Origin of the sequence: Paenibacillus sp. OSY-SE (assembly GCF_000283315.1) — a bacterium.
In the GTDB taxonomy this organism is placed as follows: domain Bacteria; phylum Bacillota; class Bacilli; order Paenibacillales; family Paenibacillaceae; genus Paenibacillus_B; species Paenibacillus_B profundus.
The window spans coordinates 57,672-173,014 of the sequence record NZ_ALKF01000203.1 but is presented as its reverse complement, the minus strand read 5'-3'; the positions used below and the strand labels follow the sequence as shown (position 1 = coordinate 173,014).

The 115,343-nt window shown below is 46.4% G+C and carries 118 protein-coding genes, 3 pseudogenes, 1 riboswitch and 1 other annotated feature (2 of these 123 cut by a window edge); of the genes and pseudogenes, 27 read left to right on the top strand and 94 right to left on the bottom strand.

Annotated features, from left to right (window positions below; all coding sequences use genetic code 11):
• The 4 genes from A372_RS0129735 to A372_RS38140 form a co-directional block, all read right to left on the bottom strand.
• Positions 1 to 864, bottom strand: partial view of a DUF6138 family protein gene (locus A372_RS0129735; RefSeq protein ID WP_237728684.1) — the 5' portion only. Its footprint begins 798 nt before the window's first position; the window shows 864 of its 1,662 coding nt (coding positions 1-864); it begins with the start codon at positions 862 to 864; its stop codon lies off the left edge, out of view.
• 60 nt (positions 865 to 924) lie between these two features.
• Positions 925 to 1,959 (bottom strand): ABC transporter substrate-binding protein, encoded by a 1,035-nt coding sequence (locus A372_RS0129730; protein ID WP_019424588.1) that lies wholly within the window; start codon positions 1,957 to 1,959, stop codon positions 925 to 927.
• A 407-nt stretch (positions 1,960 to 2,366) separates the two neighbouring features.
• Complete coding sequence (locus A372_RS0129725) at positions 2,367 to 3,122, bottom strand: alpha/beta hydrolase (protein ID WP_019424587.1); 756 nt, start codon at positions 3,120 to 3,122, stop codon at positions 2,367 to 2,369.
• Positions 3,123 to 3,593: 471 nt separating this feature from the next.
• Positions 3,594 to 3,968 (bottom strand): hypothetical protein, encoded by a 375-nt coding sequence (locus A372_RS38140; RefSeq protein ID WP_202803280.1) that lies wholly within the window; start codon positions 3,966 to 3,968, stop codon positions 3,594 to 3,596.
• A 266-nt stretch (positions 3,969 to 4,234) separates the two neighbouring features.
• Between A372_RS38140 and A372_RS0129710 the strand changes: the two genes are divergently transcribed.
• The 6 genes from A372_RS0129710 to A372_RS0129685 all read left to right on the top strand — a co-directional run bounded on the left by A372_RS0129710 (position 4,235) and on the right by A372_RS0129685 (position 9,819).
• Positions 4,235 to 4,663, top strand: a complete 429-nt coding sequence (locus tag A372_RS0129710; RefSeq protein WP_019424584.1) for a VOC family protein — start codon at positions 4,235 to 4,237, stop codon at positions 4,661 to 4,663.
• Between the two features lie 204 nt (positions 4,664 to 4,867).
• Positions 4,868 to 5,668 (top strand): helix-turn-helix transcriptional regulator, encoded by an 801-nt coding sequence (locus A372_RS0129705; RefSeq protein ID WP_019424583.1) that lies wholly within the window; start codon positions 4,868 to 4,870, stop codon positions 5,666 to 5,668.
• Between the two features lie 19 nt (positions 5,669 to 5,687).
• On the top strand, positions 5,688 to 6,389 hold the full coding sequence (locus A372_RS0129700) for a transglutaminase-like domain-containing protein (protein ID WP_019424582.1): 702 nt from the start codon (positions 5,688 to 5,690) through the stop codon (positions 6,387 to 6,389).
• A 342-nt stretch (positions 6,390 to 6,731) separates the two neighbouring features.
• Positions 6,732 to 7,022 (top strand): hypothetical protein, encoded by a 291-nt coding sequence (locus A372_RS0129695; protein WP_019424580.1) that lies wholly within the window; start codon positions 6,732 to 6,734, stop codon positions 7,020 to 7,022.
• 47 nt (positions 7,023 to 7,069) lie between these two features.
• On the top strand, positions 7,070 to 8,434 hold the full coding sequence (locus tag A372_RS0129690) for a peptidoglycan-binding protein (protein WP_019424579.1): 1,365 nt from the start codon (positions 7,070 to 7,072) through the stop codon (positions 8,432 to 8,434).
• Positions 8,435 to 8,841: 407 nt separating this feature from the next.
• Positions 8,842 to 9,819, top strand: a complete 978-nt coding sequence (locus A372_RS0129685; RefSeq protein WP_019424578.1) for a hypothetical protein — start codon at positions 8,842 to 8,844, stop codon at positions 9,817 to 9,819.
• Between the two features lie 129 nt (positions 9,820 to 9,948).
• On the opposite strand, the gene A372_RS0129680 is transcribed toward A372_RS0129685, so the two are convergent.
• From A372_RS0129680 to A372_RS0129655, 5 genes are all read right to left on the bottom strand, one after another.
• Positions 9,949 to 10,812: an alpha/beta hydrolase gene (locus A372_RS0129680; RefSeq protein ID WP_019424577.1), complete on the bottom strand. Its 864-nt coding sequence runs from the start codon at positions 10,810 to 10,812 to the stop codon at positions 9,949 to 9,951.
• Positions 10,813 to 10,849: 37 nt separating this feature from the next.
• Positions 10,850 to 11,848 (bottom strand): FecCD family ABC transporter permease, encoded by a 999-nt coding sequence (locus A372_RS0129675; RefSeq protein ID WP_192813648.1) that lies wholly within the window; start codon positions 11,846 to 11,848, stop codon positions 10,850 to 10,852.
• A 22-nt stretch (positions 11,849 to 11,870) separates the two neighbouring features.
• Positions 11,871 to 12,878: a FecCD family ABC transporter permease gene (locus tag A372_RS0129670; protein ID WP_026011368.1), complete on the bottom strand. Its 1,008-nt coding sequence runs from the start codon at positions 12,876 to 12,878 to the stop codon at positions 11,871 to 11,873.
• A gap of 10 nt (positions 12,879 to 12,888) precedes the next feature.
• The gene (locus A372_RS0129665; protein WP_019424574.1) at positions 12,889 to 13,908 is read right to left on the bottom strand and encodes an ABC transporter substrate-binding protein; all 1,020 of its coding nucleotides are present in this window, start codon (positions 13,906 to 13,908) and stop codon (positions 12,889 to 12,891) included.
• Between the two features lie 342 nt (positions 13,909 to 14,250).
• Positions 14,251 to 15,873: an AraC family transcriptional regulator gene (locus A372_RS0129655; protein ID WP_019424572.1), complete on the bottom strand. Its 1,623-nt coding sequence runs from the start codon at positions 15,871 to 15,873 to the stop codon at positions 14,251 to 14,253.
• Between the two features lie 378 nt (positions 15,874 to 16,251).
• On the opposite strand from A372_RS0129655, the gene A372_RS0129650 reads away from it, so the two are divergent.
• Positions 16,252 to 17,706, top strand: coding sequence for a copper amine oxidase N-terminal domain-containing protein (locus A372_RS0129650; RefSeq protein WP_019424571.1), 1,455 nt, complete (start codon positions 16,252 to 16,254; stop codon positions 17,704 to 17,706).
• A 121-nt stretch (positions 17,707 to 17,827) separates the two neighbouring features.
• On the opposite strand, the gene A372_RS35030 is transcribed toward A372_RS0129650, so the two are convergent.
• The 4 genes from A372_RS35030 to A372_RS0129630 form a co-directional block, all read right to left on the bottom strand.
• Entirely contained in the window at positions 17,828 to 18,370 is a 543-nt protein-coding gene (locus A372_RS35030; protein ID WP_019424570.1) for a tetratricopeptide repeat protein, read from the bottom strand.
• Positions 18,371 to 18,496: 126 nt separating this feature from the next.
• Positions 18,497 to 19,309, bottom strand: coding sequence for a hypothetical protein (locus tag A372_RS0129640; protein ID WP_019424569.1), 813 nt, complete (start codon positions 19,307 to 19,309; stop codon positions 18,497 to 18,499).
• A gap of 185 nt (positions 19,310 to 19,494) precedes the next feature.
• A complete protein-coding gene (locus A372_RS0129635; RefSeq protein ID WP_019424568.1) occupies positions 19,495 to 20,004 on the bottom strand; it encodes a MarR family winged helix-turn-helix transcriptional regulator in 510 nt (169 codons plus the stop codon).
• A gap of 35 nt (positions 20,005 to 20,039) precedes the next feature.
• Positions 20,040 to 21,242 carry an MFS transporter gene (locus tag A372_RS0129630; protein ID WP_019424567.1) on the bottom strand — a complete coding sequence of 401 codons (1,203 nt, stop codon included), beginning with the start codon at positions 21,240 to 21,242 and terminating at the stop codon, positions 20,040 to 20,042.
• Positions 21,243 to 21,456: 214 nt separating this feature from the next.
• Between A372_RS0129630 and A372_RS0129625 the strand changes: the two genes are divergently transcribed.
• Positions 21,457 to 22,143, top strand: coding sequence for a succinylglutamate desuccinylase/aspartoacylase domain-containing protein (locus tag A372_RS0129625; protein WP_019424566.1), 687 nt, complete (start codon positions 21,457 to 21,459; stop codon positions 22,141 to 22,143).
• Positions 22,144 to 22,253: 110 nt separating this feature from the next.
• On the opposite strand, the gene A372_RS35025 is transcribed toward A372_RS0129625, so the two are convergent.
• The 11 genes from A372_RS35025 to brnQ form a co-directional block, all read right to left on the bottom strand.
• On the bottom strand, positions 22,254 to 22,691 hold the full coding sequence (locus tag A372_RS35025; RefSeq protein WP_019424565.1) for a beta-hydroxyacyl-ACP dehydratase: 438 nt from the start codon (positions 22,689 to 22,691) through the stop codon (positions 22,254 to 22,256).
• Between the two features lie 50 nt (positions 22,692 to 22,741).
• Entirely contained in the window at positions 22,742 to 23,533 is a 792-nt protein-coding gene (locus tag A372_RS0129615; RefSeq protein WP_019424564.1) for a class I SAM-dependent methyltransferase, read from the bottom strand.
• An 830-nt stretch (positions 23,534 to 24,363) separates the two neighbouring features.
• Positions 24,364 to 25,188 (bottom strand): urease accessory protein UreD, encoded by an 825-nt coding sequence (locus A372_RS0129605; protein ID WP_019424562.1) that lies wholly within the window; start codon positions 25,186 to 25,188, stop codon positions 24,364 to 24,366.
• Position 25,189: 1 nt separating this feature from the next.
• Positions 25,190 to 25,801: an urease accessory protein UreG gene (gene ureG, locus A372_RS0129600; protein WP_019424561.1), complete on the bottom strand. Its 612-nt coding sequence runs from the start codon at positions 25,799 to 25,801 to the stop codon at positions 25,190 to 25,192.
• A 54-nt stretch (positions 25,802 to 25,855) separates the two neighbouring features.
• Positions 25,856 to 26,554 carry an urease accessory protein UreF gene (locus tag A372_RS0129595; protein ID WP_019424560.1) on the bottom strand — a complete coding sequence of 233 codons (699 nt, stop codon included), beginning with the start codon at positions 26,552 to 26,554 and terminating at the stop codon, positions 25,856 to 25,858.
• Positions 26,535 to 26,987, bottom strand: coding sequence for an urease accessory protein UreE (gene ureE / locus A372_RS0129590; RefSeq protein WP_019424559.1), 453 nt, complete (start codon positions 26,985 to 26,987; stop codon positions 26,535 to 26,537). Before ureE ends, A372_RS0129595 begins: the two co-directional genes overlap by 20 nt.
• Before the next feature lie 55 nt (positions 26,988 to 27,042).
• Positions 27,043 to 28,758, bottom strand: coding sequence for an urease subunit alpha (ureC, locus tag A372_RS0129585; RefSeq protein ID WP_019424558.1), 1,716 nt, complete (start codon positions 28,756 to 28,758; stop codon positions 27,043 to 27,045).
• Positions 28,755 to 29,138, bottom strand: a complete 384-nt coding sequence (locus tag A372_RS0129580; RefSeq protein WP_019424557.1) for an urease subunit beta — start codon at positions 29,136 to 29,138, stop codon at positions 28,755 to 28,757. The genes ureC and A372_RS0129580 overlap by 4 nt, the downstream gene beginning before the upstream one ends.
• A 62-nt stretch (positions 29,139 to 29,200) precedes the next feature.
• The gene (locus A372_RS0129575; RefSeq protein WP_019424556.1) at positions 29,201 to 29,503 is read right to left on the bottom strand and encodes an urease subunit gamma; all 303 of its coding nucleotides are present in this window, start codon (positions 29,501 to 29,503) and stop codon (positions 29,201 to 29,203) included.
• A 551-nt stretch (positions 29,504 to 30,054) separates the two neighbouring features.
• Entirely contained in the window at positions 30,055 to 30,948 is an 894-nt protein-coding gene (locus A372_RS0129570; protein WP_019424555.1) for a GNAT family N-acetyltransferase, read from the bottom strand.
• A gap of 95 nt (positions 30,949 to 31,043) precedes the next feature.
• Positions 31,044 to 32,411: a branched-chain amino acid transport system II carrier protein gene (gene brnQ / locus A372_RS0129565; RefSeq protein ID WP_026011365.1), complete on the bottom strand. Its 1,368-nt coding sequence runs from the start codon at positions 32,409 to 32,411 to the stop codon at positions 31,044 to 31,046.
• A gap of 25 nt (positions 32,412 to 32,436) precedes the next feature.
• Positions 32,437 to 32,683 (bottom strand) — a binding site (T-box leader).
• A 389-nt stretch (positions 32,684 to 33,072) separates the two neighbouring features.
• Between brnQ and A372_RS35020 the strand changes: the two genes are divergently transcribed.
• The gene (locus tag A372_RS35020; protein WP_019424553.1) at positions 33,073 to 34,545 is read left to right on the top strand and encodes a serine hydrolase domain-containing protein; all 1,473 of its coding nucleotides are present in this window, start codon (positions 33,073 to 33,075) and stop codon (positions 34,543 to 34,545) included.
• Between the two features lie 162 nt (positions 34,546 to 34,707).
• Here A372_RS35020 and A372_RS0129555 read toward each other — a convergent pair whose 3' ends face one another.
• The 7 genes from A372_RS0129555 to A372_RS0129520 all read right to left on the bottom strand — a co-directional run bounded on the left by A372_RS0129555 (position 34,708) and on the right by A372_RS0129520 (position 43,132).
• Positions 34,708 to 35,151, bottom strand: a complete 444-nt coding sequence (locus A372_RS0129555; protein WP_019424552.1) for a GNAT family N-acetyltransferase — start codon at positions 35,149 to 35,151, stop codon at positions 34,708 to 34,710.
• Between the two features lie 301 nt (positions 35,152 to 35,452).
• Positions 35,453 to 35,554, bottom strand: a complete 102-nt coding sequence (locus A372_RS38915; protein ID WP_019424551.1) for a hypothetical protein — start codon at positions 35,552 to 35,554, stop codon at positions 35,453 to 35,455.
• Between the two features lie 250 nt (positions 35,555 to 35,804).
• Positions 35,805 to 36,629: a carbohydrate ABC transporter permease gene (locus A372_RS0129545; RefSeq protein WP_407672929.1), complete on the bottom strand. Its 825-nt coding sequence runs from the start codon at positions 36,627 to 36,629 to the stop codon at positions 35,805 to 35,807.
• A 103-nt stretch (positions 36,630 to 36,732) separates the two neighbouring features.
• Complete coding sequence (locus tag A372_RS0129540) at positions 36,733 to 37,692, bottom strand: ABC transporter permease (protein WP_019424549.1); 960 nt, start codon at positions 37,690 to 37,692, stop codon at positions 36,733 to 36,735.
• Between the two features lie 59 nt (positions 37,693 to 37,751).
• A complete protein-coding gene (locus A372_RS0129535; RefSeq protein WP_019424548.1) occupies positions 37,752 to 39,347 on the bottom strand; it encodes an extracellular solute-binding protein in 1,596 nt (531 codons plus the stop codon).
• A gap of 128 nt (positions 39,348 to 39,475) precedes the next feature.
• Entirely contained in the window at positions 39,476 to 41,827 is a 2,352-nt protein-coding gene (locus A372_RS0129530; RefSeq protein WP_019424547.1) for a helix-turn-helix domain-containing protein, read from the bottom strand.
• A 414-nt stretch (positions 41,828 to 42,241) separates the two neighbouring features.
• Positions 42,242 to 43,132, bottom strand: a complete 891-nt coding sequence (locus A372_RS0129520) for an NAD-dependent epimerase/dehydratase family protein (RefSeq protein WP_026011361.1) — start codon at positions 43,130 to 43,132, stop codon at positions 42,242 to 42,244.
• 813 nt (positions 43,133 to 43,945) lie between these two features.
• Between A372_RS0129520 and A372_RS0129515 the strand changes: the two genes are divergently transcribed.
• On the top strand, positions 43,946 to 46,012 hold the full coding sequence (locus A372_RS0129515; RefSeq protein WP_019424543.1) for a class I SAM-dependent methyltransferase: 2,067 nt from the start codon (positions 43,946 to 43,948) through the stop codon (positions 46,010 to 46,012).
• A gap of 65 nt (positions 46,013 to 46,077) precedes the next feature.
• Here A372_RS0129515 and A372_RS0129510 read toward each other — a convergent pair whose 3' ends face one another.
• Positions 46,078 to 46,947, bottom strand: a complete 870-nt coding sequence (locus A372_RS0129510; RefSeq protein ID WP_019424542.1) for an SDR family oxidoreductase — start codon at positions 46,945 to 46,947, stop codon at positions 46,078 to 46,080.
• A gap of 300 nt (positions 46,948 to 47,247) precedes the next feature.
• Here A372_RS0129510 and A372_RS0129505 point away from each other — a divergent pair, with 300 nt between their 5' ends.
• Positions 47,248 to 47,916 carry a DUF3885 domain-containing protein gene (locus tag A372_RS0129505; protein ID WP_026011360.1) on the top strand — a complete coding sequence of 223 codons (669 nt, stop codon included), beginning with the start codon at positions 47,248 to 47,250 and terminating at the stop codon, positions 47,914 to 47,916.
• A 110-nt stretch (positions 47,917 to 48,026) separates the two neighbouring features.
• Complete coding sequence (locus A372_RS37785; RefSeq protein ID WP_157259820.1) at positions 48,027 to 48,254, top strand: hypothetical protein; 228 nt, start codon at positions 48,027 to 48,029, stop codon at positions 48,252 to 48,254.
• Positions 48,255 to 48,269: 15 nt separating this feature from the next.
• On the opposite strand, the gene A372_RS0129500 is transcribed toward A372_RS37785, so the two are convergent.
• The 11 genes from A372_RS0129500 to A372_RS0129440 all read right to left on the bottom strand — a co-directional run bounded on the left by A372_RS0129500 (position 48,270) and on the right by A372_RS0129440 (position 56,537).
• A complete protein-coding gene (locus A372_RS0129500; RefSeq protein ID WP_019424540.1) occupies positions 48,270 to 49,160 on the bottom strand; it encodes a GNAT family N-acetyltransferase in 891 nt (296 codons plus the stop codon).
• A 504-nt stretch (positions 49,161 to 49,664) separates the two neighbouring features.
• On the bottom strand, positions 49,665 to 50,732 hold the full coding sequence (locus A372_RS0129495) for an undecaprenyldiphospho-muramoylpentapeptide beta-N-acetylglucosaminyltransferase (RefSeq protein WP_019424539.1): 1,068 nt from the start codon (positions 50,730 to 50,732) through the stop codon (positions 49,665 to 49,667).
• Between the two features lie 127 nt (positions 50,733 to 50,859).
• Entirely contained in the window at positions 50,860 to 51,009 is a 150-nt protein-coding gene (locus A372_RS37780) for a hypothetical protein (protein WP_157259817.1), read from the bottom strand.
• A gap of 158 nt (positions 51,010 to 51,167) precedes the next feature.
• Entirely contained in the window at positions 51,168 to 51,635 is a 468-nt protein-coding gene (locus tag A372_RS0129485; protein ID WP_019424537.1) for an NUDIX domain-containing protein, read from the bottom strand.
• Positions 51,636 to 51,719: 84 nt separating this feature from the next.
• Positions 51,720 to 52,259, bottom strand: coding sequence for an NUDIX hydrolase (locus A372_RS0129480; RefSeq protein WP_019424536.1), 540 nt, complete (start codon positions 52,257 to 52,259; stop codon positions 51,720 to 51,722).
• A gap of 265 nt (positions 52,260 to 52,524) precedes the next feature.
• Positions 52,525 to 52,785 (bottom strand): ribosomal protein L7/L12, encoded by a 261-nt coding sequence (locus A372_RS0129470; protein WP_019424534.1) that lies wholly within the window; start codon positions 52,783 to 52,785, stop codon positions 52,525 to 52,527.
• Positions 52,786 to 52,966: 181 nt separating this feature from the next.
• Positions 52,967 to 53,509 carry a GNAT family N-acetyltransferase gene (locus tag A372_RS0129460; RefSeq protein WP_019424533.1) on the bottom strand — a complete coding sequence of 181 codons (543 nt, stop codon included), beginning with the start codon at positions 53,507 to 53,509 and terminating at the stop codon, positions 52,967 to 52,969.
• 51 nt (positions 53,510 to 53,560) lie between these two features.
• The gene (hisC, locus tag A372_RS0129455) at positions 53,561 to 54,634 is read right to left on the bottom strand and encodes a histidinol-phosphate transaminase (RefSeq protein WP_019424532.1); all 1,074 of its coding nucleotides are present in this window, start codon (positions 54,632 to 54,634) and stop codon (positions 53,561 to 53,563) included.
• Between the two features lie 102 nt (positions 54,635 to 54,736).
• Positions 54,737 to 55,255, bottom strand: coding sequence for a hypothetical protein (locus tag A372_RS0129450; protein WP_157259815.1), 519 nt, complete (start codon positions 55,253 to 55,255; stop codon positions 54,737 to 54,739).
• A gap of 134 nt (positions 55,256 to 55,389) precedes the next feature.
• On the bottom strand, positions 55,390 to 55,965 hold the full coding sequence (locus A372_RS0129445) for a histidine phosphatase family protein (RefSeq protein WP_019424530.1): 576 nt from the start codon (positions 55,963 to 55,965) through the stop codon (positions 55,390 to 55,392).
• A 95-nt stretch (positions 55,966 to 56,060) separates the two neighbouring features.
• Positions 56,061 to 56,537 carry a GNAT family N-acetyltransferase gene (locus A372_RS0129440; protein ID WP_019424529.1) on the bottom strand — a complete coding sequence of 159 codons (477 nt, stop codon included), beginning with the start codon at positions 56,535 to 56,537 and terminating at the stop codon, positions 56,061 to 56,063.
• A 476-nt stretch (positions 56,538 to 57,013) separates the two neighbouring features.
• Between A372_RS0129440 and A372_RS0129435 the strand changes: the two genes are divergently transcribed.
• Complete coding sequence (locus tag A372_RS0129435; protein ID WP_019424528.1) at positions 57,014 to 57,529, top strand: hypothetical protein; 516 nt, start codon at positions 57,014 to 57,016, stop codon at positions 57,527 to 57,529.
• A 148-nt stretch (positions 57,530 to 57,677) separates the two neighbouring features.
• On the opposite strand, the gene A372_RS0129430 is transcribed toward A372_RS0129435, so the two are convergent.
• The 8 genes from A372_RS0129430 to A372_RS0129395 form a co-directional block, all read right to left on the bottom strand.
• Positions 57,678 to 57,866, bottom strand: a complete 189-nt coding sequence (locus A372_RS0129430) for a hypothetical protein (protein ID WP_019424527.1) — start codon at positions 57,864 to 57,866, stop codon at positions 57,678 to 57,680.
• 31 nt (positions 57,867 to 57,897) lie between these two features.
• The gene (locus tag A372_RS0129425; RefSeq protein WP_019424526.1) at positions 57,898 to 58,188 is read right to left on the bottom strand and encodes a DUF5316 family protein; all 291 of its coding nucleotides are present in this window, start codon (positions 58,186 to 58,188) and stop codon (positions 57,898 to 57,900) included.
• A 294-nt stretch (positions 58,189 to 58,482) separates the two neighbouring features.
• Entirely contained in the window at positions 58,483 to 58,902 is a 420-nt protein-coding gene (locus A372_RS0129420) for a DUF6157 family protein (protein WP_019424525.1), read from the bottom strand.
• A gap of 36 nt (positions 58,903 to 58,938) precedes the next feature.
• Entirely contained in the window at positions 58,939 to 59,595 is a 657-nt protein-coding gene (gene bshB2 / locus A372_RS0129415) for a bacillithiol biosynthesis deacetylase BshB2 (RefSeq protein WP_019424524.1), read from the bottom strand.
• A gap of 25 nt (positions 59,596 to 59,620) precedes the next feature.
• Positions 59,621 to 59,965: a YojF family protein gene (locus A372_RS0129410; RefSeq protein ID WP_019424523.1), complete on the bottom strand. Its 345-nt coding sequence runs from the start codon at positions 59,963 to 59,965 to the stop codon at positions 59,621 to 59,623.
• Positions 59,966 to 60,190: 225 nt separating this feature from the next.
• Positions 60,191 to 61,435 carry an MFS transporter gene (locus A372_RS0129405; RefSeq protein ID WP_019424522.1) on the bottom strand — a complete coding sequence of 415 codons (1,245 nt, stop codon included), beginning with the start codon at positions 61,433 to 61,435 and terminating at the stop codon, positions 60,191 to 60,193.
• Between the two features lie 36 nt (positions 61,436 to 61,471).
• Positions 61,472 to 62,485: an ABC transporter substrate-binding protein gene (locus tag A372_RS0129400; protein ID WP_019424521.1), complete on the bottom strand. Its 1,014-nt coding sequence runs from the start codon at positions 62,483 to 62,485 to the stop codon at positions 61,472 to 61,474.
• A 194-nt stretch (positions 62,486 to 62,679) separates the two neighbouring features.
• Positions 62,680 to 63,651 carry a helix-turn-helix transcriptional regulator gene (locus A372_RS0129395; protein ID WP_019424520.1) on the bottom strand — a complete coding sequence of 324 codons (972 nt, stop codon included), beginning with the start codon at positions 63,649 to 63,651 and terminating at the stop codon, positions 62,680 to 62,682.
• Positions 63,652 to 63,930: 279 nt separating this feature from the next.
• Here A372_RS0129395 and A372_RS39190 point away from each other — a divergent pair, with 279 nt between their 5' ends.
• The 4 genes and pseudogenes from A372_RS39190 to A372_RS39710 all read left to right on the top strand — a co-directional run.
• Entirely contained in the window at positions 63,931 to 64,059 is a 129-nt protein-coding gene (locus tag A372_RS39190) for a transposase (protein ID WP_272943486.1), read from the top strand.
• A 245-nt stretch (positions 64,060 to 64,304) separates the two neighbouring features.
• On the top strand, positions 64,305 to 64,517 hold the full coding sequence (locus A372_RS39720) for an IS3 family transposase (protein WP_443146855.1): 213 nt from the start codon (positions 64,305 to 64,307) through the stop codon (positions 64,515 to 64,517).
• Between the two features lie 62 nt (positions 64,518 to 64,579).
• On the top strand, positions 64,580 to 64,903 hold the full coding sequence (locus A372_RS39715; protein WP_443146854.1) for a DDE-type integrase/transposase/recombinase: 324 nt from the start codon (positions 64,580 to 64,582) through the stop codon (positions 64,901 to 64,903).
• A 74-nt stretch (positions 64,904 to 64,977) separates the two neighbouring features.
• Positions 64,978 to 65,088 (top strand): annotated as a pseudogene (locus tag A372_RS39710) (IS3 family transposase); the annotation flags it as partial.
• Positions 65,089 to 65,167: 79 nt separating this feature from the next.
• Here A372_RS39710 and A372_RS0129390 read toward each other — a convergent pair.
• Positions 65,168 to 65,578: a hypothetical protein gene (locus A372_RS0129390; RefSeq protein WP_019424519.1), complete on the bottom strand. Its 411-nt coding sequence runs from the start codon at positions 65,576 to 65,578 to the stop codon at positions 65,168 to 65,170.
• 299 nt (positions 65,579 to 65,877) lie between these two features.
• On the opposite strand from A372_RS0129390, the gene A372_RS37765 reads away from it, so the two are divergent.
• Positions 65,878 to 66,051: a hypothetical protein gene (locus A372_RS37765; protein WP_019424518.1), complete on the top strand. Its 174-nt coding sequence runs from the start codon at positions 65,878 to 65,880 to the stop codon at positions 66,049 to 66,051.
• A 947-nt stretch (positions 66,052 to 66,998) separates the two neighbouring features.
• Here the strand turns inward: A372_RS37765 and A372_RS0129380 are convergent.
• Entirely contained in the window at positions 66,999 to 67,283 is a 285-nt protein-coding gene (locus A372_RS0129380) for a hypothetical protein (RefSeq protein WP_026011358.1), read from the bottom strand.
• 240 nt (positions 67,284 to 67,523) lie between these two features.
• Here A372_RS0129380 and A372_RS39705 point away from each other — a divergent pair, with 240 nt between their 5' ends.
• Positions 67,524 to 67,640: a transposase gene (locus A372_RS39705; protein ID WP_083858969.1), complete on the top strand. Its 117-nt coding sequence runs from the start codon at positions 67,524 to 67,526 to the stop codon at positions 67,638 to 67,640.
• A 292-nt stretch (positions 67,641 to 67,932) separates the two neighbouring features.
• On the opposite strand, the gene A372_RS0129370 is transcribed toward A372_RS39705, so the two are convergent.
• From A372_RS0129370 to A372_RS0129350, 4 genes are all read right to left on the bottom strand, one after another.
• On the bottom strand, positions 67,933 to 69,651 hold the full coding sequence (locus A372_RS0129370; RefSeq protein ID WP_019424516.1) for a hypothetical protein: 1,719 nt from the start codon (positions 69,649 to 69,651) through the stop codon (positions 67,933 to 67,935).
• A gap of 59 nt (positions 69,652 to 69,710) precedes the next feature.
• On the bottom strand, positions 69,711 to 70,382 hold the full coding sequence (locus A372_RS0129365) for a hypothetical protein (RefSeq protein WP_157259809.1): 672 nt from the start codon (positions 70,380 to 70,382) through the stop codon (positions 69,711 to 69,713).
• Positions 70,383 to 70,709: 327 nt separating this feature from the next.
• The gene (locus A372_RS35010; protein ID WP_083858968.1) at positions 70,710 to 71,987 is read right to left on the bottom strand and encodes an amidase family protein; all 1,278 of its coding nucleotides are present in this window, start codon (positions 71,985 to 71,987) and stop codon (positions 70,710 to 70,712) included.
• A gap of 327 nt (positions 71,988 to 72,314) precedes the next feature.
• On the bottom strand, positions 72,315 to 73,211 hold the full coding sequence (locus A372_RS0129350) for a DMT family transporter (protein ID WP_019424511.1): 897 nt from the start codon (positions 73,209 to 73,211) through the stop codon (positions 72,315 to 72,317).
• Positions 73,212 to 73,324: 113 nt separating this feature from the next.
• Between A372_RS0129350 and A372_RS0129345 the strand changes: the two genes are divergently transcribed.
• Positions 73,325 to 74,191: a LysR family transcriptional regulator gene (locus A372_RS0129345; protein WP_019424510.1), complete on the top strand. Its 867-nt coding sequence runs from the start codon at positions 73,325 to 73,327 to the stop codon at positions 74,189 to 74,191.
• A 440-nt stretch (positions 74,192 to 74,631) separates the two neighbouring features.
• On the opposite strand, the pseudogene A372_RS35005 reads toward A372_RS0129345, so the two are convergent.
• The 6 genes and pseudogenes from A372_RS35005 to A372_RS0129315 all read right to left on the bottom strand — a co-directional run bounded on the left by A372_RS35005 (position 74,632) and on the right by A372_RS0129315 (position 80,354).
• Positions 74,632 to 75,310: pseudogene (locus tag A372_RS35005) on the bottom strand (O-methyltransferase).
• Positions 75,311 to 75,455: 145 nt separating this feature from the next.
• Positions 75,456 to 77,369, bottom strand: coding sequence for a threonine--tRNA ligase (gene thrS / locus A372_RS0129335; RefSeq protein ID WP_019424508.1), 1,914 nt, complete (start codon positions 77,367 to 77,369; stop codon positions 75,456 to 75,458).
• 426 nt (positions 77,370 to 77,795) lie between these two features.
• Entirely contained in the window at positions 77,796 to 78,263 is a 468-nt protein-coding gene (locus A372_RS0129330; RefSeq protein ID WP_019424507.1) for a hypothetical protein, read from the bottom strand.
• 43 nt (positions 78,264 to 78,306) lie between these two features.
• Positions 78,307 to 79,191 (bottom strand): phosphotransferase, encoded by an 885-nt coding sequence (locus A372_RS0129325; protein ID WP_019424506.1) that lies wholly within the window; start codon positions 79,189 to 79,191, stop codon positions 78,307 to 78,309.
• Positions 79,192 to 79,332: 141 nt separating this feature from the next.
• Positions 79,333 to 79,587, bottom strand: a complete 255-nt coding sequence (locus tag A372_RS0129320; protein ID WP_019424505.1) for a hypothetical protein — start codon at positions 79,585 to 79,587, stop codon at positions 79,333 to 79,335.
• Positions 79,588 to 79,694: 107 nt separating this feature from the next.
• Positions 79,695 to 80,354 (bottom strand): HD domain-containing protein, encoded by a 660-nt coding sequence (locus tag A372_RS0129315; RefSeq protein ID WP_019424504.1) that lies wholly within the window; start codon positions 80,352 to 80,354, stop codon positions 79,695 to 79,697.
• Positions 80,355 to 80,689: 335 nt separating this feature from the next.
• Between A372_RS0129315 and A372_RS0129310 the strand changes: the two genes are divergently transcribed.
• On the top strand, positions 80,690 to 81,409 hold the full coding sequence (locus tag A372_RS0129310) for an SDR family NAD(P)-dependent oxidoreductase (protein WP_083858977.1): 720 nt from the start codon (positions 80,690 to 80,692) through the stop codon (positions 81,407 to 81,409).
• Positions 81,410 to 81,793: 384 nt separating this feature from the next.
• On the opposite strand, the gene A372_RS0129305 is transcribed toward A372_RS0129310, so the two are convergent.
• The 22 genes and pseudogenes from A372_RS0129305 to speD all read right to left on the bottom strand — a co-directional run bounded on the left by A372_RS0129305 (position 81,794) and on the right by speD (position 98,648).
• Positions 81,794 to 82,807 carry a Gfo/Idh/MocA family protein gene (locus tag A372_RS0129305; protein WP_019424502.1) on the bottom strand — a complete coding sequence of 338 codons (1,014 nt, stop codon included), beginning with the start codon at positions 82,805 to 82,807 and terminating at the stop codon, positions 81,794 to 81,796.
• 14 nt (positions 82,808 to 82,821) lie between these two features.
• Positions 82,822 to 83,469 (bottom strand): DUF2625 family protein, encoded by a 648-nt coding sequence (locus A372_RS0129300; RefSeq protein ID WP_019424501.1) that lies wholly within the window; start codon positions 83,467 to 83,469, stop codon positions 82,822 to 82,824.
• Positions 83,470 to 83,547: 78 nt separating this feature from the next.
• A complete protein-coding gene (locus tag A372_RS0129295; protein ID WP_026011357.1) occupies positions 83,548 to 84,252 on the bottom strand; it encodes a peptidase E in 705 nt (234 codons plus the stop codon).
• A 4-nt stretch (positions 84,253 to 84,256) separates the two neighbouring features.
• Entirely contained in the window at positions 84,257 to 85,174 is a 918-nt protein-coding gene (locus A372_RS0129290; protein WP_019424499.1) for a DUF7638 domain-containing protein, read from the bottom strand.
• 30 nt (positions 85,175 to 85,204) lie between these two features.
• Entirely contained in the window at positions 85,205 to 86,278 is a 1,074-nt protein-coding gene (locus A372_RS0129285) for a hypothetical protein (RefSeq protein ID WP_019424498.1), read from the bottom strand.
• Positions 86,279 to 86,386: 108 nt separating this feature from the next.
• Positions 86,387 to 87,055, bottom strand: coding sequence for a ribose-5-phosphate isomerase RpiA (rpiA, locus tag A372_RS0129280; RefSeq protein ID WP_019424497.1), 669 nt, complete (start codon positions 87,053 to 87,055; stop codon positions 86,387 to 86,389).
• A gap of 28 nt (positions 87,056 to 87,083) precedes the next feature.
• A complete protein-coding gene (locus tag A372_RS0129275; RefSeq protein WP_019424496.1) occupies positions 87,084 to 87,614 on the bottom strand; it encodes a DUF1697 domain-containing protein in 531 nt (176 codons plus the stop codon).
• 200 nt (positions 87,615 to 87,814) lie between these two features.
• Positions 87,815 to 88,144, bottom strand: a complete 330-nt coding sequence (locus A372_RS0129265) for an antibiotic biosynthesis monooxygenase family protein (protein ID WP_019424494.1) — start codon at positions 88,142 to 88,144, stop codon at positions 87,815 to 87,817.
• Between the two features lie 34 nt (positions 88,145 to 88,178).
• On the bottom strand, positions 88,179 to 89,036 hold the full coding sequence (locus tag A372_RS0129260; RefSeq protein WP_019424493.1) for a phosphotransferase family protein: 858 nt from the start codon (positions 89,034 to 89,036) through the stop codon (positions 88,179 to 88,181).
• 27 nt (positions 89,037 to 89,063) lie between these two features.
• Positions 89,064 to 89,489, bottom strand: a complete 426-nt coding sequence (locus A372_RS34995) for a histidine phosphatase family protein (protein WP_337485161.1) — start codon at positions 89,487 to 89,489, stop codon at positions 89,064 to 89,066.
• A 281-nt stretch (positions 89,490 to 89,770) separates the two neighbouring features.
• Positions 89,771 to 90,478: a cupin domain-containing protein gene (locus A372_RS0129250; RefSeq protein WP_019424490.1), complete on the bottom strand. Its 708-nt coding sequence runs from the start codon at positions 90,476 to 90,478 to the stop codon at positions 89,771 to 89,773.
• Positions 90,479 to 90,609: 131 nt separating this feature from the next.
• Positions 90,610 to 91,572 (bottom strand): phosphotransferase enzyme family protein, encoded by a 963-nt coding sequence (locus A372_RS0129245; protein WP_019424489.1) that lies wholly within the window; start codon positions 91,570 to 91,572, stop codon positions 90,610 to 90,612.
• A gap of 483 nt (positions 91,573 to 92,055) precedes the next feature.
• Entirely contained in the window at positions 92,056 to 92,229 is a 174-nt protein-coding gene (locus tag A372_RS37760) for a hypothetical protein (protein WP_157259804.1), read from the bottom strand.
• Complete coding sequence (locus A372_RS35680; protein ID WP_083858966.1) at positions 92,226 to 92,687, bottom strand: NUDIX hydrolase; 462 nt, start codon at positions 92,685 to 92,687, stop codon at positions 92,226 to 92,228. Before A372_RS35680 ends, A372_RS37760 begins: the two co-directional genes overlap by 4 nt.
• A 281-nt stretch (positions 92,688 to 92,968) precedes the next feature.
• Complete coding sequence (locus tag A372_RS38910) at positions 92,969 to 93,349, bottom strand: hypothetical protein (protein WP_237728657.1); 381 nt, start codon at positions 93,347 to 93,349, stop codon at positions 92,969 to 92,971.
• A gap of 276 nt (positions 93,350 to 93,625) precedes the next feature.
• Positions 93,626 to 94,525: a TIM barrel protein gene (locus A372_RS0129225; RefSeq protein ID WP_019424486.1), complete on the bottom strand. Its 900-nt coding sequence runs from the start codon at positions 94,523 to 94,525 to the stop codon at positions 93,626 to 93,628.
• Positions 94,526 to 95,027: 502 nt separating this feature from the next.
• Complete coding sequence (locus A372_RS0129220; protein WP_019424485.1) at positions 95,028 to 95,573, bottom strand: histidine phosphatase family protein; 546 nt, start codon at positions 95,571 to 95,573, stop codon at positions 95,028 to 95,030.
• Between the two features lie 140 nt (positions 95,574 to 95,713).
• On the bottom strand, positions 95,714 to 96,172 hold the full coding sequence (locus A372_RS38905; RefSeq protein ID WP_019424484.1) for a GNAT family N-acetyltransferase: 459 nt from the start codon (positions 96,170 to 96,172) through the stop codon (positions 95,714 to 95,716).
• A 91-nt stretch (positions 96,173 to 96,263) separates the two neighbouring features.
• A pseudogene (locus A372_RS38900) lies at positions 96,264 to 96,614 on the bottom strand (glyoxalase superfamily protein).
• A 305-nt stretch (positions 96,615 to 96,919) separates the two neighbouring features.
• On the bottom strand, positions 96,920 to 97,192 hold the full coding sequence (locus A372_RS0129205) for a hypothetical protein (RefSeq protein ID WP_157259799.1): 273 nt from the start codon (positions 97,190 to 97,192) through the stop codon (positions 96,920 to 96,922).
• Positions 97,193 to 97,236: 44 nt separating this feature from the next.
• Positions 97,237 to 97,935 (bottom strand): MgtC/SapB family protein, encoded by a 699-nt coding sequence (locus A372_RS0129200; RefSeq protein WP_019424482.1) that lies wholly within the window; start codon positions 97,933 to 97,935, stop codon positions 97,237 to 97,239.
• A 290-nt stretch (positions 97,936 to 98,225) separates the two neighbouring features.
• Positions 98,226 to 98,648 carry an adenosylmethionine decarboxylase gene (gene speD, locus A372_RS0129195; RefSeq protein WP_019424481.1) on the bottom strand — a complete coding sequence of 141 codons (423 nt, stop codon included), beginning with the start codon at positions 98,646 to 98,648 and terminating at the stop codon, positions 98,226 to 98,228.
• A gap of 360 nt (positions 98,649 to 99,008) precedes the next feature.
• Positions 99,009 to 99,181: riboswitch (M-box (ykoK) riboswitch) on the top strand.
• A 364-nt stretch (positions 99,182 to 99,545) separates the two neighbouring features.
• Between speD and mgtA the strand changes: the two genes are divergently transcribed.
• Positions 99,546 to 102,191 carry a magnesium-translocating P-type ATPase gene (gene mgtA, locus A372_RS0129185; protein WP_019424480.1) on the top strand — a complete coding sequence of 882 codons (2,646 nt, stop codon included), beginning with the start codon at positions 99,546 to 99,548 and terminating at the stop codon, positions 102,189 to 102,191.
• A gap of 540 nt (positions 102,192 to 102,731) precedes the next feature.
• Here the strand turns inward: mgtA and A372_RS39185 are convergent.
• Entirely contained in the window at positions 102,732 to 102,854 is a 123-nt protein-coding gene (locus tag A372_RS39185; RefSeq protein WP_019424478.1) for a hypothetical protein, read from the bottom strand.
• Between the two features lie 572 nt (positions 102,855 to 103,426).
• Between A372_RS39185 and A372_RS0129170 the strand changes: the two genes are divergently transcribed.
• Entirely contained in the window at positions 103,427 to 103,576 is a 150-nt protein-coding gene (locus A372_RS0129170; RefSeq protein WP_157259797.1) for a hypothetical protein, read from the top strand.
• 89 nt (positions 103,577 to 103,665) lie between these two features.
• Here the strand turns inward: A372_RS0129170 and A372_RS36800 are convergent, their stop codons facing one another.
• From A372_RS36800 to A372_RS0129160, 3 genes are all read right to left on the bottom strand, one after another.
• A complete protein-coding gene (locus A372_RS36800) occupies positions 103,666 to 103,950 on the bottom strand; it encodes a DNA translocase FtsK (protein ID WP_237728655.1) in 285 nt (94 codons plus the stop codon).
• A 64-nt stretch (positions 103,951 to 104,014) separates the two neighbouring features.
• Entirely contained in the window at positions 104,015 to 104,452 is a 438-nt protein-coding gene (locus A372_RS0129165; protein ID WP_157259795.1) for a hypothetical protein, read from the bottom strand.
• Between the two features lie 186 nt (positions 104,453 to 104,638).
• Positions 104,639 to 105,799 carry a serine hydrolase domain-containing protein gene (locus tag A372_RS0129160; RefSeq protein WP_019424475.1) on the bottom strand — a complete coding sequence of 387 codons (1,161 nt, stop codon included), beginning with the start codon at positions 105,797 to 105,799 and terminating at the stop codon, positions 104,639 to 104,641.
• Positions 105,800 to 105,977: 178 nt separating this feature from the next.
• On the opposite strand from A372_RS0129160, the gene dhaS reads away from it, so the two are divergent.
• Together dhaS and A372_RS0129150 are read left to right on the top strand one after the other, a co-directional pair.
• Positions 105,978 to 106,547, top strand: coding sequence for a dihydroxyacetone kinase transcriptional activator DhaS (dhaS, locus tag A372_RS0129155; protein WP_019424474.1), 570 nt, complete (start codon positions 105,978 to 105,980; stop codon positions 106,545 to 106,547).
• Positions 106,548 to 106,798: 251 nt separating this feature from the next.
• A complete protein-coding gene (locus A372_RS0129150; RefSeq protein WP_019424473.1) occupies positions 106,799 to 108,379 on the top strand; it encodes an oleate hydratase in 1,581 nt (526 codons plus the stop codon).
• A gap of 81 nt (positions 108,380 to 108,460) precedes the next feature.
• Here the strand turns inward: A372_RS0129150 and A372_RS0129145 are convergent, their stop codons facing one another.
• Positions 108,461 to 109,039 (bottom strand): helix-turn-helix domain-containing protein, encoded by a 579-nt coding sequence (locus A372_RS0129145; RefSeq protein WP_019424472.1) that lies wholly within the window; start codon positions 109,037 to 109,039, stop codon positions 108,461 to 108,463.
• Positions 109,040 to 109,190: 151 nt separating this feature from the next.
• Here A372_RS0129145 and A372_RS0129140 point away from each other — a divergent pair, with 151 nt between their 5' ends.
• Together A372_RS0129140 and A372_RS0129135 are read left to right on the top strand one after the other, a co-directional pair.
• On the top strand, positions 109,191 to 109,901 hold the full coding sequence (locus tag A372_RS0129140) for an AzlC family ABC transporter permease (protein WP_019424471.1): 711 nt from the start codon (positions 109,191 to 109,193) through the stop codon (positions 109,899 to 109,901).
• The gene (locus A372_RS0129135) at positions 109,898 to 110,215 is read left to right on the top strand and encodes an AzlD domain-containing protein (RefSeq protein WP_019424470.1); all 318 of its coding nucleotides are present in this window, start codon (positions 109,898 to 109,900) and stop codon (positions 110,213 to 110,215) included. Before A372_RS0129140 ends, A372_RS0129135 begins: the two co-directional genes overlap by 4 nt.
• A 212-nt stretch (positions 110,216 to 110,427) precedes the next feature.
• Here the strand turns inward: A372_RS0129135 and A372_RS0129130 are convergent, their stop codons facing one another.
• The 4 genes from A372_RS0129130 to fur form a co-directional block, all read right to left on the bottom strand.
• Complete coding sequence (locus tag A372_RS0129130) at positions 110,428 to 112,167, bottom strand: ABC transporter ATP-binding protein (RefSeq protein WP_019424469.1); 1,740 nt, start codon at positions 112,165 to 112,167, stop codon at positions 110,428 to 110,430.
• The gene (locus A372_RS0129125; RefSeq protein WP_019424468.1) at positions 112,160 to 113,932 is read right to left on the bottom strand and encodes an ABC transporter ATP-binding protein; all 1,773 of its coding nucleotides are present in this window, start codon (positions 113,930 to 113,932) and stop codon (positions 112,160 to 112,162) included. Before A372_RS0129125 ends, A372_RS0129130 begins: the two co-directional genes overlap by 8 nt.
• Before the next feature lie 4 nt (positions 113,933 to 113,936).
• Positions 113,937 to 114,905: an ABC transporter substrate-binding protein gene (locus tag A372_RS0129120; RefSeq protein ID WP_019424467.1), complete on the bottom strand. Its 969-nt coding sequence runs from the start codon at positions 114,903 to 114,905 to the stop codon at positions 113,937 to 113,939.
• Between the two features lie 163 nt (positions 114,906 to 115,068).
• On the bottom strand, positions 115,069 to 115,343 hold the 3' portion of the coding sequence (gene fur, locus A372_RS0129115; protein ID WP_019424466.1) for a ferric iron uptake transcriptional regulator. 214 nt of this gene lie beyond the right edge of the window; 275 of the gene's 489 nt are visible here — the last part of the coding sequence; its start codon lies off the right edge, out of view — the gene reads right to left on this strand; it ends in the stop codon at positions 115,069 to 115,071.

The following is a 115,343-nucleotide window of genomic DNA, read 5'->3' as shown; positions in this document are numbered from 1 at the left end:
GCTTCCCAGCTCAACGGCCCGTTCCAGAAAAGCAAGCCCCTTGCTTCTGCTGTAAGCAGGCTCGTATTTAATAATTGCCACCGCTGTATATAATAGCAGCTCAATCGGTCCTTGCTCGGTGCTTTCTAGCTGGATATCGCTTTTTCTTGTATACTCTTTTTGATTCCACTGTGTTCCCTGAATATCAAAATAACGGGGAAGAAATTTTTTCTCCACCCAATTTCGCAACGCATTCACAATCTTCGTACGATGCTCCGCAAGTTGCTGTTTATTCCCTTTGTTCAACTCCTGAATCTTGTCGAAGATGGATATGATCCGGCCTGCATCCTGATCGGGAAATAACCCCTCATCCAGCAGATGCCTGGAGAGAAAGAACGTTTCCAAAGGTTTGGTAGGCGTCTTCCCCGCTTCGAGCTTCGTCTGGATATAAGATGCGATTCGTTTCAGCAGCTGCTCCTTCTTCATCTCATCGACATACTCAAGAATAGGGAGCTTCACCTCACCCCCCTGCATGCGAAACCTGCCCCAGAACGTAAATTGGTAATTGATCAATGCCGAGTGCTGAAGACTATTTAATTTCTGCTGCATGAATAGGGCAAGCTGGGGTGTAATCTGCTCCCTGACTTGTTCCTCGGACAGAAGCTCGGCAGACTCTCCCGGTCTGTTCTTCACTTTTGGCGACATAAAATCAAGTTCAGAATCCGTAACACTGATTTTACCCTTGGCATACTCCAGTAGGGCATAATCGTGAATCCCGACTTGAAGCGAGGTGCGCTTCGCAATTCCTTCAACATCCTTGTCACCGATATAATCAAACCATTCGTTAATGGACGCTTTCATTTCATCTAAAATTGTATCCGTCATGATCTCCACGTTATTTGCCGACTCCCATCATTGTTTATCCTGTTGTTTCTCGCTAATTCTTTAAATCTTAGCATATAATTCAGGATGAATAAATGCCGCCACATCCTCATACAGATCGGCAAGTTGAAGACCGCCATTTATTGCACTTGTATATTCAGCTACCATCACATTCCCGGTTTTTATGGCACTGACATTTTGAAGTCTTTCGTTTGAAATGAGTTTGTTTCTCGTCGCTTCGCTATCGGGTTCCTGAAATTCCGTAATAATAATTTTCTCTGGATTAGCGGCAATGATTGCCTCGATTGACAACTCCATATATCCATCCTTCGACAATTTCATATACTCCCCTCCTGCACCTTCAATCATTTCATCAATCATGCACCATGAAGGCGGATAGTAATAATAGGTATCACGTGCACCACCGATAAACAGTACTTTCGGAATTTCTTCAACCGCTCCAGCGATTTTCTTCACCTGATCGAATCTAGCTTCCTGCTCTTTCAAATAAGCATCAGTCTTGTCTTCCACATTAAAAGTCGAACCAAAATTTTTGATTTCCTTAAAATATTCCTCCATACTACGCCCGACTGTAAAGTTAACAGCAGAGACTACCGGAATTCCACGGTCATTCCAAAAAGAAATGTCCCCCAGTAAATCTTCTTTAAATGCAGAGGAAATAGAGTAAATAAGATCGGGCTGCAGAGCAAGCACAGATTCTTTGGACGGCCACGATTCTGTAATAAGAGGCAATTGTGCAATTTGATCTGCATATTTGGAGAAGGATTGATCCGGATATCCTATGCCGACGACTTTTTCCTTTTGCCCAAATTCAATCATAAGTTCAGCTACGGCTGATCCGACTACTACAACCCTTTTGGGTTCTTCTTTAATGGTTTGGGTTATCTCTTTCCCTTCATTCGTATAAACCTTGATCGAGACGGGATAATGATCGTCGTCACCGCTTATTGATTGCAGGGCTTCGCCCTTCTTTTCTATGGCACTTTCCATCCCACTTGCCGGACCAGATGCTGTCTGCGTACACGCTGTACACCATACAATCATCATCATAAGCAAAATAACCCCGCTTCTTTTCATCAAGAACACTCCTCGTTGTGTATTTATCTCACCCGATCGAAAGCTTCGCTTTGGCCGAATGATTCATGATAATGATTATCATTTACATTGATATTTTTATCTACCTGTTGCAGGAGGTTCTCTCCCTATTAAGGGAGCGGATTCAAAAAAAAGCTTCAAGCAGAAGGTCATCTGGGAAATGAAAATACCGTTGGCTTGGCTTTCTAGATAGGAGGGCCCCCGTTTAGCAGTAATATGACTTTCTCGCCCCTTTCTTTCCATGGATCGAATGAACAAAAAAGATGCCTTAGGACGGCATCTTCTTGTTATGATATTTCCAATGAAACAGCAGCATCCGCTTGCATTGGCTAAAGTTGATTAGAGATAATTATCTCGGTCACTCTTAATCCTTTAACCTTTCAGAACACTCACTCACCGTTGAACAACCATTGCAACGCTTCCGGCACATAACGCACCCCTCGTTCAAATGAATGATAATCACTCTCGTAAATATCCTGACGCGCCGTGTGCTCCGTAGTAAAGCCGTGCTGCAGCAAATAGTCGTAGACTGTCTTGGTGTTCGGCACCATCCACTGCTGACCATTAGTCCTTCCGCTTCCTTCGGCGTGTCCGACATTCATATACAAGCGTTGTCCCGTATCTTGAATCGAAAACTGCTGTACCCATTCCACAATGCCAGGGAACCAGAAAGACCCGGAGAAGCTGCCGATTCTGCCAAATACATTAGGATACAGCATCCCCGTGTAGAAAGAGATGAGCCCGCCCAGCGAAAATCCCATAATGCCCGTATGTTTGTGATCCGTCAGCGTACGATATTTGCTGTCTATATAAGGCTTCAGCTCATTAGCGAGATAAGCAGCATAAGTAGAGGCATGACCGCCAAACATACGTTCCGGATCAAATACATTAGGCGAAACAAACGGCGTATATTCGTCATTGCGATCAAACGACGCGACTCCGACAAATATGATGCCCGGCAGCTCCTGCTTGGCTGTTAATTCCCTAACCGCTTGCAGGGCGTTGCTATCCTGCGGATCAATTAAATCTCCGCTATCTTGCAAATAAACAACTGGGTAGCGCTGCTCACTCTCGTCATATCCCTCAGGTAAATAAATGAATAACTGACGCTCTTGGAATGTATCCTGCACTATCAATGACTGCACGCCGAATCCTCCTCATTTTCAATCATGTACATGTTCTTGGCCAGCATTCTGACTCCATAAGTCAGAATGCGGATCAACTGATTCGTGGTATGCTCAATAGCCAGCGGTCCTTGCGTGCTGAAAGATACATCCAGCGGAAAGACATGGTATCTTTTTTACCGCCTTCAAAGACTTCCATACCTTACTCTTATTCAGCTCCGTCACATGGGCATCGAAGTCTTCCACATGATCAACTATATAAATATAATCTGGATCAAGCATTGTCACGCCTTCCAACGATACAATATCCCCTTCACGGATGCGCGATTCCATAGGATAATAAGATCATTCAGGATCATCGTTACAGCCTCTCCTCATGGGTAAACGATTGGATGATTGTTAGCAAGCGAATGCTAGCACACCTGTACTAATTATAATTGATAAAGATTCTCAATATCAATGTATTTTGATTAGCTTTGGCACAGCTCGACATCAAGCAAGGACATCCACACTGTACATGCTGACAATTTGGGTCACTTCCGTACCTTTCAACCCGTACGCCCTGCAAACAAAGAAGCCGCCAATTCCACTGTTACAGCGGGTTGACAGCTTCATTTGGATGAGTTGATCTTTACGCAAGCTGTCCACAATAAAGTCAAGCTGCTTATCTAACGAATATATGTCATTATAATAGGATAGGCCAAAGCTAATCTCGATTAGCCGCCCTTCCGTCACAGCCGGAATGCTATTCCAGAGGGCGTTATCCGACAAGTCCTCCATTCCTATATACGCAGAGCGGACCGGATCAAGCGCAAGCACCGCCTCAGGACTCGGCTCGAACCATTCGCCCCTGATTCCATAGTACAAGCTGTTCACTTAACCGTATTTGTGTCCGTTCAACTCCTTGGCAAACATTGGCGACCCGTTCATCGATTGTATCATCTATCCATTATATTGATAACAGTTCTCATTATCAATAGTCGAGCCGCCCCCCGTCTGTTTCCCCACCTAGAATCCAAGCGAGGACTGATTATCTGTTATTTTGGGATTAGCCATGTATATTTGCTCATGTATTGTTACATGATACATTATGAAAAAAGACTGATTAAAATTTAAATAAAGGAGCGAAACGAATGTCTGTTGATGTTTATCTTAATTTCAATGGGAACTGCCGCGAAGCTGTAGAGTATTACGCACAAGTTTTTCGCACGGAACAACCGCAAATCATGACCTTTGGCGAGACACCGCCAGACCCTAATTTCACACTTCCGGAGGAAGCGAAAAATTTAGTCATGCACACACGGCTTAACATTCAAGGCAGCAATGTAATGTTTTCCGATGTTTTTCCCGGCATGCCTTTTATTGCGGGTAACAACATAAGCCTTGCGATTGTCAGCAAGAACCTGGAAGAAATTCAATCGTATTTTCATCAATTGAAAGAAGGCGGCAAGGTCGGCATGGACCTCCAAGAAACGTTCTGGAGCAAATGCTACGGCAGCGTAACGGACAAGTTCGGGATTGAATGGCAATTTAACTATGACAGTGGAGAAACGGGAATGTAATGGATTGCCAATCATTCTGTAAATACAAAGGATATGGACCTTTTTTTGCGCAGACAAGCCAAGGCTCTGTATCCTTTTTTCTTCCCTCACACTATCCACCTTTATTATGGCAATGAGAAGCTTGCTTTCCCTCCCTGCTGTTTGTATAATTCGGGTCAATGCACACTACTGCCAGACAGCAATGTAAGGAGGTCACTCGCTTCGATGATTCAATCTCCCCACGATCTTATTCTGTTTTCAAGCAGGGATCATATCTCGTTTATCACGAACAAAGTAGACACAGACTATCACAACCATAATTATATCCAGATTACGATAGGTCTCAAGAATGATTTTCACATCACAATTGAAGAAGAGCCCCTTCGGGTGAAAGGGATCATTCTCGATTCCAATACACACCATAAGTTGCACGGCCGCCAGGAATGGCAATGTTACATATTAGTCAATCCTGAATCTGTCTTTGGTGAATTACTGAAGCGAACATATCTGCAGGACACCCGTTATTATGTATTGGCAACTCATCAAGCCGATCCATTGCAGCAATTGGCTGCTCAAACCCTGTTCTCGCTAACTGGCTCCGCCGGGTACAGCGAGTTCATCACCACATTCAAACAAATATTAAAACTTCATGATTCTGCAATCGAGCATGCTCTAGATGATCGCATTCAAGATGTAATAACCTGTATCGAAAAGTACCCCATACATGAACTGTCGGTCAAAAATCTCAGTCAACTGATTTATTTATCGGAGAGCAGACTGTCACATTTGTTTAAGGAGGAAATGGGGATTTCTTTAGTCAGCTATATTCTCCATCACAAATTGGAAATGGCATTCCATTATATATTTGGCGGCTTCACGATTACAGCGGCAGCGCTGGAGGCCGGCTTCAATAGCTCTTCGCATTTTACCCGCAGCGTACGGGATAAGTTGGGGATGTCTCCGCGAGCAATTGTACAGAATAGCAGATATTTGCAAGTCAAGGAACCCGGTTGCCCTTATATTTAATCTAAAAAGGGTGAAAGGCATGAACCGATATTTGCAAGCGACAAAATTAGTCGATTTTAACCATCCTTCGATTCAACAATTGATTACGCAGCAGCAGTGGCATAAGCTCAATGAATATGAAAAAATCCGCCGCGTGTATGATTATGTGCGTAACAGCATCAAGTTCGGCTATAATCGGGGCGATGATATTCCCGCCTCGGAGGTTCTTCAAGACGGTTACGGGCAATGCAACACGAAAAGCATTCTGTTAATGGCATTATTGCGGGGAGTGGGCATACCTTGCCGAATTCACGGGTTTTACATTGATAAACAAATGCAAAGAGGAGCTCTTACCGGAACCATCTATTTATTTGCCCCCCAGAAAATTGTTCATGCATGGACTGAGGTATATTTCAATAACGAGTGGCAGGCGCTAGAAGGCGTAATCATTGACGATTCTTATCTGGATCGAGTAAAGGATAGACTGTGCAGCGTAAACGGGGGTTATATCGGATTCGGCATATCGGTAAAAAGCAAAGAACGGATCAATCTCTGTTGGCAAGGACAAAGCACATATGTTCAAAATTTTTCGATTACGGAGGATCTCGGTTATTATGACAATCCGGATGAATTTTTTGCGAAATACAACAATACGAACGGATTCATAATTAAGAGTCTATTTAACTTTTTGCGCAAAAGAGTGAATAAAAGGGTGGGGTCAATCCGAGACGGCAAAGGCTAAAGCTTCATCCAGGTGTACTGATAAGGGTTCCCATAAGAGAACCCTTTTTTTCTTATAACTTTGTATCAAAAAAAGGAACTAAAGCGATGAACAACATCGCCGGGCTGCATCCTGCTTGGATAACCGAATATTTCGTATATGCTTGTTCATCATTCATCATCGCGCTCGAAGAAATCGCATTGCATTGCCCGCCCAACTGTGATGTGCGACACGGCCGTCTTTGTCATGTCCTGCTACATTGTATCGGCTCATTATTTCTCTAATATAGGCACATATCCGTTTCCGATGAATATACAGGTAAGGAATGGTATATAATTCCACAACGAAAAGAGGAGAACATCCATGTATCATAACCCTTACGGATATCCGACTTATATGCATCACCATCCATATGTTGATAATTCCTACAATCGAGCCCCTCAATTTGAAAATAAAATTGGACAGTACTATATCCTTCCGAAGCCTGTGCCGCTTCCAACAGGCTACACCATTCCAGCTAATACACGCGTTTTTATCCATAACGTTACACTTACCGCCACAGGTGAAGAGTTAGTTACATTGGTAGCTCCGATTCTAAAAGGAGGGAACTGGGTATCTGAGACGATTAAAGATATCCCTGCATCGCAGCTCTAAAAGTATGAATGTAACAAATAGATTTCTTATAAGGAAGTGAAATACAAGTGATTCACTATAATTTATATACAAGACAAACTACTGGAACGCTGATGGTATTTTTATTTGAGGGAAACAAAGCCAAGCCTATTATTGGAGCCACAGTAACAATATCAGGGAACAATCAAAATATAACACTTCAAACAAATGAATCTGGTCAAACCCAAGCAGTGACCTTGCCGGCCAAAGAACCTTACTCCAACTATACTGTCAATGTTTCAGCTAGCGGATACACCTCTGTAAAAATTGATGGTGTGCAGGTTGTCCCAAATACTACAGGGATTCAAGAAATTCAAATGACTCCCACTGGTCAAAGATGGGATTATCGCCCAATTGATGAACACACAATCCCTCCACATAAATTAGATACGCCCGAACCTGAAAAGCCTATTGAAAATCCGCTAACGAAACAAGAACCCCAACCTCGTCCTGATGGGCCTGCTATAGGCCTATTAATACCTGAATATATTATTGTACACGATGGAGCGCCCAAGGATAGATCTGCGCCTAATTATCGGGTGAAATTTACAGATTATATCACCAAAGTAGCTTGCGGAGAAATATACTCGAACTGGCACAAAGAAGCTTTAACAGCCAACATTCTTTGTATCACCTCGTTCACCTTAAATCGCTTATATACACAAGAATATGAAGGATTCGATATTACATCCAAGATCCAATTCGACCATAAATTCGATCCTCGCCAAACCGTATATGGAGAAATCGTGGAAGTCGTAGATACGATATTCAATCAATATGTAAAACATCCGGATCCTCAATTAAAGCAACCCTTTTTAACCGAATATCGATCTTATGAAAGACGTTGTACATTAGGCCAATACAAAAGCCAGAAACTTGCGCTAGAAGGATATAAACATCTGGATATTCTAAAATACTTTTATGAACCATGTTATAAACCGATAGCAACCGCTTCAAGCCCTGGTGTAATATTCCAAGGACGTCCAACTCCGCCTCCAGCAACAGTCTTACAAGAAGGCGCAACCGGTTCCGATGTACGTGAAATTCAAGTCTATTTAAAAGAGATCTCTAAAAAGTACAGTCAAATACCTAGCCTAGAAGTAGACGGTACTTATGGAAAAGGAACAAAAAAAGCCGTTGAAGCCTTCCAAAAAATATTTACGATACCGCAAAATGGAATTGTCGACTTCCGAACATGGTATAAAATCACAAACCTCTATTATTCTATATTAGAATATAGGGATACTTATGAATCTATCCCGCAGCATACAGCCTTGCCAGCAAACCCATCATCTTTTAATCCAGAGTTAATCAATCAACATCATCTTGCTCACCAACACCATCATCATCTAAATAATCACCGAAATATTCCGTATTATTACAACTACTTTTGAGTTGAAGTAGCTGCTGAGTTTTTGGTATTTACATGCCAATGAAATTCAGATGATGCCTTCTACTTTCTCATTTGGTTCACTAAGGTGCAGGGCAGAGAATTCTGCCCTATTTATCGCCATATAACTAAACTTTCACGGTATTGTACATACATTCTCCTAGAGGATATCCGTCAGCATCCACACTTCCTTCAACTGGTACCCCTTGATCATCCGTACACCATGATTGACTTATATAGGTTTTCCCCCATGACATATTGTTGCCAAGTGCGACCAACATATATTCATCCTTCCTTCTATTCATATTCCCGTAATAAATGGACAAACCTACATATGTGAGGTTGTAATCGACGCCTGTAACATTATTTTTACCGTTTCAGCAACGTTAAATCAAAGGGGGATGCTATAGCATGGCAACCAAGCATCTTGTCATCATTCACGGTCGTGCCAAAAAACCTGAGTGCAATGAAATGGAGCGACTTGTACGGACTTCTTTAATTGCCGGACTAAGACGAGTCAATGAAAATGCCGCGATTGCAGTTGAACAAAATACAATCAAGATGACGTTTGTCTATTACGGTGACATTAACAATCGGATTTTGATTAAAGACGATTCAAATCTAAAGAAAAAAATGGTGGAGGTTAACGGGAATTGGTATGTGAGACCAGGGAGTTATGATGCGGATTTACAGCACTTGTTGGAACGTCCAACAGATAGGCATACAGAAAAGGACTATGAAGAGTGGATTCAAGATGCGGGACTCATTAGAATATATGACGATTTGGCAAGAGTGATGAGCCCGATCTTCTCCATATTCGGCGCCGAGGATAGAATGATTGCTAAACTGCTGCCTGATTTAGGATCCTACTTGCTTAGCCGTGTTGTCGGATCAGAAATCCGTGAAAGACTACAGCTGCCTTTAAAAAAAATCTTGCTCGAAGATGAAGACATAGCATTGCTTTCTCATAGTATGGGGTGTATGGTTTCGTACGACGTATTATGGAAATTCTCTCGGATGAGCGAATATAAAGAGCTATGGGACAAAAAGATAAAATTATGGATGACTCTAGGAAATCCGCTGGGTGAACCAGCCGTTCAAAGAAATCTATATGATTCCAACGAACCGCAAGACGGCCGGTACCCGAAAAACATCATAAACTGGATCAACATCAATGCGAAAGACGACTATGTAGCACATGACGGTGATGTTAACGATGACTTTCATTTAATGCTCAGCAGAAATCTCGTTCAAAAAATTGAAGACTTCCCTAGAATATATACATTTTGGAAAGATAGCGATGGTACCTACAATCCCCACAATTTTTTCGCCTATCTTAACCATCCTACCGTAGCCGACCAGTTGAATAAATGGATTCAGGATGTATAAATTTCAATAGCGGCCAAATCAAAGTGATGCGCAACAAAAAAGGCACCAACATAAGAGTTAGTGCCCTAGCGGACATCCAATTAAATTGTAAATCTATCTCTTTCAATCTTGTATAGAGAGTGAAACACTTTATGAAGAACTCGAGGCAAACCGCACGGCGCGGCTAATCAAGGCCGGCAGCACCGATATGTGGCCTTCTCCCTCGAACTCTTTGAACTCTGTGCGCACGCCATGGCTTGCGAGAGCGGACAGACGTTCCGCAAGCTCCCGCGCGTTTTCATTCATGCAGCTCCAGTGTAATTTCTCGTCTTCCCCCGCCGCTATCATGATGTTGACGCTGATGTTGTTGTCCTGCTTAACACGCGATACGAATTGACGCTCCGCTTCAAGCAGGAACGACTTGTTCCAATGTATGGAAGGGCTGCCTGCAACATACGTCTGGAACGTATGCGGCTTCGTCAAAAACACTTGCAGCGCAAACAACCCGCCCAAAGAGTGGCCAAAGATCGTTTGTCTGCTCTTATCGATCTCGTACTTGCGCTCGATCTCAGGCTTCAGCTCCGCTTCGATAAATTCCAAGAACGCGTCCGCTCCGCCCATGTTCGCCACGACGCTGTCCTTCGGGCTAAAGGGCAGCTCTTCAACTCGGGTTGGCAAAGTAAAGTCGTGGAAGCGGGACGGATCGAACGGCGCCTCCGTCTGGTATCCAATTCCGACGACAATCGCCGGCTGCACCCCCGTCTTCTCGGAAGCGCGTGACTGCACACGGACCGCCTCCACCATCGTACCGAATACGGAGTTGGCATCCAGCACATAGATGACCGGGTATCCCGCAGACGGCGATGCCTCGCTGGGCTTGGCCACGAATATCCGATAGTCGCGGTTGCCCCCGCGCGAACGCATATCCCATTGTTCCGTCCGCGGTATGGTGACCGTGCTGGCGGCGGCTTCATTGACAGCCGAAGCGGTCTGGATGTTATCCTGGTTAGCCATTCTCTCTCATTCCTCCCTGCTTCTATCCATTGCGCTTTTAGTTCCGGCCCTTTTTTCTGTACAGTAAAAATATGAAATAAGGAACCCCGATAATGGCAATAACGATGCCTACGGGCAATTCCGCTGGCGCGAAGACCATCTTGCCAATAAAGTCAGAGACCAGTACAAGCACAGCCCCGACGATACCGCACACTGGAATGATGCGCCGATGCGCGTTGCCGACAAGGCGCTTCGCGATGTGAGGGGCCATCAGGCCGATGAATCCGATGCCTCCCGAAACGGATACACAGGCGCTCACAATGCCGATGCTGCATAATAAGAGCACCGCTTTTTCTTTTTCCGAGGCTACGCCTACGCTGATGACACTATCTTCATCCAGATGAAACAAATCCAGAATATAAGACTTTCTCACGATGACAGGAATGAGAAAGACGAGCCACGGAACAATAGACAAAATATATTTCCAATTGGCATTGTAAATGCTGCCCGAGTTCCATACTACCGCCATCTCAAAATCGCTGGAATTCATTTTCAAAGTCAGATAGAGCGAAACAGCTCCTAAACCTGCTCCTATCGCAATACCGGTCAACAAGAGACGCTGCGATTCAAGCCTTCCATCCTTCCAAGAGAACAGATAGATAAGCATGGCTGCGAGAAGCCCACCCATTAAGCCGAACAGCGGCATCGCAAAAATGGACGCTAAGCCATCTCCCTTAATCTGTCCTTGAAAGAAAAACAGAAAGATAACCATGGCCGCACTGGCCCCTGAGTTAATCCCCAAAATCCCCGGATCGGCCAACCCGTTTCTCGTAATGCTCTGAATGACCGCACCTGCAATTCCCAACCCCATGCCGACGAGCAGGGCAATGACGATCCGCGGCAGACGGAACTCCAGAATGACCAGATCCTGATCAGGCTGCGGGTCAATGCGCAATAACGTGCGAATGACATCCATGACCTTTATGTCAAAGGCGCCGTTCGTCAGACTCAAATACATAGTAATAAAAATAATGGCTATACCGACGACCAATACCATGGCGTAGCGGCTTCTAGATATTTTATTCACGCTTCCCGCCTCCCCTCGTCCGGATTAAATAGAGAAAGAAGGGAACGCCAAGGATGGAAGTGACGACACCAATCGGCATCTCAAACGGATAATTGACGAACCTGCTGAGCACGTCGCACAAGCCGAGGAATATTCCTCCAATCACTCCGGCACAAGGAATAATCTTTTTATAATCGACACCTGTCAAGAAGCGCGCAATGTGAGGAACAATGAGTCCCACAAAGCCGATCTTGCCTGCGAGCGCTACCGAAATGCCCGTTAAAATGACAACGCTCAATGTAGCCATAAACTTGATCAGCTTCGTTTTTTGTCCCAGGTTTACGGCAATCTCTTCACCAAGAGAAAGAACCGAGATTGATTTTGAAATCCAGATTGCCATCAGGATGCCAACCACTGCAAAGGGAAGCGCCAGCTTGATAAGTCCTGGGTCCAACTGATGCAGCCGCGCATTAAACCAAAAGCTGATATTTTGCGATACTTGAAAATAGGTTGATAAAGCAGCGGAAACACTGCTCAAAAATGTGCCGATAATCGTCCCTAATATAGCCATCCGAACTGGAGAGAGCCCTCCGGGAAGCAAGGTGGCCAAGCCAAAGACGATAACGATGCTAAGCGCTGAACCCATAAAGGAGAACATGATCATGTCCATCGACGAAGAATTCGGCATAAAAACCATGCAAAGAGTAATGGCAAAAGCCGAACCGTCGGTTACTCCCATAATAGAAGGGGATGCAAGATAATTTCTTGTCATCCCCTGCATAAGCGCTCCCGAAATGGCCAGGAAAGCTCCGATTAACAGAGCTCCGACTGCCCTCGGGAATCTAGAATGCATAATAATCTGATGATTTACATTGCCCGGATCGAAATGGAACAGCGCGTCGCGAATGGTGCTAGCCTCGATGTTCTTGGCTCCATATAAAACCGACAAGAGGATTGTAAGCACAATAAGAAACGGTGAACTCCATAGGATTAGGGCAGAAGCGGAAATCCTTGATCGCATATCCCTCTACTCACTTTGCTTGAACTAGTTTGCTGTTTTTAACGGCTTCCAAGAAAGCAATTTTGCTGTAAGCTGTGCCGCCTTGAGCAGTCGGATCGACCAGATTGACAAATAAGTTGTCATTTTTCACTGCATTGATACTTTTCCAGATCGGATTGTTTTGCAAATCTTCCAGCACCTTAGGCGTATCTTTATTTTCAGTTTCCGAGAACTGAACGAACAGGTAATCCGGGTTAATCTCGGACAGCTTTTCTATAGAAATGTTTTGTTGAGCCTTCGCTTGCTTCACTTCTTCCGGTACCGTTGCACCCAGATCCGCATATACCGACGGGTTGAAGAACACATCTTCAGGGTAGATAAACATGCTGCCAGCTCGGACTCTGAGTGTCAGAACATTTTTATCTTTAATGATAGGCCCGATTTTTTCCTTCAAGGCCGCAGTCTCGTCATTGTACTTTTGCAACGCTTGCTTAGCTTGCTCCTGCTTGTCTGTAAGCTCGGCCAGCAAGTTCAGGTTGGCTTCCCAGTCGGTCGCAATATGCGATACCGGAATGGTTGTCGTGACTTTGTTCAATTTCTCCAGGGCTTCGGCAGGGAATTTCGTGCTTGCCAGAATGACATCCGGCTTCAGCTTCAAGATGGTTTCAATATTTGGCTGAGACTTCTCCCCGATTCCTTCCGCGCCTTCGGTAATCTTGGCGAACATCGGCGCGAATTGACCACCAGTAGTCATAGCCCCAACAGGTTTTACGTCAAGCACCAGCGCATCTTCCATCGATTCCACCGATCCGGTGATAACGATTTTCTCTACTTTCGTTGGCACTGTGTATTCTTTGTCCAAATAAGTAATCGTTCTTGATTCCGATTGGGCGCTCGACGCACTTTCGCCCGTGCTGCCTTGAGACGCGTTTTCCGTTTGCGCGCTCTCCGCCCCGGCATTTGCCGGCTTGGCTTCCTCTTTGGCTCCGCAAGCCGATAACGCAAACACCATCACTAATGCTAATCCTAATGCCCATACTTTCTTTTTCATTCTACTATTCCCTCTCCATCGTCATATAATGGGAAGCTTCATTCTGAGAGCTTCCGGTAAATGTGTGCATAATGCAGCCGTTCATCTTGGTCTGTACCGGCTTCACCTTGAAGATGCGCCCCGCACCCGGGACACTCCTCTGAGCTATGTATAGATGCTGCCCTCCCCCATTCATCGAACAAGTGCCACGGCATACCTCCCAAATGATTAAATCCGGCTTTTGTTGAAAACGATTATCACTATACTGATAACAATTCTCATTAAGATTATAAACCACGCCTCCCACAATCGAACATGGACAATATCCAGAATCCTTTTGGACGATTTCCATATGGCACACGATTAGGAGGAGGCTGTCTGAACATTCTCACTCAGTTGCTTCAACAAGTCATCCACCATTCGTTCACAGGCGTAGGCGGAATATTCCCGCCATGGATCGGAAGAGATTAAATATACATGGTTCCTGCGGACTGCTTTCAAATCCCGCCACTGCCGGGAGGTTTGCAACGATTGCCAATGGCTTAATGAATCCGGCTCTTGACATACGTTCAGCAAGATCCGATCCGCATCCAGCTCCGCCACTTGATCCAATGTTATGGCTTGTTTGCAAGGAGCGGGCTCGACGCCGGGCACCATATTCAACTGCAGATCATGGTATAGCACATCATTCATTCCCCGAGCCGGACAGACATGATAGTGTTCCTTATAAATGCTCATAACGAGAATGGTATCGTCCTGCAATTCCCGATTCAGCCGCTCCCGGGCGCACTTCACCTTCTGCTCATAGTTGAGCAGCCAAGAATCCGCTTCTTGCGAAACTCCCAAAAATTGAGCCGTCGACTTCAGTTGCTCCCGCCAATCTTGTTCCTTCCATGGAACATAAAATACAGGCGCAATGTTTTCCAGCTGTTCCTTCTCGCTTGGGTGCAAATGATCCTTGTCGCAAATCACGATGTCAGGCTGGGCAAGATGAAGCGCTTCAAGATTGGATTCCCAATCCTGATTAAACCGGTAGGCGCTCAGGTGCACGGGAATATCTGCCCGATACGTTTTGTGATAATATGCCGTCCATTTCGGGTGCAGCGGAGCGGCATATGGAATCATCTTGAGCGCCAGCAATTGCCCGAGTATGGAAGCAGTATAAGCTACGATTTTACGGCGGCGGTTTTTCATATAGACGGTAGGTGATACCCCTACTACTTGCTTGAACTTGCGGCTAAAATAAAACTCGTCGTTATACCCCACTTGATGAGCAATGTCACGCAGCCGGGCGTCCGATTGGGCCATAATGTGCTTTGCGCAGTTGAGCCTCACTTCCGTAATATAGTCGATTGCGCTCTTGCCATAGGTCTTTTTGAATAAGTCAACATAGTACTTGGGGCTAACCTCCGCTATGCGAGCCAACTGCTCAATCGTCAGGCTTTCATTATAGTGGCTCTCGATATATGCCTTGGTGCGATCCAACGCCGCACGAGGGTCTGACTCCGGCTGAAGCCGCATATTTTTCAACGAACAATACAATAATTCCTGAAAGGCTGACTGCCCGCGGAATCGTTCTAGAGGATCTTCGCTGCGCCAACAGTTATACAGCAATTCACATAAAATAATCATCTCGGCAGCGGAATGAATCGGCAGTTCTCCTTGCAGCGGGAACGCCTCGGCCAATTCCGACTCATGATAGATATCGAACTTGACGACATACATCTCCACTCCTTCCTCTGCCGCAGTGGATACGCCGACAGTTTGCCCGGGCACAGCGAAATGGACGGCATCCTGCCTCAAACGGTAATCCTGAAGATCCAACGTCAATCGGCCCTCGCCATTCTTTACTATAAACAGGACATGCGATTCAATGAGCTGATGCTCCATCTGGCCGACACGCGCCAATTCGACGCTTCTAAGCTTGAACCACAGATTGTCCAGTAATGTATGTGTCTGTTCTGGACTTAAGCGTGGATGTTGCAAAATGGACACCCCTATCAAAATTCGAAAATGATAATCATTATCACTATATTAAATTAGCATAATGTATGAACTGCGGTCAAATGAATTCAAGGTACAAAAAAATAGATCCGCCTCACTGCGAGACCGATCCATGTACGCACACTTTTCCGCGTATTCACTCTATTAAGAGAAAAAGAGGGCTAAGAAACGACCAAAGAGGCGTCGATGGTGTCAGGGTCATCCAAACGTTCCGCTTCGAGTAGTTACGAATCGGCTCTTCACAACCCCCTTTCCATTGGAATGTATGTTTTACGTTTTTTTATCATTATTTGTAACTTTTATAGTTAGATCTTCGTTTTTATTTAGAGTAGTATGACATACAAAGGAGAGTGAAAATTTGTGAAACAATCGAAATGGATAACGGCTGTCACCTTGGCGGCTCTGCTGCTTGGCGGTATACCATCTGCATACGCCGCTCCTATGTACAACCCATCGGACGGAATCACGGCAGGATCAGAAAAATCGGATACAAGTAAAGCAAAGGCCGGCATAATAGCGAAGGATATCCAAAAAGTCAACAAGGCTCGGGGCGATTCACTGTATAGCCCGCTTTACAATAACCGTTCAGAGGACCGAGAGGCCCTTGCCGCTATCGCTGCTTTCATAAACACCTTACAGTCGAAAGGTACTCCGTACACGTTGACGGAAGAAGAGAGCGATTCGCACCGTCAATCTTTCCAACTGCGTATGAGTGTGGAACAAAAAGATAAACCGGACATTCGCATCATGCTGTACAATACAGACACGTTGGTCTTCGGAGAAGACGCTTACAGCTACAAGGTGCAGGATGCAAAATTGGCCAAATTCTTTATGGAACAATTTCAAGAGGCGCAAGAGCCAAAGCTTCCGTCATCCGTCTCGTTCGGCGAAAGCATTACGATCAAAGGAGCCAGCAGTGGTAGCGAGTCGGGAACGGTCGATGTCTTTCTCATGCCGGCCCCTCCATGGGAGTCCTTCACCTCCGCGAACGGAATCGAATATCCGGCCAAGAATGCGATTTGGCTATACCGGAGCATTACGGAGTTCGGGCGCTACGATTTCACATTCCAAATGCCGGCATACGGACGAACTCTGGACGGGAAAAGTGTTGCCATCAAGCCCGGGAACTGGGACTTCGCTATACATATGACTACTTATATGATGGCTCAGTCGGTGATGATCAAGCCAGCCTCCGATCCCGTTCTTGCCCTGCAAGGAATTCCATTGGCGAACGCCAAGCCGCAAATCCGTCAAGGCAAAACGCTCCTGCCGCTCAGGCTCGCCGCTGAGTTGACGGGACATGACATCATATGGGATCAGAGGCACCGCCGAGTCGGTATCGATACAGACGCGAAGCTGTTGGCCGCATCCCCGGCATCCCGGGACATCGAAGTGTGGTTGGCAGGCAAGCCTGTGAAGACGGAAATCGCGCCGCTTCTTCTCCAAGGCACCGTCTATGTTCCGCTTGAGACGCTGACGGCCCATCTTGGCGTGAAGGCGGAATGGATGGCCGAGAACCGTGTCGTGAACTTGAGCTTGCCGACGGTACTGCTTAAGCCAGACATACACACGAACGATGCGGACGTACACGACATGCTGCAACTTCTGAACGAATATGTGAAGCAATATAACGCCCATAACGAGCAGTCCATCAAGCCGTTATTTAATAATGAGATCAAATGGGCTCGCAGCTTTGCGTATCGTCCACAGCAGATTACGGCGGTTCGGAATCCGACCGTGACGGACAAGAAGGAATCGTACGCAAGCGTGAACATCAATTTTGTCTACGTGTCCGCATCAGATTATACTTTTTAGCACATCAGTAAGTGAGGTGAAGAGCATAGCAAAACTGTTCCATCACACCTAGACGCCTGTGCGCAATGCGGAATAACGAGCCGATAGCGACCATTAGCTCCCGACACTCGCTGCACGCTCATTATTTTGTCACTTCCCAGTCTTGGCCCTCATAATGATTCCAGTCACTATCCATCGGCTCATTAAGCGCTCTTAAAGGGATTTCAAGCAGTCTTCGATCTTCAAGATCGAACACTCTTTTTCCATCCATAATAAATGCTCTTGCTAACTCATCTACCGCACGTTTCTCATTCCCCAGCTTGTCTTGTACTTGCCCAAGCCTTAAATGCAGCAGCGGATTGCCGATTGTGTTGGGGAACTGCATGATAAAAGATAAATTATCTCTTGCCGCGATATAATCCTCATTATAAATGTTAATGTGTGCAATTCGGATTAAGACATATCGGCCGACAGTGCTGCTTTGTTCTCTTCTATGTAAAGCTTCGTACATGTTCCAAAGCGTTTCTATTGCTTTAGGATAATTTTTTTCCCTAAGACGAGCATCGGCACAGGCTATTCTATCTTGTTGTTCCAAGCTCAAATGAGGAACCGCAAAATAATCATTGATTTTGCTTTCCATGTTATTGACATGATGGCACTCTTCGAAATCAGCATCAAAGTTCATCCATTCCATCTCCTCTGTCCCAATGTGCTGTACGGTACTCAATCGAGCCAAAGTCATTTATCGATAACGCAATAATAGGTATACCTCATGCCAACCATATTGTCGATTTCAAAAGTTGGAGTCTAATTAGTTCATGTACATCATATAGCTGGCAGGCAGCACCGTTTTCAGTTCTTTCAATAATTGTTTGCTTTCTGCTGTTTTGAATTCTTTTAACGCCAATATCGCAGAAACCTTGCCATTATGCATGCCGTTTTTGGCAACCTCGAACAAGTGACCGGCAGCCGGCGTATATTTCCGCTTTCGAATCATCTCGATTGCTTTTTCTTGCACGTACATATCATCCGCTAACAAATATTCACATATATGTTCCATTCTTGAGCAAGGCATGATCGCCAGCTTAGAAAAGATCAACTGCTGCTTGGCGTCCTCATCCAAGTTCTCTTGCATAATAAGGTTATCTAGATCGGCAATCACTTTAATATCCTGTTGGCTTTCATCATCATGATCGGTTAAGGCAGGGTAGTCGTGCTGCAATTCATCCCACTCCGCGGCAGGGTCTTGCAATATTTTCGTGATGAACCGCTCCATGCTCCGGAATCCAGGGGATAAATTCGTTTCTTCATGGTTCAAAAAACATACTTTCCCCTCTAGTGGCCCGGTGTAGTATACGCCAATGTAGTTCGACTGATCATCCGTTAACAAGGGACAAATACTTTGATGGCATTCAAGTTCTTCGAAGATGCCCCTTAATTCAATGATTTCTTCTGTGTTCAAGATACGATACACGGCTTCATCTGCATCCCTTTTTTCATCGTAATCTAGCATACTGTGTACCACTTCTGCTTGAATATCGATTGAATATTCTCTGCTTAACACTGCAGGATCAAACGGAAGCTCTCTCCCATCCTTACTTTTGAGAACATCAAAAACACCCATGCATACTCCCCCGCATCAATTTAATTTTCCAGGAACTGTATTACTTTTCAAATGTGTTATATTGTATTAATCGGTTAAAATTAAAATTATTGAAGCTATAATAGTTCAGATTCAAGCAAAAAGCCCGCTTCGCAGCGGGCAACAGTATGCATCTTGCAAAATAAATCCGTCTCAACTTTATTTCCTTAGAGCGGCGAGCTGCTGAGCTGAGTCAAATCTGTCAGAAAGCTTGCGATTACCTTCAACTCTTCTTCCGAATAACGCTCCAACAGTTCCTCATGTTTGTTCTCCAGCTGCTGATGCAGCCTCGCATGAACGAATGCCAGCTTCTCCCCCTCTTCCGTCAGTCGATAATAGATTTCCTTCTTGTTGTCCGCACGAAAATGCTCTTGAATGAGTTCCCAGGCAATAAGCTTGGCAACGGCTTTCGAGACGCCGCCCTTGGTTACGTTGATTTGATTCGAAATAAAGGTCACGTTCGAGTCCGGTCGCTCTCCAATTTCATGCAGCACGTGGAGTTGGGTCAATGTTAATTTATCCAAATGAAGATAAACCTCTTTTTTATCCGCATAGTTCTGTTCTTCAATGATGGCAAGCGCCTTTTCCCGTCTGAATTCCGCGCTTTTGTCTCTCGTGTGCAAATAATCGACGAGGTTGGCATACACTTTGTTCTTTAGCATGTTCCGCTCTTCCATGTACAATCAATATCTCCTTTTCAATGACCTCAGCGCTAGCTTGGTGATACATCAACTTTACCGTACACCCGAATCGCCAACACGATGACGATGATGGCAAAGCTGACTCCGAACAGGACGAAAAGCCAAAGGTTGTTTAATGTTAATAATAATACACTGCTCACCATAGGGCCAGCCGCCATCCCCATATAGCGAACCAAGTTGTACACGCCCATCGCGGTTCCCCGATTCTCATCGAACTCATTCGCCAATAGGGTGGTATGGGTCGGCATAGTTAGGCCCGAGCACACACCGTAAAGAATAGAGGACACGGTTAGCAGGACGAGCGAGTCGTAGATGGTTACCGCAAATAGAACGACACAGCCTGCGGTTAGCAAGCTGCCCAGAAAAAGCAATTTTCGCTGCTCCATCTTCTGCTGGACCGTCTTATAGAGCCTGCTTCCGAGCATGGTACTGACCGCCGTCGGCAAATATAGCAGTCCGATCAGTCCCAATCCCAAGTGATAATAATCGGTCAATAGGATAGGAAGGCTGACGAGAAAGGCAAAGTAAATGAAATAATGAACAAATCCGATTGCCATAATGGCTTGCCCCCATTTATTTTTAAAAACGGACATATATCTGTGGGATGAACTCCCTGCAGCATGTACAGTGCGATGTTCTGTCCTCTGGGGAAAATATTTCAGATTCATCACGAATAGGATGACAGAGATAATGACTAGGAACAGGAAAATTCCGCGATAACCGGCCTGCTCTCCAATAAACGCTCCCACAACCGGACTGATAGCCGGGGCCAGTGCGAGCATCGTCTGGTACGTGCTCATCGCATTCCCGCGGGCAGTGCCATTGAATAGATCACTTATCGTCGTTGACGCTACGAGCGGAATCGCTGCGATCCCTGCTGCCTGGACGACTCTGAATACGAGAAACAGCGTGAAGTTGGACGTTAGCGCACAGCCCAATGCTCCAATCATGCTTAGAAAAATGCTGGGCATCAGCACCCTTTTTCCGCCTTTGGCGTCAATGAGCGGCCCGTATACGATTTGCATCATAGCGAGTACGAACATGAAAATGGAAACAGAAAAGGTAATGAAATGAAAAGGTACCTGAAACGAGTCTCTTAATAAGGGCACTATGGGGGAATAAATATTTTGTGTCACCGATGCCAGAAACGCACTGGTGCAAACCAAATAGAGCAAAAATGCTGGCGAGGCAACTTTTTTGTATTGTGATGCCATTGCGTGTACCGCCTTCCATGCTATTTTTGTTTCCTGGAAACATTAATAGTATTTCACACGATGACGATTTAGTCAAGCTACAAGTTTTCATGTTCATTCGTCGATAATAAAAGGGACTATCCTAGACAAAATGATCATCCTCGATGTGTTGTTTGCCCGTTACGCGAACGCATTCAGGTTCGTACTTTATAAGTAACATGGAGGGTGGAGGTGAATGCATATCGATATCATGAAAGGGGAATTGGCGAAAGGAACGAAATTCCATACCCCCTATTACATTGTGAAGGGTTCGACCATTGGAGCGACTGTCATGGTGACGGCTGGTGTTCACGGGAATGAAACCGCGAGCGTAAAAGCGGCAAAGCAGTTCGTTCATTCGCTGCAGCAGGGACTTCTTCATGTGCAAAAAGGGACATTGGTTATCGTTCCGCTTGTCAATCAGCAAGCTTATACAAAACGAATTCGAGGGGTTCCTGATTTGAATCGCACCTTCCCGAGCAGAGCCCATGATAAACCACGCCACCCCTTGTCGGCGGACTTGTTTCGATTGGCAGCGCAATACCGTCCAGCCTGGTACATTGACATGCACGAAGCCAATGGACTATCCCGGCTTAACCCGAAAGTTCTCGGTCAATCGCTGCTGACAGACCGTCGCAGTCCGACCGTAAAGATAGTCCGACAAATCGTGAAGCGAATCAATCGTTCCATTGAGCGACAAGCGACACATTTTACCGTTCGCCTGCGTGAACTGTCGGGGTCGGGCCGTACAGCGGCCGCTCGTTTACTGCAAGCCAAAGCGATTACCGTAGAAACATCCTGGAGCTTATCCCATCCGATCCGGGTCAAGTATCAGAAGAACATCCTGCGCCAGTTGTTAAAAAGAGCCGGCTTGATGCATTAAGGCATCCGCCTGCACAAATACAAAAAATGCGTGTTCAAAAAGGAGCTTTTGAACAACCTCAAAAAGGGATCTGCCGGAACAGATCCCATACTCAAGCTCGTCTCCTTCGGTTATTGTGCCGGCCGCGCAGCAGATGTATCTGAAGGCGAGGTATAAGTCATCAATTCGTCGACCTTTACAATCACATTGCCCTCGACGGAGGCCAGTCCTCTGCCCAGAGTAAATCCTTTCTTATGCCGAATGACCTCGTAATAGAGATGCACTCGGTCACCAGGTCGGGCCAGTCCTGTCATTTCCACCCCTTTGAGCGAAGAGAGAAATCCAAGTCCTCTCCCGCTTCCCATTGTCGCGAATGCCCCCAGCTGTGCAAGAGCTTCGACGATCATCATGCCCGGCATATAAGGCTGGGCTTCGGTCATAAACCATTCATTGCGCGTTACGTTCTTATATCCCTTCACCCATTTGCCTGGCTCAAGCTCCGACACCCGGTCGACCATTAAAAAAGGATACCTGTGCGGCAGCACGCTCGTGATTTCGTTTATGTCCATGTCTATTCCCCCTTCCGTTCCGTTCGTACAGCACTCATTCCTTTACACCATTACAGCAGTTTTTCTGCAACCAATGTGAAGGATTTGGGAATGCCTTTATCATATACTTCGGAGGACATATTGGGCTCCTCCTCCAACAGCTTGATAACGAGTCCACTGCTCGCAATTCCGGTAACAATCTCGCCAAGCGTCCATTTGCGATGCAGAACCTTCTCCAGATCAGCCATTTGTACCGGTATAAATTTCGCGTAGGCAACCTCTGTCTCTTCCAGAGACTTGTCGAAATAGTCGCCTGTCACTTTATGCTTGCGTACTTTGGCCGTCGAGCCTCGAGACGTGATCAGCTTCGTCGTAATCGGATGAAAATCCTGAAGAATCAAACGTCCTCCGACCTTAAGCAAGCTGGCAATGATATCTGCCAGCGGCTTTAAATCAACAAAATAATGCAAAATGCCGAACTCCATAATGACCAGATCGTAATCCGCCGCCAGAACGGATGCGGGCAGTTCAAGAACATCGGACACAACATAATCGATGCTCACCCCTGCTTCCCGTGCCAGTTCAGTCGCATACCGTTCATTTTCAGACGCGATATCAACGATCGTGACATCGGCGCCAAGCAAAGCCATGGCAACTCCTTTGCTTCCATGAGAACCCAGCAGATTGGCAATTTTCTTCCCTTTCACATCCCCTGTATGCTTATAAAACGTCTTCAGCCTTGCCTCAGGATTTTGCTTAATTTTGATTGCGGCCTCGGCCGGAGACCCATAACGGTTAACCCAAGCGTCATAAGCACTTTGGTTCCAAGCCATTTCATTAATTCTGCTGTGTTCTTTCTGCATAAATATTCCCTGCCTCAGTTGTGTTAGTATCTCGTATTGTTGTAAATCCCCACTACTTTTATGTGAACATTGTACCATTACTTCGTTCGGCAGAATACAATTAATATCGAATCAACACGGACGTCAAAGCATGCATTCCACATATTAGCCGTTCAAAGCTTAGCTCCACGTGGACATCACCTCAAATTGTCTGTTTGTGTTCAAGTTGTTCTGGGAGGAAGCTTGCGGCCACATCCCCTAGTGAACATGCGGATTTACGAGACGACGCAGATGGTTCACGGACGCGGTAGATGCAAGCGCCATTGGAAAAGATACAGTCAAATGTACGGACTCGGTGGCCAAACGGCATGTAGACTGTAATTTGTCCAATGGATCTGGCTGTATTCAGCCATTGGTGCGGTTAGCGTGTCAAACCATTGGATGAACTCCAACGAAACCGACCGTAAAGAGATATACATCGCTGTTTCATTGGACAAGATCCAATGGATGAGACAAGGGGGGGCGCCTAATCCTTCCGCCCTTCCACATCGGTGCCACTCTAACCATCGACGAGTCCCTGTTGCTGCCCTCATCATCTTGATTGCACATAGTTTGTTCAATTTCGTCTCCGTCGCCAGCGAAGACCAGCCTTATCTAGGCTCAAATATTTATTGCCATTGCCGGAATCTCCATGTTCCTTATCGGGTTCTACGCATTCGGCAAGCTGTAACGTATCGGGACAAATCTTATTTGCGCGATGGCATGGCAATGCAAGCGGTCCTCTTTCATCACCGCTTGCATGCTGATGTCTCATTTTGATATCTACCCGCAGGCGCACGTTGCAGACGCGCTCAATATTTTCGCAACGCCAAGCGTTCTTTGCCGAACCATTGCTGACGCACATAATTGATGATAATTCCGAACACCTTTTCCATTTGCTGCGTCGAATTCCCTAGCATCCGAATCGCAAATCCCGGAACAATAAGCTGGGACAAGCCGATTCGGCCAGGCAGCGTGTCCAGTCCGATCTCATCGCACATCTGCTCGATGAACTCTGGTGTTGCCTGTTCACCGATAACGAACATCGAACCGAGATGGGTCTGACCATCCATACGCCCCATGCTCAGCATCTGCTTGCCGTGTGGACGAAGCTTCACATTATCGAACAAAATTTGCTGCTCATCCATATAAATTTCCGTTTTGAGCGCCAATTCATCGTAGGAGAATTGCGCTCCGTCCGGCGACCAGCCCGGAGTTATAATCTCCGCACATATAAGTGATGCGCTTCTCTCCATACGGATGACCGTACGCTGTTCGTAACGGGCATTCCGATAAGCGATAATCGGGTCTGGCAGCCACTCAAGGTAGCTTCCATGCTTCAAAGCAACCTCGCTCAGCTGCAGCACTGGCTGATGGGGCGTCCTGTAAATTTTCGTCGACGACTGCGTCGTGATGAGCGCCTGCGCGTGCTCACCCAGCTCCAGCTCCATCAAATACCGGTCTCCATCGACATACCCCCCGCCCGGATTCATGACATAATAATAGACCTGACCGGTATCATCCGGGTACATGGGACGGGCTATTTTGTAAGCGCCTTGATGATACACGTGTGCGGCAGCCGTTCTCCCCTGTCTGTTCTCAGCCGTCAGCCGCAGCATTCCCGTCCACCGCTGCATCTTATTCTAATCCTGTTAACATCGCATTTTTCTGAAACCAATCGACGACCTCATCCAATCCCGACTCGTCTTTCAGATTCGTGAAGAAGAACGGCTTGTTGCCGCGGAAGGCGAGCGTATCCGCTTCCATCACCTTCAAATCGGCACCGACGTAAGGAGCTAAATCAGTCTTATTAATAATGAACAAGTCGGATTTGATCATCCCCTGACCGCCCTTGCGCGGAATCTTCTCGCCTTGAGCGACGTCGATAATATAAATCGAAAAATCAACCAACTCAGGGCTGAACGTAGCCGCGAGGTTATCGCCCCCGCTCTCCACAAATATAATTTCAACGTCAGGATGGCGTGCGATCAATTCGTCGATCGCCGCGAAATTCATGGACGCATCCTCACGAATGGCCGTATGCGGACATCCGCCTGTTTCCACACCGATGATCCGGTCGGCAGGCAGCACACCGGTCTGAATTAAAATTTTCGCATCTTCCTTCGTGTAAATGTCGTTGGTGACGACCGCCATGCTGTACTGTTCATGCATGCGCCGTGTCATTTTTTCGACAAGCATTGTTTTTCCGGCCCCGACTGGACCGCCTACCCCTATTTTTACCGGTTTCATTGTACTCCTTCTTTCCCTATCAGTCTTTGCTGGGCGTTATGTAATACCGTTGTATTACGACATGAAAAGTCGGATATGGATCCGTTCATGCTTCATCTGAGACCACTCCAGACCAGGGGATACGATGCCAATGTCATCGCCAGTCAGCTCTTCCAACCTCTCTGCCGCTTCCTGGAACACAGGCTGCAACTCGTATAGCAGCTTCTGACCTTCCGTCTGTCCGAGCGGAATGGCCCGCACGCCGTTCTGAACCATGCTGGAGACGGAGGAATACAGATGTGCCAGTACAGCTGTCCGTTTCGAGACGCCAACATGGCGGGCAATCATTGCAAACGCGATAGCCGGATGGCCGAACGCACGCTTTGCTTCCACGCGTTCCCGGTAATGTTGCAGGTGCGGACAATCGTAAAGCTCTGTTCCGAGCTTAATCATTCTTTCCCCGATTCTGCGTGCGCCTTCTCTTGATTCAAGGGGAAGATTCTGGACTGTCATTAACCGGTCCAATTCCCATATATCATCTAGACGACTGTCTGTCAGTGCTTCAAATGCAAGTCGGCAGGCCAATCCATCGGAATAGATGAACTGTTCATTGACATACATGGCCAGCCAATCCGCAAAGGTGGCTTTATCGACTACCTTGCCCTCCTGCATATACGTTTCCAAGCCGAAGGAATGATTGAAGGCTCCCGAAGGAAAGTTCGAATCACACCACTGCAGAAGCGACAGCAGCGAATCAGTGCTTGTGTCCCACATGGCGGAACGCTTGCTTCACTTTCTTCTTCTCACGCGCGAACGGAATCCCGTCTTGAGTCAACTGCTCTTCCACAAGATAATCATATTGAACGATCATCTGGGAGCCTTCGAATTGTGCGGGCAAATGACGGTTCCCCAGCTTGTGAGCAATTTCACCCATCTCCTGAATCGTTCTCGGGCTGATGATGAGCACATCGTCAGGCAGCACTTCAATGACGATCATGTTGTTCTCATCCATATGCAAAATATCACCGTCGGCGAGATCGGCTTTCTGGGTCAGACGAATTCCGATTTCTGTGCCGTGATCGGTCGTCACTCGCTGAATTTTTTTCAGCATATCCTCGCTTGGCATGTACACTTTTTCCATGTGACGGCTTGCTCGTTTTTCTGGCTCCAACTGCTCCAGCCGGCCAACAATTTGCTCTATAATCATATTCACACTCTCCTCTAATGAAAGCTATTGACAAGCACAAGTCAGGCCACCCTGATTAGAACAAGAAATAACGCTGTGCCATTGGCACGACATCAACAGGCTCACATGTAAGCAGCTCCCCGTTCACCCTCACTTCATATGTCTGGGGATCCACATGGATGTCCGGCGTTTCCCCGTTCAGAGCCATATCTTGTTTCGTCACTCGGCGGATACCCCGAACCGGCAGCACGATCTTGTCAAGGCCAAGCTTCGCAGGCACATCCGCATCCAGTGCGGCCTGTGATACGAACGTAATGGAGCTGCGGGCTAATGCTTTCCCCACTGCGGCATACATCGGCCGATAAATGTACGGCTGCGGCGTCGGAATGGACGCATTCGGATCGCCCATCAAGCTTTGAACGATGAATCCATTCTTCAGCACCATTTCAGGCTTCACGCCGAAGAAAGCTGGATGCCAGATGACCAAATCGGCGATTTTCCCGACTTCAACCGAACCTACATAATCCGCGATTCCGTGAGTCAGCGCCGGGTTAATCGTATATTTCGCTATATACCGTTTGATCCGGAAATTGTCTCCGACCGAACCACAATCCTCATGCAGCTTACCGCGCTGCTTCTTCATCTTATCTGCGGTCTGCCATGTTCTTGTGACCACTTCCCCCACACGGCCCATCGCTTGGGAATCCGAGCTTACCATGCTGAACACACCCAAGTCGTGCAATATATCTTCCGCCGCGATCGTCTCGCTGCGGATACGCGAGTCCGCGAAGGCGACATCTTCCGGCACGCTTGGATCCAGATGATGACAGACCATTAGCATATCGAGGTGCTCATCCACTGTGTTGATCGTGAACGGTCTCGTCGGATTGGTCGAGGATGGCAGCACATTGGCCAACCCCGCCATTTTAATCATATCGGGCGCATGCCCTCCGCCTGCGCCTTCCGTATGATACGTGTGAATGATTCTGCCTTTAATGGCAGCAATCGTATCTTCGACGAATCCGCCTTCATTCAGTGTGTCGGAATGAAGCGCCACCTGAACGTCATACTTGTCCGCAACCCGCAGGGAATGATCAATCGCTGAGGCCGTTGCTCCCCAATCCTCGTGCACCTTCAAGCCGATCGCTCCGGCCCGGATTTGTTCCGCCATCGGCTCTTCGCGCGCGCCGCTGCCTTTGCCGAGAAATCCGACATTAATCGGCAAGCCCTCCGCAGCTTCCAGCATTCGATGCATATGCCATTCGCCGGAGGTGCACGTCGTCGCTTTCGATCCTTCCGCGGGACCCGTTCCACCGCCGATAAGCGTCGTGAGCCCGGAAGCCAGTGCATGCTCCACCTGATGCGGATTAATGAAGTGCACGTGCGTGTCAATGCCTCCTGCGGTTACGATAAGCCCTTCGGCGGAAATAATTTCGGTGCTGGCCCCGATAATTAACTCAACGCCATCCATGACAAGCGGATTTCCGCTCTTGCCGATCCCCGCAATCTTGCCATCGCGTATTCCGATATCCGCCTTATAGATGCCCGTATAATCGACCACGATCGCATTGGTAATGACCAGATCAAGCGCTCCCTCTTCACGCGTAATCAGCGGATGCTGTCCCATACCGTCGCGTATCGACTTGCCCCCGCCGAACTTCGACTCATCTCCGTATCGAGTGTAGTCGCGTTCTATCTCAATGAACAGCTCGGTATCCGCCAGGCGAACCGCATCGCCTGTCGTCGGTCCGAACATGTCCGCATATTGTCGTCTCGACATGCGAAAACTCATTGTTCCGCCCCCGTTTCCACAGCTTCGGATGCAGTTGATGATTCTGTATAATTGGTGGCAACGAGCACTCTCTCGTCCAAAGATCCTTCCGTCAAGTTGTTCAGTCCGTAAACTTTACGTTCTCCGGCAAACGGAACTAGCACCACTTCCTTGGCATCTCCTGGTTCAAAGCGTACGGCCGCGCCGGATGGAATGTTCAAATGCATGCCAAAAACGGCTTCCCTGTTAAATTGCAACGCAGCATTCACTTCGTAGAAGTGAAAATGCGATCCGACCTGTATCGGACGATCGCCGACATTCAGCACTTCGATGGCAAGCGTCTTGCGCCCGTCATTGCAAACGATTTCATCGTCACGCAAAATATATTCCCCTGGAATCACTCTGCTTCCCCCTTGGATTGGATGTGTATTACTTGTTCGGTCCATACGTAATGATACGTCAGTCATCGAATCGGATCGTGAACCGTTACCAGCTTCGTCCCATCGGGGAACGTCACTTCCACTTGAATATCGGGGATCATTTCGGCAATGCCATCCATCACATCTGATCGCGACAGAATTGTGGCACCTTCGCTCATCAACTGAGCAACTGTCTTGCCGTCACGGGCCCCTTCCATAATTTCATACGTTATCAGCGCAACCGCTTCTGGATAGTTCAGCTTCAGTCCACGGTCTTTGCGTCTTCGCGCGAGATCAGCCGCGACTACGACCATCAGCTTTTCTTGCTCTCGAGGTGTCAATCTCACCTGATTTCCTCCCGTACGATCTGTCATAAGCAACTGCTTTCAGCACACTTTGCGTTTCTTTTCACACTTTCACACAGCACAGCATACCCGTTAGCTGTTAGTGTTAACGAGCCTACCATCTACCATCTTCTATCGTTCTTTCATTTCTACATTTCATTAGATAAGGAGCGGCTGCAATGAGGAAGCGGGTTGCAACCGTATTTGAACTCGGTGCTCACTGTATAGTAAGCGCATTCAATGTAATTGAGAATGAGTGAAGATGAGGGGGAGTACTCATTCAAGCATCTTACGAGGATTTTTTCCAAGATGCTCCATACATTATCTTCATCATATTAAATTGACGACATAATATAAAGTACTCTATTTGCACATATTTTTCTAAATCCGACTCGATTGCAGCTAAAATCAAAACATTTCATGCGCTTTCATTTCCAATTGTAGTTTTTCATGCATTTTTGGCGATTTTTATGAATATGTGAACAGCTGATAAAAAAAGCCAGCCAGATTCCTCTGGCTGGCCTCAGCATTTGAAGCAGAGTCCCTTATCGAACTCATTCCTGCTCCAACACCATCAAATTTTGCTCAAATATCGTCGTAAATCCTGCTTCCAGCAGCAAGCTGATTAATTCCGGTTCAAACGATACATTGTACACCATCCGGTCACATTCCGCGTAATTCGGCCCGTATACTTCTGACAGCATCGCCCGATACAGCGCATCCTTATCTGCTCGGCCAGCGGCGACCTCGCACTGATACAGGACCAACGACTTCAGCTTTCCGTAATCGTCTGTCACCTGTTTATAGAGCGCATATGCCACAGCACTTCCGTCAGAATCATGGACGATAAGACTATGTCCTTCGCGAATATTGTGCCATTGAGACGACCATGCCGCTGCCTCCTTATAAAAAGACAGGTCAGCCGCTTCAACGGGTTTCCCCCAATGCAGGCTGAACGAATCCGATGGGTCAAGCTTGAAAGCATTGGCATCCAAGCCCCCATCATGCCGCATGCCAATTAGCCGATCAGTGATTTGAAATCCGACATGCCGGTAGGCGCGGATGGCGTTGTCATTTTGCGCGACAACCTCTAAATAAACGGTATGCACTCCCTCTTCTCGGATAAGACGGATCGCTTCCTCCATCATTGCTTTGGCAATGCCTTGACCTCGGCAGGAAGGAGCTACGCCTGTTCCCCCGTTCCAGGCCAATTTCTTGCCGCGCACGGTACGAACAGCAATTAGCACGAATCCAATCGGCTGAGCGTCTGCATAAGCGACGACCGATAGGTGCGGTTGAATGCCGTTCACGCTCATGTGAGCTAGATGCTGTTCCAGATTGCGGGTCATATCCGAAAAATAACCTGTAAACCCTTCATTCCACAGCTGCAATCCCTGATCATATGTGCATTCGTTCAGCCTTTTCATAGTTACAATGACTTGCTTCATCTTCCGATTCCTCCCCTGAACCATCGACATGTGGCACACATTCCGTTATGGCCCCGATATGCTGCCAACAGCGTATCACGGCCACAGAATCGTTGTCAATTTTTAGTAGAATTGAATGATTGCTTGTCACGAGCCGCCATAAGCTTTCCGATCACATAACCAATAGCACCGCCGGCCAGCGCCGGAATGAACCACCCGATCCCTTCCGCATAGAGAGGGATATGCCGAAGCACCGGCAGGGCGAATTCGATAGGAACTTTCGCTCCTTTCAAGCCGTCGAACAAGCTGATTAGAACGGTTCCGATAAGTGCCCCCGCGTAGACTTGGGAATAACCGCCAAACCATTTATGAACGAAAGACAATAGGAGCAACACAATGGCGACCGGATAAATGACAAGTAAGATTGGCTCGGAAATCGAGAGGATTTTGTTCAATCCCAGATTAGCTACCAGCAAACCCAATAAACAGATGACCAGCGCAATCCGATTGTATGCCATCCCTTTCATCAAGGTTGCAAAATACTGGCTGCAGGCGGAAACGAGCCCAATGCATGTAGTGAGACAAGCCAGCGTAACGATGACAGCGAGCAGAATCAGCCCGGAACGGCCGAACAAGTGCAGCACGACATCGGTCAGCAATTGGCCTCCATTCTTGAAATACCCGAGCGATACGCTGGTGACGCCCAAGTATCCAAGCGCTGCATAGACAAGCGACAGTCCGATACCGGCAATGAGGCCGGCTTGAATGGCCGCTTTCGCGACGGCCCGTTTCTCTGTGACACCTTGGGCGCGAATCGAATTCAGCACGATGATGCCGAAGGCCAGCGCCGCAATGGTGTCCATGGTTAGATAGCCATTCATGAAACCTTTGAATCCGGGCGACTCGACATACTCATTGATAGCCGGTCCTCCTTCTCCGATCGGATACAGCACCCCGCCGATGAACAAGAGCGCGATCGACAACAGCAGCATGGGCGTAAGCCAGCTTCCGATACGTTCGACCAGCTTCGAAGGATTGAGACTCATCCAGAACACGGAGCCGAAAAAGATGAGCGTGTACACGAACAGAATCCATGGATTGGATGCATGGTGTGATGGCAGGAACGAGCTGAAGCCCATTTCATACGCCACGTTGGCGACGCGCGGTATCCCCATCGCGGGCCCAAGCGACACATAGACGATGATGGCAAAGAAGATGCCGAATCGCGGGCTCACCCGCCCGGCCAAATGCTGCATATCGCGTCCGGACAACGCGATCGCGACGACGGCAAGCAGCGGCAATCCTACTCCTGTTAAGATAAAGCCGATGATGGCGGGAACGAAGCTGTCACCCGCCTGTTGTCCCAAGATAGGCGGAAAGATAAGGTTCCCCGCCCCGAAGAACAATGAAAATAGCATTAATCCCGTGAAAAAGATATGTTTCTTTGTTAATGATTGATTCAATCTGCTCTCCCCCTGATACATATGAGATCAAAAAGACCCGTCCCTAGAAAGGGACGGGTCTGTACCCGCGTTACCACCCAAATTCAACAATATTGCGTATGGATCTGTATGTTGCTGCTCATGACGTGACTATGCACGCATTCCTGGTAACGGAGGATTCCGGCAAAGCTTACTGTCGTTCAGCCTTGCTTCTCGGAGAGGACATTCGGTCATGCGCTGGACATTGGCTTGCAGCAATACGCCAACTCTCTGTGGAACAGCCCATCACTTACTCTTCTCGTCGCGGAAGTTCATATCATAAAGTTGTATACTATTTTTACATGCATTGGGACAACTGTCAAATGACAATTATACACATTGTCAATACCTGAAGTGCTTTCCATTCCTTCGATTCTATTATATGATGCGTATACGGAGATATTTGGAAGGAGATTCACGTATGCCAGCAATGCTGTAAATTGTCATTTCAATGATGGATACCGATTTATTTTTTGGTGTATACACTCCAAGGGATAAGTCTGTCCATTTTGACCTTTACAGGAGCGCAGGGTGTATGCAATTGAACTCAACTGCTGCGGACAAGACGATGAGTCGTTCCGCTTTTAAATTTTATCTCCGTGCCAATTCGTTACTAATTCCCTGATGTGCTCCTTCGCCAGATAGAAACAGGAGGACTGCACTTATGAAAAATAAAGAAACCAACGCATCCATTCACGAGACGACCGTTTATTTGCATCAGTACATGGACGCTCTTTCCCGGAATGGTCACTTCAATGGAGCCGCGCTTGTCGCTCTCCGAGGGAACATCTTATTATCGGAAGGATACGGAATGGCCAATTGGGAACACGAGGTCCCCAACACTCCGCAAACCAAATTCCGCATCGGTTCCATTACGAAAGGCTTCACCGCGTTGGCCATTATGCAGCTGCAAGAGCAGGGACTGCTCTCAGTCCACGATGCTATCGACGAATATTTGCCCGATTATCCGTGCGGGAACGAGATCAAGCTTCATCACCTGTTGACGCACACGTCCGGCATTCCCGGTTATGCCGGACTGCCGGGTTATTGGGAACGCACCATGCGTCTCTATTCCCCGATAGAGCAGACGATAGCGTCTTTTCAACATGAACCACTGCAATTCCAGCCGGGAGAACGGACGAGCTACACCAGTTCCTCTTTCATATTGTTAAGCGCCATCATTGAGAGAGTATCAGGGCTGTCCTACGCGGATTATATTGTCGAACGAATCTGCATACCCCTGAATATGAATGACTCGGGCGTCGAGGACAGCCGAACGGTGTTGAAGCATTTCGCCTCCGGTTACTCGGTGTGCAACAAGATCATTCCGGCTGAATACGTCGACATGTCCATCTCTCTCGGCGGAGGCGGTATGTATTCCACGATAGCGGATTTATATAAATGGGATCGCGCGCTTTATACGGAGTCACTTCTCGGCCGAGAATCACTGCACCACATATTTGGACCATACTCGCCCATATTCGGCGGATACGGCTGGGTCGTCAATGAAGAAACGATAGACGGAGTGAAACGGAAGCGCGTCGCTCATCATGGCACGATGAACGGCTTCTGTGCCGACTTCAATCGGTTTGTCGATGATGATCTCGTTATTATCGTGTTAAGCAACGTGAACATTACGCCGGTGGAGCGGATAAGCGGCGACTTGGCAAGAATCGCATTCGGTGACGAAATAGACATGCCGGAGACGGTGACGGCGATTGCGCTTGCCGCTGAGGAGATGGAGCGGTATATCGGTATCTACGAACGAAGGGAGCCGGACGGCTCTCATGCCACAGACGTCGATTGGCAGGAAGCCTTCACAAGCTTGTCGCGATTCAGCACGGTTGAAATTGCGGTGGGGGCTTATATCAACCGATTCCATGAGTTCGGCATTCACCCAGGCTCGATCATCATCATTACCCAAGAAGAACAGAAGCTGTACTTGCAGATGGCCAAGCGACATGGCGCATGGTACAAATATGAAATCGTACCGATCTCGGCAACTGAACATGGAGCAACGTTCGCCGCCAAGTATATCGATGAGCGGGTTATATTTACGAGAAACGGTCAGGGAACGATAACTATCGAGCATCGCGATGCGTACGGAAACCGTATGTTAGCAGCCAAAATGTCATAACGTTGGCAGCATGAAGCATATGGGGCTGTCCCAATGGGTCTGACAAGACCCAAGGGACAGCCCCATTATGTTTAGACGGCACTCTCCCCGCCAATTGATTCTTGCCCGCCGCCACTATGCCTTGGCTTGTTACTTTTCAACCAGTTGAAACCGAAGCCACATTCAGATCGAATAACTGATCCAATCACCACGGGTTCCTCCCATTTTGTCATAGAACCGTTGGGCACGATAATTATTAGCGGCCGTAATCCATGACATATGAGCATATCCGTTATCTTTCGAAAATGTTGCACAGGCTTCAAACAGCTCTTGGGCTGCCCCAGTTCCTCTGGCTTCCTCAATTACATATAGGTCATTCATTACGGTTATTTGATCTGCTTGAATCGTACTGAATGTGAAATAAAGGGTTGCAAACCCAACAAGCTTACCTTCCTTCTGAGCTGCGAACTGAATTCCTCTATTTTTTCCAAGCAGTGTGTCAATTAAGCTATGTACTTTTTCTATTGCCGGTTTTGGTCTTTGATAAAAATCAACGATATACTCATACATCAAGGATGTTATTTCTTGTTTATCACTTGGTTCAACAGGTCTTATGATCACGGACATAAGCAGCCCTCCCGAATTGAATGCCTTTCAATATAGCTATAAATATTATAGTAAAATAATTGAGATCTAATAAAGATACAATATAGATACAATTCCATTAGATGGACCAGTACAGATGGGAGCAATACAGAGGGAATTGAACAGATCCTTAGAGCCGTGTGAGTTCTTCCTCACCGGGTTTTATTTCCCTTCTAATTGCAAGCAACAAAAAAATCCTGAATAACCATCAGGATTGTCAACGAGGCCTGTAAATCGGCTAGGTGGAGTCACATAAAGCTCTTTTTATGGGGACTGCTAATGTTTAAATGAATCCACGAGACACAATTACTAACAGGATGAAAAGAACCAAGATAACACCAGTAGACGTAAAGTGGGAACCAAACCCGCCTGCAATATCACCCATTAAGAAGCCCTCCCTATTATCATGATACGTCTCCATTATATTGAATGTATCCCCGCCTCGGCCCTGTTAAAAGCCTATAGGGGTGAAATTAGGCGGATTTAGCAATCCTTTTGCGTTCTTTAGCGCAGCTATGACACATCTTCCCGCACTTTGAGATTCCTTGACATGGTGCTTCAAGCATTCGTTTCCACATACACCATTAGCAATGGGGCTCTCCCAACAGAGAACCCAAGGGATAGCCCCATTCCATTTACTCCTTGATGGCCCCGATCATGACCCCTTTCACGAAATACTTCTGAAGGAAAGGATACAGCAGCAGAATCGGGACGGTGGCGACGATAATGGTCGCGTATTTAATCGTCTCTCCTATAGGCATCTTATCCGCCGCACCAGCTCCGGTGAGCATGCTGTCCGTACTGTTCGTAATCAGAATTTCGCGCAGCACGAGCTGCAGCGGATACAATTCACGGTCTCGCAAGTATATGAGCGCTCCGAACCAGGAATTCCAATGCCCAACACCGTAGAATAGAATCATGACCGCAATAACGGGCAGAGACAACGGCAGAATAATGCGGACAAGCACGGTGAAGTCGTTCGCGCCGTCCAGCTTGGCCGATTCCTCCAGACTTATCGGAATGCCTTGAAATGCCGTGCGCATTATAATCAAGTTGAACGCACTCACCGCACCCGGAACAATGAGCGCCCATAGGCTGTCCAGCATGCCTAGACCGGTCACGAGCAAATAGCTTGGAATCAACCCGCCCGAGAAGAACATCGTGAACACGATGAAGAACATAATCGGGTTTTTCCACATTACATTTTGCCGCGATAACCCATACGCGCCGAGCGCCGTCATGAACACGTTCACGAAGGTGCCGACTACGACGATGAACAAGGTATTCAAATACCCGCTCGTAATCATCGGATTCTCGAAGACGAGCCGATAGGCATCCCATGTCAATCCGTGCGGGAACCAGATGAGTCCGCGCTGCTGAACGAGCCATGACGGATCGCTGAGCGAAGCGAACAGCACGTACACGAACGGATATAACGTGACCAGACAAAGACATATCATGAACAGGATATTGAAAAATTCAAAAATTCGTTCGCCAATCGACAATTTATTCACCAGCTGGTCCCTCCTCTGTCGCATTTGTTCATCAACTGCAGCTCCCCCTCTACCACAGCTTCGTATCGCTTGCGCGACGGCTCACCGTGTTCGCCAAAATGAGAAGCGCGAAATTGATGATGGAGTTGAATAGTCCGATGGCCGTACTGTAGCTGTAATTCGACTCCAACAGACCTTTGCGGTATACGTATGTGCCAATGACATCAGCGGTTTCATACGTCGATGAATTGTACATCAGCAAGATTTTGTCTGTGCTGACGGACATGAGGCTGCCCATCTGCAGAATAAGCAAAATGATAACCGTCGGCATAATGCCCGGAATCGTAATATGGAGCACCTGGCGCCACTTCGACGCGCCGTCCACTTTGGCCGCTTCATACAGCGAAGGATCGATGTTCGATATCGCAGCCAAATAAATGATCGTGCCCCAGCCTACCCCCTGCCAGATGCCAGACGTAATATAGATGCTCCGAAACCATTCCGGCTCCCGCAAGTAGGCGACAGCTTCGACGCCTAACCATCCTAAGATGTTGTTGATAAGCCCGTCTCGTGCCAGAAAATCAACCATCATCCCGACGATGACGACAATAGAGATAAAATGTGGAATATAGGTAATCGTCTGTACGGCGCGCTTGAACATGTGATGGCGGATTTCATTCAAGAGCAACGCCAATATAATCGGTGCGGGAAACGAGAATACAAGCTCATAAAAACTGAGCAACAGCGTGTTGCGGACGATTCTCCAAAAGAAGTGGCTGTTGAAAAATTCTTCGAAATATTTTATGCCTGCCCACGGGCTTTCAAGAAATCCCAAGGCTGGGGAGTAATCTTTGAATGCGATTTGAATCCCGTACATCGGTCCGTAATGAAAGACAGCATAGTACACGACAACGGGCAGCAGCATCAAATAAATATACTTGTTCATCTTGGCGTCTCGGATCACGCGCCGAATAAAGCCCGGTTGTGCTTGGGATCCGGTATGCGCCGTCGCTTTCTCTGGTACCGGCATGTCATTCCCTCCTTATGAAGAAGATTCGTGCCGGAATACCCGGCACGAATGTGTGCTCCTTATCGCTTATTGAATCGATCCAAAGCAGCCTGTTGCACTTTAATCGCATCCTCAATCCCCATCGACTTAATCGTCTCGACGAATTTATCGAAGTTGTCGATCGGTTCTGCGCCCATGATGAACTTATCGAACATTTCCGCCTTGTACGTATTGATATCTGCCATAATCGAAGCATAGGAGGAGCTTTCTTCCGAGGTCGGTGTCAGCGACGGCAGCAGCTTGCTGCGGTCGGCATCCAGCCAGTTCTTCATCGCTTCCTTCTGCTCTGGAAGCTCAATATATTGCTCGATGTAACGTTTGTCCTGCACGAACGGACCGGACCAGTTCACGGGCATATATTTGGCCATCGCTTGCGCGACCGGCAGTCCGTCCGGGTTGTTCATAATTTCGTCCGTATATTTCGGATAGCCGTTCTCCATCTTGTAGCTTTCGCCCTCGACGCCGAAGTTGAACAAGATATGCCCTTCCTCGCCATATTTATAGTCCATCCACTTTACGATTTCCTCCGGATTGCTGGCCGAAGCGGAGACAGCTGCCCCGACGCCAGCAAAGGGCGAGTCTGCCTGGCCAAGCGCTTTTTGACCCGGAATAGCAGTCGGATAAGGCGCGCCAACCAGCTTGAAGCTCGGATCCTTCTCCTTCATCAGGTTCATGTAGCGTCCGACACCCGAACCGTTGTATGTTACGAGGGAACCGAGCAGGTTGCCCGTCATTTTCGCATCCTGCAGCTTGCCATCGGTCGTGGCATAATCTTTGTCCAGCAAGCCCTCCTTATACCAACGGTTTAACATGGTTACATAATCCTTGTATTGCGGTTGAATCGGGCCGTACTTGATGACCTCGCCTTCTCTGTAGAAACCGTCTGTAATGCCATACGCGCCGACAAAGGCTACATTGATATCACGCAGAAGGAACGGAATCTCATCTTTCTTGCCGTTCCCATTCGGATCTCCGTCGCGGAAAGCGATGAGCATTTTCTCCCATTCCTCAATTGTCGTCGGCACTTGAAGCCCTAGCTTATCGAGCCAATCTTGACGAATTGTCGGCCCCATGAATGTCAACAGCTCCTGTTCCGGACGCAAGAACGGAAATACATAGATATTGCCTTCGTCCGTCGTGACGAGCTTCTTCAAATCAGGTCGATCCGCCAACACTTTGCTCAAATTCGGAGCATACTTCTCAATCAGCTCATTCAAGCGGAGAATCCGCTTCTCTTTAATCGCTTGATCCGGCCCCTTGGCTACCCCACCCCACGAATACTCAATGACGTCAGGCAGCTTGCCGGAAGCTAGCATCAGATTGAACTGATCGGCTTCTTGACCAGAAGGCGGATGCTGGAATTCGACTTTCGTTCCTGTCCGCTTCTCCAGTTCTTTGTAGGCTCCCATCTCGCTGAAGCTCTTCATGACGGTCCCCGCATTTCCCATCGAAGCCCAATACGTCAAGGAAGCGGGTAATTTCACTTCCTCTGCCGGAATATCAGTGGAAGGAGCCGCTTCTGGCGCCTTCTTCTCACTGCAGGCCGAGAACATGGTTGCGATCATGACGAGAGATACCATGATCAGACTTGCTTGTCGCCACGAGTGACGTTTCATATCTAATGACCTCCCATCGGAATTGGTATGATTCCAACTATAGCGAGCTCCTCGCGAGACAGTAAGTAAACGTTTTCAATCTAAGTTAACCGAATGTATGCATGCTCACTTACCGTTTTTAAGATCGGTTAACCATTCTTCCGATCCGCTTGCTGCTCCAGCATTTCACGATATTTTCCCGGTGTGATTCCCTCGTTCTTCTTGAAGAAGCGCAAGAAGCCTACATCACTGGCATACCCTACTCTTTGCGCGATTTCGGATATCGTCAGAGTTCCGTCCGCGAGCATTTTTTTGGACTCCTGCATCCGCAGCTCCGCGATGTATTCCGTTATGTTGCGCCCGCTATACTTTTTGAAGAAGGCCGAAATATATTGCGATGTCATCTCGAACTCGGCTGCCATCGTATTCAGACTCAGATTGGGATCATGAAAATGCTTGCCGATGTATTCCGCCATCCCCCGGTACAAACGGTCATGATGATCGCTGCGTTCCCTCCGGATGTAATGGCACAGCGTGCGAAAATGCTGCATAATCTGCTCCTGCATGTCCTCCACTGCTATCGGCCGCGCTGCCAATCGAGCGGGATCGACCGACTCGCCGAACACTTCAAGGTCATCCACCTGAATGCCGTTCAATATTTTCATTAATGTCGTTAACAAATCAATGGCCAAGCATCGCACCCGGTCCGGCGTGACATGATCTTGCTGCCAATTCATGACGAATATTTGCTGCAGCAGCTTTTCCGCAACATCCGCTTCCCCGCTCTTGACCACATTCATTAATTGAATCTCTGTCTCAATCGGATAATGGTAGAACGGCGACTTCACCGAGTGAATGTTCTCGTAGTACATGATCGATTCGATACCATGAATAATCCAATAATCGAGCGCCATCATCGCTTCGCCATACGCGGTCCCGATCTGATCCATTCCGCGGTAAATGGGGCTAACGCCAAAGGCCAGCGACAGCTTGAACCGCTCCTGCACCGCCTCTTTCAGCCGGCACAACAGTTCATCCCGGATCGAGCAGACGGATTCCGAAGACTCGGCCACATTGAGCAGCACCGCCAGCCGATCACGCTCCATTTCCACAATATAGCCTTGCTCCTGCAGCAGTTCATGCCCGAGATTCGTAAGCACGAACCGCACCAATCCCCATTCACGCTCCGTGTCGCCTTGGATGAACCGGGAGCAGTCCACAATATGTATGAGAATGACACCGTAATAATCGTGAGGCAGCCGAATGTCCATGAAGCTAAGCGTCTCCTTCATGCCATGGGACAGATCGACGTGTCCGCGAATGAGGCGGGACAGGAAATTGGCCTGCAGCACCGGCGACTGTTCCGCCAACGTTTGCCGCAGCTTGTCCTCCTCATCCATAGAGCGGATGACTGATTTCTTAATCAAATCAAATTCATCGCGGTACGTCTCCCCCTCCGAGGATTTACGGTGACTCAACATCTGCACGACATCTCTAATTGGCTGATAATACCGGAATGCCATCACATAGGATGCGCCAAGCCCTGCAGCAAGACATCCGACGAGGACGAACAGCGCCCATTTTTTAATAACGAGCACGTCCTTCAATACGACCTTTTTCGGAATGACCGATACATATTTCCAACCGTTGCTCCCGTTCACGTCCGACAGTATCATTCGTTCACCGTTGATGTCGATTTCATTGTAACCGTTTGCAAAATGAAGATGCTTCCAGATTGCTGCAGCACTATTGTCACGCAGCGTAGACATAAGCACTTCTTGCTTCTCATTGAAGATGACCAGGGAGCCATTGTTCACGCCTTCGATCTGGGTCAACATATTCTTCATCTGCTGTTCTTCAATAAGAACTATCAGTTGTCCTTGGATGTCCGATACATATTCATAAGGAAGGGACTGCACGAAGGTGATCGTATTGGATTGCACGTTCCCTTGCTTGACCGGTTCGGATGGCAAATAGGTCTTATGATGAAATCCAGCGAGCAGGCGTTCCCGAACCCAGCTGTAATCTCTTCCTGGAAACATAGTGATTTGTTGAAAGAACAAGGATGAATCCGTCTTCATGTCTGGAGTGAGAATCATGTCATTTGTTTGAAAGTAAATGAAAAAATCACTGATGAAGCTGCTTATATTTTTATACTTCTTCAACTCTTTCAACGCTTCAATCACTTTCATTTGCTTCTGCAGACTTTCGCTGCCCGCATTGTTCAAGAGCCACTTCACCTTCGGGTTGAGCGCCACCTGTGCAGTGAGCTGATCCACTTCCTTCAATCGAGAATCCGTAATCTGATTCAGCTGCTTCAACAGCCCTACGTTCGTGCGAATCGCATTGTTGATCATGATCTGTTCGATGCGCTGGTAGAAGATGCCTCCAACCGTCACAGGCAGCAGCAAAATGACAAGGTACGATAGTAAAATCGTAATAAACACGCTTCTTCTCGTCATTCTCCTCTTCCAGATTCGCGCAAGCCAACGAACATTCATTCCTTTTCCCCCTTTGTTCTCTTGGTTCTTGGATACGGACTTGAAAATAATGACTTATTATAGTCCATCTATTATTACAATGACGGAGGAGTCAATCCTTATAAGCTCGATCGGGCTGTTGGAAAAGGCGAAAAGCAAAGGCGTGCGCGTACGCGCATTCGGGAATCAACGGGAGATATTTTGAGGACATTACGGTCGTCTACGGGGCAGCGCAATCCTGATGCAAATCTATTTGCATACGAGTCCCTTCATGATGACATAGCTTCACCATTGATCAAAACAGGCAGCAGCATCGATGCTGCTGCCTGAGCTTGGCGTAATGGCCGAGAGATCGGCTTCCATAGCTGTTGAAACAAAACATAGGATGGTTCATCTGCAACCGTCAAAGAGCTTCGACATCCTGATTATCGTCCGTTATGCCCGTCCAGCCGCGATATCGCGAACAAGCGGCACGAACCAATCCGTCACGTTACGGAATGCAAATCCGTGCTGCTGCGCTTTCGTCGTGTCCATGAACCAGCTGTCTGCCGTGCCGAATGGAGACTTATGCCCATCGTCCAACTCGGACGTATCAGAAATCACGTGCGCCTGCTGTCCGACTGCTTCTTCGACGGTAGTGACGATTTCCCGCAGCGACAGCTCTCCTGTCGAGCATGCGTTCACCGGCCCTTCCACAGCGTTGTCCTTCAGCCAGGCCAGGAATTCCGCCGCTTCGTCAGAGCTGATGAATGACAGCTTCGCCTCCAGAGAAGGAATGCCGATTGGCTTATCTTGCCGCACATGCTCAACATGAAAATGAAGACGCTTCGTGTAATCATCCGCTCCAAGCACGATCGGAAAACGGACCGTACAGACCGGAAACGAGGCTTTCTGCAATAGCACCGCTTCCGCGCAGCGCTTTCCTTCCTTGTAGCTGTACTCAGATTGTTCCTCCAACTGGATTGGGTACATATAGGGGTTGAAATCCGATTCACTTCTTCGCTCTGGACCGAACTCGTAGACTGATAAGCTGGACGTCAATATGTATCGTTGTACCCTGCCGGCGAAGATGGCGCAAGCTTCCTCCGCTTCTTGCGGCGTGAAGCAGATATTGTCGTACACAACATCCCATTCGGCTGATCCGATAGCGGACTCGAACGCCACGGAATCGGTGCGGTCCACCGTAATCCGCTTCACCGCATTCCCGAACGAATCCGCAGTCTTCCCTCTTGTTGCTATCGTCACGTCTGCGCCTTGCCGCAGCAACGCCTCTACCAGCTTTTTGCCGAAAAAGCGAGTTCCCCCTAAAACTAACACTTTGTTCATGAAAATCTGCCTCCTTCGTTCTTTTGATTGATTCGTTCTTTCCACATTATAAAGCACCGGAACCTTCGGCACAGCTAGCAAGTTCAAGCTTCCCCCGCCCATGTATTGACGACTCCATATATGCAGACATGATACTGGATGAATCGGCTTCGGACAGGGCGTGTCTTCTGCCACATTAATTGTCCGGCATCTCTTCATGTTGTAGTATTATAAGGTATTCCATCATCATGTTCATCTGCTATATACGCTAGCTGAAACCGCATCGATGTATTGTTTTCCAAAGTCATAACAGCCAGCATGTCCAGCCTATAACGATACGTTGCCAAGACTTCTCTCCATTCTCCCTCTCGTTCAGAAGGGGTATCCATAGGATGAAGTTAACTTTGATATACATGTCTACAGTAATCTTACTCCTCAGACAATGCGGCAGCATTACCGTTCGATCACACGTCTTGCGCCTGAGACAGGCGGGAATCGTTGGTACTGGCCTGACCCAAGGGGAGAATGATTGGAACGCGTTCAACTAATTTAGACTGTGTTTCATCCAATGGATTTGGCAATTAGCCAGCGATTGCTGAGCAATAAGCGAGAAAGCATTGGAGCGCATGGGATAATTCCAATGAAGCACCGCATTAAGAGGATTATATGCTGTTTTAGCTGCACAAAATCCAATCGGATGAGCATCATCCAGATTTTAAGTCAAATTATATCGCTAAGAATCCCCCTCATGTTAGTTAGCTTGCGCCTTGGGGTGTGGGTGCTTCAAAATATTGAATATGTTAATGTCGATTCTATAGAAAAAAGGTGAGGCTCTTGCTGCAATCATTAAAGGCTATTCAATCCTACAGACAAGGCGAAACCGCACTGCTGGAGGAGAACCGCTGGTTGGAATACATCGTGACGGCCGAGGAGCGGATTGTCAATCTCGAACGAATTCAATCGCTGCGGCAGCTCGCGAATTCCAACCCGGTGCTTGACTATGTAGAACGGACACTGCAAGAGTTGGCACGCATGCCGTTGTCCTTCTGGATTAAGGAAACAGTGGAAACGGTGCTGAAATGGTCAGAGGCCGCCAAGGGCGGGACCGTGCGCCAGCGGATCGTCTGGCAGGAACAGGGCGTGTCGCTGTTCGCCCATAACGTCGGCTCCGCTCAGATCTATAAGCAGCACGTCGCTGACAACAGCCATGAACGCAGCCAGCTTACGCACACGCTTATTTATACGCATGGACTTATCGGACAATATTTGCGCGGAGAAGTGCCTTTAATCGAAAACGCTCCCTTATTTCAATTGGTGAAGCAGGGTATCGTATCGTCCCGGGAGCTGCGGGATCTGCTTCTGCCGCTGAATCGCTGCGTCATTGCCGCGGTCTCGCCCGAATTGTGGAATTCGCTGAAGAGCCGGGTCGAGGACGTTGTCGATCAGATCGTGACAGGCCAATTCGATAACGCCTTCTCCTTGCAGGAACGGTTCCGTCACTTGCGGGAGCTGTCTGTCCGCAGCGGCGAAAACGTGGAGGCCGAGCTGGCGAAGCTGGAAATCCAACCGCATATTATGACCGCGCTCCGTGCATTGAATGACAAAACCTTATGGTTCGTCGAAGCGGCCTTACATGAGTTTTCGTTCGAAGAATTCATCAAAATCTTCCTCATGACCTTAGCTGCTCCGCAGACGGAGCATGTGCGCCATATCAGCTTCGAGCGGTTGATGAACAGCATGTATTATGATTTCAAAGGCCGGAAGAAAATAAATGTTTACAAAAAACGGATGATCGAAAAGGCATTGCGGGAACTCACTTATGAAGATATCAGGAACCATCGCACGCCGGATAGTCCGCATCTGACCTTCCATATTGATCATCTTGATGAAGCACAGGACAGTATGTATGTAAACTTCGAATTCTCTGCCGCCGCGGAAAAGTTGATCGACTTCTGCATCGAAGCCGAGAAGACGCCGCTCTATGAGAAAGCGATTCTGATGCTGTTCGACTTGTTCGAATTGCGGCGCGACGCATACGATCGGTTCCATAATGAAGAGGATTATTTGTCCGATATGAACCGGTCTGCGGATTATAAGCAAGTTATTCTCGATTATGTGACCGGAGTCGGCGTCATCGATATCGGCCCTGGCGGAGGGATCATGCTTGACTTGATTGAGGACCGCCTGCCCGGCACACAGGCGATTGGAATCGATATTTCACAAAATGTCATCGAGACGCTTGAGCGCAGGAAGCAGCGTGAGAACCGGAGCTGGCGCGTCATGAAGGGCGATGCGCTTAACCTTAAGCAATATGTCGAGCCGGGGAGCATCGATACGATCATCTTCTCGTCCATCCTGCATGAGCTGTACTCCTATATCGAATATGAAGGAAGAAGCTTCAACCATGACACCGTTGCGGCCGCCCTCCGGAGCGCATTCGATGTCCTTCCGCCGGGCGGCCGCATCATTATCCGCGACGGGATTATGAGCGAGCCTGCGGATCAGAAGCGGATCATCGCGTTCCGCAAGGAAGACGGCATGTCGTGGCTGGAGCGGTACGCCAAAGATTTCGCCGGAAGAAAGATTCGATATGAGCGTTTGTCGCCATACGAAGTGTTGATGCCGATAAATGACGCCATGGAGTTCCTGTATACTTACACTTGGGGACCTGAAGCGTATGTCCACGAAGTCCAAGAGCAATTCGGTTATTTCACACCGTCGCAATATGGGAATTTCATCGTGAAGACATTGGGCGCTCGCGCTGTCATCATCAAGTGCGATCATTACTTGCAGGACGGCTACACAGAGGCGCTTGCGCCGAAAACGTCCTTCATGAACGAACGTAGAGAGCCGGTGCCATTTCCCGACAGCACCTGTCTCATCGTCATCGAGAAGCAATAACGGCAATCACAAAGCCAAAACAGAAGGCCGGTCAATTAAAGACCGGCCTTGATTCGTATCGTACGTTAAAATCCTTGCTCGGCTGCGTATTTGCCCCAATGCGGACGGCCGCCGTCGGCATCGGTGAACCCGTATTCATCCGATAAGCCCCACGTGCTGAACGACTGCCCCGACTTGTCCATCCGATCCGGGTCGGCCGCCAACGCCGCTACAGCTCTCCCGATATAGGTTGGCGTCTCCGACATCAAGAAGTGCGGCTCTTGCTTCCCTGCCTCTCTCCAATTATCCTCGCTAACCCCGAAATGTTCGAGCATCGCTTCTGAGCGCAGAAACCCGGGGGTAACAGCGACTGCCGCAACCCCGTGTGGACGCAGGTCTTCTGCCATCGCCCCAGCCAGATGGATCGCCGATACCTTGGCAAGGCTGTAGTACATGTTGCCCCGGTACCGATAATCCGTGCCGTCTGTAATCTCGATGATAAGCCCTTGCCGTCGTGCAACCATAAGCGGCGCTCCGTAATAGCTCGTCATCACGTGCGAGTGAACCGCCCGCTGCTGCATGAGCAAGCCGTTCGCAAGTGAGTGCTCCCAGAAGCCTTTGCCCCATTCCGTCAGAGGATCTCCTCCCCACACATCGTTCACCAATATATCGAGCTGCCCGTTCTGTTCTTCTTTTATCCGTTCAAAAAGCGCCTTTACTTCCTCCTCCACCGTATGATCCACGCGTACAGGAATCCCCTTTCCCCCGTTCGCCGTCACCATTTCGGCCGTATCTTCAATCGTTTCGCTCCTCCCCATGCTGGAGAGTTGTCCGCGTACACTGCGGCCCGTGCAATAGACCGTCGCACCCGCTTCTCCCAGCATGGCAGCGATTCCCCGTCCTGCCCCACGGGTCGCTCCAGCGACAACGGCAACTTGATTGCGCAATGGCATCATCCTTGCCCTCCTCATCTCATTTGACTACTGTTTTAGATTATCAGAAGATATATGACAACTACTGTCATATTGGTCGTGGCCGGATAAAATTATCAAATAACCCGCAGGGGCACTTTTTCAAAGTATCCATCCTACGGGTTACAGTTTGTTGTCAGTTGCTTATTTTCGACCAATACCACTTATGATAGCCTTAGATTATGAGGATTTAACATTAACGTATAACACTGTAAAACGAAAGGAACAGTGTAGTACAATAAGTTCATTGTTGCAGAATGAGAAGAAGAGTGGGGTTCACGAATGATGAAGTTAAGGGAATATCTAAATATAAATTTTCCAGGACTTATTTTGAAACCAAGCCTTTATAATCAATGGGATAAAGGCATTCACTTTGAACTTGGAAAAGGAATGTATCAAATTAAGGATGATGGTAAGCTTAATCTTAAAATGTTTGACCGAGTATATAGCCAGGCATTGTCTCTTTTTAACAGTCTTTTTTCTGAACAAGATGAAATTTTCCTTGTTACAAATGTTTATCAGCGAAAAGCTTATAAAAACAGAGTAAATCGATTAAAAGTCTACAACCGCTACATAAATGATAAAGATTTAAAATTTCATTTAAAGCAGGAGACTTTGCCATATATGTTCGACGACGAAGAAGAAGCTGATGACTATTATACTACTCAGTATTTCTTAAAGTGCAGCAAACGAGATTTACGATACCCCATGCTAATTAAAGCAATTTGTAATCAAGATTTTCCTTTGAAACCCAAATTAGTCAGGGAAAACGGTTCATATTATCCAGATGTATTTTTCATAAATGCCACAAAAAATCTAATCTTTTTTATTTATGATGATAGAGGATGTGAAGTCATTTCAACTAATAGAGAAACCATACTCCCATCATATGAAAAGTACAACGATTGGCTTGATGAATATAATCGTGAAGAGATTGAACAACTTTTTAAATAACTATTTCCCTCTTATTTCTTGTTGGATTAACGGGTGCATTGGTTATATAAGTATATATAAATCCCAATATTCAGTAGTTCTACTTCCTTGCTCGCAACGGCAGCTCCGTAGTGCGGACCGCCGGAGCTGGACTGGACTACGGGGAGCCACGGCAAGATGACATCCCGCAAGCTTGCTTAGCGGCTGGAAGTGTCGGAACGGACTATATTTCGCGATATGGAGGCATTAAGCGCGGCGGAATGCCTGTCTATACCAATCGAGACTCCACTGGTGGATGGGCATCGCAAAGCTCGACGGGTAAGGCGGAAGCGATCCTCGCAAGGTACGACAGGCTGTAGACGCATGTTAGTCATCTATGCTTGAGCCGTCATTGGGAAGCGGATTCCAGCCGGAAGAGATACATGGTCTGTCTTCACGAACAGTGTATCCGGTTGATCCCATTCGTATGATAAAGGACGGATATCATCGAAGTCCGGGGTAAAGTGGAAGATGACCCTGTATTCCCCCTCAGCGGCGAAATGATCGGCCAAATGATGAAGCCACTCATCCAATGAGAGCTTCCGCTCGGCAACGACATCGTACACATGGAGATCTTGTTCTCTGCGTTCCGCAATGACGACGGCATCGCAGTCGTCTATATAATAAATGTGATCACTAAAAATATTCATGCAGTACCACAGCAATATTGACTCTGCGTGAACCACTCCGCAGCGGCGGGACACCGGGATGCGAGCCGCTGCCTTCTGCACGATTAACTCCCACTCGGCAGCCTCGTCGATATTCAGCTTGCGTGCCGCGTTCCGGCCTGTCTTACCAAGCAAATAACGCACGTAATAAGAAGTTTCCCGCATTGGAGCGAATCCGAACTTGGGATAAAATTGCAGCACATCTGGATTCGCGAATAAATAGATGAAATCATACTCCTGCTCATGGTCGGACAATATTTTCTCCAACAGCTGCCTTGACAACCCGAGATTACGGGCATCTGGATGGGTCATGACCGTACCGATCTGGAGCGCCTTGTACGGCATGCCCTCCAACATATAATCCATATGGGTCACGGAAGCATTGGCAACGATGTCGAGCCCGTCATGGAAGGAGTAACAGACATAGCGATCATCCCAGCAGCCTCTCGCATACCATGCTTCAAAATCAATGCCGAACACGGAATGCGCCAATCGGTTGAAGCTCCGTCTATATTCCGTAATATGTTTATAATTATGAATAAAGGTGTACTGACTCATTTTAAGCTTCTCCTCATCAGTATAATAGATTGCAGATTCATTCCGAACGCTTCCACAGAATCGGTGACAAATCGGTTCAACCCCATAAAACCCTTTGTCTCGTCTTGCATTGGATTTTGTACAGCGGAACAACATACATTTCGCTATTGCGGTAAGATCCGTTGGATTTTGTACAGCGGAACGGCACTCGTTCGGCAGTAGGTGCTGAAAAATAGCCAGATCCACTGGACAAAATGCAGTCTGCATGCTGTTAAACCACACAATCCGCACATTTCACTGTACGTTTTCCAACGGAGCTTGCTTTCACCTCGGAAAACAATGCGATTCAACTTGTATAACTAAAAACAAGCTTACTTACTTTGAATATCTTTCAGCAAGAAATGAAAGAAAATCTCCGAATTCTTGAGAACCAGTGCTATCACTTAGTTATTGCATGCTCATCAAGCGCACCTGTAAAGAAGCTTCTTCCAAGTACAGTAAAAGAAGAAACCATTTAGACTGCCCTTAGCGCTTATAATGCTCTATCATCTGAACGAGCCTGTCAGTCGAGCCGATCGCATCAGAAGACAGCATATTGTTCACATAATCGTTCCGCTTCTCGTGCAGATCGTTGATTTTATGTACAAAAGCTTCCGTCCGTAATTCGGCATCATCCAGCACCTCGCAAAATCCCCGATCAGCAAAAGACCTCGCATTCAATATTTGATCGCCCCGGCTCGAGCCTTTCGGCAGCGGCACCAGCAGCATCGGTTTCCGCAAAGACAAGAACTCGAAGATGGAGTTGGAACCCGCACGGGATATGATCACGTCAGCCATGGCCATAAGATGCGGCAGCTCTTCATTCACGAATTCGAATTGCTTATAGCCTGCATCATTAATCGAATCGTCCAATTGTCCCTTGCCGGAAATATGCACGACGTGGAATTTCTTCAGCAATGCGGGCAGGTTGTCTCTGACAGCCTGATTGACACTCTTCGCGCCTAAGCTGCCGCCCATAATGAACAGCACAGGCTTCCCCTTAGCAAAGCGACAAATCGCACGGCCTGTGCCTGCATCGCCCTCTAACAACTCCTCTCGGACGATGGCGCCTACATATTCCGCCTTTTCGATCGTAACATGCTCACATGTCTCTGGGAACGTTGTACAGACTTTAGTCGAGAACGGTATGGCGATACGATTCGCCAAGCCGGGAGTGATATCCGATTCGTGGATGATGACAGGCACCTTGCGCATCCGGCCCGCAACTACGACCGGAACGGAGACGAATCCTCCCTTCGAGAAGATGACATTAGGCTTAAGCTGCTTCATTTTTGCGTACGCTTCGAAGGAGCCCTTTACTACCTTGAAGGGATCTTTGACATTGTTCCAGTCCGCATAGCGTCTCAGCTTGCCGGTTGAGATAGCGTGATATTGCACCTGTTCGAACGTTGAGATGATCTGCTTCTCAATCCCGTCAATCGAGCCGAAGTAATGAATGTCCCAGTTTCCGTCCAGCAGCTTTGGTATGAGCGCAGCATTGACAGTGACATGGCCAGCAGAACCTCCTCCGGTCAACACAATGGTCTTTTTCATAGTTGCTTATCACCAACCTGTAACTTGTTGTCCGTCTATGTAATAATGGATGTGCTGTTGATATACCTTGTTCATCCGTATTTCTTTAGGATAATGCTGAGGCTGGATGCTCTCCAACAAGTCGGTGCTAATATTGATCGTGGAAGCGTTCGATATCGACTTCGATGCGAAGTGCCTGACACAAATGAATAAAGGATTCCTCCACATACGGTTTATCTTCTTCATCGTATTCCACAAAGTCCCAGAATGGCAAGTAGAATGAATATTCTATCATCATGATAACCTCATTCTTTTTTTGTTGATTTCGTCGTTTCTCCAGCTGTAGTCAGCAGATTACCGAAAAGGCTGGGAAAGAGCAGGCTCCGTGTCACCCACGAGATGTCTGCTCTTCCCTCTTTATGATAACTATGAATCAAGCCGAACGGATCCTGAGCCCTATTTTCGCAGCAACTTTGATTTTTTGAACAATAAATCCTCGAAGACCGGTCTTTGTACGGTACTTATATCCTTAATTTCAATTTGTTCCAACGCTTGAAATTGCAATGATAATGACTCATTGCTATTGTCTTGGTACATCAACGTTTTTCCGTCATCAGCAAGCTTCCCGTTTAGATCCACTTGGGCGTTGAAGAGGAACATGACGAACACGACTTCATTGCCGTCCGGATATGTATATTGCATGCGTTCCCCGCTGTATATCGAGTACAGCTCGTGTTGCTCCACGAAGAGGCCTGTTTCCTCGTAAATTTCCCGAATCATCGTCTCTTCAATCGCTTCTCCTGGCTCCATCCCGCCTCCAGGAAGCCCCCAATTCCCATAATCCGAGCGCTTTTGCATCAGAATCCTGCCTCGATGATCACGAATGATGGCCCCTGCAGTCACGATGATTTTGCTTTTTTTCAATGCTTCCACCCTTTATTCTATGTAATAATAGCCCTATGTTCCCATATTCAAATCATTCAACACGTCCAGCAAAACGCTGGCATATTATTGGACAGTCACTCGATTGAATCTCAGCTCTCGCAATAATTCGTCCCGCTGCTCCACTTCATTCGAAATCCGTTCACTTTCGGCGTGCACAATCCGTCCGTTGCGGAAGTCGCAAAAATGCTCGTAGCAATGATCATCTTTCAAGAGCAAAGGTAAAAAATGAACGATATTCGTAGCGACGCCGACGTTATCTCGATGTATAATCCAGTCTATATCCTTCCAGTCTAGTATGCCTTCTTCCGTCTTCAATGGAGTTGCGTATTCAAAATGGTCATCAACCTCTGCAAAGTATAAGTACATTCCGCCTGCTCTGGTCTGCTCCACGGTCCAGGTCACGACGCCCTTGAAGCGGAGTTCTTCGCCCAACTGAATGCCTGTCTCCTCCTTCACTTCACGAAGAATTGATTCTCTCGCTGTCTCGCCTGGTTCCAATTTTCCGCCGACACCGTTCCATGCCCCCATCCACGCTGGGGCTTCGCGGTTCAAGAGCAGGATGTCGTTCTTTCTTTTAATAAAGCATATCGTATATGTAAGCATGATGTTCACCTATCTACCCAAAATATAGTATTTTTCAGAGCATCTCTGCCCGTGACATCTATCAGCTGTTTCTCTTGAAGAAAGTCCAGCTCCCATTGCTCTGACCACGGAACCAGTAACACTTGATTAAGCGGCAGTCCCAACATGCTGCGAATCCTCCTCCCTTCAAATCATATGCTTTTTTCAGAACGTTTACAAATAAAGCCAACTTAAAAAAGCCGCATTTCAGCGACTTTCCGAAGCTTTCCAAAATTAAAAATAAACCTTATAAAGCTTCAACATATTGTTTAGCTTCTTTCAATGAAAGGCCAAACATTCTTCTCGCCTCTTTGATTGCTTCAATCTTCTTGCCTTCCGTTACAAGGAAACGCAATTCATTGTTAACTGGATGTTCAGGCACTCCAATCTGGTTCCCGATCTGTTCTAAAGTGAACTTCATGCTTCTCACCTGAGCCTGCAAGTTATTCACTTTCTCTGTAATCAGTATAATGATAAACAACAATAAAATAATGACCATGTATTCCATATATTACCTCTGGTGGATTATATTCGTTACTCATACGGGACGCATCCGATATAAGTAAATGTGAGTGAATCCCGCACCGCTTGCTTCACTTTGCCATGATACATCATCGCGGCATCCTCTTTGTCCTATTTTTCTGCCATTTCAATATAGTATACCTGATATGATTTCCAAAGAGAAAGTCCTAGCTAAATTCCCGCTTCAAGATAGAAAAGAGAACTGCATCGACGAATTGCCCTTTTTCATAGAAGCATTCCCGCAGCAATCCTTCTTCGCTTAGTCCGGCCTTCTCCAGCAATTTACGTGACGAGATATTGCCGGGATCGATAAATGCCTCAATACGATGAAGTGCCATTTCTTCAAATCCGTATTTCATCACTTGTAGAATCGCTTCCGTCATGATGCCTTGCCGCCAATATTCAGGGGTCAATTCATAGCCGATTTCTGCTTTGCGATCCTCTTTGAACCAATTGTGGAAGCCGCAAGTGCCAATAATGACATCTTCGGGCTTGTATGTGATTCCCCAGCGAATGCCTTGCTGCTCTTCATATCTCCGATTCCAGTTCGCTATCAGCTCTTCAGCCTGCCGCACTTCGACGAAGCTTTCCAGATCATAATACTGCGTAACTTCATCCTGTGAAAAGTAATGATAAAGCTCTTTTGCATCCTCTGCTCTTAATTGTCTTAACCTCAAACGGTCCGTTTCCAATACAGGGAACGATTTCATATAAATTTCCTCCTAATCATTCATCTTCTCGTTCTTTTCGATTTCCATAGCCTATTCGTTGACATGTCTGCTTATAATCATCTGGAATGTCTGGATGAACCGTTCCATATCCTCATCAGTGCCTATGGACACTCTCAAATAGTTATCGATTCGGGGTTGAGCAAAATACCGCACCAATATCCCTTCAGCCCTCAGTTCCTCTAACAGCTGCTTCGCCGGAACGGCCGGGTGGGTGATGAACACGAAGTTAGCCTTGGAATCCAACACCTTGCATCCCAGCTCCCGCAGCTGTGTCATCGTCATTTCCCGCGTCCGGATCACTTTCTGCGTCGCCTCTTGGAAATAATCTTCGTCTTGAAATGCCGCGATCGCTCCAGATAACGCCAACCGATCGAGCGTATAGGAGTTGAACGAATTTTTGACGCGCTCCAATCCTTCAATCAGTTCTTCGCTGCCCAACGCAATTCCGACCCGCAGCCCTGCCAATGAACGGGACTTGGACAAGGTCTGAATGACCAGCAGATTCGGATACTCGGCGACGAGCCTCACCGCGGATTCCCCGCCGAAATCGATATAGGCTTCATCAATAATAACGGCACGTTCTAAGTTGTTCTCCAATACCGAACGGATAAAGTCGACCGGCACTGCTTTCGCCGTAGGGGCATTAGGGTTGGGAATGATGACTCCGCCGTTAGCCGCATGGAACGGTTCCATAGGGATATTAAACTCATCGTCAAGCGGGACTGTCTGATAGGATAGCCCATACAAATTTGCATACACTTTATAGAAGCTGTACGTAATATCCGGGAACAAGATAGGCTCACCGGGGTTAAAGAAGGCAACAAAGGAGAAAGCCAATATTTCATCCGAACCATTCCCGATAAACACTTGACGTTCAGATAGTCCGCAGTAATCTGCAACGGTTCTTCTCAAATTATCACACGTCGGATCGGGATACAGTCGCAGATCTGCATTGACCGCCCCTGTTATCGCTTCTAGAACTTTTGGAGATGGCGGATACGGGTTCTCATTCGTATTTAACTTTATATATTTCTTATCCCTTGGCTGTTCTCCCGGCACATATGGCACGAGTCTTGCCGTAATGCCGCTCCAATATTTACTCATGCGCCAGACCTTCCTCCCGATGTAACTCGATAACCTTCAACCTCTATTTCGCAGACCTTGCAAGATCTTCTTCTGCACGCCGTTCAAATATTCCTGCTATCATTATTCCAATTCCAGCTTTATGACGCGCAACATTTCATATCTGATGATGGAACTAAAGGGCGAAATCATCATCCAATAACGGGAAAACATCTTTTTCGCCTTCTGATTGGTGCCGTACATTCTCGTTACCGTAATCACTTGTTGAATGTCATCCCCACATAGTGACTCGATATAGAAATTCATAGCTATTTTCATGAAATTTGGCTCACGAAACGCAATAAATTCATCAGGTGTCATAGATAAGACATTTCCATTCCACTTCCACGGCTGTCCGATGAGTCCGATAATAATTTCGTCCTCAGTCTCCTCTAATACGACCAGCCCGTCCTCGATTAATTTCTCCAAGGTTAACAATTGGTTCGGCACTCCGCGCATCGTGAACAAGATTCTCATCAACCACGATTTATTAAAATTCACATCATGCAAGAGCGAGAGAATTTGCCGTTTGCTGCCATGTATCTGCTTGCTGTTCGCCATGGAATAATCGAATTCAGGAACATACTTATCAATTAACATCAAGGATATCACCCCCACTGTGAGGTTGTTTTCCGATGCGGAAATCAGCCGTTCATTTTTTTGCTATGGACTCTCCACAATGGGGAGAACAGGAGGACTGATAGTGTTCAGTTGCCCTACAATTGGAGCGTCATCACTTACTTAATATGGGCGGTACAGTTGTACAATTCGCATTCCCAGGCTGCATCGACTTTTCTCAGCTTGGTGAAGGAAATGTTCTGTAAGACGCCTTCACACGTAAAATGCGAACTCATACCGCCAAGGATAGCGCGGATCAGAGCGCCGTGGCTAACGATTAATATGTTCTTACCCACATGCTTTGCTGCCAACTCATTGATGCAGTCCATCCCTCTCCGCAGTCCTTCTTCATTTGACTCCAGACCCAAGTCCAGCTGCCGCCAATCCACGCCCCATTTTTCGATCCGCTCGGCCTCGGTCGTGCCTTCGATTTGGCCTCCGCCCATTTCACGCAGACGAACATCGAAGCGTAGCTCCACATTTGTGCTTTCCTTAATGATTTCAGCCGTTTGCTTCGCTCTACGTAAATCGCTCGTATAGATAATGTCCCATTGTTCGGTCATCAATCTCGCTGCCAGCTGTTTCGCTTGCGCCATGCCTTCCTCGTTAAGGGAAATATCCGAATTGCCCTGGGCTCTGCCTTCTTTATTCCAATCTGTGCTGCCATGTCGAATAATACCAATCGTTGTTACCATGTCGTTGTCGCTCACCTTTCTGCTTGTAAATGGACGAAGGACCGTGTATGGCGGCCCTTCATACAGCGATGCTGTTTAGATTTCGTGAAATCACGTTAATTCACAAATTCCTGTATCCTTTTCCCGTGTTCAAATCGTTCGGTATAACTATTTTTCGTATATTGCCCTATGACATCTATCCAGAAGGCCTGTGCCGATTTGTTGTTCTCCAGCTGACATACTTCCCAATTACCCTGAAACGAATCAAAAGTGTATATTGCAGCTTGTCGTCCCAATCCTGATCTCCGATATTTCTTCATAATAAAAAACTCTGCGATCGAGTAATAATCCTTATCGGGTGAACGGACTAAGCGTACAAGAACAAATCCAATATATTTGCCTTCAAATTGGATGCAAAACGGAACTCTTCCTTCTTCACTCCAATAAGACTCTAGGTAAGGGTAATCATCAAACTGTCCGGATTCATTGACATCGCAACGAACATATTCCGAAAAATCATAAAAATAGTACTGCATCAAATTTTTAAGGATGTGTTTCTCTTCTATTTTCATTTTTTGAATAACCAAACTCATCACATGCTCATCCTTACTCTATTTAATAGGTTTACCTCTATTTGTAGTTATCGGGATTATCATCCATTTAGTTAATATACGTTAGAAAATAATGTAATGTTGCACTTATCTAAAAAGATCATGCTATTACTGCATCGACAGCCCCTGAAAAATTTCACTATATGCCGGTTCGTGTCTCATTGACAGGAAAAAAGCTCTTTTAGATATCGATAACTCAAAGGAACGCCGACTTCCTTCGCGGTTCTTACGAGTGTTCTCATTAGATTCATCTCTCTTCTTGATATATGTACTCAATCCAATGACTCATATGAACGCATCATCCCCCTTTAGTTCCTGATAGTTACTTATGCCACCGAACACGCATGATCAATGCCTATACTGTCTATTTATTATGGAATACACGGCCTGTTCTCACAAGTAATTTTTTCCTTACAGCTCTATTTCCATGATACAATACAGATGAAGGGTGGAATAGAATGTTAGTTACTATTAATCGGGAACGCTTTGACACACTGGACCCCGATGAGCTCGGCTGGGCTTGCATCGGACCGATTCTATTGCAAGTTCGCGGGAAAAATTCCGACATAAAGTCCCAGGTCTACGCCAAGCTGACTCCCGGACAACAGGCATTATTCATGTTCCGGGTGCTCCACGATCATGCACGGAACAGTGCGGCCGAATATTATTGCTGGATTTCTTATTTGTTGGAGGATGTGCCAACTTGGAGCGAAATCAAGCACGGATTGCTATATATCGGAGAGGAAGCATTGCTTCATCATTTGGAGGAGACTGAGCGGTATCTGGTGGAACGAAGTCGGCAGAACGGTGCTCCTTTCTCGCACGCTGCGTTACGGGATATTGAGGATGATACGGAACTTCGCACATTCATTTCCTTCAGGTACGAGCAATTTCTGGATCTCGTTCCACATGCACACGTGCGAATGTGCTCCTATGTCCGGACACATACGGATGAATTTGTGTTATTCGAATGATAAAAGAGGGCCGTTGAGTCGGTCCTCTTTCCTTGTATAGATGCTGATGCCCAACATGTAAGAGTCCGGAGCATTAGCGTATTTCTCCTTTCATATTAGCTTCTGACGAAACGTCATTCATGCCACATCCTTTAAGCGATGTTTAATCTCATTCATCACGATGCTTCGCCTGCTGAATCTCGCTGCGCAGCTGCCGGACTTCATTCTGCAGTTCATCGAGCTTCTGAACTAGCTTAGAGCGATTGATTCCATAGCTAATCGCTGCGACTAGCAGAAAGAAAACAAGACCCCAGACGAGAAGCAGCATAATTACACCGGCTGGATTTACGATATCCATAGTCCCCCTCCTCTTCGTTCATACTGGTCCATCACTTTAGAAGCGCAAAAATGAATATTGCTACGAACAGAAACGGAATGCATGAAAGGAAGGCAACATAAATCCATCGGTTACGAGATTGTCGATCTTCATCCGTGCTGGAGCGGTCATTCGCTCTCAACCGATCCCCGCTTATAAAGGCGCCGGACAATAAAGCCCCAATCCCCAGCAAAATAACGCCGATCCATGCATTTATTTCCGCAGTCAATGCCCAACCACCGATTGCATAGGTGATGAGTGATAGAAACAGGCATGTCAGCACGGCAATTCCAAAGTAATTCATAAGCCCGCCCTCCTGCAGGACCTATATATCCCGTATCGATGTAGGATGCATCCCTCAAAACCGGTTCATATGTGTGACTATAGGCGTTAAGACAATGTCAAAGTGCACCTATTTCCTAATTTTTCATAGACATTATATCACAATTCAACATATGTAATCATGTACATTTCTATAATATTGACGCTCTGACATTAGTATTAGAAGAGCTGACGCTTTATGAAGTATCGTGTATGCCCACAAAAAAGACATCAAGCTCCATTCGCTTGATGTCTAAAAGCGCTTCTATTTTAACGGTTACTTACGAGAATTGCGCATCGCGGGCAGCAGCTTCACGCTCCCGTCATCCGTCTGCAGAAATCGTTGGTACTCCACAGATTCCATGCCGTAGATGGCGATTTTTCCTTCTGCATCATAATGAATGCCCCAGCCGAATTTCTTCGGAAGCATGGATGCTCTCAGGCACGGATGTGGCTTGCTGAACAACTCTGCACGGAGTTCTTCCCCTCGCAGGCGGATAACCTGAGCGTCAATTCCCTTATGTCTGATTTGCACTTCGAATAAAAGATCCTCATGTGTATAGTGATAGGGATGCTGCGAGAGCAGCTCGTACTGGAGAACATGAATCGGTTTCGTTGCTTTTTTGGATTCAGGCACGGTGCTGCTCGTGACCGGGCAATCCGATGCAACTCGAATGAACGTATCGGTATAGCTCATAGTCTCTTTCCTCCCAACCACTTGTTAAAAAACGATTCAATCGTTAAAACGATACTCCCAAAACGGTTCCCTGCTGTACTTCTCACGGAATATCGGGTCATCCAATGTGCCTTTGCCCAGCAAATGCTGCACTTGCGATTGATGCGCATGTATGGCATGAATTTTCTGCTCCACATACTCGCTGACATCATGAACTGAGTCCGGCTGTCCCAGAAGCTTCTCCCGGCCTGTTGCGATAGCAATGCAATGGACTGCAGGCCGCTTGTGCGCCGGTATGCGCTTCACTGCGCGAATAACGGCAGCACCGGTCGCATCATGATCGGGATGGACGCTATACCCTGGGTAAAAGGTATAAATGAGAGAAGGCTCCAACTCCGAAATCAACCTCTCGATTCTGTCGGCGAGCTTCTCTTGGTCTTCAAACTCGATCGTTTTATCATGATATCCCCACATGCGCACATCCTGGATGCCGATTCGGCGGCAGGCCTCTTCCAGCTCCTGCTTGCGAATAATCGGCAGGGTCACCCGATTCGCGAACGGAGGGTTGCCCATGTTCCGCCCCATCTCCCCCAATGTCAAGCAGACATAAGTTACAGGCGTGCCATTATGAATATGTCTGGCTAAAGTACCCGCAATGATCCCTTCATCATCCGGATGCGGCAGCAAGACGACAATATGACGTTGTCTTTCCATGTGAAGTCCCTTCTTCCCTGTCCTATTAAAATGGTTCAACACTTAACTGCAGACTGACAATCAGTCTGCCTTGCTGATCATGACCTGCCATAATGAGCCGATTCGGCTCGTTCTCGTCCCAGTGTGTCAAGCCTTCTGCATACACCCATCCCTCTGGTGTCTTGAGTCCGACCCGATAGGGGCCTTGACCTGCAATCGTACCGTATGAATAGCGGATGACCGCATTGCTGATGAAGGCGGAAGCTGTAATCTTGGACTTGTCGCGATGAGACGCATAAGCCCCTGTCGTCATTTCGAGATGGAGATATAAGGGGCGGTCCTGCAATGTCTGTAGAACACGCTGCACACTTTCTGATTGTATCAACTGCATGATTCATTCCCCCAAGACATGGAATAGCCCCTTGCCAATAGCATAGGCACAAGGGGCTCTCATATTTATTGCTTTGCCGAATCTGCATCGACTATGCATTAATTTGCACCAATTGATTTCAGTTTACCTGAAAATCAGTGAGATGGAAAGCGGTCTTTGCAAACTGGAACGATTATGCTTGATTGGTTACGCGTTAAACAAAGGGGCTCATTTCATGATACGCCATTATACCTCGGCATTCGCACTCTTCTTCTGCTCTGCTTCTTGATAAGCTTCTTTGTTTGGGCGTATACATAAGACAAGTCCTAGCAGATACACAACTGCTCCAAAACCGTACGCTGCAGGGAAGCCTCCCAACCTTTCAATCAGCCAACCCGCAGCTCCGGGACCCAGCATTTGCCCGACCGCATAGAACACGGATATGAACCCGATCGCTACCGATACGTACTTCGGACTGACCTGCTGTGACGCTTTTACCTGAATTAAAGCAATCAATCCTCCCAATGTAGAACCCCATATGGCGGCAGAGATGAAGAAACTAACGGCATTCGGAAGCAGAATCGGAATGATATCTCCTGCCGCCGCACAGGCCAGCGCAATCACGAGCGCTTTATTTACACCGATGCGATCCGATACGATTCCCCAGATGGGGCCGCCGACAATGGAACAGATGCCGGCTGCGGCAAAGGCTGTTCCTGCAGTCGCATCGGAGTAGCCGTGGGCCTTCATATAACCCGTTTGATATAAATTGGGGACCAGATAGGCGACCCCTATCGCAAAATAAAGCCATGCGATTTTCATTAAAGGTTTGTTGCGGAGCCACTTTGGCTTTTCTTGTTCTTGACCGGCGCTGTGGCCAGCAGCTTGCAGGTTGCTCAGAACGAACATCGCAATGAGAACGACCGCTAACGAAATGATGCCGAAGCAGATCCATACGGCTCGCCAGCCCAGATCGGGAAATTGCCGGATAAGGAGGGGGACGAGGACACCGCTCATAAGCATTCCGATCCCGGCTCCACTCAGCAGCAATCCCAATACTGCGCCTCTTTTGTCAGGGAACCACCCGATTGTGAGTGACATTAACGGAGTAAATACGAGCGCACTTCCTGCGCCGGTAATAATCATGAACAAGGAAGCCCATACGAACGAGGGCGCGCCAGCCAGCCCGAACAGGCCGATTGTGACCAGCCAGCCTCCTGCTACCAAGACCACCTTCGCTCCCCAACGCACCGCTACGACCCCAGATAGGCCAACCGTTAGCAAATATCCCAAAAACATAAACGTTCCCAGCATTCCAGACTGAGAATAAGATAAGGACAACCCTTCTTGCATATACGGCAGCACCGCGCCCAAGGCAACCCGTGCCAATCCGGTCGTTGCGATGACCAGCAGCATGCCGATACCGACGATGAGCCAAAATTGACCTTGCTCCGGTTCCCTTTGTGACTTCACAGTTGGGGATTTCCCCATTTTCGCTCACCTCTCTTTATGCGCAACTCCAAGCAATTATGACTTCGTCTTCTGCAATATATCGCTTGCGATTTGCTCCAACACAACCTTCTTGCCCAAGGCTGTAAACGCCTCGTTATAATTTTGTCTGCTCGTCATCCGATAGACGTTCCCGCTCTGCACTGCTGTTAATCCTGCCCACAGCTTGCTATCCTCCAACACATTGCTTTCGCTCTCGAACAATAGAATCAGATGATCTGGATTGAGCGACGACAGTCCTTCCAAGCTAGTCACCTTGCCTCCCCAACCATCTGGATCCGGTGTCCCCGGCGCTTTTGGGAGCTTGATATCATTGAAGATCATGTCTGCCACTCCTGTGCTGGAATAAATGCGGATTTCTTTGGGAGTCGCTTCGATAACCGCAAACGTTTCATCCTTAGTTACCGCTGTAATTTGATCATGCAGCTGCTGCGCGCGATCGTCATACTCTTTCATCCATGCTTCCATGCCCTGCTTCTTGTCGAACACCTCCGCTACAAAGGCAAAACGCTCGCGGAAGGCGTTGAAACCGTATGGAACCGCCACGGTCGGAGCGATTTTTTGCAGATCTTCGTACAGTTTATCCTGCGTCGGTCCCGCCAATATCAGATCGGGCTCGGCCGCAGCAACGGCTTCAATGTTCACAGGGGTTTGGAACCAACCGGCAATTTTCAAGTCCCCTTTCAGCTTTTCTTTCAAAATTGGAGTCATTTCAAGCGGATTGGCCATATCCGTATTTCCGGTCAGGATAGGCTGATAGCCCAAAATCAGCAGTTCCTCTGTGGAGCCTGATATATCCGCAATCCGCAGCGGATGCGCAGGGATTTCAACTTCGCCTTTAGTATCCTTCACTACGCGGGTCTGGGGCGTCTGTTCTGCGCCAGCCGCAGCCTGCTTTGTATTTTGGTCCGCTGCATCCGATGAAGCGGCTTCTTTTGCCTCGTTTTGATTGACACTCCCTCCACATCCGAACAACGCAATCGACAAGAGAACAAGTGTTAAAAATACAACCCCTTTTTTGATCTGAAACATACTCCATCTCCCTTTTCATATTGATAATGATTATCATTTGTATAGTTGACATGATACGCTTCCTTATGTGAGGCTACTACCGTCAGACGGATAGGAATACGGTCCAGCGGATTTTTTGCCTAATGGAAAAGAAATAAAAACGCCAGGACCTAATCGTCCTGACGTTGATGAAGATAGTGCGCAGTTGAGATGATCTATTGTCTGCGGAGCAGCTCGGAAGGATTGATTCCGAATTTTTTGCGGAAGGCTTCGGAAAAATGACTCAGATTGGCATAACCAACCTGCCCCGCCGTCTGCGTAACGTTCATTTCTCCACTGAGGAGCAGCTTCATCGCATGCTCCATTCGTTTGTCACGTAAATATCCGAACACGGTCGTGCCGAAATGTTCCTTGAACCCGATCTTCAGCTTGAAATCGTTCAAGCCAACCATGCGGGACAATTCCAAAAGCGACGGAGGGCAATCCATACGCTGCAGCAAAATATGACCGGCTTCGCGGATTTTGTCCAGATCGCTCTTCGAGAGGCGCGCCAAGCTCTTATCCTGCTCTTGCTCGAACAGAAACGTCTGAAAATGGATGCCGAGCAATTCTAGCGCTTTGCCCTCTAAATAGAGCCGCCGCGCCGTATGATGAAACGGACAGTCGAGCATCTGCTGCACAATATACGAGACCTGCGGATCAATGGGCTTTTGAAATTTGCGGAACGCCCGGCTGCCAAGCACTCCTGTAAAATTCCGGCTCCCTCTCGGCTCATCTCCCAAGAATCGGTGGAACAATTGGAGCGGGATGCCCACCGCCACCGAACGCATGGGAGAACGTTCATCGTACTCGAACGCGGCGTCGAACCGCTCCATGAAATGCAAGTAGCAGGTGCCTGCCGATAGCTCATGCCGTTCACCAGACACGCACACTTCACCGGCGCCCTCTAGACAGAAGCTAAGCTCCACCATAGCCGCCTCGGACGAAAACCGAAAGGCGTGATTTGCCGACAAGCGATAATCCGCGTATACGATTTCCATGCCGGAATGCGTCACCAGCCGCTGGATGACCCCGTCACCGATCGGCTCGTGAACCGGAAGCTGTGCGGATGCTTCAGCAATTGGCCGCGATACATGCAGCCCTTGCAAATATTGATTATAAATATCGTGAATGCTTGCGGTATTCATCATGTATAACTCCTGCCCGTAACTCTATGACGTCTTCTTCAATACATTGAGAATTATTCTCAATGTATCCATTATAGAATAAGGTCCGCAAGCAATCAATACTTTGTGTGCCTACAGGCTGCTCATATATCATCGGGCATCAGTTTGATAGATACGGTTTTAAGCCAAAACTGCTTTCTGGAATTATCCCCTTTAAGTAGACACTCAAAAAAAAACTCGTGCTATCATGAGGAACAAAAGTGAACTTGAAGGGATTTTTCTATCGCTAGATAGGGACAAGTGTCTCAACAGTATACCGAAGAATTCAAACTAGTAGCAGTCAAAGTGTATTTAGAAAGGAAAGCCAGCTATAAAACGGCAGCGGAAAAGTTAGGAATCAGAAACTGTACCCAATTAAAGTATGGGTAAGGAAGTGGCAGCATGGAGGAGCGTTCGAAATCCGTAAAGGGGTATCGAATCCTCTTAAGGGACGTCCGCGTATAGCCTTTGACACTGTAGAACAAGAACGGGATTATTTGAAAGCACAGGTCGATTACTTTAAAAAAGCGGTATCCAAATCAAGTAAAGGAGGCACGCTCAGTCCGCAAGACAACTACCAAGTGATTGAAAGAGCTGCGTAATCTCTATGATGTTACGCGTTAGCCATTGTGGGGATGCCTAGGGACAGTTATTACAAGTGGCGAGCGGCACGGTCATTAAGGGCCGAAAGACAAGCATGGGAACACGAGATCAAAGAGCACATGATGGCTATACACTATGCGCACCCCTATTTCGGATATCCTCGTATGATGACAGCTTTATGTGAGGCTTGTTTTCGTGTTAACCATAAAAGAGTATGTCGACTTATGAAGGAATTATCTATCTAGTCCGTCATTCGCAAGTAACGAAAGCGTTCTAGTTCTACGCCTTCCGTTGTGTATCCTAACCGATTGAAGCGTCAATTCCATGCTGTAGGGCCGCAGCAGAAGCTAGTCACCGACATTACTATATCTCCGACGGTACACGTTTTATTACCTGTCTATCGGCGATACAGGATCTATTCAACAATGAAATTGTGGCTTGGCAATTATCCGAGCGAAACGACGTAAAGCTGTTGTTGGATACGATTGAGCAATGGATACTAAAAAGAGAAGTCTCGGAAGCCGTGCTCCATTCAGATCAGGGCTTCCAGTACACGTCAAGCCTACAACTCACGATTGGAAACATTCGGCGTCAAAGGCAACCACTCTCGCAAAGCAACCTGCCTGGATAACGTCTGGTATCGAATCCTTCTTTTCGCATCTCAAAACAGAGAAGTTGTATCTTCACTAGTGTTCGTCAGAAGTTGAGATTCATCAAGCTGTAGAAGAGTATATCTACTTTTATAATTATCAGGGCTTTCAAGCCAAACTTAAACAGCACGTGCCAATTGAGTATCGGCACGCGCTGACTGCATAGCTTTTTTCATCTGTCTACTTGATAGGGGTATGACCAAGTAGACATTGGATTTCTATTTCAATAGTCTACATAAAAAAAATTAGCGGATTAAAAATGGTGGTGCAGCATTACTATGGTAAATATAACTTACTCTTTTTTTATCATTCTCTACCCATGTAACTAAATATTCAGGACGCTTTTTATAATACTGTTCTTCCTCTTTATTAGTTAATTTTTTCGTAAATTCCACTTCGAATAGCCTTTTTCCCACCTGAGATCCTTTTTTGACATCCACTTTCGCATCAGGATATATTGCATATACATTTATATCTGATATATCGGAAAAACTATGAATTTTAAATGTAATCTTAGCTGCATATTCTTTATTATCTTTATTATAATGCTCTTGAATCTCACTCTCTCTTATTTCCGAGATAAATGTAATATAAGAAATTATTCCTATTGACAATATGATTATTAATATTATCGCTATAATTCTGTTTTTTTTCAAAAAAACACCTCATATTAAAGATTTATGGTAGTGTTGATATGCACTGAATCCGTGACAAACGAACTGCTCAAAAACATAAAAAAATGAAGGGAATCTTCCTAATAGCTAGGAAGGTTAAGTTATAAACGTCGACATGCCTGAAGGAAGCACTCACTACCAAAAGGAAACTGCTAATTTCCTACCTCAGAGCATTGATTATACGCCCGTATACAACGCGGAACTTTCTTGTCCTTATGGATGTAGGAGCCCACAGTCTCGAAAACCTGCAAGTCTGTCACTCCAAGAAAGATTCTACTACAGTGAGTCTGCGCAAGACACCAAAAGAAACATGGCTGCGCATCGCCGAAAATAAAGGGACCGCCTGCGAACAACGAGAAATAAAGTTCGAGTATATCGGTGCAATAGAGTTTCAACAGAAAATCTTCGATCGCCCGTTGCGTTATGTGTTCCATGTGATTCATCAAGACTATTGACCCTGATAGACAAATGTTATTGCTTCTGGAAACAAAAGTCAGTGTCTATTGGACATCCCTGCGCTGCGAACCATGGAAAATCACTGGACTCTATCGTGATCATGCCACAAGCGAACAATTCCACAGTAAGATCAAGAGAGATCTCGACCTTTAACGTCTACCAGCAGGCAAGTTCGCTATGAATGATTTGGTGCTTCACACGGGCATGTTCGCTTATTATCCCCTTGCAATATCAGACAAGAAAGCCTACGCAAGAACGACGACCAATCCGTTGAAACGTTGCACGCCGACGCATCCGCACCTACATTAAGAACATCATCTACATTGCAGCCAGATTGGTTCATCATGCTCAGGGACGTATTCAACTTTGAAAGCCATAATCCGTACTTTCCAACACTGCAACATGTATATCAAGCATTTGTTAGGTAGGCTCAAGGATAAACAAAATTTACATATATAACCTTATTGGCTGGGGTGATTTTTATTGTGCTGCTTATTTAGCGTCAAATTATCTGAATAATAATCGGTGTTTTTCAAGATAGTTGTCGCGTCTTCAAAAAATATTGTTACTTAGTATAGCTGTTGGTTTTGGGCATCTTAAATAAGCAAACACAAACCTCTTCTGGATTAAGCCATACTTACTCCTCCAAACTCCAGTTTCGTATGTTACCAAACCAACGATTAGGATTCTTGGCCTTCGCTGCTTCATAAGCCTGTTTTCTGCTTTCAAATATCTCATCCGCTAACCGTTGATGTCTTTGAGTTGGGGTCAGAAATGCAAGCCCACTGTGCCGATGCTCTGTATTGTACCAACGTACAAAGCGAATACCCATGCGCGAACCTTATCCCTTGTTTCAAAGCTTTTCACGGGATAATTAGGTTGGTACCTGCAGGTCCTGAATACGACTCTGCATACGGAGATTATCGTTGCTCACTCGTGGTCTACTTCACCTTGGTCCGCAAGGCGTGGAACAATCTGACTGGGCGGCAAACTCTGGCTGATGGATCGTATCGACTATCTGCTGCCGTTCTAGTTCGCTGAGCTTGTTTGATGGCGATTGTCGCTTGGCATGCGGAAGCTGGTCTTCACTATGGATACCATTACAACGCCATTGTTGCAACGTGCGTTGCGTAATTCCAAGCTCTTTACAAGCTAACTCTTCTCTTGCACCAGCTTCTGTAGCTTCTTGGATCAGTGACATAGCTGATTGACGATCCCAGGCACTGATCATTCATCTTCTTAGCCCCCCAGATCGCTTGGCCTTTTTTCGCAACTTGCTGTGCTAATGGGGTGTTCGTAGAACAAGTGAAAGCCTGGCGGGATGCCTGTATACAAGCCAATGGCGGGGCCGCTGAGCAAGCTTCTAGGCTGCAAAAAGAGCTTCGCCAGAAGGATCGTGAGATGAAGACACTTACTCGTGAACTAAAGTGGAAAGAAGCAGCACTGAATTCAACCAAAAAACTTAGAAAGAATGATGACCCCGAATTATGAATCGGTTAGTCAGATCGCTAGAGATAGCGGTTTATCCGAAGGCTCGTTGTACAAGTGGCAAAAGGAAGCAAGAGCTAATGGACTCGTTATGCCTTGAGGAGAAGAGGAACCGGAAAAATGGAGCACCCGAGATTAGTTCTATATTGTGTTAGAGACGGCTACGCTTAGTGAGATCTAATTTGCTGAGTAACAGTAGGGCTGCCGTCTCGGCTTTTAGTTGAACTCTTTACTATATCTTTCCATCGTACTCCTCCTCGAATTCTCTAATACTCACTATACTTTTGATTGAGGGGTACGACAACTATTCTGACACAGGGGGTGTAGTAATCCCTAGTGGTCACGGTTTCAGGTATGTTCTTGTAATGACTTTAGGATTGTGAATTACATTTTTAACTACTTGCAGATTCTAAAACATATCCCATATATGTGAAATATAAATTAGTAAATGTTTTATCTATAGCATACAAACTATAACCATCCGATGACCTATACTTATGTATGTCTGTATCATTGTCGAAATTAACAAAATCCTTTAACAAATATTCTGTATAGTAATTTCCTATTATGTCGCCGCTACTAGCCGCGGAATTTATCGAATACCCATTTCTCTTCTTATATTTAGAAAGAATTGATGAAAAATAATTTTCATTTTTATTATTATCTAAAGCATAAGATAAAATGTATCCTGTCATTGTTTTTAAATCCACATTTATATCTTTGAGTTTATTTATGTTTATCTTGTTTTGGATGTCTTTTGTTATTTCTAATATATTCATATCAATAGAGATATTATGAAATTTATAAATATCGTATAGATCTACCAAGATAAGTGCTTCTTTTTCAACACTGAGCGATTTAATTTTTTCGATATAATCTGATAATTCAAATTGTTCATTAGGCTCAAATATCGTTTCCTTTTCTAACCAAAAATAAATAGATATCAAGAATGGAATATCATCGAGCTTTAATGATTCTCTTTTCATCTCCTTATCATACATTTTTGCAATAGCTTCTGCTTGCTTTTTTGTTATATTGTAGGCAATTTGTGAGGATAAACTGAGTGCATAGTGAGTATCCTTTAATTTTGGTTCACGTAATAATGGTTTGTGCCATAATAGTTTATCATTTCTCATATCTACCACATAATCTATCAGAGGCATTTTATTATTCTCTAGGTATTTTTCATCCAACACATATAATAACTCATATGTTAAAGAACCATCTGGATATTGATTATATTCAATTTGTTGATTTATTATGCGATTCAGCCTTTTAATAATAGGATTCGGAATTTCGTAATTAATATTTAATTTTTTTGAAATTACTTTATTAACATATAAGCTATCAATATCTCCATTTTTAACATAATCCCAACTACCAAGAATAGTTGAATAGTGATCTTTTAACTCTTTAACCAGTTGCTCATTCACCAAGGTTGTATCCTCTAATTCAAATAAAATCATTGTATAAGAAATCATATTATTTTCTTTGTCTAAACCCGATAAAGATCGATCTATTTGTTTCTTAAGGTAGTCAACTCTTATATTAATGGGGAGGTTAAGTAACTTTTTTGTTCTAATAGATATTAAAGTTGAATCTATTTCATCAAACCCGCCCTCATTATTCTTAATAAACCCATTATCATCACTATTATAATTAATGTAATTCATTATTTCATCTTTTAGTTCATCTGGTATCTCTAATTTTAACCCATCATATATTGATACTATACACCAATAATCATATAGAAGAGGGGATTGGCTTGATACATTTTTTAGGCTATCTCTTAACACCCGTTCAATATCAACTTTATCTTTCTCCGAGAGAGTTAAAGAATGATTTAACATATTTAATGTCCTCAAATTCCATGCTGAACTACTAATATCTATATTATTCTCTAATCTTTTTAATTCGGCATAATCCGAAAAACCTCCAATATTTCCAACTTCAACATATGAATTGTTAACACTCTCACGAATTTTGTTTATCCACGAAATAAGTTCTGAAGAACTAATCCCTCTTTCGGCATTCTCACTAAGAACTTTACTACATCCAGTTAAGAGTACTAAGAAGATTAAAAGCAAATTAATTTTCGAATTTATCTTCATGTAATCCTCCTTAAGTAAAGGCTAGTGGTATCTAATGACCACTAGCCTTTACTTAATCATTAATAATTGAAGGTATGATAGTTCCCGGTTCCTTTCGGTGCAGCCTTTAAATATGATGAGGCACTAGCATAAGCAAATACACCGAATCCCCAATCGTCACCTGAAATTGAGACGGTATAGTTATCACTTACCCAATCACTTTCATGGGTATACTCTTTATAGACTGGAGGCCAATCAGTTGTTAATCCATACAGCCCCATAGTGGTGCTAACCATAGCACTTGCAAAGTTTGGTCTTGTATAGCCTTGAGTAAAATAATCCCACGAGGAATACGTTGGATAATTTGCCCAAACGGTACTTGCGGTAAGAACAACATAATCAAAACCATATCCTGAGTGAAGCCATTCCCTTGTACCACCCTGAATTTCACCACTCAATGCTTGAATACCACTTGGAGTTTGAAGTTCCCCGCTTTGGACCGGCTCTGTTCCTTCTAAACCTAATTCCTTTTGCCTGACTTTATCTTGTTCTAATCGTTTCTCTCTGTTTTTTGCATGAATTTCTTTCATAGCTGAATTAACTTCTGCAAATGACAAATTTTCTCGTGCCGCTACGTATACCCCAGGGGAAGTTTCCTTAATAATATTTCTTTCTCCTTCGGCTGCACTCGCATTAACTAATGGTAATGCAAGTGTTAAAGAAAGAGCAGCAACCATCATCTTTCTTTTCAATGTTATCCCTCCCACGACAATCAGATTCTTGAAAATAGTTGGCCAACCTATCAAGTTCCTAAATTGTAACATTTTAACACAACCTAATCAATTGCTTTTTGATAATATCTGGAAACCCTATTTGAATAATTTGCACTTGCAGGGCCGCATCGGGAAACGAGCGGGGGTAATTAGCGGTAATGCTTTGACCGACCAAATGGTACTCCTTCCTAAGCACTTCACATGAAAATGGAACGACATCTGCTTGCTTCAAGTCCTTCATCCCTTTCTATTCTATTAAAATGGGTCCCTTCTGAGCTTCGTAGCTGTTTCATACAAATAGGCCATCTACAGCAAAGCCGATTCCGAATATGCCGTACCAGAGAATGCGATTCCCATCGGTCGTCCGGATGCATAATATCCCGCTGGCACAGTTACGACGGGATATCCGGCTCTCGCGGACAAATCAGACCCGACATTCTCGGGGTACACTAGCGCATCTAGCTGATATGTGCTCAAAGCATAGTCTATCCCTTGCTCGCGAGCGAGCTTGTTTTGTTCTTTGCTTTCCAGATAAGCTCGTTCTTCTAGCGAACCAGTAATTTGATCGACCCACTCCAATATATTTTGCCCGTATTTCAGGCATGTATCGGGATGCTCGGCATTAAACCTAATCAAATCTGTCAAGCTGTGAACTGGGATATGTTCGGGATGCTGGCAAAGAAACGTATTGATGGCTGCTTTGAATTCGTGGCGCAACACCTCATAATCCCACTTGATGCGGGATGCGGGAATTTCAACATTGCGGATGACTTTAACTCCGATCGATGTCAGTGCTTCAAGCGCTGTTTCAAATAACTGCAACATCTCGGCATCCAGATCGATTAACAAATGTTCGGCAACGCCAACGGTAAACGTTCGACGCTGATCCAGCACGGGAGTGCTGCCATGAGGACACTTCGGATTGATTGTATAGGGATCGGCAGCATCTTCCCCCATTATGATGTCGAGCAGCAACGAGGCATCCCTCACGCTTCTCGTCATAGGTCCAAGCGTATCCTGGCTGATACTTAGCGGAATTACGCCTGAGCGACTGACCAGTCCAACAGTTGGCTTAATGCCGACAAGCGAGTTCTGCGAACACGGACTGATGATGGAGCCGGAAGTCTCGGAGCCAATGGCCGCCATGCCTAAATTCGCCGCTACAGCAACTGCGAACCCTGAGCTTGATCCGCCCACAAAAAAATCACCATATGGATTCTTTACCTGTCCTCCCCGGGAGCTGTATCCTGCCCACATCGTATCAGACATGAAGTTAGTCCATTCTGTCATGTTCGTTTTGCCGAGAATGATGGCTCCGGCTTGTCGCAACTGCGCGACCACATATGCATCTCGGGGAGCGTGCCACTCTGCGAGCGCAAGCGAGCCAGCGCTCGTATGCATCTGGTCTTGGGTGCAAATATTATCTTTCAGTAAAATGGGCACGCCATAGAGTGGAAGATGGCTGAGTTCATCAAATCGTTCGTCCATGGATTGGGCGATTGCAGAGACATCTGGGTTTATTTCCAATACGGAATTCCTATGTTCATCCACATCGTGAATCCGCTTGACATAATGATCTGCCAATTCCGTACATGATTATTGTCGGTTGCGAAGCTGTATCGATAATTCATCGATGGTTAGCTCTTTCAACGGGTGTTCTATTATTTTTTTCATAAATCTACCTCTATCTCCTTCATTTTTAACGGACAGGGCCGGAAGAATCAACTTCAAAATACTATATTCTTCCTCTACAAACAAGAACGTATGTTTGAGAACAGAAGATAAATTGTTCTTCTGAAATTGTAGAGGTGGATTTCCCCCGTACGCATCAAGCTAACCGAAACAAATACCTCCAGAACAAAAAATCCATGCGTTTTTGAAAGAACGATGCTTGTTTTATCGTTTGGGGAATCACCTTGCTTTTGGATTTAATTTGTTCTTTTGTTTGCTATTGACCAGATAAATGCTTATCAAAATCAAAAATAATCCCACTAATAGATTGAAGGTAATAGCTTCATGTAAAAAGGTAATACTTATAATATTTGATATAAGTGGGATAAGAAATGTATAGGACCCTACTTTGCTTGCTTCCCCTGAACCAATAAGTACAAAATAAGTCAACCATCCTAACGCTATAACGAAGATAGATATAAATAGTAGATTTGAAATGAATGTTATATTCCATACGATGTCTGACCAACTCTCAATTGTAGTGCCCGAACCTATTAAAAAAAGACCGCCAATCAAAAGCTGAAGCGACACAACCCAAATCGAATCTACTTGATCGCTTGTTTTTTTCATAAACACGGATCCGAAAGACCAGCTCAATGCAGTACCTAAAGCAAGTAATATACCAATGATTGAAGCATGACCGATTAAACCACCTGCACTTATAATAGCGACACCAGAAAAACCAAGTATCAAACCAATAATTTTTAATGTAAACATGGATTCCCCCAACCACATCCAGGAAAAAATGCCCAGAAGCACAGGTTGAAGAAAAACAATAGCCGAAAAAAGTCCAGCAGGCATATAGATTAGCCCAAAAGTCATAAGACCATAATACAAAATGATATTTAACACGGCAGAAATAAGATATATATGCCAAGTTTCTTTTAAACGCAAATTTTTGTATCGTGGAATAGCAAACATAAGTAGTATAAGACCGCCTATGAAAGTTCTTATACCTGCAAACAGCAGTGGTGGTGCATACAAAAGTCCAATCTTCGTTAATGGCCAGTTCACCCCCCACATAACCACAAGAAATGCGAGGAAAATAAAAGTTTTCTTCTGAGAAAGACGCTTCACTTTATTGCCACTCCCTATTACTATTTTGTTATTTTAAATCACTTTATAATGGTATATGATTTATATAGATAAATAAAATGAATACTCATTATAAGGAGCATATCAAATTAGTTATGACCATTACACAACTCACCATATTTTTAAAAGTTGCTGAAACGGGCAGTTTCACACGAGCTGGACAAATACTCCATATGACCCAACCGGCTGTAAGCCGCGCAATCTCCACTCTTGAATCAGATTTAGACGTCACACTAATTATTCGGGATCGCAAAAATGGGATTATCCTTACAGATATCGGTAAGCGTATGCTCGTACAAATCCGAGAGATTTTGAAAGGCTTCGAAAAAATGGAACAGGAGATCGCTGCTGAAAAAGGTCTGGAAATAGGAACCATTCGCATCGGCGCATTTCCTACCGCATCTGCATATTTCTTGCCAAAAATCATTCGTGCCATTCAACAGAAATATCCTAATTTAGAATTTGATCTTTATGAAGGGACCATAAATGAAGTGGAAAAATGGTTAGCTTCGCGAGTCATAGATGTTGGAATTATTACGCTGCCAAATGAAGATTTAGAAATTCTCCCTCTTTATAAGGATAAAATGGTTGCGGTATTACGTGACGACCACCCATTACAAAGTCAACCCTTCATTCGTATCAATGATTTGGATAATGAACCCCTAATCATTTGCAAAGGGGGGAATGAATTACCTATTATTGACACATTCAACAAGACGGAGACAAACCTACAGGTTAAGTTTGTAGTCCATAACACGAGTGCATTATTGAACATGATACAAGAGGGATTAGGTCTAGCTATCCTATCAGAGTTATCATTGACAACCCTGCCACCTAATGTTCATATTCGTGAATTAGAGCCGCAGGTTTTGAGAGACATTAATCTGGCTGTCCCTTCTCTAAAGGAATCCTCGTTAGCAGTTCAATTATTTATCAAGACGGCACAAGAGTTGTTCTGTTGAGCACTATGCTTGAAGCCCAGCACATCGGATTGGACATACTATTTATGCCTTGCGGCTGAATCGTTCGCATCTTTATAGGTGGGCAGGCGGATCGGCTCCCCCTTGTCTCTTCCTGCATTGGATTTTGTCCAATGAAACAGCAGCGTATGCCTCTTTACGGCAGGTTTCATTGGAATTGATCCAATGGTTTAGGACTTCAACCGCATCAAACGATGGCAAACAGCCGGATCCATTGGACAAAATCCAATCTACATGATATTAACTCGCCTCCTACTCCTATTCCACTGCATGTTTTCCAATGCTTTGTTGCGCCGGTCCGCAAAAAATGATGCTCATACTTGTTCACGCTATCGAATCGCGAAAAAGCCGAGCAAATCAGGCAGACACACCTGATGTTCACTCGGCTCGTGAACTAACTATTGAAATGGTAGAAACGATATCTATCTCTCATCTGTAACTAACGCAATGGAAAATCCGTCGTAACCCTTGCTGCCCACCGTCTGAATCGCCGTCGCGCTTACACGCGGCTCGGCAGCGATCAGCTCGCAGAAACGGCGAACCCCTTGAACGCTAGGATCATCACTTGCTTCGTCTAAGACTGCGCCGCCCCGTACGACATTATCGCCGATAATTAGGCTGCCTTGACGGGAGAGCTTAAGCGCCCACGCGAAGTATTCCGGGTTGCTCGGCTTGTCGGCGTCGATAAAGATGAGGTCAAACGGACCGCTTCCCTCGGCCTCCAGCTGCGCCAGCGTATCGACCGCGAGGCCTGTGCGCAGCTCGACAATATCTGCCACGCCCTGCACGCTGGATGTTGGCACGGGCGACTTCGGCGTGCTTAAGGTCCGCCTCCAGCGTGACCACCCGCCCATCTTGGGGCAATGCTCGTGCAAGCCAGATGGTGCTGTATCCGCCCAATGTGCCAATCTCCAATACATTGCGGGCGCCTTGGACCCGTGCCAACAAATGCAGCAGCTTGCCCTGATTCGGAGACACGTCAATCGGCGGCAGTCCTGCGGCGGCATTGGCTGCGAGCACAGAATCCAGCACGGGATCAGACGGCACAAGCAGATTAGTGAAGTAGCGGTCGACCGCCGTCCATTTATCAAAATTGTCCATACCTGCTTCCTCCTATTGGTTGGATATTCAACTTGAGGTCACTACAGCAGTTGTAAGCCTCACACACTCTTCCACCCAATATTATACAGGTAAATGTTTCCTGATAGAAGCAGTCAAGCACTTTTTTTCACCATCATCATTCAGTTTACTTTTTAGCACGGGCCTCTTCAACGATTTGGTTCGTCAACTCTAGAATGCTCATAGAGCCAAGGTCGCCTTCCCCCCGTTTTCGAACAGACACGCTCCCGGATTTTTCCTCATTCTCTCCAAGCACGAGCATATACGGAACCTTTTCACGTTGGGCCTCCCGTATTTTGTATCCAAGTCTTTCGTTCCGCATATCGACTTCGACACGTATACCGGCTTCTTCTAACGATTTCTTCACTTGGCAGGCATAGTCGCCGTACTGCTCTGATACAGGCAGCAGCTTTGCCTGAATTGGCGCGAGCCATAGCGGAAAAGCGCCGGAGAAATGTTCGGTTAAAATTCCGATAAATCGATCCACCGAACCGTAAACAGCGCGGTGAATAACGACCGGCCGGTGCTTTTGGCTGTCCTCGCCGATATACGAAAGATCAAATTTTTCAGGCATTTGAAAATCAAGTTGGATCGTCCCGCATTGCCAACTCCGTTTGAGCGCGTCTAAGATGTGAAAATCAATCTTCGGACCGTAGAATGCTCCATCACCTGCATTAATGCGATATTCGATGCCCCGCTTATCCAACACATTCTGCAATGATTGTTCCGCTTGATTCCATAGTTCTTCAGACCCCATCGAATCTTCCGGACGAGTGGACAGCTCAATTGTATATTCAAAACCGAATACTTGATAAATATGGTCAATCAATGCAATGACACGGCTGATTTCCTCTTCAATCTGGTCAGGTCGAACGAACAAGTGAGCATCGTCCTGGCAAAATGTGCGCACTCTCATCATCCCATTCAGAGCGCCGGAAAATTCGTGGCGGTGCACTTGTCCAAACTCCGCAATCCGAATTGGCAGCTCCCGGTAGGAATGCAGGCTATTTTTGAAAATGAGCATATGTCCCGGGCAGTTCATCGGCTTCAACGCGTATTTCGTAGCGTCCACGTCAGTGAAGTACATATTATCTTTGTAGTGATCCCAGTGCCCGGATTGCTCCCACAGCCTATTATTCATCATAAGAGGCGTACGCACTTCATCGTAATCTCGCTGCCTTTGCAATTCGCGCGCGAAATGTTCAAGCTCCGTGCGGATGATCATCCCTTTCGGAAGATAAAAAGGCATTCCCGGCGCTTCTTCAGAGAACATGAACAATCCAAGTTCTTTGCCGAGCTTGCGATGATCACGCTTTTTAGCTTCCTCAAGGCGATGTAAATGTTCCTCAAGCTTGGATTTCTTCGGAAATGCGGTGCCATAGATTCGCTGCAGCATCTTATTATTGGAGTCCCCACGCCAGTAAGCACCCGCAACATTCAACAGCTTGAATGCTTTGATTCGGCCGGTCGACGGCAGATGCGGCCCTCGGCACAGGTCAAAAAATTCACCTTGATCGTAAATGGTAATAACGTCATCTTGCGGCAGATCGCGAATGAGCTCCAGCTTAAGCGGTTCATCGCGCTCCGCGAAAATCTCCAACGCTTCTGCGCGGCTCACCACTCGACGTACGATAGGCAGGTTCTCTTGTATAATCCGCTCCATCTCTTGTTCAATTGAGGCAAGATCATCACTAGACAGCGGTGTTTCTATGTCAATGTCGTAATAAAATCCATCTTCGATTACTGGGCCAATCCCCAGTCTAACAGCCTTATCTCCGTATATGCGTTTAATGGCTTGAGCCAATACATGCGCCGTGCTGTGCCGAACTATTTCCAGACCGTCTTTGCTATCCAGCGTAACGATTTCGACAAGGCTGTCATGATCGAGCGTGTGGTTCAGATCAACCGGTTTGCCATTGACTTTTCCAGCTATCGCTTGTTTCTTCAAGCTGGAACTAATGGATTCCGCCACTTGTTCGATTGTCGTGCCTTGAGGATACCTCCTGCTTGTGCCATCGGGCAGTATTACGTTGATCTCCATGATCCAGCCTCCATTCCTACGTTCTCCATTGAATTTTTGAACGCAAAAAAACGCAGCTCTCCCGCTAAGGGACGAGTGCGTTCAGCTCGTGGTTCCACCCTGATTCGATCTGCGGCGTTACATGTCGTGGCTGTTCTCCAGAGCATGCCGATGCTAGATCCTCATTGATATCCGGTAACGGGGATAAGACGGTGCCGCTTACTGCCGCGAGAACAGATCGACGGGTTCAACGTCACGGCTACGAAGGGGTAATCTCGCATCCGGTACTGAAGAAGCTTGCAGCTGTAACTTCTCTCTCTGGGCAGGCCGTAATGGAAATCATGTCTTTGATCAATGCCTCATTTTTTAGTTTGATAACAATATTACATTGCTGAACTCGCAAAAGTCAAGAAATGAAATAACGGTGGGTCACTTTTGTACTAAACTTCACAAATCATATTCCCCCATTTTGCGTTCCGCATATTCCAGCGCGGACTGCATGTCCGTGTACACCCAATCCGCCTCATGAACAGACTTCGCACTATGGACTCCCCATAGAAGGGTGCGTATCCCCTCTTCACAATCAGGCCCGACGACAAGCGCTGTTGGAAACGGAGTGTCGTCATATTGATGCGTTCCAACATAAAAAATCTCTTCTAACCGATCTCCCCACTCGTATGTCAACTCGGACAAATCGATAATAAGTGCGGTGGGCTCCCAAACCGATAGAGCAGCCGTGGCGACTGCTTTCATATACGCGGCATCACAGTTGCCTTTAGAGCCATAGCCGTAGTTGCCTTTGAACTGAAGGGCCATGATGTCATTGTATTGACGCATCGTCGATTTTGTCAGGTAAATATTATGCTCCAGCCTGCTTAGTTCGTGCAAGCTCACTTTTTCCAAAATATGATTCATGTTATACCTCTTAGTCAGTATTAAGATGCTTCCAACCTATCTTTCAAGCTTGTTTGATGATGTCGTCGAATTGATGCAACCTTTTCATGTTCATGTTGCAATATTTGCATGTGCGTTCATTTATACCGAATTGCTTGATGGTTGCAACCATGCCCCTGACCATCCACAGATGGAAATTTTCCTGCAAGATCGTTGCATCCACATGATTCCCGTTATTCAAGTAACCACGATAGAACTCCCGCAGCGATGCGATACTGTGCTCTTTTTCGGCATCCCAGTCAATCGTCGAAGTGAGTATCGCAGCCAGATCGAAATGCGGATTACCGCAGCGAACCTCTCCAAAATCAATGATGTACACTCCCGTCGAAGCATTAAGGATGTTCCATACGCCCAGATCAGCGTGGATGAATCCACTCTTCTCATGGCAGTACGAGATCGCGCGTTCTACAGGATGTTGAATGGCCTGAATGATATCAAAGCCATTTTTGAGTTCTCTCACGTCATCCCACATGCTCTGCAAGCAAAAACGATCCTTTTGTCCAATAATGTGATGAGCGTCCCGCATTGCATAATGAAACAATGAGACCGTTTGTCCCAATTGATAGAAGTCGATGCTCGATTGCCGTGGATAGCTTTCAATATATCGCTGAAGGTTATAATAACTATCATCAAGCCTGATGTAAGGCGTTTCTTGCTTGCTGAGCACAATTTCCGGCGTAATCTTATACGGTTCCAGTCTTTTATAAATATTGTACTCCGTCATCCCCTGGTCTTCATTTTTCAACTTTCTCAGTATGTACCGTCCTTCGGTTGTCACAACAAGCCGGGCTTCCGAAGTCATGCCTTGATCCATCTTATCGATGAGGTTTACATGGCCAATAGGATAGTGTTGTGAAAGCAATTCGTAATTGGCTTCGTTCATAAACATCTTTGTTTTATCTCCCCAAAAGCGGCACATCCGGAATGCCTATTTTACCTTTGACGCCTCGCATAGGAAACGTTCTTTCCTTACCTTCATCGTCTGTATATACTACATCGAACAGAGGACTAAGAATGTTAATATAGACGCTTATTCACGTCGTTCTTCGCCTGATTCAGCTGTAATGGAGACACGCCTGTCTTCTTTCTCCCATAACAAGAGCAGCATCCAAATGACCGACGCAATGAGCGTCACGATTCCAATCGTATAGATAAGTCTGGCGTAATTAATTTCATAATAGACTTTGAATCCGTTTACGCTGCTCCAATCCATTTTCTTAAATAAAAAAGTATATCCGACGTCATGAACGTTTTTCTCTGCTCCCCATACTTCATAACAAGGCACAAAAACAACACCCACAAATATAATTACGATGAGAGAAGAATGCCTTTCGGACTAATCTTATTGTCAATCATCGTGAACACCTCAGCTCACTATTCTATAATTTTGGTTCATAATCGACCATCCTCGGCTTCCCATTCCTTGTGGAACTGTTCCAAGAACTCTGTCATCACCTGATGCCGCTGAATGGCCAAGCTTTTCCCGTGCTTCGTATTCATGAGAGCCTTCAATTTCAATAGCTTCTCGTGAAAATGGTTGATAGCGGTAGCTGGCAGGTTCCGATACTCGGCTTCTGACATCGTCTCCCTTGGCGCAAGCTCAGGATCATGCATCAAGTGGCCTTTCCAGCCCGAATAAGCAAAGGCCCGCGCAATACCGATAGCCCCCATTGCATCAAGCCGGTCGGCATCTTGCACGATCTGTCCCTCCAATGTATTCATTGGAGGGTTATGTCCGCCATTGTATGACAGGTTGGATATGATATGAAGTATCTGTGTACTTGTACTAGAATCGGCCTCATTCGCCGCAAGCCATTGGGCCACTTTGACCATTCCGCTCTCTTTGTCAGGATTCAACTTGGCATCGGCCACATCGTGCAGCAGCGCTGCCAGTTCACATATAAATACATCGGCGCCTTCTTCCCCCGCAATTCGAACCGCCAGCTGTCTGACCCGATGAATGTGCCACCAGTCATGGCCGCTGCTGTCGTGAGCCAATTCGGCTTGGACGAACTGCTCCGCACGGCCAATCAAGTCTTGTTGTGTATGCATCATAATTCCCTCTCTGCTAAAGTGTTTATGTGCTGGGTAATACCGTTATTCCTTCAGACCTACTTTTTCGATTAGAAAAGAGTCGAATCGGGTATATCGCTAATTTTATCATATAATGGAGAATTAAAAGTAATAAAACGTCAGTGTTCAAGGCGTTATTTCACCTTCTTGTATGCAAATGTAATCGCAGGACACGACGTAAACTCACGTTATAAAAAAGTTCGATTAAAAAGATTACTTTCATTATCTTTATAAAAACAGATTGATTGTATTTAAATAACGAAAGATGTTAATATCTGAATAAGTCATAGAAAAAGGGAGGACTGATTCGTTTGGTGAAAAAATATATTATATTTGGAGCTAGCAAAGGTTTAGGGGACGCATTTGTCAAAGGGTTGCCCAATTCTGGAGACCAGGTATGGATTGTCTCCCGAAGCAGACCCAAAAGCTTAGACTTAAATGACGGAGTTCAGCGGATATGGCTGGAAGCAGATTTATCGCAACAAAATAAAATAAAAATGATTACGGAAACTCTCCAAAATGAAAGAATAGATGTGCTCATTTATAACGTCGGAGTTTGGGAAAAAGAAGGGTTTGAAGATGATTATGACTTCGAACATGACGATCCAGAGGACATTGCTAATATAATTAATATAAATATAACATCCACAATAACCTATATTCAAGCCTTGTTGCCAAATCTAAGAAGGTCAGAAAGCGGTAAGATAGTCTTGATTGGATCAACTGCTGGGTTAGATAATACAAATAATTCTCAGGTATCTTTCGTGACTTCTAAATTCGGGCTACGCGGTATAACAAATGCTTTGCGTGAACATGTTAGGAAAGATAGAATTGCTGTCACTTGCATCAATCCAGGTGAACTAGCGGCGGAAATCCCATATGAGGCTGGTGCTGAAAAAGCCATTTCTGAGTATAACGGCACACGAATTCCAGTCCAAGATATTGTCTCTTTAGTCAAATGTGTTGTGAACTTGTCAAAAGTTTCTTGCGTCAAAGAGATTCATGTACCAGCCATAACAGATCTAAATGCTTGACGAAGATATGACACTAGTATTGCATGGATAAATTAGTCATGCGTTCTCTTTAACGATTATCCAAAAGGGGTAAAGCAGTGCAACTTTATTTCAAATCAAACAGCAGCCATTGAAGGCTGCTGTTTTCGTGTCTATTTTTGTAATGGTAGAACGAAGTATTGTAAGGGCATAGCCCCAGCGTGATATGGGAGGATGAACCCCAAGGGCGACCTTGTGGAAAAGTCTGCCTACAAGAATGGCCTGTAAGTACTCATCAGATAAACCCCGCAAATTAGGGTTGCTATTCAACAGAATATGATAAATTAGGGTGAGTTCACTGTCCGTAATAGAAAAATCCCCCTGCTCAAAGCAGGAGGAAAGTAAGTAAGGGTAATCAGCGGCTTCTCATATATGAATATCGTGCTCTCTAATATCAACTAACTGAGAAGATTCAGGATGCCGCAGCGCCTCCAGCACAACCTGAGCATCATAGCCGTCATGGAAATCGTATAGATCGGCTTGTTCCCCTCTAATGGCTTGGATGACATGTTTCAACACAGGCGGCTCGCCAAGCTCATCGTCTGCAGCGACAGGCTGCAATGGCTGACCAATCGAACCAGCGAATAACTCACTCCAATTTTCCAGCGCAATCGTACCGGTTGTACCGTAAACAACGAGGGAGACGCGTTCTTCTCCTGCGAACTCTGACATTCCGTTCAGTTGAACGGGTACCCCGTCGGCAATCAGCATCTTCGCGCGAACTCCGATCTCACAGCGGTCTGGCTGCTCCGAGAACTCCAGTTCGCTCTGCACATGAGTAATGCGGCCAAATAGCTTCTGCATAACGTGAATCCAGTGAACCCCCACCTCAAGCACGAATCCGCCTTGCTGTCTCGAAGAAATCCACGAGTTATGCTGCCAGTCACGCGGCCATTTTGGAAATTGCAAAATAAGGTCAATTTTACGGATTGCTCCGATAGCTTCCTCCGCCACCATCTTCTTCATCTGTCTCACTGCCGGTTCATGCGGCATCGAAAAATGAATCGCATGCACAACGCCGGCCTCCCTAGCCATCAGCAGCAGCCGCTTTGCTTCTTCCAAACTGTTAGCGAGAGGCTTCTCGCAAAAGACATGAATGTTCTTGCGCAATGCAGCAGATACGACATCATGATGGAAGGCAGGCGGGACGGCTACATAGAGCAGGTCGATGTCCGTATTATCCAACAGGAGCTGATAGTCAGCGTAATATTTCAATTCTGGATATTTTTCCAGGCATTGTTGGCGCGAATGGTCATTCGATTCACAAATTGCCGTTAATTCGATTTCTGGTTGAAATTCAGGCTTGTTCACAAGACGAATCATATGCTGTCCCATATTCCCCAAGCCAATGATAGCCAATCTAATTTTTCTAGAAGTCATTGTTCTCTCTCCAATCATTCTTTCTGCTCATATACGCAAGAGTTCCATATCTCTTCAATATGTACTGCTTTCCTGCTGCTCGTCTCCGCAGATCCTTCCTCGGACCAGAGCGGTGGGAAGTAACTAATCACTTGGTTCGCATCCATTGATGCAGCGTCTTCCTGCCAATTGCTCCATCTGAAAGTACGATAATAGAGTTCCAAGTCACCATTCGCCAGCCATGCAAGAAACTCGGAATAAGCCAGCTCGGTGTTCTCCCATTCCAATGTATCGGGTGCAAAATAATAAACGGAATGCCCTTCCTCTTCGAAGAGGCCTCCATTCACTGCAAAAAATCCGCCTGCCATATCGTAAGCTATCGTACACGCGCCGCGTAACGGCGAAATATCTGTATCATCGCCTAATCCGTTCCAGCTCAGCAAATCTCCGTGTATAAGCCCGCTGCCAGAGCCCAACAGCTTAATCCACCCTCGATCGACCATCACACCGCCGGAATGGCAAGCGATGGATCCCAAATAAGAGCGTTCAGATATTTGAAGGCGCTGCAGCGTCTCTTGCCCGCGCTCGGAGCTTGCAGGGAGAATAACGGCATCATTGCCGCCCCGTTCGAATAAGTTCATGATGTCAGCCCAAGGCTGCTGATGATGTTCAGAAGATTCCAATGTTCCTCGCCTCTTTAATCGGGAATTGCCTGTCTTTGATTTTCAACAACATGGATGTACTTCCTTTCTGCCTTGTTGTCAGAACATATTCCCTAAATATTCTGGTATGATTTCGCTCTCCATCACTTGCCCATCGATGCAGTCCACATGATACGCCTTCGCCTCCGGTCTTGATCCAATCACGCGATAGAGTTCCTGATCCCGGTAATGAATTGCTGCCCCATCATCCGTAGCGATGCCACCGCTTATTTTGCCCGCTTGCATCAAGCGATGGTAGCTGGGTCTTCGATCTGCTTCACCATCATAATGAGGACAGTTGCTCCCGCTCAAGAAGCCCAAACATGCTAATCCATTAAGTTCGCCCGGAATGGAATCAGTCACACCTTCTTCGAACCAGCAAATGGACCCTGCACTAAGACCCGCTAAAATAATACCCTGCTCCCATGCTGTCCGCAAGATGCGATCGAGTCCCCATTCTTTCCACAGAACAAGCAAATTGCGTGTATTTCCGCCGCCAACATAGATAATATCTTTGCTCAGCACATAATCTTCCAGGTCTTTCGTGGGAGCATTAAACAATGACAAATGGGAGGGAATGCAGGCGTGCTCGCCGAACGCCTTATAAAATCGCTGTATATACCCATCCGCATCTCCGCTAGCCGTCGGCAGGAAGCATATCTTCGGTTGCTCTGAACCCGATTGCCGCAAAATATATAAATCCAGGAGCGGGTTCTCCGGTTCCATGGAGAATCCGCCGCCGCCCATCGCAATGATATGCTTCATCATTTTATACCTCCCTTGTTTCATCCGTATACAGGATTCGAATATAATCCGTATCCCGGCTGTCCATATCTCCCAAATAAACCCGTTCATGCTCGGGAATCGCTTCATAAGCTACCTTTAACGCCGCTTTCGTGTCCTCATCTGGATATTGCAAATATTGATAATACAAGTTCCTGCATACTTCCAATGTCGTTTCTTCGCCGTTCATCTCTTTGTAAAGGTCCATCAATTCCTTCAGCTTCTCTTTCCCGTCAACCGAATAGCCCGCATCCGTCAACGTAACCTCTCCGAAGTTATCCAAGATGATTCGTGTCGGTGCATCACAGGAAGTGAATAGCGTCCCGTCATCGAACAGGGCTTCCATATCCTCTACTCTTTGTTGAATGGTAAAATCAGAATGATAGATCGTAATTGTTCCATCTTCATAGACGACTAGATTGACCAAATAATTATGGTCTTGATGGTTGAAGAACACCGTAAAACTACCGCCCTCAACGGTTTGATAGCCGAGCTCGCTTTTGACATAGAACTCTTTCGGGCGTGGTGAGTAAGCGATTCTACGTTTCTCCAGCCGTTCTTTTTCCGCATCGGTGACGACATACAGATTGGACAATTCAGGATTCATCTGTTTTATTTTTTCTTTTATATACTGAAGATAGCTCATCTTGTCATATTTCCATACTGCCGATTCTACTTTATAATAACCCAACCCGAAAATCGATATATTCTCATCAACTGGAACCTGAGGCTGCAGCCAATTGATGTCGAGTTTCCCTTCCAATCCAGCGATATCTACCAATTCCCAACAATTGATCATGCCGTCTTCATATACATCTACATTGATGTAAAAATATTGGCCATTGCGAATAAAGCCTGGTATTCTTGTGCCTTCCACCGTTTTTTTTCTGCTTATTTTGTGCATCATATCCTCCTGCTGCTGCCATTTATATTTCTATATGTCAAAGTTGAATTGCTCCAGCCTCTTCACATAACCCGGCATTCTTTCGCCTACTGCTTCCCGATTGCCCGCACGAAGCACGGTCTCTTCCTTAAAATCATCTTGCTTCAATAAGTTCATATGCTCCACAGTCAAATCAAACAGCATGAGGTATTCCTCCATCAGCACGGTCATTCGGATTTCCCGCTCCCCTTGGGCATACCCATCGAGAAACCCTTCAGCGAAGCATTCCAATTGACGTTGGTACACATGAAATAGATGCTTAGCATAGCGGGGCGAACGGTAATAAGACGGGAAGAGCGTCTTGAAATTGTTCAACAGGTTGCCAGCAAAGACATGCCCATTGTAATACAGCGGATACGGATCGATTAGCCTGATGCTGCCGTTCATTGTCGTTATATTTTCAGGCGATATATCCCGATTGGCTAGAGAAAGCGTACATTCAGACTGTAAGCGGCGTTCGATAATCCGCTGCAGCTTATCCTTAATAGCACCTGACTGGCAAGGATAATCGTTGGCCAAAAATTGCTCGAATTGCTCCCAATATCCGTTCGTATCTTGAATCCAGTACTCCTGATGGTCACCCTGAGTCGTTCCCTGCAGCCTTCCTTCGCGCCATTCCAAAAAGCCGAACCCATCGATGTCCAACTGCATCCCAGTCATGGCCCGGCACAATTCGCCGCATTGTCTGCCAAGCTGTGCCGCCTGCGTATCATCGGTCTGCTTCAACCGCAGTGTGTCGCCGCAATACGCTTCGATGGTGAACGATAAGTCAGGCTGAACATCATAGGTATACCACTGCGGACAGATTCCGGGCACAAGGTTGTTGGCCGCCTCATAGTACAGTCCTCGGGAAGCGAATTCCGTAAGCAGCTCGGTCTCGTCATATTGAAACGGCTTGCCATAAGATACCGGCTGCGGAAATCGTATCACCGCCGATTCGCGTTCGTTGGTCGTGAACCAATATGCCTTGAACCAAGCGCCCTCGCCCAGGAATTTCACGTCCAATCCCTTGGTGCTCCAGCCTTTTCGTTCCAGAGCCTGCAATACATTTTCATAATTACTCACAAGCTGCTCCTCGCTCTCGCCATATTTTTCTTAGGTGAGATTACTCATCGAACTCAACTCCCTATTGAGCCGATCTATTCCGATAACAGGCTATACGGAATACCCGAATTACAGTTCCATCCTTCTGACACTGCCATCTTGATAACCGACAAATACGCTATGAGCCATGTTGATAAACAGGCCGTTCTCCACGACTCCAGGTATCGCATTAAGTTGAACATGAAGGAGATCCGAATCGTGAATCGCCCCGAATTCGCAGTCCAAAATGTAATTTCCGTTATCGGTAATATAACATTTTCCCGCTTGCATTCGAATGGTTGCGCCGCAGCCCAACTCCTCGATTTGTCGCTTCGTCATGTCCGCTCCGAACGGAATGACCTCGACAGGCAAAGGAAACGCGCCCAGCTGTGATACGAGCTTGGATTCATCTGCCACGACATAGAAGATGCGGCTTGCAGCGGCCACGATTTTCTCTCGCAGCAGCGCGCCGCCGCCGCCTTTGACCAGAGTAAGCTTCGAGTCCACCTCGTCCGCGCCATCAATCGTAAGATCGATATGATCGATATCCGCAAACGATACGATCGGTATTTCTAATTGCCGGGCCAATTCTTCGGAAGAACTTGATGTTGCAATCGCATTAATTCGCAATCCCGCTTTCACTCTGTGACCGAGCTTCTGAATCGCCCAATAAGCCGTAGATCCGGTTCCGAGACCTACGACCATCCCATCCTGCACGAGCTCGACTGCAGCTTCTGCTGCCAACTTTTTCATGTTCATCCTAAACACACTTCCTTATCTTCTTCGCTTACATATTCGCTAATTTGTTGACGGTCTGCCAATTGCGGGTCGTTGCTGGCACGCGGAGCTTTTTTTCAATGAAATTGTTGGAAAATTGAGATTTCCCATACCCTTGCCGACACAAAATATAGACCTCGCGCTCTAGCGCACGAATCTCGTCAACGCCGTTCTGAACGGACAAGAGCGCAGCCAAGTCCTCGGCAACTGGTTCCTTGGATAAGAATGAAACATATAATTTACCTTCGGAAGCTTCGTTCTCTGTGAACGGATTATGCTGAATGACCTCTTCCAATTCGCTGAGTGTCTTTACGACAACGGTGATTTCATAGCCAAGCTCCACTCTAAGCTGCTTCTCAATGCTCTCGGCAAGGAGTTCAGGCTCCGTTACTGACGCTTCAAATATGACGTTTCCGCTTTGAATATACGTTTTGGCGTTTTGAAATGCCAGCGCTTCGAAGATGCTTTTTAAAGCATCCATTTTAATAATCTTTTGTCCGCTGACGTTAATTCCGCGTAACAATGCAACATATTTGTTCATGTGTTGTCCCCTCATTTATGCGTGAATTCTTAAATTTCCGGTTGTTGGGATATTCGTTCATGCCTTTCCCGAGGATGTCCTTGGCCTCGGCGTATCGGCCCAATGTCCGGTACGTGCTGCCGAGACCCAGCATGGCACCGGGATTATGTTCTTCAGACAGATTTTGCTGAAGAGCTTTATGGCTTGCTCCAGCTTTGTCGTCATTTATTTTCATCCTCTTCATCTGTATTCAGGCTTTCCAAGTTGATCGTAATGTAATGCTCTACGGTTGGAAACGGATTATAATAGTGGTGCAGCAACGCCTTCCAATCTTCATATTCGTCAGACTGACGGAATCCTACCATATGATCCTTCAGCGTCTCCCAACGAACAAGCAATACGTATTTATTGTCTTCCTCCACGCATTTGTGCAGTTCATGCTCAATATAGCCTCTCATCTTCGAAATTATCTTCGATGCTTTCCTGAAGCTGCTTTCAAAATCGCTCTTCATGCCGGGTTTAATATGCAGCATGGCTACTTCGAGAATCATTTTCTCACCTCTTTTGCATCAATTTTATTGTGTTTTATATATACGTTCTGATCCCATTTTCGAAGGCTGCTTTATCGTCATTTTCGATACCGAATAGGGCTTCCTGCAGTGCAAAGGTCCCCGCATAGAAATCAAGCCGTTCTTGGATACGCTCCATTCCGCCATAGCTTGCCTTACACATTTCCAAGAAACCTTCCCCATATTGTGCATATAGAGCCGCAAAATCCAAAGCCGGGTCTCCTAGCCCGGAATCCCCGAAATCGATGACCCCTGCCAGCGCTCCCGTCTCCGGGTGAATCAAAATATTCGACGTCCCGAAATCCCCATGAATCAATACCGAAGGCACGTTAAAAAAACCGTAATTTTTTAATACGCTCTCAAAATGATTTTTTACGTTTAGTCTTGCCTCAGAGTTCATATAAGAAAATAATTTGTTCTGGATGCGATCATATAAATCAGTCCAAAAGGCAACATGATCGGAAGCTTCCATATCTAAAGCGCTGCCAGCTTCTACGCCATGCAGTGTTTTAAGGAAACTGCCCAGCTCGTCTGCCAGTTTCTGCTTGTCCTTCGTGCTGTGGAAGATGTCATCAGACAACGGAATACCTTCGATCATCTCGTAACCAATAAATAACGTGCTATCGGAAGCGGACAGACTCACATATTCGGGTTGGGGAATCCGGACATGCATCCGCGTGCGCAAATGCTGTAAAATGCGGCATTCCTGCGCTAGATTGCGTGCCGCCTCCGCATGCTTCGGGAATCTGAAGATGAGCTGTTCATTGACAACAAGGACATCATTATTTTGACCGGTTGAAATTTCTCTAATGGATTCAATTGGGATGTCAGGGCACTTCGAACTGATTGCGTTTACATAAGATCTCGTTTTCATTTTCTAATCATCCTTCTGTTGTTACATCTAGCTCCACATTCTTGTTACCGTCAATAGAGCTGCTTCATCAAATTCCAATCTGTATATGTCAGGCATTGTCGTCGACTTCCAGAAGTCAAATCCGTATGAATCATCAAAATAGTTCATCATCAACGTCATAATATCTCCATGCGTCCCTATAACGATGCCTTGTCCGCGATAGTCTTTCAATATCGCCAACAAGACGTCTACCGCTCTCTCCTGTGCGGTGCAGCTCGATTCTCCATTTGGGTAAGAGAAACGGAAATCACCGAAAACTCGCTGCTTCGCTTCCGTAAACGTTCCGTCGGGAAAATCGCCGATTCTCCGTTCTCGCAAATCCTCAAGGAGCAAAATCTCCTGCCCCCGCTCCGCTGCAAGCTCTTGAACGGTCTGGACTGCTCTCTCATAGGGACTGGACATGACACAATCGATAGCTTCTTATATTAATATTTCACAGACTCTGCGCGCATCTGCTTTTCCTTGGCCAGATATGCCCCGCGAGCGCTCTGCGCCTTCCATATATATTGATTCGGCATGCCTCACGAAATAAACTTTAGTTCTCATATCGTCACTATCACCACCACTGTTTTTTGCAAGGCCTTGATCCGCTGCTCTTATGTATCGAGACCTGAGAAACCGGAAAACCAGCCACTGATTCCCTGGTTTTTCCGGTTTCTTCAGCTGCTTGTGAAGGAAGATCAAAAATCGTTACGTTAATATGTGTATCCCCCGTTGCCAATTACAGGCTGTTGCTGCGGGTAATAATATTGTTGCCGGTGCTGCTGGCCATACCCTTGGTTGTAAGATGACTGGCTTGGAACCGAATGATTAGAATAGGTCGGATTGGCATGTTGTGCTGGCGCCATTTTACTCCGAACCTGATTCATTTTGCAATCACTGGGCGGGCCGATGACGACCGTTTTTGTAATGGGTGCCAACGTATCCTTCACTTTGGCCTCATCCAGGCAGTACGTATGCGCAAACACACTTGCGGGAGTTAATCGCAAGAGATCGGAACCCCCGATAAATTCCGGAACCGGCGCATCGAATATCGCCAATAAATGTGTATTGTCAACCGAGGCTACCTCATAATGCCACCATCCCTGCGGCACATTTGCCACCTGGCCCGGCTGAATCGGAAAATTGCGAAGTTCTTTTGTAAACGGGTTAATTAAGGAAACCACCGCCGCTCCTGAAATACAGTATACCAGCTCTGAAGCATTTTGATGGGTGTGGGGTTCGATAACATTTCCCGTACTGAGGTAAATGTCCAACAGGGAAACGTTCCCTAATGTGTTTATCTGATTGATGGAAAGAAAGTTAATAAGATTCCGATCATCCTTTTTGAAAAATTGGTTATTGCTCAAATCATAAGTAAACTGTGCGGATGGCGAAGAATAGTCCATATAAGACACTGCCATGTAACCCCCGCCTTTCATTTTGCTTATTAGGCATTTACCCTTATGGAGTAACGTATGCATGCGCCTAAGAGCACGTGCAACCAATTTTATCCCATAAAGAGTGGGAAGGAATGCGTTGTGCACTATTTTAATTAATTTCCAAACAAAAATGATTCTCCCTCTAAATAACGATCCATCACTTTCATTAGATAATTCTTCAAGGATTTCAAGTGCTCCAGCTCTTCGGGGTTATCGGAATGGAAGCTGGCATTTTCGATAACAGCCATAATGAAGAAGGATTCAAGATCGTTCGCGTAATCAGCAGGCAGCGAACGTTGTTTCGCATATCCATCAATAAACGCCTGTCTTCCTTGCGGTAACTGCCCCATCAACGATTGGGCGATATCGTACAAATAAAAGCCGAAACCACAGCGTCCAAAATCGATGGCACACGGCTCTCCGTTGTTGTGAACGATGTTCTCCCAATGCAAATCAGCATGAATGACTCCATACGTATCGCCAGTTTTAGCTAATGAGTGAATGCGGGCACAAATCTTGTCTGCAATTTCTTGCACTCGCTCAAATTCTCCATCCGTCATAAAGTCGGAATAATGGCGGCCTAATTTCTCTACATCTTTTCTAAGGCTATCCTCACCCCATACAGGGCGCACAAACTCTGGACCTGATTGAAAGGAAGTTGTCCGCTCATGCAGCTTCGCCATCAGCTGTCCCACATGAGCAACATCGTCCAGCGTTATTTGTTCCTGCAGAGATTGACCCTTTACCCACGCTAACAATGTCGCATGCATCGTATCTTCCCCAATTTCAACTTCGGTTACATATTGACCATTGTTGTTCTTCATTCCTCGCGGTGTCTGTAGTCCGCCCCCACTTAAATGTTCAAGCCATACAAGCTCAGACTCAATCTCTTCCCGACGCAATTCGTTCGTATGAATTCGCAGCAAATAAGATTCATTGGAATACGTATCGATGCGATACGTCACGTGCTCTGATCGTCCGAGGAAGTAGATTTTGTGAATATCCAGATTATACTGCTTCAGGCTTGCATCCACAGCATCCTTCGCTAGATCGTATATTTGTGATTTGGTGTGCATTGTATCTCTCCTTTACAGGTTCGGGTTATATAAATTCAAACGCGTAATCATTCTGTCTGACAAACCCCTTTGACTCATACAGTTTTACTGCAGCTATATTGGATTCTGAAGCTTCCAATAATTTCGTCACATCTGCTCGTTTCCCGCCTAGCAATATCTTCTCATGACATAACTTACGAATCTGAGCAGCAATGAGACTTAATCCGTCCACGAAAGGTAAATAAGAAAACGTAGTATAATCCGAATTAGGCTAGGCTTGCTGTACCAGCGTCAGCTTGAGATGTTTACATGCGATTACAAATACATCATCATACGTTTGTATAACATAATGTTTCAGATGTACGTTTCTAGCCTTTTTAATCGTTTCTAGCAAATCCGATTCGGTATACTCTCCGATGCTGCAATATGTTACTTCTTCTGTATCCATTAGCTCCAGGCACACGTCTAACTCGATGGATTTGAAGACATACACGTCTTCAAATATCATTCATATGCTATAAATTCTTCACTGGAAATATCCGAACATAATAGTCCGTTAAATTCTCCCTGTAGCGTAACGGTTCTGCGATTGTAATCATAATGAATGTCGTATACATAAATGGCATCTCTGCCGCTAATAAAGCCTAATTCCGTTTCGACTGGTTTATAGGCTTTCATGATATTCTCCTTGCGCTTAGTAGGTGGCTCTCGAAATCTGCACACGAAAACGTGTCCTTTAAAGCAGGCACAATTTTACATGCATCCAATCGATCTAATTCTATCCAATCGTTGATATACCCTGCCTCCTGACTTGTTTCCATCAACCTACCGTCATGATCGATCGTGTCGATGCAGTAATACATACCTATTTCATGCATTTGTCTGTCACCGATTGCATACATTTCTTCAACAATCCACTGCAGTTTCGCACTCGTTATTGTTATTCCGGTTTCCTCGATAAACTCTCTGCGCAAAGCCTCTTCCGAAGTCTCGAACATTTCGACTCTTCCTCCCGGCAGATACCAATAGTCGCCAACATCGTGCCGTTGCAATAACAGATGATTGTCAACGATGAGTATTCCCGACACTCTTACGTTGAAAGTGTTCTGTCCGCTCTCCAATGAAAGTATCGTCACGTTCGGTCACTTCTTCCTATGTATGGTGATTATATTCCAAGAAGCACACTGCATTTATTTTTGAAAAGGTTGAATCTTTGATACAGAGATATAGCCGTTCGGAACGGCTATTCCTTCCCCTTTGCGCAACAGTTGGACGACAGGCGCCACATGCCCACGATTGTACTCGGCCACTGGAATAAATGAATGGACATAGGCCTGCGTCACTTCGCTCCCGCCGCTGCAATCGTACCCAAGTTGTAATGCTGGAGTCCCTCTCAATTCAATGCTTTCGCATTCCATCACATGTGCATAATCGGCAATATGAACATCAAATTCACGGACAGGCAGCTTGATTTCCAACAGTATATTTCCAATGTCAGTTCATAACCTAGATCGTCAAAGTAAGTGCATTTTTTAAGCCAGTTGGGAAAAGGTTCAAGGAATCCTTCGGTTACATAACGATCCTTAAATTGTTCTGGTATATTGGGACATGCTACCGGTCGGCTTGCCAACAAGCCGCTATCCGGAGAAAAGATTTCTTCCAGCTTGTCTGCATGAGTATAGTGATAATACGTTACCATACCAGCTGCCAACTCTACGGTTCCTTCGTCTGGAGTGAATCCATACTGACTGAGCGATAAGCCTTCCTTTTCCAAAAACGGTTGTCCTAATCTTGTCATGTGAAATCACCTACAGTCTATTACTCCTAATTCGTGACGTTGGACTGCGTTCTGCATCCAAACGCCTGTGCACGGCTTCTTAGCTTCTTCTGGCCAACTTGTCACTCGCGTCTTTCCATACTTGCATACCTAAGCACATTCCGCATTGAGTACGCTTCATTTGCAGAGGCAAGGTATTGTAATCTGAATGATGGGGAGAGTGGTTAAAAGGATGCGGAAAGGACATATCTTCTCCGGACAGGATAGAGTAACTCTAGCTAATTCAGCCGTCGTGCACTAGCTGTTCAATAGCTCATCTACCCATGCATAGCATCTTTCCAACTGCTCGTCACTGATTCGATCAGAACGATGTTCGAACATAATTTTTACATTTCGATTTTCCTGTCGAACGATTCGCAAATACTCCGCTATTGGCGCCCAGCCCTCCTCCGGACGCAATTCAGGCAATACCGGGTAATGTCTGCTCTGAATCCCGTCGGCAGCAACTTGCGCATTACTCAAATGAATGATATGGGCATACTTGGTAAATTTCTGTATAACGAGCTTAGCATCGAAATGCGGATCCGTCTCATTCTGTAAATGCAATCTGGCCGTATCCAGGCACAATCTAATTCTGGGATACCTATCCAATAAGCATTCAAGAAAGTCCGTCTCGTATATATATTTATTCAAGCCGTCAAATTCAAGCACCGGTGTAAATCGATACTCCTCGCTTTTGTCCGACAACCATGCAAATAATAGCTCACTCTTCTCGGAAAACTCCGCGAATGAATATTTACTCTCATACACATACTCGCTTTCATCCGTGAAGCGCCACAGACTCCAATCCACCCGATCATCGAGAATTACGGGCTTCGGATAATGAAATAACACGTAATCGGGGTTGACCGAAGTCATATAATCCAACTCATGTTGAATATACCGATAGGCTTGCTCCCGTTCCGTATCGTTCGGAGACAAAAACAACGCATCCCTCAATTTCGCGTATCCCGATCGCAACGGAAAATGGACGCCGATATGAAACCCTTCCCGGTTGGCCGCATCCTGTAAGCATTCCACATCTTCCTCATGCCCCATTAGACACGCTTCAATTCCATGAAATCCTAATTTGAAATCTCGTTTGAACTTTTTATCATCAAAACCTCCGTACTGACCGATCATAAACTGCTTCAACATCATTCCCTCTTTTCAGGTGGCGCTTGTCACTGTCTGCCATGGTTAGATCTACTATGCAATATACCATATAATACCTACCAAAAATAAGAAGATACGAATAGAACCCCATACGAGATTCTGCTAACCAACAGAAGCTTATACGGGGTTATTGTCTTTTTATTATGATTGGTGTTCGTATCATTTAATCACGCTCACCGGATTATTGAATGTATGGCTTAATCGTATGAAACAACTTGTGAGAGTCTACTTTTTCATAATTCCACAGCATGATGACGTGCAAGTTCTCATCAGGATACTGCCAAATCTCCGATCGAAAACCTGGAGTTCCTCCACCGATTAATCGAAAGTCGCGGCATGTTCTTGGCACCTCATCCTTAACATATTAATGATTAATTGCGATAACATTCGAACATGGCACTCAGTGTTTTCAACTCATATAGCTCCATCAGATCATAAAGTCTCTGAACCAATGCGTTCGTTCAACTATTTTTCTCATTTCTTTTTACAACCAGATTCGGCTTACAGTGATGTTATCGTTCTCTTCGAATATATGAAGCTCATACACGTCCGGGTTGGTCAGCCGCTCCCACTCTTCGAATCCGAAATCATTCGTGAAATGATTCAGCAGCAGCGACATCAAATTTCCGTGGGTTACGATCGCAATATTGTGTTTGGTACTTTCAAGTGCTTCATCAATGACTTCAAGCCCCCGATTCATCGCCTCCCGCGACGATTCTCCGCCTTCATACTTCAAATCTATATCCGCATAGGTCTCCTTTAATTTATCAAGCCAATCAATCATGTCATATGAACATAGCACTCGTTCCTGAAGTCTGGCATCCGTATGGACGGAGATTTGCAGCAATTCAGCTAAGGGACGGATTGTTGAAACCGCTCTCAAATAAGGACTTGCAACGATTCGTTCAATACCTCGGTGAGCAAGAAAGTCTCTTAGTTCCTTCGCTTGCCTTACTCCCTCCGTTGTCAACGGAGCCTCTGGCTCTTGTCCTGCGGCCTGGCAATGCCTAATCAGATAGATACGTTTCATGGAGATACACCACCTTGATTTCATTCTAGAAACGATGTGCTTTTTACGTCTGTAAGCGAATGGCAGCTGCTGCCCTGCACCACTTCAATCTACAAAGTTCTTCTGTCCTTCGTTGGATATCAGCTCCAAGTCTCGCTGTTCTATTTCGCTGCAAACTCGATTTCAAAGAAAGGGAATCCTTCATCTTCCTCTGGAATGGGTTGATAACCTAAGCGCAAATAAAAACTCGTCGATGTGGGATTTGCGTTCCATTGCAACCACGATGCTCCGTTATGCTGTGACCATTCTTTCATACTCTCAAAAAGAGCGGCGGCGATTCGATTCTTCCTGTATGGTTCGAGCACAAAAAGGTCATGCAATCGGAATAGCTGTTGTCCCGAGCGCAAATGCGGCCCATAATTTTGCACCCAGCCATACCCTACAAGCTTTTGATCTACAGCCGCGATAGGCAAATAATGCTGTCTATTCTGAACAATGGATAAAAATCGGGATTCGGCTAATTCCTTGGCATCGGTTGCTCCTCTACGCTCAAGCAGGTTCCAGACTTGGTCCCATTCGCTTTCTGCTGCCGCTCTAATTTCAACATCGAATTGCTTCATGTAATATTCTCCTTCCACAGGTAGAAAGAAACCCGCACAACAGCCTCTAGAATAGCAGCAGCGGGTACGGGTTTCTAATGCCAGGTCATGGTTATAGTTGGGGCTCAAAAAAATGAAGACGATTGCCAAAGGAATCCGTAATAGACAATGACTTATCGTCGTGATCCAAGCCAGGACGAGCATGTTTATATTGCTTTGTTGTGAGTCGTTCGTACAGGTATTCAATGTTAGCAACAGCAATACGGATAGCGGAGCCGGGACAACAATCTCCATAATGCTCTGACAGATGAATGACACATTCACCGCTCGAAACTTGTATTTATAAAGGAAGATCAGGCTCATATCGATGCTCCCAATCCACCTTGAATTCCAGAAAATCAATATAAAACTCTTTCGCTTTCTCTACGTTAAATATACGAAAGATCGGTGTGACCGTTTTCATGTGAATTTCCAACCCAATCACCTCACACGGTTTCGATATTGCCTTCTTCTTATGCTTCTGTATCCTGTACATGAAATTCTTGTTGCTCCTCGCACCTATCATATACGATGATAGAAAGAACGAAACCCTTTCATGCTGCTAGAAACAAGTATATGCCATATAATTCCACGAGTCTAGCTTTCCACTTCATTCGCATCCGTGGAGACGGATATCACTTGCGAATTACGCTCCAGAGAAAACCTCTTTGTTCGACAGCAGCCCGATAAAATGAGTGGCATTATCCGAAGGAAGCTCATTCAGCATCGTTATAGCATACTGATGATCGAGCTCCAGAATGTATTTTTTTGCTGCAGCGGATGAAGCTCAGCGAAAATATGCCCAAATTCAGCTGGGGACAAGAAGGAATAGGCTCGCAAGCGTTTTGTCTCATCGAGCTCCATAAACAAGTTCACCTGATCCATGGAGTGCATATTCAGGAAATCTCTGCGAAAGTTTTCCTTCTTCCCTTCTTTCAACGACTGTAATATATAGTACGTATATTCTTCCTTGAATTGATATTCATTTAGCCTAATCATCATACAAGACTCCTTTCATCCAAAATGTTTATGCCTTCCGCTTGACATCACAAATTCTCGACATCTACCTTTAACACATGGTCCACTTTCTTAATGTAATAATATATTTCCGTCGTATACTGACTTTCCGGCACGGACAGCACCAAATCGATGAGCTGTCGTTCGTTATCGAGATCCTTAAGCTTTAAATGCCGTATTTTGAATTCATCTTTTTTGGTATGGCCAAACTGACCTTTACGTTCGAGCATCTTGATTAATTCAGTCATGCGCAAATTGGATTCCACTACAATCTTGACGGCGACATCGTACCGATTCAGCCTTGCCGGTCCAATTGATTTGATGAGGTAGGGCACGACATTAACAGCCGCAATCATCAGGATGACGCCACATGCCGCTTCCGCATAGAACCCTGCCCCGATCGCAATGCCAAGCGCCGAAGCTGACCATATAAGCGCCGCAGAGGTCAGGCCCGAAATAACCTCGTTGCTTCTTCGCAAAATGACACCCGCCCCAATGAACCCGACTCCGCTTACAATCTGCGCGGCCAATCGCATCGGATCCATATTCGGGTGATCCGCACCGCCAAATTTGCCGAATGCTTCAATCGAAACGATGGTGAGCAGACAGCTGGCGATACAGATGATCATACTAGGCCTTAATCCCAATTGTTTTTGTTTAATTTGTCTATCGATTCCGATGAGCATTCCAAAGAATAAAGCAATTCCCAGCTTAAGCACCATTTCCATAGTCAACGCTATCACCTCTCTATAGATCAAAAAAAGCTCTCCCGGAAAGGGAGAGCTAGCAATGTCCTTGTGTGGCTCGCATGTCAAATAAACCTGCTTGAACAGACCCATCCTGCTTGACGGGATCGGTGAACATCCAAACACGGGGAACATGGGAGCGGCAAAAGAACAGAGCTCTTCCTCTTCACAGCAAATGAACAGACTGAAAACATGACATTTCGGCCCGGGCTGCTATCCATTAACATATTCCCCCTTTCCAACAAATATAAATCCTGCAAGCATTCTGGATTCTACTTCAGATGAATCATGTTGTCAATAGGTGTCTGCATCGAAATTATCGCTGGCGATTCTTCTATCATTTCTCCGACTCCCCGGATTAGCTTCTTCACATCATACGTTTTAGGCTTGAGCACAGACAGTAAATAGTGAATGGCTACTTCAGGATCAACCTTGTCCCCGCAGGTGTAACAATCCAAAGCTGCGAACCCTTTTTCCGGATACGTATGAATCGAGAGATGGCTCTCTGACAATAACAAAAGTACGGTAGCCCCTTGGGGCTCAAATTGCTGTTCCGACACGGACAACACGGTTGCTCCACATTTTTCTGCGGCTTCGATCAGTTGGTTCTGTAAAAATTCAGCATTATTAATCCGGTCAAAATCAACTTCCCATAAGTCAGCCACGACGTGTCTTCCATACGTAGAGTAGGTCATTTGGTATTTCCCCTTTCTGGGGAGAAGACAATCAGCTTGCTGTTCCCAACCTGATTATCTGCTGATGGCAGCACCATGCGAGCGCTTATCCTCCCCGCTCCTTGTTATGAGTAGTTTTGATTGCGATTGTCGACTGTCACTACTGTCCATGGTGCATACCCCCTTTGTTGCACACAAAATAGTAAAATACTGACAAGGAAATCGTACTTCCTGATTATCCAATTGTCAATCCTAACAAACTGCTTTGTTATGCCCATTTTTCTCATATTTACCGAACCGCATACACAGCAGCGGCATCCCATCGAACAAAATTACAGCTTGACAAACGAAAATATAAGACTTAAGATGACAAGGAATTAAATAAGTCCTCGTTAGGTGAGGCTCCTATACAAACAGAGGCCACTGCCCAGAAATATCGAAAGATGCCCATGGGTAGAACAGGAACTGCCGGATTAAGGCTTTTCTTAAGGTGGCTAAGAGACATTGCATCTCTTTACGTTGTATAGTGCCAAAACTCGACTAGGGGGATCCGGAAGCTTTTTTGCGTGCGTTTCTAACCCTCTAGGTCTCCTGGAGGGTTTTTATTTTGCAGAGGGGGGAACATCCTTGGACAGTGGACCAACCAGCCGATTATGTAAGTTCAACCGATATCCTGTACTGAAGGAGAGCTGGCTTTGTCATGCTCTTGCGTGTTTCCCATACTTTTATTTCCATTCAAACTGCAGATGCAGGCGGGTGTATTTAAGTATGCGCAGTTGAGACATGCAAGCCCATGGTGAATGCTCGGAACACTCGCTCTCCCTCCAACAGGGAGAGCTTTTTTGCGTTCATTTTGAAGTGAAGTGGAACAGGCGCTTTCAATCGAAAACGCGTGTTGTGTAGAGAGGAGTTAGAATAATGAACAAACCAACGAAAGATAAAGAAAAGCAAAACCGCGAGATCGCGGAACGTTTAATCCAAGCTTCCATCGTCCACGAAGAGGATTTGATGGAAGAGCTTGGCACAAGTTCTGGGGGGCTCACGGACATAGAAGCCAACAAGAGACTGGTACAATACGGGAAAAATCAAGTGGCGCACGAGAAAACACCAGCATGGTATGTCCAATTGCTTGCCTGCTTCAAAAACCCGTTTATTCTCATCCTGCTTTCCTTGGCCTTATTCTCATATATCGTCGATGATGATATCGAAGCCGTCGTCATTATTACAACCATGGTTACCGTTAGTGTCATCATTACATTCACGCAAGAATTTCGTTCCGCACGCACCGCCGAGAAGCTGAAAGAGATGGTCAAAACGACAGCAACGGTGAACCGTCAAGCTAAGCGCAAAGAAATTGATCTGGAACTGCTCGTCCCCGGTGATATCATCCATCTCTCCGCAGGCGACATGGTGCCGGCAGATGTCAGACTCGTTCACTCGAAGGATCTGTTTGTCGGAGAATCCGCTTTGACCGGTGAAGCGATGCCTGTGGAGAAGCTGGATACGCTGCCGCGCGGCGCCTCGAAGTTGGCTCGCAATCGCAACCAACTGACGCCCACCAATGCGCTGGAACTGAACAATATGTGCTATATGGGCACGAATGTAATCAGTGGTTCAGCCTCCGCTGTCGTCGTGTCGACGGGTGACCATACCTACTTCGGTTCAATGGCCAGCACCTTAATCGGCAAGCCGCCGCTTACGAGCTTCGACAAAGGCGTCAAGAGCGTTACCTTCGTGCTTATTCGCTTCATGCTCATTATGGTTCCCATTATATTCCTTATCAACGGGTTCACAAAAGGAGATTGGATGGACGCACTGTTCTTCGGCTTATCCGTTGCGGTCGGCCTTACGCCGGAAATGCTGCCGGTTGTCGTGGCTGGCAATCTTGCCAAAGGCGCATCGATTATGGCGCGGAACAAAGTGGTCGTTAAACGGCTCAATTCAATTCAGAACTTCGGTGCCATGGACATCTTATGTACGGACAAAACCGGCACTTTGACCCAGGACAAAATTATTTTGGAACGTCATCTGGACATCAATGGCGAAGAAGATAATCAAGTGTTGGAATATGCTTATCTGAATAGCTACCACCAGACCGGGTTGAAAAACTTGCTGGATGTGGCGGTTCTGGAGCATGCGGAACTGTCGGATGTGTTGGGCGCAGAGAATAACTATTCGAAATTCGATGAGATTCCGTTCGACTTCAACCGCCGCCGCATGTCCGTCGTACTGGAGAAACGGGGCAACGGACATCTGCTCATCTGCAAAGGAGCTATGGAGGAAGTTCTGAGCATTTGTTCGCATGTGTCCGACAACGGGCAGATCGTCCCCCTCACGCCAGAACGAGCCGACCGGGCGCAACGATTGGTCAACAGCTTGAACATGGACGGCTTGCGAGTCATCGCCGTAGCCATTAAGCAAATGGCGGCAACAGACGAACCGTATGGCGTAAAAGACGAACAGGAGCTCGTACTGGCCGGATATATCGGCTTCCTTGATCCGCCGAAAGAAACGGCGCGGGAGGCCATTCGGGCCCTGAAAGACAGCGGTGTGGAAGTAAAAATTATTACCGGAGATAACGCAGCGGTTACCCGCAAAGTATGTAAAGATGTCGGGCTTACTATCAGTGATATCGTGCTTGGAAGTGAGATAGAACGATTAACGGATCAACAGTTGGCCGATGTCGCCGAAAGCACTAATGTCTTTGCCAAAGTGAATCCACTGCAAAAGGCGCGAATCGTCCGTGTCTTGAAAAGCAAAGGGCACACGGTCGGATTTATGGGCGACGGCATTAATGATGCAGTGTCGCTCAAAGAAGCGGATGTCGGTATTTCCGTAGATACGGCTGTCGATATTTCCAAGGAATCGGCAGACATCATATTGCTGGAAAAAAGCTTGATGGTACTGGAACGCGGCGTAATCGAAGGCCGTAAAACATTCGGAAACATGATCAAATATATTAAAATGACCGCAAGTTCGAACTTCGGCAACGTATTCAGCGTACTGGTCGCAAGCGCCTTTCTCCCATTTCTGCCAATGCTGCCGATTCATCTGCTGATTCAAAATTTGTTCTATGATATTTCCCAGCTCTCCATTCCTTGGGACCATATGGATAAGGAGTATTTACGCAAACCTCGGAAATGGGACTCGAAGTCTGTCAGCAGATTTATGATATTCATTGGCCCAATCAGTTCCATTTTTGATATCACTACCTACGCCTTGATGTGGTACATCTTCTCAGCCAATTCAATCGATCAGCAGACGTTGTTCCATTCCGGTTGGTTTATCGAAGGGCTCCTATCGCAGACACTGATCGTGCATATGATTCGTACCGAGAAAATTCCATTCATCCAGAGCAGAGCCAGCATGCCTGTGTTATTGCTGACCTGTGCCATTATGATCGCGGGTATTTTTGTCCCGTTCTCGGGCTTTGGCGCGAGTCTCGGCTTGCAGCCGCTGCCAATGGAATATTTCCCATGGCTGGTGGGAACGTTGCTGTGCTATTGCGTGCTGACTCAACTGGTCAAAAAATGGTACATTCGCAAATTCAACGAATGGCTGTAACGGGGAGGCTATGTCTTGCATGTCTTGCCGTCGTAAGCAACAAGGGAGCCATTATGAAATGCTGGGGGCTATGCCCCCAGCCTCTTTCATTTTAATGCCTGCAATCTGCCACTTAGCCAAGGCGAATTTTCGCTTCCTATTATAATAGAAGCTTTTCAACTTACAACATTAGCTTCTCCTTCATAATGCTTCTAATTATGTTGCATTCACATAAAGTAATCCCGGTACCACAAACCCAAAATAAAAACGATTTGAAAAATGCACAATAAAGCAAAGAGAATGAGAACAATCGATAGAGCCGCATATATCACTATTTTTATAAATAGTTTTAGCCTCTTCTTCACTCCCATGCCCTCCAAAAAAGCAAGTTCGAATGGAAAAACGTAACTAATGAATTATTTCCCTTCCGCTATATGTGTTATCATAATACATTTTCTTTAGGTATGCGTTATGTTTGATGATGTCTTTTATCCGGTGAAATCAAAAAAGAGCCGTTTGTAAGGCCCTTAATAGGAGAAATCATCGTTGTGTCCAAGCGCCTCATTCTGGCGATTCGCTTCTCTTCCACTTCCTGAAACGCAGATCATGAGCCAGCGCCAGCCATAAACAAAAACCTCCTGCAATCATTAAAGCGACAGTCAAAATCGGATATAATGAATTCATGATGCGCTCTTCCCCCTCATCGATTTTTCTTACTATATAAGTTGAACTAAATATAAGTTGAACTAAAAACCTTCCGATAATTGATAGTGTTGGATGACTTTCACCCACTACATCTCAAACATGTCCTTTCTCAAATGGGTGATAATGATTATCATTAATTGTATTGTAATACAAAACATGCAGCCCTTTCAATACCGATATTCTCGGATAAGAACAGTAAGTAGCCTCTTCCAGTTAGAACGTCTAACGATATTGGATTATAAAGAGCCTCGCGCTGGCGATTATCGCAGCGTGGGGCTCTGTTAAATTGTAGGCTTCGTCCACCAATGGGCAGCCTCAAAAAAATACGTTACACCATACCCAAAGGTGAAAAAGCAATACTTGTCGTTACAATGACAACTGGCCGTGGGAACTAACCCGCGGCTTTTTCTTTTTTATGTATTTATGAAATAATAACCTGCCAAATGAACAGATTGCTCTTTTTTAGGATGTCACAAGAAATTTAATATCATGAGGGGGGATGAGAAGGAACTATATTGATAAAACTATTCCTGAATAAGGGGGTGTTATGGGTGGATAAAACGACAAAAAACGGACTGAAGAATTTAGAAAAGACCATTAAAGCTCAAGATTTTACTCAGGAAGAAAAAGATAGCCCACATTCTGAAACTGTAAAATCCGAGAAGATCCGTTACGAAAACGCTGATAGCATTTACGAATAGATGTGGTGACCCGCCTGATGAGTCCGAAGGCGGCAGACAATGGCACCCGTCCTATCGACTTCTATGTAAGAAAGGTAAATAAAAGTGGATTATGAGGACGAGTAATTTGATCGGGCTACAAAGGAACTGCAGGCGAGAGTGGATGCAAAGAAGTAAGGAACGGAGCCGTGGGATATTTCCCTGCGGTTTCTTATATGTTCTTTTGCAGAATAAAAATAACCGGACGCTTTTGTATGTCCTATCCTAAGCCTTCTTTGCAATAAAGAGGTAGATGCCTGTTTAGCTGCAGCGACAATCTTTACAGCCGTAATATATAATTCATCCGACTCGCCTTTATCTTCGACTGTTCCTTTCGTTTCATCGGAACGTTCCATCGTTATCATCCTTTCTAGGGAAATAAAAAAGCATCACTATGGGGGCTTATAAAGCGCTCTGAAATTAAAGTATATCATCAATAAGGAAGCCGAGCCTGTACTGCGTCATATAATCATCTATTTTATCTACCACAATATACAGTTTAGCTCCGTCAGGAATGTATATATTGCTAATTATGTGGGATGGAAGAGTACTTGCATAAAGCAAATCTGTCTTTCGCCCGTTGATATATTCCATAAGAAATCCTAATCTAAATTTATTGGAATCGCTACTTGGGTTCAAAAAAGAGGTAAGCATCTTCATCTTCCCGGTGTTGTTGGTCCAAGTAAACCAATTTTTATCCTTACTGTTGGAAATATACAATTCTATACTTGAAGGAGGGAATAAGTTAATTGCACTCTCCTTTGTGTCTCCTACACCAACAGCAGCAAATGCATTCTGTGAAAATACTAGAACCATAACAAATACAAAAAACATCGAAAATGACTTTTTAAATTTCACAGGTATTCCACCCTTCGCATTATGTAGAGTCATCTGTCTCTTATTACCCATTCTACTAATATATCCCTAATTAAGTACATAGTCCTAAAGCATTAATATACTAACATTTTACTTTTATCAACATATTCCCCCAGATAGCAACATAAAAAAGCCGCTCCGTTGTTCGAAGCGGCAGCAATATAAATATTACATCAGGCTCGACCAAATAATCTGCTTCGTTCCCAGTACAGATAGCGGAACCCATGAGCTGACAGAGGGAACGAAAAACACGACTACCATTTGCTCCGTCGGGTCGACGAACAATGCCGAACGACCAGCGCCTTCTAATTGGAAAGTTCCTTGTGTTTCAAAGGACGTCATATGATCTGCTGCAATGTCGAAGCCAAGCGCATGGGGCTTATCTTGAAGCTTGCCTCCCCACTGATAAGCAGGCTTGCCGAACAGATGCCGGCGTGTCATCAGTTCAACCGTTCTGCGCCCTAATATCCGCTCACTGTTCCAAGCTCCACCGTTTAAGAGCATCTGCCCGAATTTCCACATATCGTGTAAGGTTGAATAAAGCCCGCTGTCCGATCGAGGGGGAAGCTTGGCATAATCCTCCTGTGGCTTTAACAAATTGACGTCCCATTGATCGACAACACACACCTGCCCATGCAACGATTCCGGTACGTCGAAGAATGTGCGCTCCAGTTGCAACGGCTCAATAATGTTCTCAATGACGAACGATTCGAACGGAACCCCAGATACTCGTTGTATGATTTCACCTAACAGCAAAAATCCTGCGGACGAATAATTGTACGCTTCGCCCGGCCTATAGTAGAGCGGTCCTTGCAACACTTTGCGTATCCAATCCTCCATTCCGTTCGTGCCCCACCAAGGGTTCGGATACGGTTCATTGAAGTAACCCCCAACCGGCAGGATGCCGGACGTATGGGTCAACAGATGATATAGCGTAATATCCTGATGCGTAGGATTGTTTAATTCCTCAATGATGGTGCATACGGGCTGATCCAGGTACAGCTTGCCGTCTTCCACCAGCTTCATGAGCGCTACAGTCGTAAATGTCTTCGTGATGGAAGCCAGCTTGCGAATCGAATCCGGCTGCAGATCTCCCCTGTCTGCCGTGCCGTCCAACTTGCCCATTGACTTCCAAGCAGCGACTTTTCCATTCCGGGCGATCAGATAACTGGCCGATTGGATGGATCCGTTTTCAATTAGCGATAGAAAATGCACATCTAATTTACCCAATTGCTGCGGATGCAGCCCAACGTCTTGCGGGGAAGCAGCAGTAATACCTTCGTAAATGTGCAGGCTTGCCGGATTCGTATTCAATAAGTTAGCGCCCATAATTATTCCTCGCCTTCGTTAAAATTAGAAATATATTACACAATTTCACTTCTTACGTCTATAACAAATTCATCACTTCAACAATTGGAGATGATTGGCGTTAATTGTGATGATATGAGATTGTGGGTATAATAAAGTTCATAGTTCTGTTTTATATACTCATGCAGAAGGTGATGGAATGTCTAGTTCATTAATAACAAAAAAAGCGCTTGCAACTTCGCTCAAGGAAGTCATGAACCATGTTCCTTTCAATAAAATTACCGTCAAGCATATCGTGGATAGCTGTGGCTTGAACAGACAAACTTTTTACTATCATTTTCAAGATATATACGATCTGCTCGGTTGGGTCTATAAGACGGAAGCGGTTGAGAGCATCGCCCAATACAGGAGCTATAACACGTGGACACATGGTCTCCTTAAGATTTTCCTCTATATCGAAAATAACAAAGCATTCTGTGTTAACACGCTCAATTCATTAGCAAGAACTCATCTGGACCATTATTTGTATAGCGTCACCACAGAATTGATCATGGGTGTCGTTAACGAAGTTTCGTGCGAAATGGAAGTCAAGGAAAAGGACAAGAAATTTATCGCCAATTTCTATACGCTTGCCTTTACTGGCCTAGTCATTCAATGGATGGAGCACGGAATGAAGGAAGATCCGGAAGAGATGATTGAAAAATTGAACGAATTAGTCGAAGGCAATTTCGCAAAAGCGTTACAGCGATATGAGCACAAACCGCAATAACAATAGTCATACAAGGCGATCCGCCAGTTTGCAATCTGCCTAGCCAAGTTTTTCTTCCCTTTGCCCACCGCACAATTTCCACAATTCTTTTCCTATTTTCGCAAGCATTTTGTTTGAAATATATACACTTTATAACAAATGACTAAAAATCATACAGTCGCTGTTTATTGATTATTCCGCCAGCAGCCGCGATGTAATACATTTAGGTTGCTAAGGAACACAATTAATAATTACCAATGGAGGCGACTGTTATGAACAAGGAATACAACAACAAACAAGTATATTTTGTCGGTGGCGGAATAGCGTCACTTGCAGGTGCTGCTTTCCTGGTTAGAGACTGTGATTTCCCTGGACAAAATATTCATATTATTGAAGAAACGAAAATTCTCGGCGGCAGCAACGACGGTTCTGGCAACGGCGAGCAAGGATATGTAATTCGCGGCGGCCGAATGCTGAATGATGAAACGTACGAGAATACGTGGGATTTGTTGAAATCCATTCCATCTATCGATGATCCTGCTAAATCCGTCAGAGACGAAATCATTGAATTCGATTCGGCCCATCCAACCCATGCCAATGCTAGACTCGTCAATAAAAACGCTGAGGTTCAGGACGTTACATCCATGGGATTTGATATGGCGGACCGGATTGCAATGTCTAAGCTTATCATTACGCCGGAAGAGAAGATGGGTAAAGCTCGCATCCAAGACTGGTTCGGCCCGCACTTCTTTGAGACGAACTTCTGGTATATGTGGGCGACTACGTTCGCTTTCCAGCCTTGGCATAGCGTGGTAGAGCTCAAACGGTATATGATTCGCTTCATGCATGAGTTCCCAAGAATTCAGACGCTTGAAGGCGTAACGAGAACACCGTTCAACCAGTACGATTCACTCACGCTTCCATTGCATAAATATTTGGCTCAGTACGGCGTTGATTTTGATATGAAATGCACGGTGACCGATCTTGATTTCAAAGATTCAAGCGATATCACCGTGACGAAGATTCATTATGTGAAAGAAGGCACAGCAGGTACCATTGACCTCAATGAAGGCGACCTCGTTATCGTTACCAATGGTTCCATGACAGAAGGCTACAGCCTTGGCTCTATGACCAAAGCGCCAAGCTTAAACGGCAAAGGCAGCTCTTGGAAGCTGTGGGATCGGCTCGCCGCCAAGAAGTCTGGCTTAGGCAATCCTTCCTCCTTCGATGATAACATCGATGGTTCAAAGTGGGAGTCCTTCACCGTAACGTGTCAAGATTCGAGATTCTTCGATCTGATGGAAGCCTTCTCCCGCAACAAAGCAGGGACAGGCGCCTTGGTCACCTTTAAAGAGTCCAGCTGGCTGATGTCAATTGTACTGGCGCATCAACCTCACTTCCGCAATCAGCCTGAACATGTCAAAGTATTCTGGGGCTACGGTCTATTCCCAGACAATACAGGCGACTACGTGAAGAAGAAAATGTCTGACTGTACAGGTGAAGAAATACTGACAGAGCTTCTGCATCATCTTAAATTCGATAAAGACATGGACGCGATTATCCAATCCGCCAATTGCATTCCATGTATGATGCCGTATATTACAGCGCAGTTCATGCCGCGCGCAGTCGGCGACCGGCCTCAGGTCGTTCCGCAAGGCTCAACGAACCTGGCATTTGTCGGACAATTCTGTGAGATTCCGGACGATGTCGTATTTACCGAGGAATACTCGGTAAGAGCCGCAAGAATCGCCGTGTATACACTGTTAGGCCTCAATAAGCCGATTGCTCCAATCAATCAGTATCAATATGATGTAAGAACTTTGTTGAATGGACTCGTAACTTCATTCCGCTAAGCGACACATGATTGTGATATGAAATGCATCAGCTTGCCCTTGGCGCTCCTTATCGGAGCATCAAGGGCATTTTGTATTGGGTTAGATGGAGGTCTTATTCGTGGACACATTGGAATAGAGAATGGATACCGATATTTCGCACAATTCATCGGTGTTGTTTTTATAAATGTGACCCGTTTCAGCCGAGAAGGAGATCGCATCCCCTTTCCCAAGCGTGCTTGTCTCCGGTCCGATTTCGATCGTCAGCGTGCCCGCAAACACGGTGACGGATTCAATTACACCGAGCCCATGAGGCTCTGATTGATAAGAACAGCCCGGCAGCAGTCGAGCCCGGAACGTTTCTAATGATATGCCAGGCGCCGCATATGTATTGTAGGCTTCGAACCGCTTATTGTCTTCCCGGAATTGGGGCTGGTCCTCCGCTCGCACGACCTTTAAGGAAGGATTCTCGAATATGAATGCGGTCAAAGGGATTTGAAGTCCGGAAGCAATCTTCCACAGTGTAGCTACCGTCGGATTGGAGCTCCCTCTTTCGATCTGTCCGAGCATCGGCTTGCTGACACCAGTAAGCTCGGCTAAATCGTCCAACGTCATGTTTAACTGCTGCCGATAATGGCGCAAACGTTTGCCAATACGGTCAGAGATTAAGTCTTTTTCCATAACGACCTCCATCAGGTAAAGTAATGTGATTAAAATTAATCACTTTATAAAAAAATGATTAGATTTAGACAAAATATCAGTTGACCACCGCAACAGATATGCTATATTATATCTCGGGAGTTATTATAGCATATTAGAGGAGTAATCGCGGATGGACGGCTATGTATCATCTACAATAACAAAAGAAATTCCATTACGGAACGGTTTTATGAAAGCTGTATCCGATGTGTTTCCGCTTGCGCTCAGCGTGTTCACTTATGGACTTGCCTTCGGAGCGCTGGCGAATAACGCCAATCACTTTACATGGTTGGAAACCGTATCGATGTCTCTGTTCGTGTTCGCCGGAGCGGGACAATTTACCATTCTGTCTCTCCTTCAGCAGGATGCCACACTGTGGACGATTGCAATCAGCACTTTTCTCATTAACGCTCGATATATTATATATGGACTATCGCTTGGCCGGGACCTCGGCCCCGTACATCGCAGGCATCTGCTCTGGTTATCATATGGCATTACGGATGAAAGCTACAGCGTCGGCACGATGCAGGCAAGACAAGGGAAGCTAGGGCTTGGATATATGGCCGGAGCTTGCTTGGTCGTGCTGCTGGCATGGGTGTCGAGCGCGGCGGTCGGATATCAACTGGGAGGGTTTATTACAGACCCGGCCCGTTTCGGACTGGACTTTGCCTTTACGGCAGCTTTTCTCGGGCTTCTCATCGTCATGCTGAAGCATCGCAGTCATTTCTTGGCTGCCGGGCTGGCAGTAATCGCATCCGTGGCCGCCTACCAATGGTTCGGCACGTCCGGAGCTGTATTTGCCGGAGCTGCTGCGGCATTTGCTGTAGGAGTGTATTCGAAATGACGTCAAATACTATCTTTATTGTCATCTGTGTGGCCGCGGCCGCAACATTTCTGACCCGCTACCCGAGCATGGCGCTCAGCCGATACATTAAAGTATCCCCACGAGTTGAACGCGGCTTCCATTATGTGCCTATCGGCGTATTTGCCGCTCTGGTAGCGCCGGCCATCTTCTATCACCCAACGGTGGATGGCAAGATTGAATGGGTGTATTATGTGGCTGTAGCCGTTTCGAGCCTGACCGCTTGGTTCGCCAAAAGTCCGCTGTGGGCGATGATTTCGGGCGTATTGATTATTGCGCTGCTACGGTTGATTTAACGGCGTAAACCTCGAGGATTGCGTTTTTTTGATATTTTGATAATTGATATACACAAAAAGAGCGCATTCTCAGTGAATTCCGCTCTTTTTTGTGTTCCCAATATTCGAATGTGCATCTCATTTACTTCATAATTGCAGCCTCGATTCGTCTCAAGCAGTTTCTCCCAGCCGACAGAATCATAGCTTTTCGTGTAATTACTTCCTTAGCCCGACTATGATAATCTTCCTCCCTTGATTCTCCATCCCCCGAGCCGCTGTTGTTCCTGCCACAGCCTATTATACAATCCGCCTTTTCCCAGCAAATCCTCATGCTTGCCTTCTTCCACAATGCGGCCTTCATCGACGACCAAGATCCAGTCCGCCGCGCGGATTGTTTTCAAGCGATGGGCAATGACCAGCACTGTTTTATCGTAAGCCAGCTTGCCTATAGCTCGCTGCAGATACGCCTCATTTTCCGGATCGAGAGAAGCGGTTGCTTCATCAAGGATAACAATCGGCGCGTCCTTAAGTATGGCCCGGGCAATGGATATGCGTTGCTTCTCCCCCCCAGACAGCGCCGCTCCCCCCTCTCCTGCCACCGTATCGTAGCCTTGCGGCAGCTGTTCAATAAAAGCGTGACAATGTGCAGCCTTAGCCGCTTTCACTACCTCTTCATGTGAAGCTCCCGGCTTCCCCATCCGAATATTGCTTGCGATCGTTTCATTGAATAAGTAAGGCTGCTGCTGCACGGTGCTGACCAAAGCGAGGAGTTCCTCGCTGCGCATATCTCTCACATCGACGCCGCCGATTCGAACGGCTCCTCCTGTGACATCCCAAAAGCGAGATACCAAGCCTGCTATCGTGGACTTGCCTGCGCCTGATGGTCCGACCAGCGCAATGAGCTTGTGCTCCGGCACCCTAAAATCAATCCCTCTTAAAACTTCCTTCTCCTCATATCGAAAACGCACATCGCTAAATTCAATATCGAAGGAGACGGGGATCTGGGGCTGTTCAGGCTCTGACAGCGGTGGTTCGGCAAAGATGCCGCGTATGCGCTCACCCGCCGAGGCCATATACCGCATCTGTGTCAAAGCCGCCCCAGCCGAGCGCAGCGGTTGATAGAACTTCATGCTGACGACCAGAAAGATCAAAAACGCCGCCGTATCCAGCGTGCCCCCTTCTAGCAAATAGCTGCCGATCAGCAGCAGAAACACAAACCCAAGCTCCAGAACAATGGAGAACAGCATCACGACTGGGGACGTCATCGCTTCTACCCGAATACTATCGTCTCGCAGCTGGGCCATCGCGCTATCTAGCCGGGAGAACCGCTGTCCCGTCTGATTGTTGGCTTTGATCAACCGGATCGTCTGCACGTATTCAAGCAAGCGCGAATGCACTGCCGCTGCCGCCTCTTGCCGCTGCTTGCTCCTCCGACTCATCAGAGTCTGGGACCAATATAAAAGAGGAAGCGCCAGTGGTACGGATACGAGTACAGCGAGCGCCAGCCGCCAATCGACGACCAGCAGAAACGCCGCGCTAACGATCGGCAGAATAATCGAACCGATGACATGATTGAACAAGTGGGTTAATATCATTTCCACTTCATCTACATTTGTCAGCAGGGTGTGGCTGATGTCCCCTTGATCCCGGCGAGCGAAGTAACCCATCGGCAGCTTCCGCAAATGCTCACCCAGACGCAAGCGCACATCCTTCATAATCGTGGCGCCATTGCTCTGTGCTTCGATCTGGCCGAGGCTGGAGAACAATGCTTGTACGGCGAACAAGCCAATCAGCAACACCGTCCACCACAGAATTTGCTTTAGCGAAGCCGGCCCCTGAAACAGAGATGCCAGAATGGCATATAAGAGCCCGGCAGGAGCGGCGTTTGCGATCATTTCCAGCACCGTATAGAGAGTCGCCCGAGACAGTAACCCTCTGGAACGCCCCGTAATCAAGCGGATTGTGCTAAACATCGGACTCCTCCTTTCCTTCGAGCGACCACTCCCCGGCATCCCGGTGAGCCTGCCACATACCTGCGTATAATGGACAACTGTGAAGCAACTCATCATGGGTTCCTATTCCGGCTGCTTGACCGTCATCAAACACGACGATGCGATCCGCATCCATAATCGTAGATAGCCGATGCGCAATGACGACAACCGTCTTCCCATGCAACAACCTGCTTAACGCATCCTGTATTTTAGCCTCGTTCTCCGCATCAGCGAACGCGAAAGCTTCATCTAAGATCAGAACCGGCGCGTTCTTCAGAATAGCGCGGGCGATCGCAAGCCGTTGCCGCTCCCCTCCGCTTAGAGGAACGCCACCCTCACCAATTCGCGTATTGTAACCTTCCGGCAGCGCGGAGATAAAATCATGCGCTTGAGCCGCTTGAGCCGCATCAATCATATCACTCTCGCTGGCCCCTTCCTTGCCCATCCGCAGATTGGCAGCTACGGAGTCGCTTACGATAGGAACATCCTGAAAGACGAACGATAGGAGGTCCATCAGATGTTCCGGCGGTATAGAGCGGATATCGAAGCCTCCCAAGCGAATTTCTCCTGCCGCAGGATCGAAGAAACGGGCGATCAGCTGTGCAGCCGTTGATTTCCCCGCTCCGGAAGGACCGACAAAGGCAGTTACCTTGCCATGCTCAGCCGTCAGATCGATTCCTTTCAGCACCTCCCGTTCCCCATAAGCAAATCGAACCTGACGGAAATCAATGTCGAACCGCTGCGGACTATTGGCTTCTGAGCGTGTCGGAACGGATTGCTCCTCTTCGGACAGCACCGCCTCTATTCGGCGGACCCCTTCCAGATTGTTCTGCATCATGTGGCCCAATGTCGAGATTTGCCGCAACGGCGCTGTCAGTCCGACGCCAAGAAGCAGGAACAGTAGCAAGACAGAAAGCGTAATTGCGCCTTGCCCATACAACCAGACGCCCGCAGGCATAATGAACAGCAGCCCCGATTCTAATAGCAGAAGAAACAGGGTATAGAGCGGCGTTTTCTTGCGGGCAATTTGCGTCCATAAGCTCGCGTAGCTCTCTACCGAATGGCGATATCGAGCGAACGAATGCACGGTCTGGTTAAACGACTTGATGACCGGCATCGCATGTACGAACTCAACGATGGCTCCATTCATCGTTTCCGATAGATCATGCATTCGTTGCATATCATCGCTACGGCGACCGTGAGCCGACATCAACCCCTGAACGGCAAAGGCGGCGGGTATCGGCAGCAGCGCAGCGATACCTAGACGCCAATCGACAGCGAACAGGTACGCCGTCGTTAGCAACGGCGCGATGATCGACGCCGTCAGATCCGGCAGATGATGCGCGATGAACGACTCAATGCGCTCGACATCGTCGGCAATAACTTTATTGAGCCGTCCAGAATGCTGCGTACTAAAAAAACCGAGCGGCAGCTTCCCCAGCTTCTCGATCAGACGTACACGCAAGTCATACAACACGTGAAACGCAGCAGTGTGCGCCAGCATCGTCGAGGCCCCCATCGAGGCGAACCGCAGCAATACAGCAATACATGCAACCAGAATGAGCTGCCGGATCGCTGACACATCGGCCTGTGGATGGAGAAGACCTTCCGCCATGCGATACACGATGACAAAAGGAATTAACGCAAATACAGCGCTGGCCGCAGAGCACAGACAAGACAATATTAGTTTTCTGCGCTGCTTGCCGGCCAGTCGAAGCAGAAATCGCAATGATTTTGACTGTGCCATCTCTCTATTTCCCCATCGCATTCATAATTTCTTCGATGCCGTCGATTTTGGCAAGTGCCATCGGTCCAGGAAGCGAAGGATCTTCCAAGAAGTACACGCTGTTGTGTTTCACCGCATTCATGCTATTCCACACCTTGCTGTCCTTCAAGGCCTCCTTGACGCCTCCCTGAATCGGACTCTGCCAATTGTTGATTACAAACAGATGTTCCGGATTTAGCGCAGCCAAGCTTTCCAGCGATAATTGTCCATCTGCATTCGCTCCATCCACCGGCTTAAGTCCGAGCCCCTTGTAAAAAGGATCGAAGCGGCCATCGTTCCAGGTAATAAACTGTTCTTTCCCTGTGTACATGACAAACAGTACGGATTCCTTACTTCTAAACGCTAATTTTCCTTTATATTCCGCGGATTTGCGGTCAAATTCGGCAAGCACGCTGTTAGCCTTGTCCTCTTTGCCAATCACTTCCGCAATTTGTTGCAACGTTTCCCGCCAGTCCCCCGCTTGCGGAAGAATGATGGTTGGAGCAATTTGGGTTAACTTCTCATACTGATCCTGCATATCGTCTGCTGCAATAATCAAATCCGGCTGCGCGCCCAGCAGTTTCTCCAGATTGACCTCCATACCGAGATCTAGTATCTCTTTCCCCGCCACACGCTTGCTCAAGCTTGGAAAATTCCGCATGATAGTCTCAACCCCTTGCGCTGCAATCGGATATTCGTCCAAAACGGCCATATAATCGACAAACGAGATATAAGGCGTCGCGATTTTGAGCGGTCGTGCCTGGATGACGGTCTCGCCCTTCAAATGTGTGATCGCGCGTGGAAAAGCTGATGCAGCACTATCCACTTTGGCTGTTGAAGCCAACTTCTTGTCCTCTTCCTTGGCTGTATGACTCGAGTCAGTCCCGGCGCATCCGACTATGCTCCATAACATGGTAACGACTAATAAAAACGAAAATACTTTTCTTTCCCTCATGTTCTTTCCATTCCCCTTTTCTAGTATCAGTCACTTCATCATATAATGCAGGCGATTTGAGCTTCTACCAGTAGGCGGAATACGTTGCGGTTAGCGGGAATATATCTTCACGCAAAAAGACCACTGGAGAAATAACTCCAGTGGTCATGTTCGTTTTTTTAATTTAGGAAACTGCCTTGCATTTCTTTACGGATGTTTTCTTGCAAACATTGCTTTTACATATGTGGTATCTGCCTAAAAAATCGAGTCGATGATCGGTCACCTTAAAGCCAAATTCGCGTTCAATTCGTTCTTCCAGTTCCAACAGCCAATCATCCTGAATCTCTTCCACCACTCCGCACTCCGAACAAATCATATGATGATGCATATGTTCATGTCCGTCTCCACGCAGGTCGAAGCGAACCACCCCGTCACCGAAATTCATTTTTTCTACGATAT

Bases quoted from the DNA above. Each gene is read 5' to 3' on its own strand.
- A372_RS0129730 (WP_019424588.1), bottom strand. From the start codon at position 1,959: ATGAAAAGAAGCGGGGTTATTTTGCTTATGATGATGATTGTATGGTGT.
- A372_RS0129710 (WP_019424584.1), top strand. From the start codon at position 4,235: ATGTCTGTTGATGTTTATCTTAATTTCAATGGGAACTGCCGCGAAGCT.
- A372_RS0129705 (WP_019424583.1), top strand. From the start codon at position 4,868: ATGATTCAATCTCCCCACGATCTTATTCTGTTTTCAAGCAGGGATCAT.
- A372_RS0129700 (WP_019424582.1), top strand. From the start codon at position 5,688: ATGAACCGATATTTGCAAGCGACAAAATTAGTCGATTTTAACCATCCT.
- A372_RS0129695 (WP_019424580.1), top strand. From the start codon at position 6,732: ATGTATCATAACCCTTACGGATATCCGACTTATATGCATCACCATCCA.
- A372_RS0129685 (WP_019424578.1), top strand. From the start codon at position 8,842: ATGGCAACCAAGCATCTTGTCATCATTCACGGTCGTGCCAAAAAACCT.
- A372_RS0129680 (WP_019424577.1), bottom strand. From the start codon at position 10,812: ATGGCTAACCAGGATAACATCCAGACCGCTTCGGCTGTCAATGAAGCC.
- A372_RS0129675 (WP_192813648.1), bottom strand. From the start codon at position 11,848: ATGGTATTGGTCGTCGGTATAGCCATTATTTTTATTACTATGTATTTG.
- A372_RS0129670 (WP_026011368.1), bottom strand. From the start codon at position 12,878: ATGCGATCAAGGATTTCCGCTTCTGCCCTAATCCTATGGAGTTCACCG.
- A372_RS0129665 (WP_019424574.1), bottom strand. From the start codon at position 13,908: ATGAAAAAGAAAGTATGGGCATTAGGATTAGCATTAGTGATGGTGTTT.
- A372_RS35030 (WP_019424570.1), bottom strand. From the start codon at position 18,370: ATGAACTTTGATGCTGATTTCGAAGAGTGCCATCATGTCAATAACATG.
- A372_RS0129640 (WP_019424569.1), bottom strand. From the start codon at position 19,309: ATGGGTGTTTTTGATGTTCTCAAAAGTAAGGATGGGAGAGAGCTTCCG.
- A372_RS0129635 (WP_019424568.1), bottom strand. From the start codon at position 20,004: ATGGAAGAGCGGAACATGCTAAAGAACAAAGTGTATGCCAACCTCGTC.
- A372_RS0129630 (WP_019424567.1), bottom strand. From the start codon at position 21,242: ATGGCATCACAATACAAAAAAGTTGCCTCGCCAGCATTTTTGCTCTAT.
- A372_RS0129625 (WP_019424566.1), top strand. From the start codon at position 21,457: ATGCATATCGATATCATGAAAGGGGAATTGGCGAAAGGAACGAAATTC.
- A372_RS35025 (WP_019424565.1), bottom strand. From the start codon at position 22,691: ATGGACATAAACGAAATCACGAGCGTGCTGCCGCACAGGTATCCTTTT.
- A372_RS0129615 (WP_019424564.1), bottom strand. From the start codon at position 23,533: ATGCAGAAAGAACACAGCAGAATTAATGAAATGGCTTGGAACCAAAGT.
- A372_RS0129605 (WP_019424562.1), bottom strand. From the start codon at position 25,188: ATGCAGCGGTGGACGGGAATGCTGCGGCTGACGGCTGAGAACAGACAG.
- ureG (WP_019424561.1), bottom strand. From the start codon at position 25,801: ATGAAACCGGTAAAAATAGGGGTAGGCGGTCCAGTCGGGGCCGGAAAA.
- A372_RS0129595 (WP_019424560.1), bottom strand. From the start codon at position 26,554: ATGTGGGACACAAGCACTGATTCGCTGCTGTCGCTTCTGCAGTGGTGT.
- ureE (WP_019424559.1), bottom strand. From the start codon at position 26,987: ATGATTATAGAGCAAATTGTTGGCCGGCTGGAGCAGTTGGAGCCAGAA.
- ureC (WP_019424558.1), bottom strand. From the start codon at position 28,758: ATGAGTTTTCGCATGTCGAGACGACAATATGCGGACATGTTCGGACCG.
- A372_RS0129570 (WP_019424555.1), bottom strand. From the start codon at position 30,948: ATGAAGCAAGTCATTGTAACTATGAAAAGGCTGAACGAATGCACATAT.
- brnQ (WP_026011365.1), bottom strand. From the start codon at position 32,411: ATGTATCAGGGGGAGAGCAGATTGAATCAATCATTAACAAAGAAACAT.
- A372_RS35020 (WP_019424553.1), top strand. From the start codon at position 33,073: ATGAAAAATAAAGAAACCAACGCATCCATTCACGAGACGACCGTTTAT.
- A372_RS0129555 (WP_019424552.1), bottom strand. From the start codon at position 35,151: ATGTCCGTGATCATAAGACCTGTTGAACCAAGTGATAAACAAGAAATA.
- A372_RS38915 (WP_019424551.1), bottom strand. From the start codon at position 35,554: ATGGGTGATATTGCAGGCGGGTTTGGTTCCCACTTTACGTCTACTGGT.
- A372_RS0129545 (WP_407672929.1), bottom strand. From the start codon at position 36,629: ATGATATGTCTTTGTCTGGTCACGTTATATCCGTTCGTGTACGTGCTG.
- A372_RS0129540 (WP_019424549.1), bottom strand. From the start codon at position 37,692: ATGCCGGTACCAGAGAAAGCGACGGCGCATACCGGATCCCAAGCACAA.
- A372_RS0129535 (WP_019424548.1), bottom strand. From the start codon at position 39,347: ATGAAACGTCACTCGTGGCGACAAGCAAGTCTGATCATGGTATCTCTC.
- A372_RS0129530 (WP_019424547.1), bottom strand. From the start codon at position 41,827: ATGAATGTTCGTTGGCTTGCGCGAATCTGGAAGAGGAGAATGACGAGA.
- A372_RS0129520 (WP_026011361.1), bottom strand. From the start codon at position 43,132: ATGAACAAAGTGTTAGTTTTAGGGGGAACTCGCTTTTTCGGCAAAAAG.
- A372_RS0129510 (WP_019424542.1), bottom strand. From the start codon at position 46,947: ATGATGCCATTGCGCAATCAAGTTGCCGTTGTCGCTGGAGCGACCCGT.
- A372_RS0129505 (WP_026011360.1), top strand. From the start codon at position 47,248: ATGAAGTTAAGGGAATATCTAAATATAAATTTTCCAGGACTTATTTTG.
- A372_RS0129500 (WP_019424540.1), bottom strand. From the start codon at position 49,160: ATGAGTCAGTACACCTTTATTCATAATTATAAACATATTACGGAATAT.
- A372_RS0129495 (WP_019424539.1), bottom strand. From the start codon at position 50,732: ATGAAAAAGACCATTGTGTTGACCGGAGGAGGTTCTGCTGGCCATGTC.
- A372_RS37780 (WP_157259817.1), bottom strand. From the start codon at position 51,009: ATGATGATAGAATATTCATTCTACTTGCCATTCTGGGACTTTGTGGAA.
- A372_RS0129480 (WP_019424536.1), bottom strand. From the start codon at position 52,259: ATGCTTACATATACGATATGCTTTATTAAAAGAAAGAACGACATCCTG.
- A372_RS0129470 (WP_019424534.1), bottom strand. From the start codon at position 52,785: ATGGAATACATGGTCATTATTTTATTGTTGTTTATCATTATACTGATT.
- A372_RS0129460 (WP_019424533.1), bottom strand. From the start codon at position 53,509: ATGAAATCGTTCCCTGTATTGGAAACGGACCGTTTGAGGTTAAGACAA.
- hisC (WP_019424532.1), bottom strand. From the start codon at position 54,634: ATGAGTAAATATTGGAGCGGCATTACGGCAAGACTCGTGCCATATGTG.
- A372_RS0129445 (WP_019424530.1), bottom strand. From the start codon at position 55,965: ATGGTAACAACGATTGGTATTATTCGACATGGCAGCACAGATTGGAAT.
- A372_RS0129440 (WP_019424529.1), bottom strand. From the start codon at position 56,537: ATGAGTTTGGTTATTCAAAAAATGAAAATAGAAGAGAAACACATCCTT.
- A372_RS0129435 (WP_019424528.1), top strand. From the start codon at position 57,014: ATGTTAGTTACTATTAATCGGGAACGCTTTGACACACTGGACCCCGAT.
- A372_RS0129430 (WP_019424527.1), bottom strand. From the start codon at position 57,866: ATGGATATCGTAAATCCAGCCGGTGTAATTATGCTGCTTCTCGTCTGG.
- A372_RS0129425 (WP_019424526.1), bottom strand. From the start codon at position 58,188: ATGAATTACTTTGGAATTGCCGTGCTGACATGCCTGTTTCTATCACTC.
- A372_RS0129420 (WP_019424525.1), bottom strand. From the start codon at position 58,902: ATGAGCTATACCGATACGTTCATTCGAGTTGCATCGGATTGCCCGGTC.
- bshB2 (WP_019424524.1), bottom strand. From the start codon at position 59,595: ATGGAAAGACAACGTCATATTGTCGTCTTGCTGCCGCATCCGGATGAT.
- A372_RS0129410 (WP_019424523.1), bottom strand. From the start codon at position 59,965: ATGCAGTTGATACAATCAGAAAGTGTGCAGCGTGTTCTACAGACATTG.
- A372_RS0129405 (WP_019424522.1), bottom strand. From the start codon at position 61,435: ATGGGGAAATCCCCAACTGTGAAGTCACAAAGGGAACCGGAGCAAGGT.
- A372_RS0129400 (WP_019424521.1), bottom strand. From the start codon at position 62,485: ATGTTTCAGATCAAAAAAGGGGTTGTATTTTTAACACTTGTTCTCTTG.
- A372_RS0129395 (WP_019424520.1), bottom strand. From the start codon at position 63,651: ATGAATACCGCAAGCATTCACGATATTTATAATCAATATTTGCAAGGG.
- A372_RS39720 (WP_443146855.1), top strand. From the start codon at position 64,305: ATGCCTAGGGACAGTTATTACAAGTGGCGAGCGGCACGGTCATTAAGG.
- A372_RS0129380 (WP_026011358.1), bottom strand. From the start codon at position 67,283: ATGATCAGTGCCTGGGATCGTCAATCAGCTATGTCACTGATCCAAGAA.
- A372_RS39705 (WP_083858969.1), top strand. From the start codon at position 67,524: ATGATGACCCCGAATTATGAATCGGTTAGTCAGATCGCTAGAGATAGC.
- A372_RS0129370 (WP_019424516.1), bottom strand. From the start codon at position 69,651: ATGAAGATAAATTCGAAAATTAATTTGCTTTTAATCTTCTTAGTACTC.
- A372_RS0129345 (WP_019424510.1), top strand. From the start codon at position 73,325: ATGACCATTACACAACTCACCATATTTTTAAAAGTTGCTGAAACGGGC.
- thrS (WP_019424508.1), bottom strand. From the start codon at position 77,369: ATGGAGATCAACGTAATACTGCCCGATGGCACAAGCAGGAGGTATCCT.
- A372_RS0129330 (WP_019424507.1), bottom strand. From the start codon at position 78,263: ATGAATCATATTTTGGAAAAAGTGAGCTTGCACGAACTAAGCAGGCTG.
- A372_RS0129325 (WP_019424506.1), bottom strand. From the start codon at position 79,191: ATGTTTATGAACGAAGCCAATTACGAATTGCTTTCACAACACTATCCT.
- A372_RS0129315 (WP_019424504.1), bottom strand. From the start codon at position 80,354: ATGCATACACAACAAGACTTGATTGGCCGTGCGGAGCAGTTCGTCCAA.
- A372_RS0129305 (WP_019424502.1), bottom strand. From the start codon at position 82,807: ATGACTTCTAGAAAAATTAGATTGGCTATCATTGGCTTGGGGAATATG.
- A372_RS0129295 (WP_026011357.1), bottom strand. From the start codon at position 84,252: ATGAAGCATATCATTGCGATGGGCGGCGGCGGATTCTCCATGGAACCG.
- A372_RS0129290 (WP_019424499.1), bottom strand. From the start codon at position 85,174: ATGCACAAAATAAGCAGAAAAAAAACGGTGGAAGGCACAAGAATACCA.
- rpiA (WP_019424497.1), bottom strand. From the start codon at position 87,055: ATGAACATGAAAAAGTTGGCAGCAGAAGCTGCAGTCGAGCTCGTGCAG.
- A372_RS0129275 (WP_019424496.1), bottom strand. From the start codon at position 87,614: ATGAACAAATATGTTGCATTGTTACGCGGAATTAACGTCAGCGGACAA.
- A372_RS0129265 (WP_019424494.1), bottom strand. From the start codon at position 88,144: ATGATTCTCGAAGTAGCCATGCTGCATATTAAACCCGGCATGAAGAGC.
- A372_RS0129260 (WP_019424493.1), bottom strand. From the start codon at position 89,036: ATGAAAACGAGATCTTATGTAAACGCAATCAGTTCGAAGTGCCCTGAC.
- A372_RS0129250 (WP_019424490.1), bottom strand. From the start codon at position 90,478: ATGGCAGTGTCTTATATGGACTATTCTTCGCCATCCGCACAGTTTACT.
- A372_RS0129245 (WP_019424489.1), bottom strand. From the start codon at position 91,572: ATGCACACCAAATCACAAATATACGATCTAGCGAAGGATGCTGTGGAT.
- A372_RS37760 (WP_157259804.1), bottom strand. From the start codon at position 92,229: ATGAAAGCCTATAAACCAGTCGAAACGGAATTAGGCTTTATTAGCGGC.
- A372_RS38910 (WP_237728657.1), bottom strand. From the start codon at position 93,349: ATGACAAGATTAGGACAACCGTTTTTGGAAAAGGAAGGCTTATCGCTC.
- A372_RS0129225 (WP_019424486.1), bottom strand. From the start codon at position 94,525: ATGTTGAAGCAGTTTATGATCGGTCAGTACGGAGGTTTTGATGATAAA.
- A372_RS0129220 (WP_019424485.1), bottom strand. From the start codon at position 95,573: ATGAAACGTATCTATCTGATTAGGCATTGCCAGGCCGCAGGACAAGAG.
- A372_RS38905 (WP_019424484.1), bottom strand. From the start codon at position 96,172: ATGAAGCAATTCGATGTTGAAATTAGAGCGGCAGCAGAAAGCGAATGG.
- A372_RS0129205 (WP_157259799.1), bottom strand. From the start codon at position 97,192: ATGATGATTAGGCTAAATGAATATCAATTCAAGGAAGAATATACGTAC.
- A372_RS0129200 (WP_019424482.1), bottom strand. From the start codon at position 97,935: ATGGAAATGGTGCTTAAGCTGGGAATTGCTTTATTCTTTGGAATGCTC.
- speD (WP_019424481.1), bottom strand. From the start codon at position 98,648: ATGACCTACTCTACGTATGGAAGACACGTCGTGGCTGACTTATGGGAA.
- mgtA (WP_019424480.1), top strand. From the start codon at position 99,546: ATGAACAAACCAACGAAAGATAAAGAAAAGCAAAACCGCGAGATCGCG.
- A372_RS39185 (WP_019424478.1), bottom strand. From the start codon at position 102,854: ATGAATTCATTATATCCGATTTTGACTGTCGCTTTAATGATTGCAGGA.
- A372_RS36800 (WP_237728655.1), bottom strand. From the start codon at position 103,950: ATGGAACGTTCCGATGAAACGAAAGGAACAGTCGAAGATAAAGGCGAG.
- A372_RS0129160 (WP_019424475.1), bottom strand. From the start codon at position 105,799: ATGGGCGCTAACTTATTGAATACGAATCCGGCAAGCCTGCACATTTAC.
- dhaS (WP_019424474.1), top strand. From the start codon at position 105,978: ATGTCTAGTTCATTAATAACAAAAAAAGCGCTTGCAACTTCGCTCAAG.
- A372_RS0129150 (WP_019424473.1), top strand. From the start codon at position 106,799: ATGAACAAGGAATACAACAACAAACAAGTATATTTTGTCGGTGGCGGA.
- A372_RS0129145 (WP_019424472.1), bottom strand. From the start codon at position 109,039: ATGGAAAAAGACTTAATCTCTGACCGTATTGGCAAACGTTTGCGCCAT.
- A372_RS0129140 (WP_019424471.1), top strand. From the start codon at position 109,191: ATGGACGGCTATGTATCATCTACAATAACAAAAGAAATTCCATTACGG.
- A372_RS0129135 (WP_019424470.1), top strand. From the start codon at position 109,898: ATGACGTCAAATACTATCTTTATTGTCATCTGTGTGGCCGCGGCCGCA.
- A372_RS0129130 (WP_019424469.1), bottom strand. From the start codon at position 112,167: ATGTTTAGCACAATCCGCTTGATTACGGGGCGTTCCAGAGGGTTACTG.
- A372_RS0129125 (WP_019424468.1), bottom strand. From the start codon at position 113,932: ATGGCACAGTCAAAATCATTGCGATTTCTGCTTCGACTGGCCGGCAAG.
- A372_RS0129120 (WP_019424467.1), bottom strand. From the start codon at position 114,905: ATGAGGGAAAGAAAAGTATTTTCGTTTTTATTAGTCGTTACCATGTTA.